The 115,343-nt window shown below is 39.4% G+C and carries 95 protein-coding genes (1 of these 95 running past the window's edge); 51 read left to right on the plus strand and 44 right to left on the minus strand.

What is annotated here, in order from left to right; genetic code table 11:
* Nucleotides 1–455 precede the first annotated feature (455 nt).
* Nucleotides 456–2,363 carry an acetate--CoA ligase gene (acs, locus tag EAX61_RS06350; protein WP_121916845.1) on the plus strand — a complete coding sequence of 636 codons (1,908 nt, stop codon included), beginning with the start codon at nt 456–458 and terminating at the stop codon, nt 2,361–2,363.
* An 8-nt stretch (nt 2,364–2,371) separates the two neighbouring features.
* Here the strand turns inward: acs and EAX61_RS06355 are convergent, their stop codons facing one another.
* The 5 genes from EAX61_RS06355 to EAX61_RS06375 form a co-directional block, all read right to left on the minus strand.
* Nucleotides 2,372–3,082: a DUF4369 domain-containing protein gene (locus tag EAX61_RS06355; protein ID WP_121916846.1), complete on the minus strand. Its 711-nt coding sequence runs from the start codon at nt 3,080–3,082 to the stop codon at nt 2,372–2,374.
* A 54-nt stretch (nt 3,083–3,136) separates the two neighbouring features.
* Nucleotides 3,137–4,390: a DUF819 family protein gene (locus tag EAX61_RS06360; RefSeq protein ID WP_121916847.1), complete on the minus strand. Its 1,254-nt coding sequence runs from the start codon at nt 4,388–4,390 to the stop codon at nt 3,137–3,139.
* Between the two features lie 65 nt (nt 4,391–4,455).
* Nucleotides 4,456–6,651: a DUF5916 domain-containing protein gene (locus EAX61_RS06365; RefSeq protein ID WP_121916848.1), complete on the minus strand. Its 2,196-nt coding sequence runs from the start codon at nt 6,649–6,651 to the stop codon at nt 4,456–4,458.
* A gap of 65 nt (nt 6,652–6,716) precedes the next feature.
* Nucleotides 6,717–8,579, minus strand: a complete 1,863-nt coding sequence (locus EAX61_RS06370) for a M61 family metallopeptidase (protein WP_121916849.1) — start codon at nt 8,577–8,579, stop codon at nt 6,717–6,719.
* 129 nt (nt 8,580–8,708) lie between these two features.
* The gene (locus EAX61_RS06375; RefSeq protein ID WP_121916850.1) at nt 8,709–9,644 is read right to left on the minus strand and encodes an alpha/beta hydrolase; all 936 of its coding nucleotides are present in this window, start codon (nt 9,642–9,644) and stop codon (nt 8,709–8,711) included.
* Between the two features lie 221 nt (nt 9,645–9,865).
* On the opposite strand from EAX61_RS06375, the gene EAX61_RS06380 reads away from it, so the two are divergent.
* On the plus strand, nt 9,866–10,642 hold the full coding sequence (locus EAX61_RS06380) for a S1/P1 nuclease (RefSeq protein WP_121917030.1): 777 nt from the start codon (nt 9,866–9,868) through the stop codon (nt 10,640–10,642).
* A 1-nt stretch (nt 10,643) separates the two neighbouring features.
* Here EAX61_RS06380 and EAX61_RS06385 read toward each other — a convergent pair whose 3' ends face one another.
* The 3 genes from EAX61_RS06385 to EAX61_RS06400 form a co-directional block, all read right to left on the minus strand.
* Nucleotides 10,644–11,531, minus strand: coding sequence for an AraC family transcriptional regulator (locus EAX61_RS06385; RefSeq protein WP_121916851.1), 888 nt, complete (start codon nt 11,529–11,531; stop codon nt 10,644–10,646).
* 828 nt (nt 11,532–12,359) lie between these two features.
* Complete coding sequence (locus EAX61_RS06395; RefSeq protein WP_121916853.1) at nt 12,360–12,962, minus strand: alpha-ketoglutarate-dependent dioxygenase AlkB family protein; 603 nt, start codon at nt 12,960–12,962, stop codon at nt 12,360–12,362.
* Nucleotide 12,963: 1 nt separating this feature from the next.
* Nucleotides 12,964–13,314 carry a DoxX family protein gene (locus tag EAX61_RS06400; RefSeq protein ID WP_121916854.1) on the minus strand — a complete coding sequence of 117 codons (351 nt, stop codon included), beginning with the start codon at nt 13,312–13,314 and terminating at the stop codon, nt 12,964–12,966.
* Between the two features lie 415 nt (nt 13,315–13,729).
* Here EAX61_RS06400 and rpsA point away from each other — a divergent pair, with 415 nt between their 5' ends.
* Nucleotides 13,730–15,616 (plus strand): 30S ribosomal protein S1, encoded by a 1,887-nt coding sequence (gene rpsA / locus EAX61_RS06405; RefSeq protein ID WP_121916855.1) that lies wholly within the window; start codon nt 13,730–13,732, stop codon nt 15,614–15,616.
* A gap of 238 nt (nt 15,617–15,854) precedes the next feature.
* Nucleotides 15,855–19,109, plus strand: coding sequence for a cytochrome c biogenesis protein CcsA (locus EAX61_RS06410; protein ID WP_121916856.1), 3,255 nt, complete (start codon nt 15,855–15,857; stop codon nt 19,107–19,109).
* A gap of 180 nt (nt 19,110–19,289) precedes the next feature.
* Here EAX61_RS06410 and EAX61_RS06415 read toward each other — a convergent pair whose 3' ends face one another.
* On the minus strand, nt 19,290–20,666 hold the full coding sequence (locus EAX61_RS06415) for a 7TM diverse intracellular signaling domain-containing protein (protein WP_161555204.1): 1,377 nt from the start codon (nt 20,664–20,666) through the stop codon (nt 19,290–19,292).
* A gap of 129 nt (nt 20,667–20,795) precedes the next feature.
* On the minus strand, nt 20,796–22,181 hold the full coding sequence (fumC, locus tag EAX61_RS06420) for a class II fumarate hydratase (protein WP_121916858.1): 1,386 nt from the start codon (nt 22,179–22,181) through the stop codon (nt 20,796–20,798).
* Between the two features lie 145 nt (nt 22,182–22,326).
* Between fumC and EAX61_RS06425 the strand changes: the two genes are divergently transcribed.
* The gene (locus EAX61_RS06425; protein WP_121916859.1) at nt 22,327–22,509 is read left to right on the plus strand and encodes a hypothetical protein; all 183 of its coding nucleotides are present in this window, start codon (nt 22,327–22,329) and stop codon (nt 22,507–22,509) included.
* A 55-nt stretch (nt 22,510–22,564) separates the two neighbouring features.
* Here the strand turns inward: EAX61_RS06425 and EAX61_RS06430 are convergent, their stop codons facing one another.
* Together EAX61_RS06430 and EAX61_RS06435 are read right to left on the minus strand one after the other, a co-directional pair.
* Complete coding sequence (locus tag EAX61_RS06430) at nt 22,565–22,993, minus strand: DUF4268 domain-containing protein (RefSeq protein WP_121916860.1); 429 nt, start codon at nt 22,991–22,993, stop codon at nt 22,565–22,567.
* The gene (locus EAX61_RS06435) at nt 22,994–23,662 is read right to left on the minus strand and encodes a ZIP family metal transporter (RefSeq protein ID WP_236641995.1); all 669 of its coding nucleotides are present in this window, start codon (nt 23,660–23,662) and stop codon (nt 22,994–22,996) included. It abuts the gene before it with no gap.
* Between the two features lie 53 nt (nt 23,663–23,715).
* Between EAX61_RS06435 and EAX61_RS06440 the strand changes: the two genes are divergently transcribed.
* The 4 genes from EAX61_RS06440 (at nt 23,716) to secA (ending at nt 29,433) form a co-directional block, all read left to right on the plus strand.
* Nucleotides 23,716–24,885, plus strand: a complete 1,170-nt coding sequence (locus EAX61_RS06440) for a THUMP domain-containing class I SAM-dependent RNA methyltransferase (RefSeq protein WP_236641996.1) — start codon at nt 23,716–23,718, stop codon at nt 24,883–24,885.
* 127 nt (nt 24,886–25,012) lie between these two features.
* Nucleotides 25,013–25,588: a cob(I)yrinic acid a,c-diamide adenosyltransferase gene (locus EAX61_RS06445; RefSeq protein WP_121916861.1), complete on the plus strand. Its 576-nt coding sequence runs from the start codon at nt 25,013–25,015 to the stop codon at nt 25,586–25,588.
* A gap of 161 nt (nt 25,589–25,749) precedes the next feature.
* On the plus strand, nt 25,750–25,971 hold the full coding sequence (locus EAX61_RS06450; RefSeq protein ID WP_121916862.1) for a DUF2795 domain-containing protein: 222 nt from the start codon (nt 25,750–25,752) through the stop codon (nt 25,969–25,971).
* Between the two features lie 99 nt (nt 25,972–26,070).
* Nucleotides 26,071–29,433, plus strand: coding sequence for a preprotein translocase subunit SecA (gene secA / locus EAX61_RS06455; protein ID WP_121916863.1), 3,363 nt, complete (start codon nt 26,071–26,073; stop codon nt 29,431–29,433).
* A gap of 94 nt (nt 29,434–29,527) precedes the next feature.
* Here secA and EAX61_RS16330 read toward each other — a convergent pair whose 3' ends face one another.
* Complete coding sequence (locus tag EAX61_RS16330; protein ID WP_147448346.1) at nt 29,528–29,674, minus strand: phosphotransferase; 147 nt, start codon at nt 29,672–29,674, stop codon at nt 29,528–29,530.
* A gap of 62 nt (nt 29,675–29,736) precedes the next feature.
* On the opposite strand from EAX61_RS16330, the gene EAX61_RS06460 reads away from it, so the two are divergent.
* On the plus strand, nt 29,737–31,200 hold the full coding sequence (locus EAX61_RS06460) for an aminoacyl-histidine dipeptidase (RefSeq protein WP_121916864.1): 1,464 nt from the start codon (nt 29,737–29,739) through the stop codon (nt 31,198–31,200).
* A gap of 94 nt (nt 31,201–31,294) precedes the next feature.
* Here EAX61_RS06460 and EAX61_RS06465 read toward each other — a convergent pair whose 3' ends face one another.
* Genes EAX61_RS06465 through EAX61_RS06475 form a run of 3 tightly spaced genes read right to left on the minus strand, consistent with a single transcriptional unit; the run spans nt 31,295 to nt 34,009 of the window.
* The gene (locus EAX61_RS06465; RefSeq protein WP_121916865.1) at nt 31,295–32,422 is read right to left on the minus strand and encodes a peptidylprolyl isomerase; all 1,128 of its coding nucleotides are present in this window, start codon (nt 32,420–32,422) and stop codon (nt 31,295–31,297) included.
* A gap of 13 nt (nt 32,423–32,435) precedes the next feature.
* The gene (gene gldI, locus EAX61_RS06470) at nt 32,436–32,993 is read right to left on the minus strand and encodes a gliding motility-associated peptidyl-prolyl isomerase GldI (protein ID WP_121916866.1); all 558 of its coding nucleotides are present in this window, start codon (nt 32,991–32,993) and stop codon (nt 32,436–32,438) included.
* Nucleotides 32,990–34,009 carry a DHH family phosphoesterase gene (locus EAX61_RS06475; protein WP_121916867.1) on the minus strand — a complete coding sequence of 340 codons (1,020 nt, stop codon included), beginning with the start codon at nt 34,007–34,009 and terminating at the stop codon, nt 32,990–32,992. The genes gldI and EAX61_RS06475 overlap by 4 nt, the downstream gene beginning before the upstream one ends.
* A gap of 172 nt (nt 34,010–34,181) precedes the next feature.
* On the opposite strand from EAX61_RS06475, the gene EAX61_RS06480 reads away from it, so the two are divergent.
* Nucleotides 34,182–34,598, plus strand: coding sequence for a nucleoside-diphosphate kinase (locus EAX61_RS06480; RefSeq protein ID WP_121916868.1), 417 nt, complete (start codon nt 34,182–34,184; stop codon nt 34,596–34,598).
* 140 nt (nt 34,599–34,738) lie between these two features.
* Here the strand turns inward: EAX61_RS06480 and EAX61_RS06485 are convergent, their stop codons facing one another.
* Entirely contained in the window at nt 34,739–35,881 is a 1,143-nt protein-coding gene (locus EAX61_RS06485; protein ID WP_121916869.1) for a glycosyltransferase, read from the minus strand.
* A gap of 28 nt (nt 35,882–35,909) precedes the next feature.
* Between EAX61_RS06485 and EAX61_RS06490 the strand changes: the two genes are divergently transcribed.
* Nucleotides 35,910–36,806 (plus strand): glycosyltransferase family A protein, encoded by an 897-nt coding sequence (locus EAX61_RS06490; RefSeq protein ID WP_147448347.1) that lies wholly within the window; start codon nt 35,910–35,912, stop codon nt 36,804–36,806.
* The gene (locus EAX61_RS06495; RefSeq protein WP_121916871.1) at nt 36,807–37,208 is read left to right on the plus strand and encodes a sugar 3,4-ketoisomerase; all 402 of its coding nucleotides are present in this window, start codon (nt 36,807–36,809) and stop codon (nt 37,206–37,208) included.
* On the opposite strand, the gene EAX61_RS06500 is transcribed toward EAX61_RS06495, so the two are convergent.
* Nucleotides 37,191–38,123 carry a glycosyltransferase family 2 protein gene (locus tag EAX61_RS06500; protein ID WP_121916872.1) on the minus strand — a complete coding sequence of 311 codons (933 nt, stop codon included), beginning with the start codon at nt 38,121–38,123 and terminating at the stop codon, nt 37,191–37,193. The genes EAX61_RS06495 and EAX61_RS06500 overlap by 18 nt on opposite strands.
* Nucleotides 38,124–38,221: 98 nt before the next feature.
* On the opposite strand from EAX61_RS06500, the gene EAX61_RS06505 reads away from it, so the two are divergent.
* From EAX61_RS06505 to EAX61_RS06515, 3 genes are all read left to right on the plus strand, one after another.
* Nucleotides 38,222–39,328, plus strand: a complete 1,107-nt coding sequence (locus tag EAX61_RS06505) for a hypothetical protein (RefSeq protein WP_121916873.1) — start codon at nt 38,222–38,224, stop codon at nt 39,326–39,328.
* 117 nt (nt 39,329–39,445) lie between these two features.
* A complete protein-coding gene (locus tag EAX61_RS06510) occupies nt 39,446–40,873 on the plus strand; it encodes a glycosyltransferase family 39 protein (RefSeq protein ID WP_121916874.1) in 1,428 nt (475 codons plus the stop codon).
* Nucleotides 40,863–42,362 carry an ArnT family glycosyltransferase gene (locus tag EAX61_RS06515; protein WP_121916875.1) on the plus strand — a complete coding sequence of 500 codons (1,500 nt, stop codon included), beginning with the start codon at nt 40,863–40,865 and terminating at the stop codon, nt 42,360–42,362. The genes EAX61_RS06510 and EAX61_RS06515 overlap by 11 nt, the downstream gene beginning before the upstream one ends.
* Here the strand turns inward: EAX61_RS06515 and EAX61_RS06520 are convergent, their stop codons facing one another.
* The 3 genes from EAX61_RS06520 to EAX61_RS06530 all read right to left on the minus strand — a co-directional run bounded on the left by EAX61_RS06520 (nt 42,363) and on the right by EAX61_RS06530 (nt 45,344).
* Nucleotides 42,363–43,109: a glycosyltransferase family 2 protein gene (locus tag EAX61_RS06520; RefSeq protein ID WP_121916876.1), complete on the minus strand. Its 747-nt coding sequence runs from the start codon at nt 43,107–43,109 to the stop codon at nt 42,363–42,365. It lies immediately after the preceding gene.
* A 104-nt stretch (nt 43,110–43,213) separates the two neighbouring features.
* Nucleotides 43,214–44,647, minus strand: coding sequence for a hypothetical protein (locus EAX61_RS06525; RefSeq protein WP_121916877.1), 1,434 nt, complete (start codon nt 44,645–44,647; stop codon nt 43,214–43,216).
* Between the two features lie 13 nt (nt 44,648–44,660).
* Nucleotides 44,661–45,344: a cell division ATP-binding protein FtsE gene (locus EAX61_RS06530; RefSeq protein ID WP_121916878.1), complete on the minus strand. Its 684-nt coding sequence runs from the start codon at nt 45,342–45,344 to the stop codon at nt 44,661–44,663.
* A 221-nt stretch (nt 45,345–45,565) separates the two neighbouring features.
* Here EAX61_RS06530 and EAX61_RS06535 point away from each other — a divergent pair, with 221 nt between their 5' ends.
* Complete coding sequence (locus tag EAX61_RS06535; protein WP_121916879.1) at nt 45,566–46,327, plus strand: class I SAM-dependent methyltransferase; 762 nt, start codon at nt 45,566–45,568, stop codon at nt 46,325–46,327.
* On the opposite strand, the gene EAX61_RS06540 is transcribed toward EAX61_RS06535, so the two are convergent.
* A complete protein-coding gene (locus EAX61_RS06540; protein ID WP_121916880.1) occupies nt 46,319–47,662 on the minus strand; it encodes a glycosyltransferase family 39 protein in 1,344 nt (447 codons plus the stop codon). The genes EAX61_RS06535 and EAX61_RS06540 overlap by 9 nt on opposite strands.
* Nucleotides 47,659–48,414 carry a glycosyltransferase gene (locus EAX61_RS06545; RefSeq protein WP_121916881.1) on the minus strand — a complete coding sequence of 252 codons (756 nt, stop codon included), beginning with the start codon at nt 48,412–48,414 and terminating at the stop codon, nt 47,659–47,661. The genes EAX61_RS06540 and EAX61_RS06545 overlap by 4 nt, the downstream gene beginning before the upstream one ends.
* A 231-nt stretch (nt 48,415–48,645) precedes the next feature.
* Between EAX61_RS06545 and EAX61_RS06550 the strand changes: the two genes are divergently transcribed.
* From EAX61_RS06550 to EAX61_RS06570, 5 genes are all read left to right on the plus strand, one after another.
* Nucleotides 48,646–51,672, plus strand: coding sequence for a tetratricopeptide repeat protein (locus EAX61_RS06550; RefSeq protein ID WP_121916882.1), 3,027 nt, complete (start codon nt 48,646–48,648; stop codon nt 51,670–51,672).
* A 38-nt stretch (nt 51,673–51,710) separates the two neighbouring features.
* Complete coding sequence (locus tag EAX61_RS06555) at nt 51,711–53,495, plus strand: TonB-dependent receptor (RefSeq protein ID WP_121916883.1); 1,785 nt, start codon at nt 51,711–51,713, stop codon at nt 53,493–53,495.
* A 60-nt stretch (nt 53,496–53,555) separates the two neighbouring features.
* Nucleotides 53,556–54,032 carry a hypothetical protein gene (locus EAX61_RS06560; RefSeq protein ID WP_121916884.1) on the plus strand — a complete coding sequence of 159 codons (477 nt, stop codon included), beginning with the start codon at nt 53,556–53,558 and terminating at the stop codon, nt 54,030–54,032.
* Nucleotides 54,033–54,115: 83 nt separating this feature from the next.
* Nucleotides 54,116–55,753: an amidohydrolase gene (locus EAX61_RS06565; protein ID WP_121916885.1), complete on the plus strand. Its 1,638-nt coding sequence runs from the start codon at nt 54,116–54,118 to the stop codon at nt 55,751–55,753.
* An 18-nt stretch (nt 55,754–55,771) separates the two neighbouring features.
* Nucleotides 55,772–56,014 (plus strand): DUF3820 family protein, encoded by a 243-nt coding sequence (locus tag EAX61_RS06570; RefSeq protein WP_121916886.1) that lies wholly within the window; start codon nt 55,772–55,774, stop codon nt 56,012–56,014.
* Between the two features lie 112 nt (nt 56,015–56,126).
* Here EAX61_RS06570 and EAX61_RS06575 read toward each other — a convergent pair whose 3' ends face one another.
* Genes EAX61_RS06575 through EAX61_RS06585 form a run of 3 tightly spaced genes read right to left on the minus strand, consistent with a single transcriptional unit; the run spans nt 56,127 to nt 58,739 of the window.
* On the minus strand, nt 56,127–56,849 hold the full coding sequence (locus tag EAX61_RS06575) for an SAM-dependent methyltransferase (protein ID WP_121916887.1): 723 nt from the start codon (nt 56,847–56,849) through the stop codon (nt 56,127–56,129).
* Nucleotides 56,850–56,852: 3 nt separating this feature from the next.
* Nucleotides 56,853–58,220: a PQQ-dependent sugar dehydrogenase gene (locus EAX61_RS06580; RefSeq protein WP_236641997.1), complete on the minus strand. Its 1,368-nt coding sequence runs from the start codon at nt 58,218–58,220 to the stop codon at nt 56,853–56,855.
* Between the two features lie 57 nt (nt 58,221–58,277).
* Nucleotides 58,278–58,739, minus strand: a complete 462-nt coding sequence (locus tag EAX61_RS06585) for a low molecular weight protein-tyrosine-phosphatase (RefSeq protein WP_121916888.1) — start codon at nt 58,737–58,739, stop codon at nt 58,278–58,280.
* A gap of 224 nt (nt 58,740–58,963) precedes the next feature.
* Between EAX61_RS06585 and EAX61_RS06590 the strand changes: the two genes are divergently transcribed.
* The 4 genes from EAX61_RS06590 to EAX61_RS06605 all read left to right on the plus strand — a co-directional run bounded on the left by EAX61_RS06590 (nt 58,964) and on the right by EAX61_RS06605 (nt 62,957).
* Entirely contained in the window at nt 58,964–59,890 is a 927-nt protein-coding gene (locus EAX61_RS06590; protein WP_121916889.1) for a DUF302 domain-containing protein, read from the plus strand.
* Between the two features lie 92 nt (nt 59,891–59,982).
* Nucleotides 59,983–60,849 (plus strand): hydroxymethylglutaryl-CoA lyase, encoded by an 867-nt coding sequence (locus EAX61_RS06595; RefSeq protein WP_201739428.1) that lies wholly within the window; start codon nt 59,983–59,985, stop codon nt 60,847–60,849.
* A gap of 102 nt (nt 60,850–60,951) precedes the next feature.
* Nucleotides 60,952–62,010: an endonuclease/exonuclease/phosphatase family protein gene (locus tag EAX61_RS06600; RefSeq protein ID WP_121916891.1), complete on the plus strand. Its 1,059-nt coding sequence runs from the start codon at nt 60,952–60,954 to the stop codon at nt 62,008–62,010.
* Nucleotides 62,011–62,243: 233 nt separating this feature from the next.
* Nucleotides 62,244–62,957, plus strand: coding sequence for a hypothetical protein (locus EAX61_RS06605; protein ID WP_121916892.1), 714 nt, complete (start codon nt 62,244–62,246; stop codon nt 62,955–62,957).
* A gap of 74 nt (nt 62,958–63,031) precedes the next feature.
* On the opposite strand, the gene clpB is transcribed toward EAX61_RS06605, so the two are convergent.
* Nucleotides 63,032–65,629, minus strand: a complete 2,598-nt coding sequence (gene clpB / locus EAX61_RS06610) for an ATP-dependent chaperone ClpB (RefSeq protein ID WP_121916893.1) — start codon at nt 65,627–65,629, stop codon at nt 63,032–63,034.
* A 382-nt stretch (nt 65,630–66,011) separates the two neighbouring features.
* On the opposite strand from clpB, the gene ytxJ reads away from it, so the two are divergent.
* Nucleotides 66,012–66,428 carry a bacillithiol system redox-active protein YtxJ gene (gene ytxJ / locus EAX61_RS06620; RefSeq protein WP_121916895.1) on the plus strand — a complete coding sequence of 139 codons (417 nt, stop codon included), beginning with the start codon at nt 66,012–66,014 and terminating at the stop codon, nt 66,426–66,428.
* A 123-nt stretch (nt 66,429–66,551) separates the two neighbouring features.
* On the opposite strand, the gene EAX61_RS06625 is transcribed toward ytxJ, so the two are convergent.
* Nucleotides 66,552–67,763, minus strand: a complete 1,212-nt coding sequence (locus tag EAX61_RS06625; RefSeq protein WP_147448348.1) for a hypothetical protein — start codon at nt 67,761–67,763, stop codon at nt 66,552–66,554.
* A 179-nt stretch (nt 67,764–67,942) separates the two neighbouring features.
* Here EAX61_RS06625 and EAX61_RS16680 point away from each other — a divergent pair, with 179 nt between their 5' ends.
* Nucleotides 67,943–68,071, plus strand: a complete 129-nt coding sequence (locus tag EAX61_RS16680; RefSeq protein WP_283806739.1) for a hypothetical protein — start codon at nt 67,943–67,945, stop codon at nt 68,069–68,071.
* Nucleotides 68,072–68,250: 179 nt separating this feature from the next.
* A complete protein-coding gene (locus tag EAX61_RS06630) occupies nt 68,251–68,775 on the plus strand; it encodes a SixA phosphatase family protein (protein WP_121916897.1) in 525 nt (174 codons plus the stop codon).
* 4 nt (nt 68,776–68,779) lie between these two features.
* On the opposite strand, the gene EAX61_RS06635 is transcribed toward EAX61_RS06630, so the two are convergent.
* Entirely contained in the window at nt 68,780–69,532 is a 753-nt protein-coding gene (locus tag EAX61_RS06635; protein WP_121916898.1) for a DUF6503 family protein, read from the minus strand.
* 123 nt (nt 69,533–69,655) lie between these two features.
* Between EAX61_RS06635 and smpB the strand changes: the two genes are divergently transcribed.
* The 3 genes from smpB (at nt 69,656) to EAX61_RS06650 (ending at nt 73,463) form a co-directional block, all read left to right on the plus strand.
* Nucleotides 69,656–70,117 (plus strand): SsrA-binding protein SmpB, encoded by a 462-nt coding sequence (gene smpB, locus EAX61_RS06640; protein ID WP_201739429.1) that lies wholly within the window; start codon nt 69,656–69,658, stop codon nt 70,115–70,117.
* 76 nt (nt 70,118–70,193) lie between these two features.
* Nucleotides 70,194–70,970 (plus strand): peptidase associated/transthyretin-like domain-containing protein, encoded by a 777-nt coding sequence (locus tag EAX61_RS06645; RefSeq protein WP_147448349.1) that lies wholly within the window; start codon nt 70,194–70,196, stop codon nt 70,968–70,970.
* A 9-nt stretch (nt 70,971–70,979) separates the two neighbouring features.
* Nucleotides 70,980–73,463: a DUF5686 and carboxypeptidase regulatory-like domain-containing protein gene (locus EAX61_RS06650; protein WP_121916901.1), complete on the plus strand. Its 2,484-nt coding sequence runs from the start codon at nt 70,980–70,982 to the stop codon at nt 73,461–73,463.
* A gap of 61 nt (nt 73,464–73,524) precedes the next feature.
* Here the strand turns inward: EAX61_RS06650 and EAX61_RS06655 are convergent, their stop codons facing one another.
* Entirely contained in the window at nt 73,525–74,661 is a 1,137-nt protein-coding gene (locus EAX61_RS06655; protein ID WP_121916902.1) for a hypothetical protein, read from the minus strand.
* 110 nt (nt 74,662–74,771) lie between these two features.
* Nucleotides 74,772–77,198, minus strand: a complete 2,427-nt coding sequence (gene pheT / locus EAX61_RS06660) for a phenylalanine--tRNA ligase subunit beta (protein ID WP_121916903.1) — start codon at nt 77,196–77,198, stop codon at nt 74,772–74,774.
* A 95-nt stretch (nt 77,199–77,293) separates the two neighbouring features.
* On the opposite strand from pheT, the gene EAX61_RS06665 reads away from it, so the two are divergent.
* The gene (locus tag EAX61_RS06665; RefSeq protein ID WP_121916904.1) at nt 77,294–78,511 is read left to right on the plus strand and encodes a peroxiredoxin family protein; all 1,218 of its coding nucleotides are present in this window, start codon (nt 77,294–77,296) and stop codon (nt 78,509–78,511) included.
* Between the two features lie 23 nt (nt 78,512–78,534).
* Nucleotides 78,535–79,617 carry a hypothetical protein gene (locus EAX61_RS06670; RefSeq protein WP_121916905.1) on the plus strand — a complete coding sequence of 361 codons (1,083 nt, stop codon included), beginning with the start codon at nt 78,535–78,537 and terminating at the stop codon, nt 79,615–79,617.
* A gap of 4 nt (nt 79,618–79,621) precedes the next feature.
* Here the strand turns inward: EAX61_RS06670 and recG are convergent, their stop codons facing one another.
* Nucleotides 79,622–81,724 carry an ATP-dependent DNA helicase RecG gene (recG, locus tag EAX61_RS06675; RefSeq protein WP_121916906.1) on the minus strand — a complete coding sequence of 701 codons (2,103 nt, stop codon included), beginning with the start codon at nt 81,722–81,724 and terminating at the stop codon, nt 79,622–79,624.
* Nucleotides 81,725–81,825: 101 nt separating this feature from the next.
* Between recG and EAX61_RS06680 the strand changes: the two genes are divergently transcribed.
* Nucleotides 81,826–83,967 (plus strand): M1 family metallopeptidase, encoded by a 2,142-nt coding sequence (locus EAX61_RS06680; RefSeq protein WP_121916907.1) that lies wholly within the window; start codon nt 81,826–81,828, stop codon nt 83,965–83,967.
* A gap of 3 nt (nt 83,968–83,970) precedes the next feature.
* On the opposite strand, the gene EAX61_RS06685 is transcribed toward EAX61_RS06680, so the two are convergent.
* Nucleotides 83,971–84,489 carry a DUF7935 family protein gene (locus EAX61_RS06685; protein ID WP_121916908.1) on the minus strand — a complete coding sequence of 173 codons (519 nt, stop codon included), beginning with the start codon at nt 84,487–84,489 and terminating at the stop codon, nt 83,971–83,973.
* Between the two features lie 207 nt (nt 84,490–84,696).
* On the opposite strand from EAX61_RS06685, the gene EAX61_RS06690 reads away from it, so the two are divergent.
* On the plus strand, nt 84,697–86,520 hold the full coding sequence (locus tag EAX61_RS06690) for a hypothetical protein (protein WP_121916909.1): 1,824 nt from the start codon (nt 84,697–84,699) through the stop codon (nt 86,518–86,520).
* A 132-nt stretch (nt 86,521–86,652) separates the two neighbouring features.
* Here the strand turns inward: EAX61_RS06690 and EAX61_RS06695 are convergent, their stop codons facing one another.
* On the minus strand, nt 86,653–88,254 hold the full coding sequence (locus tag EAX61_RS06695; protein WP_121916910.1) for an FMN-binding glutamate synthase family protein: 1,602 nt from the start codon (nt 88,252–88,254) through the stop codon (nt 86,653–86,655).
* Nucleotides 88,255–88,338: 84 nt separating this feature from the next.
* On the opposite strand from EAX61_RS06695, the gene EAX61_RS06700 reads away from it, so the two are divergent.
* On the plus strand, nt 88,339–91,266 hold the full coding sequence (locus tag EAX61_RS06700) for an FAD-binding and (Fe-S)-binding domain-containing protein (protein WP_430641064.1): 2,928 nt from the start codon (nt 88,339–88,341) through the stop codon (nt 91,264–91,266).
* Here EAX61_RS06700 and EAX61_RS06705 read toward each other — a convergent pair.
* Nucleotides 91,263–92,105: a hypothetical protein gene (locus tag EAX61_RS06705; protein ID WP_121916911.1), complete on the minus strand. Its 843-nt coding sequence runs from the start codon at nt 92,103–92,105 to the stop codon at nt 91,263–91,265. The two genes, EAX61_RS06700 and EAX61_RS06705, sit on opposite strands and share 4 nt — an antisense overlap.
* Nucleotides 92,106–92,244: 139 nt before the next feature.
* Between EAX61_RS06705 and aroC the strand changes: the two genes are divergently transcribed.
* The 6 genes from aroC (at nt 92,245) to EAX61_RS06735 (ending at nt 99,046) form a co-directional block, all read left to right on the plus strand.
* A complete protein-coding gene (gene aroC / locus EAX61_RS06710) occupies nt 92,245–93,309 on the plus strand; it encodes a chorismate synthase (RefSeq protein ID WP_121916912.1) in 1,065 nt (354 codons plus the stop codon).
* 83 nt (nt 93,310–93,392) lie between these two features.
* On the plus strand, nt 93,393–94,838 hold the full coding sequence (locus EAX61_RS06715; protein WP_121916913.1) for a dicarboxylate/amino acid:cation symporter: 1,446 nt from the start codon (nt 93,393–93,395) through the stop codon (nt 94,836–94,838).
* 144 nt (nt 94,839–94,982) lie between these two features.
* Nucleotides 94,983–95,870: a hypothetical protein gene (locus EAX61_RS06720; RefSeq protein ID WP_121916914.1), complete on the plus strand. Its 888-nt coding sequence runs from the start codon at nt 94,983–94,985 to the stop codon at nt 95,868–95,870.
* A gap of 104 nt (nt 95,871–95,974) precedes the next feature.
* Nucleotides 95,975–97,006, plus strand: coding sequence for a glutathione synthase (gshB, locus tag EAX61_RS06725; protein ID WP_121916915.1), 1,032 nt, complete (start codon nt 95,975–95,977; stop codon nt 97,004–97,006).
* Nucleotides 96,999–97,853, plus strand: coding sequence for an N-formylglutamate amidohydrolase (locus EAX61_RS06730; protein WP_121916916.1), 855 nt, complete (start codon nt 96,999–97,001; stop codon nt 97,851–97,853). Before gshB ends, EAX61_RS06730 begins: the two co-directional genes overlap by 8 nt.
* Before the next feature lie 35 nt (nt 97,854–97,888).
* Entirely contained in the window at nt 97,889–99,046 is a 1,158-nt protein-coding gene (locus tag EAX61_RS06735) for a peptidase MATCAP family protein (RefSeq protein ID WP_121916917.1), read from the plus strand.
* A gap of 50 nt (nt 99,047–99,096) precedes the next feature.
* Here EAX61_RS06735 and EAX61_RS06740 read toward each other — a convergent pair whose 3' ends face one another.
* Both EAX61_RS06740 and EAX61_RS06745 read right to left on the minus strand, forming a co-directional pair.
* Nucleotides 99,097–99,525 (minus strand): thiol-disulfide oxidoreductase DCC family protein, encoded by a 429-nt coding sequence (locus EAX61_RS06740; RefSeq protein ID WP_121916918.1) that lies wholly within the window; start codon nt 99,523–99,525, stop codon nt 99,097–99,099.
* 86 nt (nt 99,526–99,611) lie between these two features.
* A complete protein-coding gene (locus EAX61_RS06745; RefSeq protein WP_121916919.1) occupies nt 99,612–101,279 on the minus strand; it encodes a sodium:solute symporter in 1,668 nt (555 codons plus the stop codon).
* 144 nt (nt 101,280–101,423) lie between these two features.
* On the opposite strand from EAX61_RS06745, the gene EAX61_RS06750 reads away from it, so the two are divergent.
* Nucleotides 101,424–102,518 (plus strand): glycoside hydrolase family 43 protein, encoded by a 1,095-nt coding sequence (locus tag EAX61_RS06750; RefSeq protein ID WP_121916920.1) that lies wholly within the window; start codon nt 101,424–101,426, stop codon nt 102,516–102,518.
* Nucleotides 102,519–102,733: 215 nt separating this feature from the next.
* On the opposite strand, the gene EAX61_RS06755 is transcribed toward EAX61_RS06750, so the two are convergent.
* From EAX61_RS06755 to EAX61_RS06785, 7 genes are all read right to left on the minus strand, one after another.
* Entirely contained in the window at nt 102,734–103,333 is a 600-nt protein-coding gene (locus EAX61_RS06755) for a Pycsar system effector family protein (protein ID WP_236641998.1), read from the minus strand.
* Between the two features lie 11 nt (nt 103,334–103,344).
* Nucleotides 103,345–103,731: a YybH family protein gene (locus EAX61_RS06760; protein WP_121916921.1), complete on the minus strand. Its 387-nt coding sequence runs from the start codon at nt 103,729–103,731 to the stop codon at nt 103,345–103,347.
* A 44-nt stretch (nt 103,732–103,775) separates the two neighbouring features.
* Nucleotides 103,776–104,918: an adenylate/guanylate cyclase domain-containing protein gene (locus tag EAX61_RS06765; RefSeq protein WP_121916922.1), complete on the minus strand. Its 1,143-nt coding sequence runs from the start codon at nt 104,916–104,918 to the stop codon at nt 103,776–103,778.
* Nucleotides 104,911–106,053, minus strand: coding sequence for a sensor histidine kinase (locus tag EAX61_RS06770; protein ID WP_121916923.1), 1,143 nt, complete (start codon nt 106,051–106,053; stop codon nt 104,911–104,913). The genes EAX61_RS06765 and EAX61_RS06770 overlap by 8 nt, the downstream gene beginning before the upstream one ends.
* Nucleotides 106,054–106,060: 7 nt before the next feature.
* The gene (locus EAX61_RS06775) at nt 106,061–107,191 is read right to left on the minus strand and encodes an FIST signal transduction protein (RefSeq protein ID WP_121916924.1); all 1,131 of its coding nucleotides are present in this window, start codon (nt 107,189–107,191) and stop codon (nt 106,061–106,063) included.
* Nucleotide 107,192: 1 nt separating this feature from the next.
* Nucleotides 107,193–109,439: a pyridoxal phosphate-dependent decarboxylase family protein gene (locus tag EAX61_RS06780; protein WP_121916925.1), complete on the minus strand. Its 2,247-nt coding sequence runs from the start codon at nt 109,437–109,439 to the stop codon at nt 107,193–107,195.
* Nucleotides 109,440–109,880: 441 nt separating this feature from the next.
* Nucleotides 109,881–110,618: a heavy-metal-associated domain-containing protein gene (locus tag EAX61_RS06785; RefSeq protein WP_121916926.1), complete on the minus strand. Its 738-nt coding sequence runs from the start codon at nt 110,616–110,618 to the stop codon at nt 109,881–109,883.
* A gap of 126 nt (nt 110,619–110,744) precedes the next feature.
* Here EAX61_RS06785 and EAX61_RS06790 point away from each other — a divergent pair, with 126 nt between their 5' ends.
* From EAX61_RS06790 to EAX61_RS06820, 7 genes are all read left to right on the plus strand, one after another.
* A complete protein-coding gene (locus tag EAX61_RS06790) occupies nt 110,745–111,344 on the plus strand; it encodes a hypothetical protein (RefSeq protein WP_121916927.1) in 600 nt (199 codons plus the stop codon).
* A gap of 8 nt (nt 111,345–111,352) precedes the next feature.
* Complete coding sequence (locus EAX61_RS06795; protein ID WP_121916928.1) at nt 111,353–112,156, plus strand: AfsR/SARP family transcriptional regulator; 804 nt, start codon at nt 111,353–111,355, stop codon at nt 112,154–112,156.
* 444 nt (nt 112,157–112,600) lie between these two features.
* Nucleotides 112,601–112,858, plus strand: coding sequence for a hypothetical protein (locus tag EAX61_RS06800; RefSeq protein WP_121916929.1), 258 nt, complete (start codon nt 112,601–112,603; stop codon nt 112,856–112,858).
* 102 nt (nt 112,859–112,960) lie between these two features.
* Nucleotides 112,961–114,019, plus strand: coding sequence for a hypothetical protein (locus EAX61_RS06805; protein WP_121916930.1), 1,059 nt, complete (start codon nt 112,961–112,963; stop codon nt 114,017–114,019).
* Nucleotides 114,020–114,058: 39 nt separating this feature from the next.
* Complete coding sequence (locus tag EAX61_RS06810; protein WP_121916931.1) at nt 114,059–114,343, plus strand: hypothetical protein; 285 nt, start codon at nt 114,059–114,061, stop codon at nt 114,341–114,343.
* A 241-nt stretch (nt 114,344–114,584) separates the two neighbouring features.
* Nucleotides 114,585–115,238 carry a TetR family transcriptional regulator C-terminal domain-containing protein gene (locus EAX61_RS06815; RefSeq protein WP_121916932.1) on the plus strand — a complete coding sequence of 218 codons (654 nt, stop codon included), beginning with the start codon at nt 114,585–114,587 and terminating at the stop codon, nt 115,236–115,238.
* A gap of 9 nt (nt 115,239–115,247) precedes the next feature.
* Nucleotides 115,248–115,343, plus strand: the 5' portion of a protein-coding gene (locus tag EAX61_RS06820) for an ABC1 kinase family protein (protein WP_121916933.1). It continues 1,239 nt past the right edge of the window; 96 of the gene's 1,335 nt are visible here — the first part of the coding sequence; its start codon is at nt 115,248–115,250; its stop codon lies off the right edge, out of view.

Raw genomic sequence — 115,343 nt, forward strand, 5'->3', positions numbered from 1 at the left:
CTTTTTACACTGAAAATTGTTCAGTGTTTAAGGTCCAATCGAGAAATCGGTTGGACCTTTTTTTATGTCCAAAAATAAGGCCAAGACTGCCCTCCACACGCTCTCTGGACCGATACCAAAATACCGCCCGTTCAAAGGGGAGTCATTGTTAAGGGCAGCTGTTCTCTGGAGCAAAGGAATCCACATAAATATAAGAGCGATCCCGGATCGTTGCTCATCAACACACATGTCTGATAGAGCGGGTACCATAAGGTGAGACCTTTATAGTGTTGCTATTCCCCTACAATGATACAATGGATGTCATCGTACAGATTGCCAGAGCTTAGTGCAAGTAACCAAATCCTATGAGCGCATAGCAAAATTACTGCTTGACAAACCATAATTGTTTATTTCTTATTACTCCCTATGCACGTGTTTGTAATTCTTTTATCTTAGACTGTTAAAAGGATTGAAATATGAGTAGTTATCAGATCAAAAGTCAAGAGGAATATTTTCAAGTATACCAGCAATCAATACAAAAACCAGAGATTTTCTGGAATACTATTGCAAAGGAGCATTTTATGTGGAGAAAGCAATGGGATAATGTCATTAATTTTGACTTTGATAATGCTCATTTTAAATGGTTCGACGGTGCGGAATTAAATATAACTGAGAATTGTATAGATAGGCATTTACTAACTCGTGGTGATAAAACTGCACTTTTATTTGAACCTAATGATCCTAGTCAACCTAATGAACACATTACTTATAGTGATTTGTATCATAGAGTTTGTAAGATGGCTAATGTGCTATACGATATGGGTATTGAGAAAGGAGATCGGGTCTGTGTGTATTTACCAATGATTCCAGAGCTTGTGGTGACTGTTTTGGCATGCGCTAGAGTAGGTGCGGTTCATTCAGTTGTCTTTGCTGGATTTTCGGCTGTTGCCTTATCCAGCAGGATCGTTGATTCAAGTTGTAAAATGGTCGTAACAAGTGATGGTAGCTTTAGAGGGAGTAAAATAATTCCTCTTAAACCTATTGTTGACGAGGCGTTAAAAGAATGTACGTCTGTAAAACACGTGTTGGTAGTGGAGCGTACTAAGACAGAAATAGTAATGGAGCCTAATCGTGACTTTTGGCTTGCTCCTTTACTCGAGAAAGCATCAGCCCAATTTCCTGCAGTTGTGGTACAGGCGGAAGATCCACTATTTATTCTTTATACTTCTGGAAGTACTGGTTCTCCCAAAGGAATGTTGCATACCTGTGCTGGCTATATGGTGTATGCCGGTTATTCCTTTAATAACGTGTTTCAATATCAGGAGGAAGATACGTTTTGGTGTTCTGCAGATGTAGGGTGGATAACTGGGCATAGCTATATAATTTATGGACCTTTGCTTAATGGCGCAACCTCTCTTCTCTATGAAGGGATACTTAGTTTTCCTGACTTTGGTCGGTTCTGGGATATTATTGCAAAGCATAAGGTGAATCAATTTTATACTGCACCTACGGCTATACGGGCTTTGGCGAAGGAATCATTGGCATTTGTAAAAGACAAAGATTTGTCTACTTTAAAGGTGATAGGAACCGTGGGGGAGCCCATAAATGAGGAAGCTTGGCATTGGTATAATAACAATATAGGTAAAAAGAATTGTCCTGTAGTTGATACGTGGTTTCAAACAGAGACAGGAGGAATACTCATCTCCCCAATTCCATATGCTACTCCTACGATTCCTACCTATGCAACATTACCGCTTCCCGGTATACAACTTGCGTTAATGGATGATGTTGGAAACGAAATTAAAGGAAATCAAGTAGAGGGTAGGCTATGTATAAAATATCCATGGCCTTCAATGGCGCGTACCATATGGGGTGACCATAAAAGATATCAAGAGACTTACTTTTCTTCATTCAAAAAAATGTATTTCACCGGTGATGGTGCGAGAAGAAATGAAGTAGGTTACTATAGAATTACGGGAAGAGTGGACGATGTTATTATTGTATCAGGTCATAATCTGGGTACTGCTCCCATAGAAGATGCTATAAATGAGCATCCGCATATTGCAGAGTCTGCTGTGGTAGGGTTTCCACACGACATAAAAGGCAATGCTTTATACGGTTATGTTATCCTGAAAGATCTTAAGGAAAATCATAATTTAGATACGTTGCGGACTGAAATAAACGCACTCATATCTGAGCGGATAAGTCCAATTGCGAAATTAGATAAAATACAATTTACGGTAGGACTACCTAAAACGCGTTCAGGAAAAATAATGCGCCGTATTTTGAGAAAAATAGCAAACAAGGAGGGTGACCAATTAGGTGATATCTCCACATTACTTAACCCTCAAGTTATTCAAGAAATTATTGATAATTCAATATGATTATTTATTTAATTTGAAACTTCTTCCTTTCTTCTGGTCTCAATTAGTTTTTGAACATCACGACCATATTTGGAAGATTTAATTTTTCTAGGAAATTTATTATAGATGGTATCTAAATAAGCGATAGAGGCATCAGGAATTTGAGTAAGTAAGAGGTAAGGAGCTACTTCAAATTCTTTATTTGTCGCTGCAAAGTTTCCTGTATAGCGATATTTTGTTTTCAGTAGATTGTTGAGAGAATCATCATATTCTAAAATTAAATCTTGTTCTCCATTTTTTTGGGCAATAAAGGATGCCTTTATAAGATCTAGATTTTTATCATCAAACTTTGAATTCATTTTAAGAAATTCTTTGAGCTTAACTTCGTTTTGAGATCCTGTAACCGCTGCGAAGCTTTCGAAGTTTTTGAGAGAGGTAATAATATTCATTTCTCCAGGCTCAGCAAAGAATAATATGCGATCATCATAACCTGAGGCATCTACTTTATCTAAGTACAAATAAAGTACTTCAGGTTCTTTTAGATCCGTATAGAACTCAAAATCTGGGTCTCCATCTACAACAAGGGAATCAAGATTAACAAGGATAGTATCTTTTACCTGCTGTAGGTAGATTGTTCCTTTTTTTAATCCTTTTACTGTTCCGGTCACTTTAAAATTTGCATCCTTAGAACATCCAGAAAATAGTCCTACAATCAAGGAGAAAAGAAGTATGTTTTTCATTTTTTATTTATCCGTTTTTGGGAAAGCAAAGATGCTTTTATTTTTTGTTATTTACTAGTTTGCAGCCGCCATTTCCATCAGTATTGTACACAATATAGCACCATAGGTTCCTACAACGTAGCCAAAAACGGCCAGCAACACACCTACACTGGCAAGTGATGAATGAAACTCTGCCGCCACTACTGGGGCAGATGCTGCTCCTCCTACGTTTGCTTGGCTTCCCACTGCAAGAAAGAAAAACGGAGCTTTAACGAGTTTAGCCACAAGAATTAGCAATCCAGCGTGAATGGCCATCCAAACAAAACCTATTGCGATTAGGCCCGGATTATCGAGGATTGTCGTAAGATCCATTTTCATTCCAATGGTAGCAACTAATATATATATGAAGATGCTTCCTAGTTTACTGGCACCTGCACCCTCATAGTTTTTAGCTTTTGTAAATGAAAGTCCTATTCCAATTATCGTTGCAATGGTAATCATCCAGAAAAAAGTTGAGCCAAAAGAGGCTAGAGCAGATTCTTTCGGAATAGCTTCAAACCAACTTGCGGCGTGAGATGCGCCCCAATGAGCAATACCTACTGCTCCAAAGGCGAGTCCGAGCATTACCATATAGTCATTAAGAGTAGGATTCCGTTTTACACTATCTGCAAATGAAGTTACTTTTTCTTTAAGCTCAGTAATCGCTCTATTATCAGCTTTGAGCCATTTATTTATACGTTTGGTTTTTCCTATTCCTAGCAGAAGAATTGCCATCCAGACATTTGCTACTACAATATCTACAAGGACCATTCCTCCATATTTTTCAGGATTATACTGGTAAATCTCAAGCATCGCTGCTTGGTTTGCGCCACCACCTATCCAGCTTCCTGCGAGTGTGGAGAGCCCACGCCAGATGGCATCAGGACCAGCACCACCTACCGTTTCTGGTGAAACAAAAGAGATTAGTAGAATAGCCAGAGGTCCACCTATGATAATACCGAGGGTTCCTGTGAAGAACATGATGAGTGCTTTCGGCCCTAAGTTTACAATCGCTTTTAAATTTATACTCAAAGTCATTAATACTAACGATGCTGGAAGCAAATATCGGCTAGCCACATAATATAACTGCGATGTATCTGCACTTATCCATCCGAGTGAATTGAATATTGCAGGGATTAAATAGCACAATAGAAGCGCTGGAACTATCCCATAAAATCTTTGCCAAAAACCCTCTTTCTGCCCAGAGGTGTAGAATATTGCAGCGAGTGCCGCCATTAAAAGCCCAAAAACTACGGCATCATTTGTAAATAGTGAACTGGTTTCCTGCATACGTGGGATGTTTAATATTACGCTTTCGCGAAAGCGTAACTAGTACCGCAAAATACCAAAATTTATCAGAGATACAACCAGTAGGTTAATTTGAGATTAATGGAACGTACCCGTGGAGCAAAAACCGTATCTGTAAAATAGTTGTCATTGTATACTAAGAAAAGGTCTGAGAGCGGAGCAAATCGCCATTGTAATCTAGAATTTACCGAAAAATTATCTTGTTGGGAACTGTATTGTACAAACGTAGCCCAAAAAATGGATTTATTAAACGTGACATCAACGCGTGGCCCCAGCAGCCATAAACCTGCTGAAGCGTATGGCTCAGGTAATTCAATTCTATCATATTGAGCTTGCATTGAGATATTTAAGTATGGTTGTAGCCTTATATCTAAATTCCCACGTACACCATAAATATCACCATTAAAAAAACTGCCAAACGATGGTTGGACAGAATAAGATAACACCTTGCGCTGGTCGCTTCTATATTGAAACTCAAAATTAGTGTAGGTGTAATCCGTATTTGCTGGTAACGGTATACCATCTGACCGGGTAGGGTCAAACTCGTCAAAGAGGAAGACGTACTCGTTAAACATACGAGCTCGAAAACTTGATGTGTTTGTGAGCTGTGCTTCCCATTCGGTAATTATAGTGTAATCTGTATTTTGATAATCCAGATTAGGTCTCCATATAAATATAGGTGTAACACCGATGGTATGCCTATTAATAATCCCTTTTTGGGGGAATATAAGACGCTCTACCTGTGGGTCAATCTTTATAATATCCTTGCGTCTTATAAACCCTAAATCGCTATTAAAGTTTTCGCCTATAAATAAGCCGCTAGCTCGTACGCGATAAGAATTGCTGTTGTATTGTAAGGAGGCTCCGGTGGAGTAATCATCTACATCTATATTTGGTGTAAATGATTTGTGCACGTAGAATTTCCCGTTCCAGGTATTATCTATACTAGCGAGATTATAGTCTACCCCTACAACCCTATTGTAACTCTCGCTGTTATCAATAAAAGTCTCATCTCCTGTACTTTGTCTATTTACAAATAGGAAGCTCACATTTGATCTACTAAACATTTTATGCTGGAGTGCAAGGACAGTATTGTTATTGCTACCTATTTCATTTGTGGCGTCGCGAGCTGTTTGTACACTCAAGAAACCAACTCTAAAATTATTGCTAAGCTTCCCACTGAGCCTTACGCCAGCAAGAATGTCATTTTGAATAGTAGTATCAGTAGTGTCTCTGGCTATACCAATACGTCTTGAGAAAAAAGGGTTTGCATCTCTAGAGTCGCCAAAATCTGCAAAGAGATCACTATTTTCTATAAAAAACTGGCGTCTTTCTGGTAAATTAATTTCAAATCTAGTGAGGTTTGTTACCTGCTGATCTACTTCGACCTGAGAGAAATCAGGATTTACAGTAAGATCTAAATTCAGGCTATTTCCAATAGTAAACTTTGCGTCTCCTCCGACTTTAAAATCTGTGAGGCTCTCGTCATTTTCATAATCTTTGCCTACAAATCCGTTTACGTATGGAATAATAGATATGGGACTTTTGGGACTTTGTAATGGCTTCTCAAAAACCATATCTCCCATATAGGCAAGATTAAAAATGAACTGATTTTGCGGAATATTTATCCACGTGTTACGCTCGTTTCCCTGCGTGTCAAATTGATATGAATTAAACCTCCATTTTGTTTCGCCAGCGCGAAATTTAAATGCAGATAACGGGATTGCCCACTCGGTGATGTAGTAACCATCATAAATTTTGGATTCTCCTTCCCATTTTGTATCCCAGCTCGTTGTAAATCCTCTTAACTCCTTACCACCACCAGAAACAAGGGCCTCTCTGCGAACTCCAGCCGGATTGGAACCAAATAAAAATGCATTGTTGCCATCGTTAAAAGTGTCGAACATCAACGTAATATTATCGCTCCCGCCAGCCCTAAAGTCCCTGCGGAGCGAGGGAACTATGTAATCTTTACCAGACGCATTTACTTTAATACCGATATATAATTTTGCGTCATCATAAAGCATTCTTATTTCGGTCTGATTTGTGGCTTGTAACGTATCTGTGGGGAAATATTGCCAGAAGTTTGTTGCGGGTTTAGCTATTACCCAAACTTTCTCGTCTAGCACAGCATCTATTGCTATAGGTGTGTCAATATACTTTACTTGGATAGTTTTATCTTGGGAATACCCTTTGAGAATAGAGAAAAAAAATAATAAAAGAAAGGGTATTTTTCTATTCATCCGTTCGTGATTGTGAGAACTAATTTAGAGAAATACCCTTTGAGTCTTTAGGTTTTAACGTCTTTTTAAGAACCCTTGAGCCAGCTGTTGCGTAATCTCAATTCTGGACCTTCTTGAAGATATTGGGTTTCTATAAGTGAAGGAGTGCTTATCATAGGTTGACTCACTTTGCCTTTTAGAGTTAATTCCTGACCGTCTCTTTTTACCACAAAGGTTATATCTTCTCCTTCTTTCCAGCTATTGGGATCTGAAATAAGGTCATATACATTTGCTACGCCGTATTTTTTATCATTTATACTCACAATAACATCACCTCCCTGAATTCCCATCTCTTTAAAGAAGCTATGCATCTCAATACCAGGAAGTATAAAGACTTCATCTTCAGCCTGACGAGCACTTATAAATGGTTGATTACCATTAAGGAAATAGCCTGAAGGGGCTAATTGTGATCTTAACTCAATACCAACCTTTTTAAAATAAGCTGCATAATCTATAGGCACCGACCCTTGAACGTGATCTTTAAAAAATTGACCAACTTCTGGATAGGTCATTGCAGTTATTTCGGCTATGATAGTATCGTCCTCAAATGGTTTCGTTTTTCCATATTTTGCAGAAAGCTCTTTCATTAAACTAAGTATACCTCGTTCTCCATTGCTTTGTTCGCGCATTATAATATCAAGACACATTCCAATTAATGCTCCGCGATCATATACGTGTACATACTCATCTGCATAAGGCTTATCAAGGACATTCTCGCTCATTACGGTAAAAGGGATATTCTCATCATAACTCTTTGCACTATTCATCTTACCGATTAACGTATTATAAAATTCTTGCGGTGTTGTGAGTTCCTCGTGTACCTGGAAATGTTGCGCAAAATATTCCGTTACCCCTTCATACATCCATAAATGCTTACTCATTACTGGGTCATTATACCTAAAACTGTGAATCTCTTTAGAGTGCACATTGAGAGGCGTTACGATATGGAAAAATTCGTGCGAGACAATGTCCACTATAGCTGCATCTATATTTTCTTGTGGCATTCCGTCAGGAAGTACTACGACGGTAGAAGTGTGATGTTCTAACGCACCAAAGCCTTGAGCATCATCTTCTCCTACACTAGAGAGATAAATTAATATGCTGTAACGATCGGTTGTTTCAAGATTACCTAGGTAATTCATTTGCCCCTTTATCATACGCTCCACATTAGGACGTAGATCACTAGCTTTAGTTGTATTGCTAGGAGAATAAACGCTTAATTCTATCTCAACTCCACCTACGGTAAATACTTCTTTATTTGGTGCATTATAGAAAATGGGATTATCTATAACTTCAAAGTAACGAGAAGCTGTAAAAACATCTGTACCTGTGTTTGCGTCAGATATGTTTAATTTTTCCATTGAAGTACTTGCTTCGAGTCCATCAGGTTTACTTATAGTTATTGTGTATGGCCTCTCTACTTGCCCTTGGAAATACCCAACAATACTGTGTAAATTGAGTACAAACTGTTTTCCCGCCACAATATTGGTTCCTGCAGGAGAAAAAACTTCGTGCGTACTCTCGATATCGTAAGTATCATTCACGAGATATGAAAGTTTTGCTAACTGTTTTGCATTACTTATTTGCCAAGTATTGTCTGAAGTTTTGTCTACTTTCAGAGCTTTGTTATTACTATCAAATGCTTGTACATTTTCTATAAACTTTCCATAATCGTCGTCACTGTAGGTTCCAGGAACTGTCTCTGGAATGAAGAATGTAATTTCATCTGTGGTGATTGAAGCTGGAGATATAGATACCTTAATTTTGTCATCTACAACGTCTACAAGGTTTATGGTTGCTTTTACCGTCGTATTTTCGACAATTACATTCTTCGAACCACAAGAAACTAGTAGTATGCTTAAGGTAATTAAATAAAGAAATTTTTTCATTAGGATTGTTTTAATTTAGGGCAAAAATAAACTTTTGGTCCTTACGTCTATATAAAGTTGTGTTAACGAGCGTTAATGGTTTTAAAGTTTAAATGATGTGATGTACGCTTTCGCGAAAACATAAAAACATTAATTCTCAATAAACGCACTAATAGTCTCGATAAGAGCTGGCATAACAGGGCGATTAGTTTCATTATAAGATTTTGAGTTTTCCAGGTCATCACCTGTTATTTCAAAGCCTAGATGGTTCATGTTCTCAATGATAACGAGCTCTGCATCTGGTTTTGATTTTTTGAGTATCTCAGCTTCGGCTACAGAAGCTTGTAGGTCTTTTGTGCCACCTATAATCAATGTGGGAATTTTGAGTTTGCGTATTTCCCTTCTTGGATTATATGCCATCCAGCTAGACATGAAAGGCTGCAAATCTTTTCTGAAAATAGAAGAGAGGGCGGGACCGTAGTCTTTTACCTGGCCTTTTTCTTTAAGCGTAGCAAAGGCATTCTCGGCATTTTCTTTAAGATCTGGCATCTGAAGTTCTATCTGGCTAACAATGGTTTTATCTATAGATTGACCAGGTCCATTAAGCGAGATTACACCTTTTACTTTGGATTGCTGTGCAGCTACTATCCCCACAAGAGATCCTTGGCTGTGTCCGAGAATATAAATATTATTAAAAATATTTCGATCATTAAAATATTGAACCGTCGCAAGAGCATCCTCTATAAAATTATCAAAACGTAGTTTGTTTTCTTGTAACGCTCTTTTTTTGAGTAGCGTGAGTACACGCTTATCGTACCTGAACGTTGCAATACCTTGCTCTGCGAGACCTTCGGCTAATTTTTTTAAGGAGTTGTTGCGAGCCATCTTACTGTTTCCATCACGGTCTACAGCTCCTTCTCCTGGAATAATGATGATAAGTGTTTGTGATGGCTGAGCGGGTTTAAGTAGCGTTCCCACTACAAAATCATTTATTTTTATATCGCTGCTCTTGTTATCATTTATAGGGAGTTGTCCATAAACAAGAGATGGTACAATACATAGGAGCAGTGCTAAGAGCTTTTGCATATATTTTTGTGCGTTTACTTACTAACGAAAATGTTTAGGCAAATGATATGCCATAATAAGACTCGTCTACTGTAAAGATACATTAATGATAAATATGGTCAATACTGACTTGTTAGGAGAACTGGCTCACAATGCTGTTGTTACGATGCTTAGGTAAAATTTTTCCAGTAACGTGACAGAGATCCACATAGTGTCTATACTTTTGTACAAAAATTGAGATGATGCGTTTTTTACTAGCTTTACTATTACTTTTTTTAAGTAAATCCCTTTCTGCTTCTAATTATGACTGGGGAAAAACAGGGCATCGCGTCACAGGTGCCATTGCCGAAAAATATCTTACCAAGAAAACAAAGCGAAATCTGGATAAATTACTAAACGGAGAATCTCTAGCACTTATCTCGACATACGCAGATGAGATAAAAAGTGAGGATAAATATAGACCTTATGGACCTTGGCATTATGTAAATGTTCCTTTTGACTCAACATATGAAGAACATCCCAAGAGTGAGAAAGGTGATCTTATACAAGGTATAGACCATTGCCTTAAGGTTCTAAACAACGATAATAGTTCCAAAGAGGATAAAATTTTTAATCTTAAAATGCTTGTTCATCTCATCGGGGACTTGCACCAACCTATGCACGTAGGTTTGAGCGAGGATAAAGGAGGCAATGATTTCCAAGTACGCTGGTTTGGCGAGGGGACAAACTTGCATAGTGTTTGGGACACAAAAATGATTGAGGGTTATGGTATGTCTTACAAGGAACTGGCAGATAACGCAGCTCGTCTTACTAAAAAACAACGCAAGGCAATCGCTCAAGGAACACATAGAGAGTGGATGGAAGAATCAAGGGGGCTTGTAAAAAATGTATATGATAATACTAAAAAAGGGGAGAAGCTAGGGTATAGATATTCCTATGATTATTTTGATACTGTGCGCAGCCAACTTCAAAAAGGAGGTATCAGGCTTGCTAAAGTTCTTAATGAAATCTTTGGTTAGGTTAGCGTTTCTTGTTAAGGTCTTTTGTCTCTTGTTCTGTTAGATCTTGCAATTTGTACTTTTTTGGAGTAACTTGATTGTACTTTTTAAAGATACGTGTTAGGTGACTTTCGTCAGTAAATCCCATTTGATAGGCAATTTCTGAAACTGTAAAATCAGTATTCTTGAGTCTATATTTTACCATATGTAGTTTATACATCAGAATATAATGATGAAGAGAGTCACCAGTATGCTTTTTAAAATAGGCACTCAAGGCACTATTTGTCATATGGAACTTATTTGCTATGGCGCTTATCTTCATAAGGTTAGTGTCGTAGGTGTGTTTTCTTATGTGCGATAATATTTGATCTATTGTTGCGTGTTTATCTTCACTCTTTTTTACTGAGGGCGTAAACTCACGAGCAATATTTCTAGCAATAATACTCAGTATGGTACTGACCATATTAGAAATATTATGCTTGTGAAACTCTTTGGCAGCATTGTACTCTGCGATGATTACTTCGTGTATATGCCATATTAAATTTCTATCGTAAGAGCTGTGCATTACATCTCCTGGCATAAGATTGGGGTGATTTATAATGTGCTCTATGCGCTGCATCCAGTAGGAACGATCGGGAAGATTCATCTTGCTAGAGAAAAGAAGTTCGGTAAATTGAAAATAGCAAAAGATAGTTTCCTCTTCTATTATAAAATGATGCTTGTCTTCTGGTGCGACCAGAAAGATATCTCCCTTCTCATAATGGACAATAAATTCATTTATAAAATGCTTCCCTTTGCCTTTTTCTATAAATATTATTTCAAAATAATTACGCCCCTCCATTTCAGGAATAGACTCAGAGCGAGTAACCTGATTAATTAAGAACACATCTTGAAGGTTAAATCTTTTCATTAAAAAAACTTTAATGGGAACAAGGACGAATATAGTACAATTAGACGAAAACGTTGTAGTTGTTCTAATAGTCAGTAAGTTATGAATTTTGTACAATTTTATGCGTAAAAATTACAAGCTTTAATTTGTTATGCGTGCATAGTTTTGTGCCGGTTAAATAGAGTAGTTTTTTTCATGAGAATAGAGGTGCTGTCATATTTGGTTTTAAGGTTAGTTGTTGGAAGCTATATGATAGGTCATGCGATCGTAAATGTGGTTACATACCGCTCATATAGTGAAAAAATCGAATTGTTTCAAAGTGGTCATAACATCTTTAACAATGAGTTTTTTTTCATAGCAGCACCTCTTTTTCCTTTTCTTGAGTTTTTTATAGGTCTACTTATAATTGTGAGTTTTTATTACAGGAGAGCTCTTATTGCAGGTCTTACAATGTATATAATTGCCTCGGTGGTATACTGTTATGCAGGAGCACATTTGGGTAGGAATATAATATATGTGGCCTTGCTTGTTATGACCTATTTATTATTGAGAATGAATTGTAACCATTACAATACCCCGCATAGTCATTTAAATTAATGACCATCAAGATTAGAAATGTTAAGATTCTTGTCTTGAAAAATACGTTCTGGGAAGTTTTAAATAAAAAATAGAGTCTCCCTAAGCTCTAGGTTTTAGAATGGCTTCTCAGAACTTTTTACAATAGGCTTTCACCCCTAATGAAGCCCAAGTGCAGTCTAGATGTTGGATTGCACTTGATTTTTTAAATGAACGAGAATTAGCCCTTTCGTCCCTAAAATGAAAACCTCGAGACAGTCGTTTTGAGGTTTTTTATTTTATGATTCTAAAGGTCAGATTGATACGTGGTCCCACATTCTTAGCAGTTTTTGGGATTTGATGCTGCCACAGGTGCTGTGTAGAACCCTGCATAAGGAGTAAACTTCCGGAGTTTAGGGTCATTTTATAGGTGTTTTTAATATTAGCCTTCTCCCTAAATTTAAAAACCCGTTCTGCGCCAAAACTCACAGATGCAATCACAGGGTTCTCCCCAAGCTCGTTCTCATCGTCTGCGTGCCAGCCATTGCTGTCTTGACCATCGCGGTACAGGTTAAGCAAGCAGGTTGTAAAAGATACCTGGGCGATTTTCTCAACACGTTTTTTTATTTCGCTTAAAGCGAAAGTATACTCGTGAGGTTGCATCGTAATATTAGAGTAGGAGTAGGGCTTACCATTATTTCCGTATAATGCTGTAAGTCGTGGTTGAGGATATACTTTGCCAAAGACTTTAATATCATCCTGTTGCCAGGGAGTCTCTTTATGAAGGAGGGCAAAATATTTTCCAGCTTCTTCAGCCGAAAAGAAATCAGGGAAATACGTTACTGTTGCTCCTTTCAGAGGGAGATGTTGTGGAGTATTTGAGAAAAGAGAAGACATCCTATAAATAAAAATAAGCCCAATACATCAACCCAAACTGTAGCGGAATTCTAAGCACAATGGCCCACATCGGGAATTTGGTTTTTAGCTTTTCGTTTGTGAGCATATCGATATGCACGGTCATAAATACGGCGAGCATCGCAATAATGCCCCAAATGGCGATGGTCCTGGTTTGTTCAAAACACAACCCGATGCCCAGCACAACCTCCGCCACACCACTCCAGAAGACCATAGCCCGTTTTGCAGGAATATACTTAGGCATAATTGCGCCGTAAGCTTTTGGCTTTATAAAGTGCATAAGGCCAGCGATAATGTACATTCCAGCCATAAAATATAAATGCCAAGGAGTCATAAAAGGAAGTTTTAAGAATTTTTTATTTGTAAAAGTTTAAAGTTACGGGTTCGGATTTTAAAAAGTAGAATGTAGAAAAACGAAATTAGAGCAGAAAGAACTAAACTCTTTTAATCCTCTGGTAATGAGTAAAAAACAGATGTAGTTGATGTTTTTTTATCAGCAAACGCAGTAAGTTAGAATCAGTTGGACAAAAAAGTGCATTTATACCTGCTCAGGCCTTTGAAAAACAGAAAACTATTCGTACTTTTGCACTCCTTTTTGGATAACCATTCGGAAGCACCAATTAGGAAAATCTAAATCAAAACAAAACCCTTTTACGGTTTTGAGGTTAAGAAAGCTTTCGCGAAAGCGTAAAATACAAAACCCCACTGGCGAAGATTATTGATAATCAGACTAGTGAAACTTTTAGCAAATGGCTGAAGAAACAACAAAACAGGAACTTGACGCCGCTGAGGCAGGTGTAACTGAAAATCAAGTTGCTGAACAGGTAGAGCAAGCAGAAACTGCTGAGGCTCCAGCACCAAAAGTTGAGCAATCTCCTGCTCAAGAAAACCCAGAGAAATTTCTTAAGGACTTTAACTGGGAAAAGTACGAAGAAGGAATAGACGTAGTAGATGACAAGCAACTTGAAGAGTTTGAAGCATTAGTAGCTCAAAACTTTGTAGACACGCTAGATGACGATGTGGTTGAAGGAACTGTAATTAACCTTACAGATCGTGACGCAATTATTGACATTAATGCAAAGTCAGAAGGTGTAATCTCTCTTAATGAGTTCCGTTACAATCCAGATCTTAAAGTAGGTGATAAAGTAGAAGTACTTATAGACGTACGTGAGGATGCAACTGGACAACTTGTACTATCACACAGAAAAGCTCGTGTGATTAAGGCTTGGGATCGCGTTAATGCAGCTCACGATGAAGGTACTATTGTAAACGGATTTGTAAAAGCACGTACTAAAGGAGGAATGATTGTAGACGTTTTCGGAATTGAGGCATTCTTGCCAGGTTCACAAATTGATGTGAAGCCTATCCGTGATTACGATCAGTATGTAAATAAAACAATGGAATTTAAGGTTGTAAAAATCAACCAAGAGTTTAAGAACGTCGTAGTTTCTCACAAAGCGCTTATCGAAGCAGATATCGAAGAGCAGAAAAAAGAAATCATCGGGCAACTTGAGAAAGGTCAAGTACTTGAAGGTGTGGTTAAAAATATCACGTCTTACGGAGTATTTGTCGATCTTGGAGGTGTTGACGGTCTGGTACACATTACTGACCTTTCTTGGTCACGTATCAACCACCCGAATGAAATCGTTGAGCTTGATCAGAAATTAAACGTTGTAATCCTAGACTTTGATGAGGATAAAACACGTATCCAATTAGGTCTTAAGCAACTTACGAAGCATCCTTGGGAAGCTTTAAGTGATAAGCTTAGCATAGGAGATAATGTAAAAGGTAAAGTAGTTGTAATTGCAGATTACGGTGCATTTATCGAGGTAGAAGAAGGAGTAGAAGGTCTTATCCACGTTTCTGAAATGTCTTGGTCTACGCACTTACGTAGTGCACAGGATTTCGTTAAGGTAGGAGACGTTGTAGATGCACAGATTCTTACTTTAGATCGTGAAGATCGTAAGATGAGTCTTGGTATCAAGCAACTTTCACAAGATCCTTGGACAGACATTACTTCTAAGTACCCTGTAGGGTCACGTCACAAAGGTATCGTGCGTAACTTCACAAACTTTGGAGTATTTGTTGAGCTAGAAGAAGGTATCGACGGTCTTATTTACATCTCAGATCTTTCTTGGACTAAGAAAATCAAGCATCCATCTGAGTTCTGTAACGTAGGTGATACGCTTGAGGTTGTAGTTCTTGAACTAGACGTAGAAGGACGTAAACTTTCTCTAGGTCACAAACAAATAGAAGATAACCCTTGGGATAAATACGAGACTGAGTTTGCGGTAGGTACAAAACATACTGCTGCTGTAACTGAGATCGTAGATAAAGGTGCAACGATAGACTTTAACGAGGATATCACGGCATTCATCCCTACACGTCACCTTGAGAAGGAAGATGGTTCTAATGTCGGAAAAGGCGAAGAAGCAGAATTCCAGATCATTGAGTTCAACAAGGACTTTAAGCGTGTGGTAGCATCTCATATGGTGGTACACAAGGAAGAAGAAGCTAAGATCGTTAAGCAAGCCGCAAAGAAAGCGCAGTCTCAAGCAGATGAGGCTAAGCCTACTTTAGGTGATGCAAACGAAGCACTAGCTGCTCTTAAGAAGAAGATGGAAGGAGGGAAGTAATTCCTGACTTTTTCTAAATAATAGAAACCTCTCGAGCAATCGGGAGGTTTTTTTGTGCTCAATTTTAAGCACACTTTTACGAAAGAAAAAACTTTTTCTACTCCTAGACATCGTTTGAGCAGTCACCATTTTTCAAAAATCTTGAAAGCAATATGAAGCGCTCAATACAGTCACAACAAACCGTGCCTATTTCCTTCTTGTAGATTATCTTTGCAGTCGGAAAAATCACCTTCTCGCTATGCAAAAGAAACTCTTTAATTTTTTGTTTTCTACACGTTTAATGGGAGTTCTATTTATCGTTTATGCAGCAGCGATGATTACAGGAACATTTATGGATGCCGGGCAAGATACTTCGCCCACACCATACTCTAGATACTGGATTTACAATGCGTGGTGGTTTGAGCTTATACACGTGCTTCTGGTGATTAATTTTATAGGAAATATCTTTCGATATAAATTATTGCGTAAGGAAAAAATCACGACACTTATATTTCATTTATCCTTTATTTTGGTTCTTATTGGTGCAGGAGTAACGCGCTACATAAGTTATGAAGGAGTGATGCCTATAACAGAAGGAGAATCAGAAAGTACATTCTTAAGTGAGAAAACATATTTACAAGTCTTTATAGATGGAGAACGCAATGGTGAGCCTGCAAGGCGTGTTGTTGAGAAAGAACTTATGCTTTCTGAGAGACTCAATAACAGTTTTACTTGGAACACCCATTACGAGCCTAGTGATAGCACTAAGACAGATATTGAGATAAAATTCAACAAATTTATAGACGGAGCTGAAGATGGTTTTGTTCCAGATGATAATGGGAAATACCATCTTAAAGTAGTTGAAGCTGGTGACGGTACACGTCACGAGCATTTTCTTGTTGAAAACGAAGTAGTGAGTATACACAACGTCCTATATGCCTTTAATAAACCTACAGACGGAGCTATAAATATAAACTACGATGGTGAGAATTATACGGTAAGAACTCCCTTTGAGGGGACGAGCACGGTGATGGCAACCCAAACAGAATCACAAGTGGTTAAAGATTCTGTACAAACACTCAATTTACGAGCGCTTTATAATTTACAAGGAGTACAATTTGTAGTGCCAGAACCCGCCGTCAAAGGGACAACAGGTATTGTTGAGAAAGCTCTAGATGAAAAAAATGACCAAAACGCTCTGTTTGTAGACGTGACCATAGATGGTCAGACGGAAACGGTTGGATTGCTAGGTGGTAAAGGCTGGAGCAACGACAAGAAAATGATCCAAATTGGGGACTATAAATTATATCTCTCATATGGAAGTAAAAACTATGAGCTTCCATTTTCTATTTATTTAAAAGATTTTATTGCAGAGCGCTACCCTGGAACCGAAAAAAGCTTTGCTTCATTTAAAAGCGAGGTTATTGTCGAAGATCCTGAGCAGACCTACGACTATGATATTTATATGAACCACGTGCTAGACCACAAAGGTTTTCGTTTTTTTCAAGCAAGTTTTCCGCCAGACGAGAAAGGGACTATACTTTCGGTAAGTCACGATTTTTGGGGGACTTGGATTACTTACATTGGTTATTTCTTAATGTACTTAGGGCTTATGTTGATTTTATTTGATAAGGGTTCTCGTTTTGGCGATCTCAAGAATCGACTAGATAAAATAAAAGCAAAAAAGGCAAAATTATTGGCTGTTGTAATGTTGTTCGCTTTCGCGAAAGCGGAATCCTCTTACGCACAAGAAATAAATACCAGCGCCGTAGTAGTTGAAGACTCGACAGCCGTAGATAGCGATGTTACCGAAGAAATTATAGGAGTTGGAGGTCCAGAAGAAAGTCATCTAGCCCCACCCACCCAAGCAGAATTAGAAGAGCTGCTCGTAAAAAATGCAGTAAGTAAAGAGCACGCAGAAAAGTTTGGAAGGATGATTATTCAGGATAATGGGCGTATGATGCCTATTAACACGTTTTCTAGTCTATTGTTACGTAAGCTCACACGGAGTGATACCTATGCGGGCTTAAATGCAGACCAAGTAATGCTCTCTATGCTGGAAAATCCTGTAATATGGTATAATGTAGAATTACTATACCTAAAGAAAGGAAACGACAGCATCCGTAATATTGTTGGGGTCCCTGAGGACAGAAAGTATTTAAAACTTATGGATTTTTTTACTCCTAAGATTGAGTACAAACTAGAACCTTTTATGGCTTCTGCTTACAGCGAAGCTACACCGACGGTAATAGACAAAGATTTTAGAGATATAGATCAACGTATTGCATTGCTTAACAGCACGCTAGGAGGAAGTATATTAAAAATTTTCCCAAAACCTGATGATGTCAATGATACATGGCTCAATTATTCTGAGCTTAACGAGTCTGGATTTAAGGGGATGGATAGTTTATATACAAAACAAATCATTCCATTATATCTACAAAGTTTACGGGAAGGTAAACAAACTGGCGATTACACCAAGGCCGAGACTTTTCTTAATAGTATTAAGAGTTTTCAAAAGCGTTTTGCTGGTGATATTATGCCGAGTGAAGAGAAAATCGAAGCTGAAATTCACTACAATAAGAATGATCCTTTTAAGAAACTATACTGGCTTTATATGCTAGCAGCTTTCTTTATGATGACGTTTGTTATCGTTCAGATTTTTAGCCCGTCTAAGTTTGTAAACGTCGTTGTAAAACTGGGAGCGGTAATAACTGTAATCTTATTTTTATTACATACAGCGTCGTTAATATGGCGTTGGTATATTTCTGGTCACGCACCGTGGAGTGACGGTTACGAGTCTGTTTTATATGTAGCTTGGGCAACGATGTTTTTTGGACTAGGTTTTGGTCGTAAGAGTATGCTCACGATTGCCAGCACGGCTTTTGTAACTGGTTTTATCCTATGGGCAGCAAGTATGAACTGGATGAATCCTGAAATTGCAAATTTACAAGCAGTACTTAACAGTTACTGGTTAATGATTCATACGGCGGTAATTGTGGCAAGTTATGGGCCTTTTACACTAGGTGCAGTTTTGGGTATTGTATCCTTAATGCTTATGATTTTTACAACAGAGAAAAATCGAGTAAAAATGGATCTCAACATAAAGGAGATTACAATTATAAATGAGTTAGCACTTACCGTAGGAATGGTGTTGTTAGCCATAGGAACTTTTCTTGGAGGGCAATGGGCTAACGAAAGTTGGGGCCGTTATTGGGGCTGGGATCCTAAAGAAACTTGGGCACTTATCTCATTAATCATATATGCTTTTGTTATCCATATGAGATTAATCCCAGGATTACGTGGGCGATGGTTATTTAACCTCTGTTCTATAATTGCACTTGGATTTATTTTCTTTACCTATTTTGGAGTAAATTACTATCTGTCCGGATTGCATGCATATCAGAGCGGAGGAGATATTGCAATGCCTAAGATTATTATCACGGCCGTTGTACTCACAATTCTTGGAATCAGTTCTTGGATGAAGTATAAGAAGTATTTTGCAAAAGCATGACCTAGAAATAAATCAATTAAAAAAAATGCTATTCACTTACAGGATAGCATTTTTTTGTATTTAAAAAGAAAGAGCGTCGATTTTTTCGAGTAATGCAACGTAACTCAATTACCTTTCTAGAGTTTACCATAAGAATTGATTTTTAACGTTAAAAATTTAATAATCAAAGACCCTAAAATACTAGGAAACTAGCATCCTAATTTCTTGATCTCCCTCTATACCAAGCTTCTTGTAAATAGATTTTGTAGTATCGTTAACCTCTTCTCCTGAAAGGCGATAGTCTGTAGAAATGTGTTCGTTAGAATGTCCTTTGGAAATTCCTTGTAACACTTTTACTTCTAGGTTTGTTAAGTTAAATTCACTTATTAAAGTTTCTAGATACGAGTCGTCTGCATCTTGAATTTTCTTGTATTGATCTAATGTTTCAATACGCTGTAAATAAGTCTTTATCTGTTGTTTCATTAATGATCCCTGCACTTGTAGCTTTTTGAAACTCCACATCATTGCAAATGTTATAAGAACAACATCAATGAGTACAAAGATTTTTGCCCCAAAAGTGGTTATAGAAATTAAGGAGAGTCCATACGTATGAAGTACAGAAATTTCTAACATCAAATATATATTGAAGATGTAGATTAGTCCTATAAGCCAATATATAGTACGGTTCTTTGTCTTTAAGATTCCAATTATCCATACTGCCACAATGGTCGCAACAGTAAAAACATCTGACAGGAAATAAAAGAACATATCGTGCGTGGCAAAGTAGAGGAGCATAAATATTGCCGCGATACTAACCAATGAGATGAGTATAATCTTTTGAACTTTAGCGCGGTGTCTTAACTTCAAATAATAGAAGGCAAAACAAAAGCCAAAGAAACCAACCAAGAAATGGCTGAACAGCTCGAGATATATAAGAGCATCAAACTCAGCGTGAAATAAGTACCAAAAGTTATCTCTTGCAAGAATAGTATATGCCACGACAAATGCTAGGGAGGCGTGGAATAGGAAAATTTTATTTTTTGTTATAAAAAAGAAAATCAATGTAGCAAATATGAGGGATAGTATAGTACCATAAAAAATTCCAGCACCTAATAAATCGTGTTTTTCAGATGAAATAAACTCAGCCTCTTCTAGCACTTCAATGGGGAAATATGCTTCTTGTTTAAATTCGGCTTTTAGATATAAAGGAAATTCTATTAATCTGTCTATTAGAAAGAAAGATGGATAACGCGTGTCCGCCATTAATGGGAGCGACTTCCCATTACTATCCTTGAGTTCCAGAAGTCCTGTATGATTACTATATATAGTGAGCATCTCCCGGGGATTCTCAATCTGAGGGATTTTAAACCAATAGGTTCCATTATCTAAACCGTGATTATTATCGAGAATAGGGGAGAAGTCAGCATTATGAATGGAAGTGAAGTCTTCTTGAGCCTCTTTATCATATATATAAAGGACATCGGACTGGGCAAACAACTCGCCAGTAATGAGAACCAATAAAAGAAACAACCACTTCATCATAAATATAAAGACAATATAATGTCTTGATATACTCAAACATAACAAGTTAATGTAACGTGAGTTTGAGAAGTGCAAACATATGCAAAAAATCCGATAAATTACACTTTATCGGATTTTTATGCTTTTAAACGATATTTTTAGCATACAGTCATAATATTAACTTACTTAGACCATATCTTCAGGACGCACCCACTCGTCAAATTCTTGTGCAGTAACATATCCTAGATTAACAGCTTCCTCTTTGAGGGTTGTTCCATTTTCGTGTGCAGTATTTGCAATCTCTGCTGCTTTATAATACCCTATTTTGGTATTAAGTGCAGTTACGAGCATTAAGGAATTGTTTAATAATTCAGTAATTCTCTTTTGATTTGGCTCTATACCGCTAGCGCAATGTTCTGCAAAGGAAACGCAGGCATCTCCTATAAGCTGTGCGCTCTGTAATAAATTTGCTGCCATTACGGGTTTAAAAACATTCAGTTCATAGTGTCCTTGCATACCACCCACACTAATGGCAACATCATTACCCATTACCTGAGCACAGACCATCGTAATCGCTTCACATTGTGTAGGATTCACTTTACCAGGCATAATGGATGAACCTGGCTCGTTTGCAGGAATGGTGATTTCTCCAATCCCGCTACGAGGACCAGAAGCTAATAGACGTATATCATTTGCGATTTTATTTAAAGAGACGGCAAGTTGCTTAAGGGCTCCGTGCGTTTCAACAATGGCATCGTGAGCAGCAAGTGCTTCAAACTTATTATCTGCCGTACGGAATGGATGTCCGGTAAACTTAGCCATATACTCTGCAACACGTTTGGAGTAGCCTTTTGGGGTGTTCAAACCTGTGCCAACGGCGGTTCCGCCTAAAGCTAACTGCGATAAATGATCTAGTGTTGCTTCTAGAGCTTTCAAACCGTGGTCGAGTTGTGAGACATACCCAGAAAATTCTTGTCCTAACGTGAGTGGCGTAGCGTCCATAAGGTGCGTACGACCTATCTTCACCACTTTTTTGAATTTCTCAGATTTCGCCTTGAGCGTATCTCTTAATTTTCTTACGCCAGGAATTGTAACTTCTACGACTTTCTTATAGCCGGCGATATGCATTCCTGTAGGGAACGTATCATTAGAGGATTGTGACTTGTTTACATCATCATTAGGTTGCAAGGTTTTATCCCCTTCGCCTATTTTCTTTCCTGCAAGTTGATGTGCGCGATTTGCGATGACCTCGTTCACATTCATGTTGCTTTGTGTTCCAGAACCAGTCTGCCAGATCACCAGCGGAAACTGGTCGTCGTGCTTACCTTCAAGAATCTCATCACATACTTGTGCGATAAGATCCCGCTTCTCAATCGGAAGACCACCCAACTCGCAGTTTGTAAATGCAGCAGCTTTCTTTAATACGGCAAAGCCATAAACGATTTCAAGAGGCATAGAGCCTGGAGCTCCTATTTTAAAATTATTTCTAGAGCGCTCGGTTTGTGCGCCCCAAAGTTTATCGGCAGGGACTTTAACCTCGCCCATTGTGTCTTTTTCAATTCTATATTCCATCTGGCGGTAATTTTATAAGTGACAAATTTACGATTTTGGCGTCAGTATTATTGTCAATAAACTGTCAATAAAGTTCATTTTTCTCTTGGAAAAAAGAAGAGCAAATCGGTATCTTTGCCACAACACTAAGAAAACACGGTACGTTATGTTCGATTTTGATCAATATTTAGGATTTCTTGCATTTTTAACTATCCTTACCATAGGATTCTGGTTAATGATATTCTTACTCACTTTTGTGATTCCATATTGGGTAGGAGGTTCGATTGTAGAAATGCTAAAAGAAAAGAACGAAGAGCGCAAGGCAAAGAAAGCGGCTAAGAACGCTTAATTTACTTCGTAATATATAATTAGGAAACCAGCAGTATTGCTGGTTTTTTTGTGCCTCAACTTTTTATAAAATCCTCATATTCTAAGAAGAAAGCTTCCATTTTAGACATATAGGTATGGAAAAATTCAAAAACTTCTGGCCAGCTGTGCTTATTATTTATGCTAACGTTTTCAAGTGCTAGGTAACATCTTGAAATTATTTTTTGATTATCTAGCACATAATCTTCCTCAAAAATTAGATCTTCTGATATTTCATCCTTCATCAGATTTTTAAGGCTCAGCAGTTTGTCAAAGTAATATGCCCGAAATACTTCATCATTCGACTCAGAGTCTATAGCAACGAGCGCACGCTTGTTGTCAAAATCAAATTTCAAACTGAAATCCTTGATCCTCGTATTGTACAATAACCACTTACGAGGATATCGTTTCCCGAAAAATATCCAGAACTGCTGGCGTATTTGTTTAGCTTCTTCTCTGGAGAACATCTAGATAAAATATGCGATGATAATTCCCAATAAAATCACACCTAGTTTTGAGGCGTTGAATTGGTGATTCTTTGATGATTCAAATAATATTGTAGTGGACACGTGCAACAACACCCCGACCACAAAAGCATTTACACTGGCGGAGTAGGTTTGCAGGGTGGGGAAGTACGCTTTCGCGAAAGCGCCCAAAGGAGTCATCATCGCAAACACCACTAGAAAGAGCGCACATTGCAATCTTGTCAATTTAGAATGCAATAAAAACACCGAAATAATCACTGCAATCGGAATTTTGTGTACTACAACACCATATAGTAGACTCTGATTTTCGGCAATGGGGAAGCCTTCAATAAGTGCGTGGAAACAGAGACTCACAAAAAGCAACCAAGGAAACTTTGCATTATCCTTGTGATGTACGTGACCGTGTTCTGCACCTTTAGATCCAAATTCAAGAATAATCTGAACCAAAAGTCCAGCCATAATAAAGATGCCTATATGCTCACTTTGAGAAGCATAGACCTCGGGCAAAAATTCAAATATCGTCACCGAAAGTAAGAACGCCCCACTGAACGAAAGCAACAGTTTTACGCCGTGATCTACCGCCGGTTTAAAAATCATTGCGATTAAATAACCTGTGGCGACTGCCAGAATGGGAAGTAAGATTGCTTGCAAAGGTGCGGTGGTTGATTATCTAAGGCGATAAAAATACTGTATTTTTGTGGTATATGAAGACCGACAATCAAAACTTTAAAATGGTGGCCAAAACATTTTTTGGCTTCGAAGATATACTAGCAGAGGAACTGCGCAATCTGGGCGCAGGAAACGTGGAGAAAGGGGTGCGTAATGTTTCTTTTGAAGGAGATAAAGGGTTTATGTACAAGGCAAACCTGTGCTTGCGTACGGCTGTAAAAGTACTTAAGCCTATTGCGGAGTTTCGCGTGATGAATGAGAATGACCTGTATCGTCGCGTGCAACGTATGAACCTGAGGGAGTTTATGAACGTGAATACGACTTTTGCCATCAATGCTACGGTTACGGGAGACCTGTTTACACACTCACAGTACGTGGCTTTTAAAACTAAAGATGCGATTGTAGATAAGTTCCGTAAAGAAGAAAATGTACGCCCTAATGTAGATACAAAACATCCAGATATACGACTCAACGTACACATTCAAAACAATTGGTGTACCGTCTCACTGGACAGTAGTGGAGCTTCACTACACCATAGAGGTTATCGAACAGCAACAAATATTGCGCCTATAAATGAGGCATTGGCAGCAGGCTTGATTATGTTGAGCGGTTGGCACGGGCAGAGTGATTTTCTGGATCCTATGTGTGGTTCTGGAACGATGTGTATTGAGGCGGCAATGATTGCCTGTAATGTTCCTGCAAACCTTAACCGAAAGGAATTTGCGTTCGAGAAATGGGATGATTGGGATGTGGACCTGTATGAGCTTATTGAGGCTGCGCAGTTAAAACATATTAGAGATTTTAGATACAAAATCACAGGATACGATAAAGCACCTTCTGCCATTGCAAAGGCAAAGGAGAATATAAAAAATGCCCAACTCGAGGACTTTATCACTGTAAAGGAGCAAAACTTCTTTGAAACCCAAAAAGAAGGCAATGATTTTCTCCAGATGGTTTTTAACCCGCCCTATGGAGAGCGACTACCCGTGGAGATGGAGGAATTCTATAAACAAATAGGGGACACGCTAAAAACGGGGTATCCAGGTTCACACGCCTGGTTGATTACTTCAAATATGGAGTCTTTAAAACACGTAGGCCTGCGTCCTAGCCGTAAAATAAAATGTTTCAATGGTAGTTTAGAAAGTAGGCTCGTAAAATATGAAATGTACGAGGGTAGCAAGAAGGGGAAGTATCAGGAGGATTGAAATTGAAATTAAATTCGAATACAATGAATCATTGGTGGTTGTCCCGATAGTAATCGGAACGTATTGAAACTACCGAATTAAAGAAAGTCGATTGCGGGGACGAGATATCCGCCTTCGCAGATATTAAATGAAGATTTACACAAAGACAGGAGATAAGGGAACAACCGCACTATTTGGCGGTACGCGCGTGCCTAAACACCACATCCGTATTGATAGCTACGGGACGGTAGATGAGTTGAACTCGCATATCGGTTTAATACGGGATCAGGAAATTGACCCTCGTAGTAAGGAGATCTTGGTTCATATTCAGGATAAACTATTTACCGTAGGTGCTGTTCTAGCAACAGACCCAGAAAAGGCGACGCTCAAAAACGGAAAAGACCGATTAAATATCCCAAAAATAGATGAAGAGGATATTGAACTTCTTGAAAAAGAGATGGATATAATGAACGACCATCTCCCGCAGATGACGCATTTTGTATTACCTGGAGGTCATACCACGGTGTCATACTGTCATATTGCGCGCTGTGTGTGCCGTAGGGCAGAGCGTTTGGCGTCAGCGCTTTATGAACTCGAGCCCTTTGATGAGCATACCTTGAAATACCTTAACCGACTTTCTGACTACCTTTTTGTGCTGGCACGGAAGTTGTCCTCAGACCTGCAAGCAGAAGAAGTTAAGTGGATTCCTAAGAAGTTGGAATAACGGAAATTGTTTATTTATTGCTACGCTTTCGCGAAAGCGTAACCTAAAATGATGACCACCTGATTTACACGTTCTTAAATTTATTTTGAAATAATTGTCAATTCACTTGCATTTCTGTCTAGAAAAATTATTTTTGCAGAAATTATAAATACACAATTGCTATGTACTGGACTTTAGAACTAGCTTCTTATTTAAGTGATGCGCCTTGGCCTGCGACTAAGGACGAATTGATCGATTATGCGATTAGAACGGGGGCACCACTTGAAGTAGTTGAAAATCTACAATCTATTGAGGATGAAGGTGATTCTTACGATTCAATCGAAGAGATTTGGCCAGATTATCCTTCAGACGAGGATTACCTCTGGAACGAGGATGAATATTAATAACAAAACACGTTAAAAACACAAATAAAAGTCTCGCTATGAGGCTTTTTTTTTGAGTAAATTTAGCGTTTAGAATATTGACACAAACAAGACCATATTATGGGATTTTTAGATAATGTATTAAAGATTTTTGTAGGTGATAAAGCAAAGCAAGATGTTTCTGCTATTATGCCTATTGTTGAGCAAGTAAAAGCTTTGGGGAGCGCTATGGAGAGCCTTTCTTTAGATGAATTGCGTGCTAAAACGTTAGCGTTTAAAGATAGAATTGCTCTAGACCAAAAGGAACTGAGAGATAAAATTGATGCTCTTAAAATTGAAGCAGATGAGACAGACGATATAGATCGTCGAGAAGATATCTATACTGAAATTGATAAGCTAGAGGACGATATATATGACCTCACACAGAAAACGCTTAACGATATTCTTCCAGAAGCCTATGCGGTTGTAAAGGAGACAGCAAGACGTTTTAAAGAAAATGAATCTCTAGAAGTAACAGCAACAGAGTATGACCGTCTTTTAAGTGGTGATAAGGATTATGTGCAGTTAGATGGAGACAAGGCTATCTGGGCAAACAGCTGGGATGCTGTAGGGAAGGAAGTAACTTGGGATATGGTTCACTACGATGTACAACTCGTAGGTGGTATCGCAATGCACCAAGGTAAAATTGCCGAGATGCAAACGGGAGAAGGTAAAACGCTTGTGGCGACACTTCCTGTATATCTTAATGCCTTAACTGGTTGGGGCGTACACCTTGTAACTGTAAACGATTACCTAGCCAAACGTGATATGGCGTGGATGGCACCTTTATTCCAGTTTCACGGACTAACAATAGACTGTATAGATTACCACAGACCTAATAGTGAAGAGCGCCGTAAAGCCTATAATGCAGATATAACCTACGGAACTAATAATGAATTTGGTTTTGATTATTTGAGAGATAATATGTCTCACAAACCTCAAGACCTCGTGCAACGTGCACCGCATTATGCCATTGTAGATGAGGTGGATTCGGTACTTGTAGATGATGCGCGTACGCCATTAATTATTTCTGGACCAGTTCCTAAAGGAGATGTGCACGAGTTTGATGCACTCAAGCCTAGCATAGAAAAAATTGTTGAGTTACAAAGAAAGAAACTCGTAGGAACACTCGCCGAAGCAAAGAAACTCATCGCTGCAGGAGATACAAAAGAGGGTGGAGTACAACTACTACGTGTTTTCCGCGGATTGCCTAAAAACAAGGCGCTCATTAAATTCTTGAGTGAAGAAGGAATACGTTTGTTATTGCAAAAGACGGAGAACTTCTATATGCAGGATAATAATCGTGAGATGCCTAAGATTGATTCCGAACTTTATTTTACAATAGAGGAGAAGAACAATCAGATTGAATTGACTGATTTAGGTATTGAGACACTTTCTGGAAAGGATGATCCTAACTTCTTTGTGATGCCAGAAATTGGTATGGAAATCGGAAAGATTGAGGCAAAAGGACTCTCTCCAGAAGAAGAAGCGGCAGAAAAGGAAATACTCTTCAAGGACTTTGGTATCAAGTCTGAGCGCATCCACACCATGAATCAATTGCTTAAGGCATACACTTTATTTGAAAAAGATACGGAGTATGTAGTAATGGACAATAAAGTGATGATTGTCGATGAGCAAACAGGTCGTATTATGGACGGTCGTCGCTATAGTGACGGATTGCACCAAGCGATTGAAGCTAAGGAAAATGTAAAGATTGAAGATGCTACCCAAACTTTTGCAACTGTAACCTTACAGAATTACTTCCGTATGTACCGCAAACTATCTGGTATGACGGGTACTGCGATTACAGAGGCTGGCGAACTTTGGGAAATCTATAAACTGGATGTGGTAGAGATTCCTACAAACCGTCCTATTGCTCGTGATGATAGAGATGATTTAGTCTATAAAACAAAACGTGAAAAATATAATGCAGTAATCGATGAGGTGACAAACTTGTCTAATGCTGGAAGACCGGTACTTATCGGTACAACCTCAGTTGAGATATCTGAGTTGTTGAGTCGTATGCTTACCATACGTAAAGTACCACACAATGTACTGAACGCAAAACTGCACAAGAAAGAGGCAGATATTGTTGCAGAAGCTGGTAATGCTGGAATTGTAACCATTGCGACAAATATGGCGGGTCGTGGTACGGATATTAAACTTTCAGATAAGGTTAAAGCAGCAGGAGGACTTGCAATTATTGGTACAGAGCGTCACGATTCTCGTCGTGTAGATAGGCAGTTACGTGGTCGTGCTGGACGTCAAGGGGATCCTGGAAGTTCTCAGTTCTATGTTTCACTAGAAGATAACTTGATGCGTCTTTTTGGATCTGAGCGTATTGCTAAGATGATGGATAGACTCGGGTTAAAAGAAGGAGAAGTAATACAGCACGGGATGATTTCAAAATCTATCGAGCGTGCACAGAAAAAGGTAGAGGAAAACAACTTTGGGGTTCGTAAGCGTCTTCTGGAATATGATGATGTGATGAATGCACAACGTGAAGTGGTTTACAAACGTCGTCGTCACGCATTGTTTGGAGAGCGTCTTCGTGTAGATCTTGCAAATATGATTTACGACACGGTAGAGAATGTTGTAGAGAGTAATAAGCAAGCACAGGATTATAAGAACTTTGAGTTTGAGCTCATTCGTTATTTCTCAATGCCGAGTCCTGTAGATGAGAATGAGTTTGCAAACTCCAATCCTAAAAAACTAGCAGATAAAATCTACCAAGCTGCCTTTGAGCATTACCGTGAGAAAATGGAGCGCAATGCAAACCTTGCATTTCCTATTATCAAGCGTGTGTATGAAGATCCAGCAAGTAAATTTGAGCGTATCGTCGTTCCTTTTACAGATGGGAACAAAGAAATACGTGTCGTAACAAACCTTAAGGAAGCTTATGATACAGATGGTAAGCAACTGGTAAATGATTTTGAGAAGAACATTACCCTAGCCATCATAGATGATGCTTGGAAGACCCACCTTCGTAAGATGGATGAACTCAAGCAAAGTGTGCAACTTGCCGTACACGAGCAGAAGGATCCACTACTGATCTACAAGTTTGAAGCTTTTGAGTTGTTCAAAGTGATGATTGATAAGGTTAATAAGGATGTGATTTCGTTCTTATTTAAAGGGGAAATTCCACAGGGAGATAGCAATCAGGTTGCAGATGCAGCGAACATTCGTGAGAAAAAAGAAAAGCTCGAAACTCAAAAAGAAGAGATTCCTAACCTTGATGAGCGCTCAGCGCAATCCAGGGCAGCTGGAAACACGCAACCACAGCAACAACAAGTGACAGAGACCATAGTGCGCTCACAGCCTAAAATAGGCCGTAACGATCGTGTTACGATTAAGAACGTGATGAATGGTGAAAGTAAGGTTGTAAAATATAAACAGGCAGAACCATTACTTGCTAAAGGGCAATGGGTGATTGTGAATGATTAGATTGCACATTGCATAGAATAAGAAACGGCTCACATTTTTGTAGAGCCGTTTTTTTATGGGTTACGCTTTCGCGAAAGCGGAAAATAAAATTTATTTAAACGTCTATTATATTTTCAGACATATTTGGAATATTAAGCACCCAGCACCCAGCACCCAGCACCCAGCACCCAGCACCCAGCACCCAGCACCCAGCACTCAGCACCCAGCACCCAGCACCCAGCATAATCCGCTGAGATTTCAAATTCAATTTCAGTTTCGATTTACATTTACCTCCCTTACCTTTACAAAAAAACAGATATAACGATGACAAACCCAGAAGTAAGAGCCTTAGAACCCAAAGCCCTTTGGAACAAATTTGCCGATTTAAATGCTGTACCGCGACCGTCCAAAAAAGAAGAGCGTGTGATACAGTTTATGAAGGATTTTGGAGCAAATCTCGGTTTAGAAACCCTAGAAGATGAAGTAGGGAATGTAATTATACGCAAACCAGCTACTAAAGGTATGGAGGACCGGAAGATGGTCGTGATGCAATCACACCTAGATATGGTGCATCAAAAAAATGCCGATACAGATTTTGATTTTGACACTCAAGGTATAGAAATGTATGTAGATGGTGACTGGGTAAGAGCTCGAGGAACAACGCTAGGGGCAGATAATGGTCTGGGAGTTGCAACTATTATGGCAGTATTAGAGAGTACAGACATCGCACATCCAGCGATTGAGGCTCTGTTTACCATAGATGAAGAGACAGGAATGACTGGCGCAATGGGCTTAAAAGGTGGTGTTTTAAAAGGAGATATTCTATTAAATCTAGATACCGAAGAAGACGACGAGATAGGAGTAGGGTGTGCTGGCGGAATTGATGTTACTGCAACACGCGACTACGAAGTAGAGCCTCTTGAAGAGGGAAAAACCGGCTATGAAATAACTATAAAAGGATTAAATGGCGGTCACTCTGGAATGGACATCATAAAAGGTTTAGGAAACGCAAACAAGTTGATGAACCGTATGCTTTTTGACGGTTTTGAAAACTTCGGGATGCGTATTGCTTCTATAAATGGTGGTAGCTTGCGCAATGCGATACCACGAGAAAGTTTTGCAGTAATTGCTGTAGACACGATACAGAAAGATGCTTTTGAGTTTGAATTTAAAGCACTTGCAGATGCTATCAAAAAGGAATTTAAGCTACTAGAGGCGAATCTTGATATAAGTTTTAAGGAAACTTCGGCACCTGTGAGCGTTATGGAGCTGGGTGTTCAGGAAGGATTGCTCAAAGCATTGTACGCCGCTCACAATGGCGTTTATAGAATGAGCCCAGATATTGAAGACCTCGTAGAAACTTCAAATAACATCGCAAGAGTAACGGTAGAAAAAGGGAATATTGAGATCCTATGCTTAACGCGCTCCTCTGTAGAAAGTTCTAAGACAGATCTAGTAAATGCGCTTAGAGCAACTTTCGAGCTTATAGGTTGTGAGGTGGACGCTTCTGGAGATTACCCAGGGTGGGCACCGAATATGGATAGTGCTATTCTTAAGGTGTTAGTAGCAAAGTATAAAAGTCTCAATAATGAGGAACCAGTAGTTGCTGCCTGTCATGCAGGATTAGAATGCGGTATCTTGGGACAAAATTATCCGGGAATGGATATGATTTCATTTGGACCAACGATAAAAGGAGCACACTCTCCTGACGAAAGAGCTAGTATCACTAGCGCGCAGAAATATTGGGATTTTGTAATTGAAGTTTTAAAGGATATACCTAAGAAGTAAAAGCTAATTATAGAAAACAAAAACACGTGTGAAATAAAATGGCCACCTGAGCGTTTCAGGTGGCCATTTTTGCTTTAGCGAAGGCGAAACATTATTACTTAACGATTTCTAGTAATTCTATTTCAAAAATCATATTTGATTTTGCTGGGATCGGACCGTATTCTTGTTCTCCATATCCTAAGTGGTACGGTACAAAAATCGTAGCTTTTTCACCAACCTTGAGTTGTTGTATTCCTTCTTTCATCCCTGCAATAAGGCGGGCTTCATTACTATAAGGAACATTCATAGGTTGATATGGACTGCGCGGGTTTACTTTATCTAATTTTTCGGCGAGTTCTCTTTGGCTTGTGTCAAAGAGCTCTCCGCTTTCAAAAAACCCTGCATAATCCACCTTAACTTTTGCACCTAGCGCAGGTTTCTCACCGTCTGTCTTCTCATCTATAAAGATGGCAAGACCACTAGGAAGTTTTTCTGCTTTCTCTCTCTTGCTGTCAAAACGCTCTTTATATTCTTTGTACTTAATGGCATCTGCAGCCGCTTTTTCTTCGGCAGCTTTTACTCTTTTTGCATCAATACCCGCAAGTTCTGCTTTAAAGGTTTCTGGGGCGTTAAAGTTTTTTGCGGCGCTTCCTTTACGTATGATATTTACTTGCGTCATTACTGGCGGGACTTTAGGCTTTCCTTGTCTAGGATCTCCTATTTTTTCAACAGCAATAATGTCATCGATTACTTCAAGACCTATAACAACTTTACCCCAAACCGTATGTCTTCCGTTGAGCCAAGGTGTTTCTTTTTGGGTGATAAAAAACTGACTACTATTTGTGTCAGGACCACTATTTGCCATAGATAGTGTTCCTTTTGAATCGTGTACGAGACCATCTACAAATTCATCGTGAAATTTATATCCTGCATCTCCAGAACCTTTTCCTAACGGGTCACCGCCTTGAATCATAAAGTCTTCTATCACTCGGTGAAATGTGAGTCCATTATAAAATGGCTTTCCTTTAAGTGTAGAATCTTTAACCATCGGGTGGTTACCCTCGGCTAGAGCAACAAAATTTGCCACGGTCGCAGGTGTTTCTTCAAAATATAATTGAGCCACCATGGTTCCCTTATCTGTTACGATTTCTGCATACAGGCCATCTTCTAGATCTGGATACTTATCATTGCACGAAAGCAAGGTTAGTAGAGCTATAAATAAATACATCGGTAATTTTCTCATTGTTTTTAAATTATTAATTGTCTTCGTTTTTATTTTTTATTTCATTTAAAGTGACGGTGGTCTTTATGATAACATTGCTACCTATCTTGCCGTCTATTCCATAATATCCATATGCTTGGTATGAAGGTAAAAGAAAGGTAACTACCTCACCTGGTTTCATAAGCTTAAGTCCTTCTCTTAGTCCTGAAATGAGGTCTTGATTGCTTTGATCTATTTGATAAACTTGATTGCCTACCTCTTCTGTGGTTAAAATAGATGTTCCTGCGAGTGTTTTTACATCATAATTAAAGGATACGAGGTCACCCACCTGCGGAGTTACAAGTTGTGTCGAGTCTTTTTTTACAAATGTGTACCAAAAACCATTGGGCGAGGCAATATATTCCTGCGACGCATTCTTCTCAATATGTTTTTGAATATCTTGTTCCTCAAGCGCAATAAGTTTCTTATTGCGTTTTATAGAATTATCTACATAAACACCAGATTGCTTATTTATAGGTCGCCGCGCCTCTGGTCCTTTGCAGGAAAGAAATATTGTAAAGCATAAAATGGTGAGACTTAAGGCGTTTCTCATTGTGTGAGCTGGGCTTTATACTGGGGCAATATACTAATAAAATGAGTTATGGTATCTTCCATATTTAGGTCACTTTTCCCACCAGCAGCATTTATATGCCCACCGCCAGAATAATGTTCCCGAGCAACATCATTTACCGAGAAATCACCTTTAGACCTAAGCGACATCTTAATAATATTATCTGCCTTATTTTCAATAAAAATCACGGCAAACCTAATACCGAGAAGTGTTAATCCATAATTAACAAAACCTTCCGTATCTCCTTTCTGGAAGTTATGATCGTCCAGCTCTTTCTGTGTAATCGTAATATAGGCTGTATTAAATTCCTCTAGTACTCTCAAATTCTTGAGGGCTACTCCTAAGAGTTGCATTTTAGAAAGGCTCCAAGAGTCATTTAAATTTTGATGAATCTCTGTATTATTTGCACCCTTTGCAATTAAGGCGGCAACGACTTGGTGTGTTTGTGCCGTTGTAGACGAAAATCTGAAGGACCCTGTATCCGTCATTATTCCTGTATATATACACGAAGCCATATCCTTATCTATAAGCTCTGTATCTCCCAAACTATCTATAAAATGATATATCATCTCACAAGTAGAACTCATTGCTGTATCACTATAAGTCACTACAGCATAATCTGCTGGTTGCTGGTGATGGTCTATCATCACGATAGGCGCAACAACGTTCTTGAGAACCGCTTCCATATCACTACCTGTGCGAGAGAAGTGATTAAAGTCTAATGTAAAAACCAGGTCAGCAGCCATTATTTTTTCTGTCGCTTGGTCTGAGTTCTGACTATAGATCAAAACTTCTTCATTTCCAGGAAGCCACTGTAAAAACTGTGGGTATTCATTAGGAGCAATAACTTGTGGTGTATGTCCTTTTTTCTTAAGATATCCTGCTAGTGCTAGCGTACTCCCCATTGCATCCCCATCAGGATTTCTATGCGGAATAATAACAATGTGCTGAGGTTGTGAGAGTAGTGATTCTATTTGGGTAATTTGAGGTATAGTCATAAGCTTCAAAGATACAATCAATCTTTATTTTTGCATGTACCGTTATCAATAATTTAAGAACGTCATATGGTATGAGAAATTGTTATTTCTTAACCATTTGATTACATAGAATACCGTATTTTTGCACCCGAATTTGAGGAGGTTTTTACGCTTTCGCGAAAATTAAATTAAGATGACAAACAGAACATTTACAATGATTAAGCCAGATGGTGTTGAGAACGGACACGTAGGGGCTATTTTAGAAAAAATTACTGCTAGCGGTTTTCGTATCGTAGCGATGAAACTTACGCAAATGACAACGGCAGATGCTCAGGAGTTTTATGGGGTTCACAAGGAGCGTCCATTCTTCGGAGAGCTTGTTGAGTTTATGACACGCGGTCCTATCGTTGCAGCTATTCTTGAAAAAGAAAACGCAGTAGCAGATTTCCGTACACTCATAGGAGCAACTAACCCAGCAGAAGCTGCAGAAGGTACCATTCGTGCTTTATATGCAGCATCAGTAGGAGAAAACGCGGTTCACGGGAGTGATAGCGATGAGAATGCGGCTATCGAAGGTGCATTCCACTTTTCTGGAAGAGAGATGTTCTAAACTCAGAACACAGAGAAAACAATATAGATTATAGAAGAAAGCGCTATCCTTTGGGAAGCGCTTTTTTTATTGTCTTTTAAGTATAGGTTAAAAAAAGATGAGCTCAGCGAGGTTTTTTCTAAAGTTGCGTTTACCACGTGTCAATTTTTTTGCCAAATAGTAACATACTCCCTAGCCACCTCAATATGGTCGTGATATTTTTGAACAAAAGCCTTCGCACTTTTGCCAATAGTAGGTATCGCACTGGGATTTAAGATCAGTTTTTCTAGATTAAAAGCTATCTCATTTGGGTCTGGTGTAGCGTCTATAGCTACTGGTTCTGTGAGATTATAATGCTTCATAAAATGAGGGCCGGCTCCTGTAAAAACGACTTTTCCTTTGGCCATTGCCTCAAGTGCATTATATCCTTGGTCGTGACTATATACTTGGTCTAGGAGAATATGAGCGCGGTCGTAAGCTTTGATATATTCAGAATAGGGAAGCGACTCCACAGTAATAATTTCGATTTTATCAGAATATGACTTTTTAATGATTTCTAGCGCTTTTTCAAAAATATCATTCCCTTTTTTGAGATAGGACTGCCTATTAATCCCGTGGAAGATGACTATTTTTTGATCTTCTCTCGTTGTAGTATAATCTAGTTTAGAAAGATTTATGGGTGTCGGGATGAGCTTGGTTGCTTTTATATTTTTACGCAAGCTTAAATAATAGTCCATATCAGTAGGAATAATGGCTTCCGCGTGACTCATTACGGTTTCATAAAGCGCCTTGTACTCTGATTTTAGATAGCGCATCGCTCCTTGGTATTTTGGAGCTAGATTTTTATCATTTACATAGGGCGTGAGCATATGATAGGGGAGAGTAGATGTGAGTAGGTCTTCTACCCAATATACGTCTGTCCCACAGGCCGAAAGGAACATTTTTTTGTTCTGAAGTGCTAGTTTTTTGATAAACTTTTGTTCTCTACTAGGAGTGGTACGAATACTCCAAGAATTAATGAGTTGGACAACGTCGTAATTTTTTAATTCAGGAAGTGCTTTTGCAAACCGATTCCCAATTTCTATTGCGGTAATATCGGTGCCTGTTATTTTAAAAATACCACGACGTATTTTGGTCACAAACCAGTTGCCCATCGTATATCGCGGACTGATATCCACATCTACTGGAAATTTTTTAAAATCGTCTCCCGTACCTACCAGCGTGACTTCGTGGCCCAAAGCAATAAGCCCTTCTTTTAAGGAATTGTGAAAACGACTATATTCGCCTATGAGCAGTATATTCATTGCTGTAAATATAAACTAAACTCAAATTTTGAACACCGCTGTCCCTTTTGAAATTCTAGTTTCGACGATGTATCGTGATAATTTGCGCTTTCTTGAGGCTATGTTTCCGCACGTAGATTATCGGGATTTTAATATTTTGGTGATTAACCAGACCGATGAGGTGCGCCAGCTACAGAGCAATTTACCCAATATCCGAGTTATAAATACGAAAGAAAGGGGCCTCCCACAAAGTCGCAATATGGCGATAAAAAATGCTAAGGGTGATATATGTCTGGTGGCAGATGATGATGTGCGGTATGTTGAGGATGTAGAGGATATTGTTGTTTCCGCTTTCGCGAAAGCGAGCCTGCGAGATTCACAACCATCGGGAGAACGCAGCGCTAAAGCAAAACTAGCCTCACCTTCAGAAACAAATCATCCCACCGTCATCACTTTCCAAATGGTCAAAGAATCTGGTGTTCTGTATCAAGATTATCCCGATATAAGAAAACATACCAACAAGAGTATCTCTACTGTGAATGGTGTTGTTATAGCCTTTAACCGAAAGCTCCTGCTGGAGCAGCACATTTTGTACAACAATCATTTTGGACTAGGAGCAACTTTTGGAACGGCAAATGAGTATGTTTTTATGAGAAATGTACTTAAAGCGGGTGCGGTAGCACTTTTTGAACCCAAGGTTATTCTCTCGCATCCAGACGTCAGTTCGGGGCGATTTCAAGGGGAGGACCGCGTCATATACGGGCGTGCTGCTCTTAAGTATAAAGAGTATGGGGTGTTTGCCTATCTTTGGATCCTCAAATATTTGCGATTTTTAGTAGCACACAAGTATATTGAACCTGAACAATTTCGGGAGAAGCTCAAAGTAGGCTTCAGCGGAATAAAAAAGTATAAACAACTTCTCAAGGACGGATTAGAAACTAGATAAATGCTGAACAATATACAACTCATAGAAATCCCAAAAATCGCTGATCCGCGCGGTAATCTCGCTGTAATAGAAAAAGATATACTTCCTTATGCGGTAAAACGGGTGTACTACCTATACGATGTTCCCAGCGATGCCTATCGCGGCGGTCACGCTCATAAGGATCAACAGGAATTCTTAATTGCTCTAAGCGGTAGCTTTGAGGTAGTATTAGATGATGGGAGTTCAAAAGAACGTGTGATGCTCAATAAACCGAACAAGGGCTTACTTATAGGCACCGGCATTTGGCGTGAACTCGAAAACTTCTCTTCCGGAGCGGTGTGTCTTGTGTTAGCGTCTGATGTATATATGGAGAGCGATTACATACGTGAGTATGCCGAGTTTCTTTTAACTAAAGGCACTTAGGCGTAGACCGATTTTTTCTAATATCTTCTTTGTTTTAAAAAGAACTTTAAGCTGACTTCCAGAGCGGCGCAAAATTTTTCGCTGCTTGGTGTTGAGATTTTCTAAATCAATCTGGTCAATAAATTTTTGCGCTTCATCATTTTCATTCCATATTTTAGCACGAACAGCCAGCGAAAAACGATTAAGGTCTAAAAACTTTTTTAATCCAGGGTTCTCTTTTTCGTACGGAATGTACTTTTGGAATGTGGGTCTATCTTTTACGCTTTTAATTCCTTTATACAAGCTTAGGGGTGCGTGCAGATATTTCGCGCAAGCGAGGGTAGAAAAAGCAATTTTATGAGCGAGGCCAAGGCGAATCCATAAATCTGTGTCTTGACCACTTTTTATTGAGGCATCATAATTTCCTATTTCGTCAAAAACAGAACGCTCAATAACTGTGGAGCTTGATGTAAGTAAAGTGTTTTTAAAACTACTTGTAAAGTAATCTAAAGATAGATGGCGGTCTCCCGTTTGATTTTGAAATGAATAGGAAGAACTTCTAACTCCATCGTGATCTTCGATATCTATTGCTGTTGCAAAAACTTTGTGTGACGGGAATTTGTAAATAAGTCGTTCTATTTCAGAAAGATAATGAGGATACCATAGGTCATCCCCATCTAAAAGTGCAATATAGGTTCCTGTTGCAAGAGATAGCGCCCTATTCCTGGTAGCTCCAGCTCCTTGATTTTGGGAGTTTCTGTAATATTTTATGCGGTCGTCTTCTAAGGATAAGATTTCTCTTTGACTCTGGTCAGTAGAGCAATCATCTACTACTATTATTTCAAAGTCTTGTAGGGATTGATTAAGAACACTTTGGATGGTGTTTCCGATAAAACCCTCTTTATTAAAGACCGATATGATTACGGAGAACTTCAAATTGTATTATTTCCAACTTTTTGTTTGTGAAATGAACTGGGTACGATAACACAAATTTAGACGAATTTTAGAGTTTATAAGTATCTTCGACCTTTCAAATGCCGAAAAAGAAATTACATATTATATCTTTTGGAAATCCTTATCCACCACAATACGGCGGGGCAATTGATGTATATTACAAACTCCAGGCACTTTCAGCATTAGGTGTTACTATTTACCTACATTACTTTGACAATAAAGAAACCGAAAAGGAACATTTAGAATTATACTGCGAGCAGGTGTTTTTCTATAAAAAGAAATCAAATATTCTTTTTCTCCTATCTAAGACTCCTTATGCAGTATTGGCCAGAAGAAATGAAGCTTTAATTAAAAACCTAAAGAAAATTGATGCCCCCATTTTAATAGAAGGGACTCAATGCTCTTGGATTTTAAACGACAAGAGTTTTACCTCCCGTCAGTTATATGTTAGGGCGCATAATATTGAAGAAAATTATTATAAAGGTCTAGCAAATTCAGAGAACAATAAAATTTTGAGATTGATATATCGGTCTCAAGCCAAAAAAATGAGAAACTTTGAGACTCATTTTAATAACGTAGAAGGAATTTTTACACTTTCAAAATTTGAACAAGCGTATTTTAAAAATAGATATCATACTGAATCTGCTTATATTCCAGTTTTTCACGGAAACAGCGATAGTGCAATTCTAGATGGACAAGGAAATTATGCCCTGTATCACGGGGACTTATCGTCTGCAGATAATTTGAGAGCTGCAATTTTTTTTATAAATCTTTTTCGAAATATTGATTTTCCGCTTGTAATTGCAGGGAACTATAGTAGTGATTTGGAAAGAATGGTCGAAAAAATTGACAATGTTAGACTTGAGAAGATAAAAGATAACAAACACTTAGATAGATTATTATCTGGTGCTCATATTAATGTGATTAAATCATTTCAGCAAAGTGGTACAAAACTCAAACTTGTAAATTCTCTATTCAAGAGTCGATTTTGTATTATAAATGAGAATGTTGTTGATGATCCTAGAATTGTAAAATTATGTGAGGTTGCCTCATCTAAAGAACAATTTATAGAATTGGTCGAAAAATTGCGTGCCACTCATTTTTCCGATGGTGGAAGGCGGGAGGTTTTAAATGCGGTATACTCAAATAAGTCAAACGCTCAGAAAATCATTGAAAAGATATTTTGAATGATTTTTAAGTCTGACTGTCTTGGTATCATACTTAAAATTTTGGCGTAATTAGATTAATAAGTTTGATTCTAATTGAATCAATTAAATTGAAATATACTTTCAATTCATAAATAAATGAATTTTAAAGAAAAGCTTTTATTCACATTTGTAGTTATACTACTTGTTTTTGAGTTTTATTTATTAAAAGATGTACCCGCGTTTTGGGATGCCATTAGCAAATTTAGAAGAGCTTCGTGGTTTTTAGATACCAATTTTTCATCCTTTGTGGTACCTACTTCTATTAATTCAGGACACCCTCCATTATGGTTGTGGAGTATAAGCTGCTTTTGGATCATTTTTGGAAAATCAATATGGGCAGCACGATTGCTACTTTTGATTGTCAACGTAGGCGTTTTTCATCAACTTTTAAACCTATCTAAATCGCTTTTCTATAAGTCGGTGCCTCTTTTTGCATTCCTTCTAATTTTTGTTGAACCGACGTTGATTGGTCAGACTACGATTCTCAATAATGATATGCTTTTATTGTTTTTTACTTTATTAGCATTAAACGCAATTTTAAAGAGAAGAGCGCTCATTCTTGCAATAGCACTTTCTGGTTTACTTATGACTAATCTGAGAGGGATCTACTGTTTTTTGGGATTGGGAATAGGTCATATTATTTTAAACTACAGAGGATTGGCTAATTTGTCAAAAAAGTTCATTGCTAGTTACCTTATTTCTTTAGGGATTTTTGCAATATTTTTATGTTATCAATGGTTTGAATTAGGATGGATTATTATTACCCAAAACGAGTCATTTTCAACACATAGAGAATCTGCCTCAATCCTGAGAACATTTAAGAATGCGATTGCTTTTTTCAAAAACTATCTTGATTTTGGTCGTATTTTTTACATGCTACCACTTATATTTTTCTTGTTAAGTTTAAAGTTTTCTAGGAAAATGAGGCAATTACTTTCCGTAGAATCTCAAATACTTTTAATATTCCTCATCTCTTTTAGTGCGGTATTTTTCTTGGGAATGGTCCCTTTTAGTAACCCAATGGGACCAAGGTATTTTTTAATCGGTTATATTCTTGCTTTAATACTATTCGTAAACTTAATTTATGAGTTAGAGTGGTTAAGCCAGATTAAAAGAAAAATTTTACTTTTTGGATCAGCTATAGGTTTAGTTACAGGACATTTATGGATTTACCCAAGTACTATTTCTCAAGGTTGGGATAGCTCTTTAGCATATCTAAATTATTTTAGTGTGGAAAATAAAATGCTGTCTTATTTAGAAGATAATAAAATTCCTATTCAAGAGATAGGGACCAATATACCTCTTGGTGCAAGGCATGTATCGCAGGCTGCTATTGATGATCGCGATATGTTAATTTTCTCAAAGTTAGACTTATTATCAAACGATTTTATTCTTCTTTCCAATATAGAAAATACGACAGATGACATAACGCTGTTGGACGTAAAATCTAACTGGAATCCTGTCAAAGAATATAGATCAATGGGAGTATATATCACGCTATATAAAAATCCTAATGAAAAGTAAATTGAATATTTCAAATAGGACTTCACGGGTCTTACTGGGATTCGGTGTAACGCTAGCGTTAATCCAATATCTCTCCGGTCGCTCTGTCTGGATGGACGAAGCAAAGCTGGCGTTTAATATAATGGATCGTTCTTATCTCGAGCTTTTGCAACCTCTGGATAGTGTACAGGTGGCGCCCATTTTATTTTTATGGATTCAGAAATTCTTTTATAATCTCCTAGGAGCACACGATTGGGTGTTTAGATTACTACCACTTTTAGCTTTTTTGGTTTCCTGTTTAGTGCTTTACAAATTACTACACGCTCTAAGACTAAAAAACCAGGCTATTTCTGTGGCGACTTCGCTTTTTGCCTTTTGTCAGCCATTAATTTATTATGCTTCAGAAATTAAGCAGTATGAGGTAGATGTGATGGTAGGGCTGGTCATTATGTATGCTGTTGTTAGAACATATTCGTCCAAGCGCAACGAACTGCTCACGCTATCCCTTGTAGGTATGTTTGCTGTGGGGCTTTCTAACATTTCGGTGATTATGCTGTTTGTTGGCGGATTGTATTATTGGTTTGGGGTGTATCGCAAGACCGGTAGGTGGGTAAATCATTCGGTTATTCCTATTGCGCTTTGGGCAATAACTTTTCTGGGGTACTATGTTGCATTTATTCATAATCATCCCACGCCAGATTTTATGGCACCCTACTGGAAGGATTTTGCCTATATGCCGTGGAATGTCTTTTCGGCCGATTTCTGGGCGTTCTGGTGGCGTAGTTATGAGATCATTTTCGGAAAAATTATGGGTGTGAACCCAAAAATTCCATTACTGTTTCACGTCTTTGGGGTGGCTTATGTTTTAGGGATTTATAGTTTCTGGAAATTAAAAAGAAGACGTTTATTGTTTCTATTAGTGGCTCCGTTTCTGGTGCATATTTTTCTTTCGGCGCTTGAGCTGTATCCTTTTGTACAGCGTGTGGGGCAGTATTTACAGCCAATGTTTGCGATTGTCTGTGCGCAGGGATTTGTTTTTGGCACAAAACTTTTGACCCAGAAGACGAATGTTTCCCAGTTTAAGTATGCTTTGATTTTACCTGGACTGGTGATGCTGGCAATCACTTTGTACACGTTTCCTAAAGATAGAGAAGAGTTTAAGGAGAGTTATGAGTTTATGCTTTCGCGAAAGCGTACCAAAGATCAAATCCTAACGAACTCCGGAGCGGATAATGCTTGGTATTACTATGAAAAAATAGGCTACATCAAACCTGAGGTCCGCCGAATCATAAGCGACTTTAATCGCTACAATTTTGAGGGTCATCACCAGCAACTAGACGGATTATCTGGCCGAATATGGTTCTTAATAAGTCACGACTTTTATGACTCAAAACGTAAAATGCTGGAATCGGAGTATATGTTGGAATATCTCAAGAAAAGAGGAGGAGTTGTCCTAGAAAGTGATGAGAATATTGGGAGTAGTGTGTACTTAATTGAGTTGCCAGAGTAGTTATCTCTTGAGAACAAGTTTAGACTTTACCCCAAACGTCTTCGCTAGAAAATAGGTCATCGAGACTTTTAAAACACCAAGCCCGTAAATGGAACTACGTTTGAAATTTATGGAACTCGCCTCGTCAAAATACTTTGTAGGACACGTAATTTCTGCAATTTCATAACCCGCAAAGCATATCTGTGCCAGCATCTGATTGTCAAAAACAAAGTCGTCTGAGTTGCTGTTATAAGCTACTTTTTCTAGGACTTCTTTTGAGAATGCACGATATCCCGTGTGATATTCAGAAAGTTTCTGGTTCATCAGGATGTTCTGGGTGAAAGTGAGAAGTCTGTTTGCGATATATTTGTAGACTGGCATTCCTCCTTTTAGTGCTCCTTTTCCTAGGATTCGAGATCCTAAAACGGTCTGATATACATCATTCGCAATGAGGTAACTCATCGAGTGGATGAGCTTAGGCGTGTACTGATAATCAGGGTGTAGCATAATTACGATATCTGCCCCAATCTCGAGTGCTTTGTTATAGCAAGACTTTTGATTACCACCATAACCACGATTTTCTGGATGTTTAATAACGTGGTTTATACCTAGTTTATGCGCAGTTTCATAAGTATTATCCAAGCTGTTATCGTCTACGAGAATCACTTCATCCACAATATCAAAAGGAATTTCGTCATAGGTCTGCTTAATCGTTTTTTCGGCATTATATGCGGGTAAAACGACGACAATTTTCTTGGAGTTGATCATAGCTCAATCTTGATTGCGCGAAAATAGTGATTTAGGATCATTTGGTTGTTTTTTATGGTACCTCGACTACGCTCGGTACAAGTTTCGCGAAAGCAAACTAAATATCATCTCAACTTCCGTTTCAACAACCGAAGCTCCATCCTAATGGCATCAAAAGCTTTAAATAACCCAAGTTTCCAAAGCACACGCGCCCGTTTTCGTTCAAAATCAGGATTAAGCGGAATCTTTTTTAGTTCCTTATTATGCTCAGAAAGAACATTTAGAATTTTGGCGTGTACTACATTATTTGCCGTGTCACGCTTATTTCTATCTGTGGCCAGGAGTAGTTTTAAGAGTCCGCGAGAGTTGAAAGGGGAGAACATAAAAACGTCTAGCGCACGGGTCTCTGTCTTTCCTTTAGACGCCCAGTTCATCATATTTTCTTCCCAGTAAAAGAAATCTAAGAGATGAAAGCCTTTGTTCTTAATGATGCTTTTGTTTGTTGTAATCCACTCATCATATTGTGAAATGACAAAGGAATTATCCTCAAACCCATTAAGCAATGCAAGTTTTTTTCCAGTCACTGGTTTGTGGTATTTAAAATGGTTTCTTGCCACTTCACTCACATTACCATTTATAACTGCTTTGCCTATTGCAATTGTGGGAAATGAAACATCTCTAGGAAAGTCTAAACCCTGCGGTTCTTCTAGAAAAGTGCAGGATGTCTTACCGTCCTTTATGATATGAAGCGGTTTGTCATAAACATCTGCAACCTGCTGTGCAACGACGAGATCGTAATAATCATCTTTATCACTCTCGTGTTGGGAAATATAATAGGTGGCGTCCATATCTAGACTAGCTACAAAAAGCATACGACTATCCATACCACCCGTAAGAGGTATCACTAGCGAAAACCGATGACCAATCGCCTCAATAAAACCTTTGAGCATCGTTGCGCCAGTATGAGCAAGGGTTTCTAAGTCTTCACGAAAATTATCATCACGAGGAAAAAACCGAATTACTTCTTTGTTCAGGATATCAAGATAGTGGTTGGGTCGCAAATGTTTGACGTTCGGATTAGGAGTAGTCTCTCCTATATACAAGCGTTTTTTGTTGAAAAGCGCAGTACCATAATACAGATGCGCAGAATAGTCTACCTCCTCTAGATTTTCTAAAAGCCCGACTTGAGCTCCCATTTGAGAAAAATCTACATCGTAAAAAATCTCGCGTTGCCCACTACAATCGTTAAGAATTATAAAATCGCTCCCATCATCATAAATCAGAATATAAGCCCCACAATAGGGATCGAGATGTTTAAAGAGTTCTTCTTTTGATGAAATATCGACAAATCCATTGAGGATATCTGCGTTGGTAAATTTTGGATTTCTATAATCAAAGACGTCTCCTAATAGATAAATAGAGGTTTTTCCAAAACTTATTTTATTAAAGGAGAGCGTATCGTGATACACCAGCTCATAGTCTCTAACAGGGATTGAAGTACAATTTTCGGGAACTACAATTAATCTTTTGGTAAGGATGAATTGTTGCTTGAAAATCATTTAGGGAAAAATTTTAAACGGTTTTTTGTACCACCTCAAAAATCTTGTTGCTGTCGCACTTCAACGTTTTTGAAGGGTATTTTAAAAGCAAGGCATAATCGTGAGTCGCCATTAAAATAGTGTTTCCATTTTTATTGATTTCTTGCAGGACTTGCATTACTTCGACACTCGTTTGTGGGTCTAGGTTTCCCGTAGGTTCATCTGCAAGTATGAGTTCTGGGTCGTTAAGTAAGGCGCGAGCTATGGCGACCCGTTGTTGCTCTCCGCCCGAAAGTTGGTAGGGATATTTAAAACCTTTGCTTTTCATTCCTACCTTATCAAGCACGTCGTCTATCTTGCTTTCCATCGCGCTCTTGTCTTTCCAGCCAGTAGCTTTGAGGACAAAAAGAAGATTTGCTCGCACGGTGCGGTCATTCAGTAGTTTAAAATCTTGAAAAACCACGCCTAGTTTACGACGTAGGAAAGGAATTTGCTTTTCTTTCAATCCTTTAAGATTAAAACCTACAATCTCCCCGGTTCCTTCTTGCAATGGCAAATCGCCGTAAAGTGTTTTCATAAAACTACTTTTTCCAGAGCCCGTTTTCCCGATGAGGTACACAAAATCACCAGGATTTATAGTTACATTGACCTCAGAGAGAATCAAGTTCTCTCGCTGAAATATAGAAGCTTTCTGAATTTTTAAAACAGGTGTTGCCATAGGAATTGTCTTCGGGACTAAAATTAAATGAATTCAGCGGATTGAGAATCGATAAGCATAATATTTATCGACGATTTACTAACGGGAAATGTTGATAGGGATTATTTTGGGTAACGCTTCCGCGAAAGCAGACTCTTAAAAACATCTTTAAGCCGTTATACAATGGGAACGGGTAACAATGGGGAAAACCTTATTTTTGCTCAGCTCACTAAAAATTCCCTATGGATCTCGTCGAATTATCTTCCTATAAAACCACCAGGCACCCTTGGGAAACGGCGCGACTACACATTATTAAGGAATTTATATCCTCGTTACCTAGCAATGTCGATCAAATTCTGGACGTAGGAAGCGGTGATGCATTTCTAGCAAATAATCTTTCGGCGATAAACGATTCTTGTGACGTGCATTGTGTGGATATTGAATATAATGAGGCGCTTATGTCGACCATCCACGAGCAATTTAAAAATGATAGGTTGCATTTATATAGTGCACTTTCGCTCGTGAGTAGGAAAGATTTTGACCTTGTCACATTATTAGATGTTATTGAGCACGTACCAGATGATAGAGCTTTTTTAAAGGAAATTATTAGTCAGGAGTATGTGAAAGCTGGCACACATTTTATAGTCACTGTTCCTGCGTTTCAATCTTTGTTTGCTCAGCACGACTTGCTTTTAAAACATTACAGACGTTATAATCGCAAGACATTGCAAAAAAGTCTTGAAGATTCTGGACTCTCTATAATTTCGAGCGGATACTTTTTTAGCTCTCTTATTCCACCGCGTATTGTTCAGCTTCTTACTGAAAAGCTCAAGAAAAAAGAGGAAGCAGATTTAAAAAACCTAGGAAACTGGAATCACGGGAAATTATTTACAAGCTTAGTAAGAAATGTGCTTGTTGCTGATTACGCTTTCGCGAAAGCGTTAAAAAAACTAGGCGTACACCTCCCAGGATTGTCCTGTTACGCCATCTGTAAACTAAAATAAGGACTTGCGCCGGTGCCAAAGGTTCTCTCCATAATAGCAAATTACAAAAAGTATAATGGGCAGGAATGGGAATGAAAATCTGCTGTTCGAGCCATAGACGACTAACGCTTGTGCCAGCGAACATCCCAAGGTAAAAAGAAGGATGAAAAGCATAAAATCAAGTTTCCAGCGTTTGAGGACGATGCGCTTTAGGATGATAAAAAATGCTAGTACTACAAATATAAGTTTGGCAACAATTAATAGTGGATATTGTATGATAAGCCAAATTCCGATAGATGCCTTTTTAGGAATCGTATATTTAAAAGCATCATAATCCCAAAACATTCCAGTTCCCCAAAAATCCCACCAGGCAATAGCTACTTGTTTTAAGTATCGGTCAGGGTGATTTTTGATAAGGTAGCTATTCATAGGGGTGAGGCGTTGTGAGAATTGGGCAACGGTGATCCCTTCCTTTCTTTGCAATTCCCCATACACTTGCCAGATGCTCATTGCAACGGCGCCATCTATCGCGGTAAGAGAATCTCTTTTTCTTATGTAAATATCCCTAAGTTCAGCATACTCGTCTGGGGCTTCATCTACAAAATTAAGTGTGGTTTGAGCCATTGTGATGCCAGTAAAGCTGGTCATACGCGCATATCCCGTATTCTCTTTATTGAGTTGTACCCAATAATTATAAGCAAGCAAAGTAGGGGTAAGTAAAATAAGACTGACCACAAAAGCTTTCAGTTTTTGCTTTCTTAAATGCAAGTAGAGATTACAAACCGCCACAAAAAGCGGAAGTATTAAAAACATAGGTCTCACAGCAAACGTGATCATCATAAGAACACTACACACAATGGCGTGATGCCAGCTGAATCCTTCTTTAAAAAATCGATACTTTATGAGGTACCACAATGAGAATGATACCATAAATAGCGTTAATGTTTCCGTAAGAATAGCTCGTTCATAAAAAAGTACGTGTAATAAGGTAGATAAAAGAACCGCAACTGTAAACGCAACACGTTTTCGGTTAAATTCTTTAGTAATAATATCATACCACAATAGGGAAGTTATAATTCCAAAAATGCCTTGAAGCAATGTCAATATGTACAAATTATTACCAGCTAAGGCCAATAGCGCTGGAAATCCAGGCGTTCGCGTCCCGTCATAACCGTTCAGATCAAATTGTGATAGTCGTTGTGCCAGCGCGATATACCCATCAGAATCTCCAAAAAACGACACTTGACCGCTATACCCGATGATAACCATAAGCCTGCTCAAAAACCCTATGATTGCCAAAGCTAGAAAAGGCTTACGCGCATAGAAGTTTTTTAGAATAGGTAGCCAGCGATTCATCGTGTTCTTAGGTAGATTGTTATTAATTGTCCGGGCAGCTTTAGCACATCCACAAATCGAATTTTTGAATCTCCTTTTTCAATCCAAGTAGTGAGCGGTTGCTCATACACTTGCTCCAGCATTTCTTTGCGAGTCAGTTTCTTTTGAAGCCTCACGAGAATTTCCACATCAAAAAGCCATCGGCTGGCAAAGGAATTTGCAAACACTAATTTTGCACAATCTGACGTCATTAGTTTTGCACCGCATTGAGTGTCAAAAACGGGTGTTTTCAGGATGAAAGTCCCGATGATGGTTGCAAAAACACGACCTAAATAATGACGCTTTGCGCGTCTTTCTATATTCGCCCCTGCTCGGTACAGGCGAGATCCTAGAATCAAAATCCGTTTAGTATCGGCCTGCATCGCTTTCCACAGTAGCTTCACTTCGGTGAGTGGTGCAGCAAAGTCTGCGTCAAAATATGCGATATGAGACGCACCTTGCTCGATGGCATAAAGTGCTCCTGCTCGTACGGCCTCGCCCTTACCTCTGTTTTCAGTTAGTGTTACTAGATGTATGTTCGCTTTCGCGAAACTTGTGCTGAGCGCAGTCGAAGTAGCGGCATCCTCAAACATCAACTTCGTCCCGTCCGAACTTCCATCATCTACAAAAACGAAATGATACCCGTCCAATTGACCATAATATTCCCAAAAGGCATCGTGGTCAAAACGCTGTGCCTCGTTATAGCAGGGAATGATGATGAACGGTTTAGTCATAGTGAGGAACAAATATAGGTTAATACAAAATTCTCAATTCAGAATATTGAATAGAGAATTAAAATTGTTCATTTCCTTTTTAAAACTCCACATAATTATACGTTAATTCCGCCGTTATGGTATAGGAAGAAAAGTATCTTTGAATGGGAATGAGTACGCTTTCGCGAAATTTATTCTGAATCTATTTCAGAAGCGCACAAATCACCAAAACACCTAACTAAAACAATCCTTATGTTGCATAGAACCCTAGCAATTTTTGCTACGTTATTGCTCTATATTTCTACTACAGTGGCACAACAAACTGCCGCTTTTACAAATGATCTTGTAAAGTATGACAAAGCATTATCCCTTTATAATAGCAAGCAATATCTTGCGTCTCAAACACTTTTTGAAGAAGTAAAGACAGAAAGTGACGACCGGACTATTAAGGGAGATTGCGCTTATTATATTGCAAATGCTGCGGTACGACTCAACCAGCAGGGAGCAGATGACTTAATGCTGGCTTTTGTAGAGAATTACCCTACGAGCACTAAACGCAACTCCGCGTTTCTTGATGTGGCACAATATTACTTTGAGAACGGAAAATTCTCTTATGCACGCAAGTGGTACGATCGCGTAGATGAAAGTAGTTTGACCGGAGGCGCGCTGGAAACCTATTACTTTCAGAACGGATATGCTCTTTTTAAAAATAAACAATACGACCAGTCGCAGGCTTATTTTGAGCGCGTACGCGACTCTCAAAAATACGGTTCACAGGCCAAGTATTACTTGGGTTTCATTGCCTACGAAGGTGATGATTATCAAGAGGCGGACGAACTTTTTGACCAAGTAGAGGACAAGGAAGATTATAAAGAGGAGCTTGCTTACTTTAAGGCAGATTTGAACTTCAAGCTGGGAAAATTTGACGAAGCTATTGCCGAGGGGAAAAAGCAACTCCCTAATGCGAATCCGCAAGAGAAGTCTGAGCTCAATAAGATTATAGGAGAAAGTCTTTTCAATCAAGAAAAGTATGGAGAAGCACTTCCTTACCTAAAACAGTATCGAGGCAAACGTGGGAAGTGGAACAATACGGATTATTACCAGTTGGGCTATGCGTATTACAAACAAGGGGATTATGAGAGTGCTGTAAATGAATTTAACAAGATTGTAGATGGTCGCAACAGCGTTGCACAAAATGCCTACTATCACCTTGCCGAATCCTATTTAAAACTGGACAAAAAGCAAGAGGCACTCAACGCATTTAAAAATGCATCCGAAATGGATTTTGATGCAAAAATCAAAGAGGATTCTGGTCTTAATTACGCAAAACTCAGTTATGAAGTAGGAAACGCCTATAAACCTGTACCATCTGTCATTGCAGATTATCTTACGGAGTATCCCGACACTCCGGCAAAAGCGGAGCTAGAGACATTATTAATTGATTCTTATATCACTTCAAAAAACTATAAAGAGGCACTCGCACTGCTTGAAAAAAGTAACAGTTTTGAAAGTAAGGAAGCTTATCAAAAGGTGGCTTTTTACCGTGGTGTTGAATTATATAATGAAGGAGATTACATTAATTCTAAAGACTTTTTTGAAAAGTCACTCAAGGAGCCTCGCGATGAGCGTTTTGTCGCCAGAGCTACCTACTGGACTGCCGAAAATAATTATGTCCTCGGAAATCACAGCGATGCAATTGTAGGTTACAAACAGTATTTAGGAAACGCAAACGCTTCAAGTACTCCAGAATTTGAGGATATTAATTATAATCTTGCCTATGCCTATTTTTCTGATAAGGAATACGAGAGCGCGGCTGCTTACTTTGAAAAGTATACGAGTCAAAATGTGGAAGACAAGTCACGACTTAACGATGCATATTTACGTCTAGGAGACAGCCGTTTCATTTCCAGTAAATACTGGCCTGCGCTGGAGGCTTATAACAAATCCATTGCGCTTAATATTGCAGACCAAGATTATGCGACTTTTCAAAAGTCTATGAGCTATGGCTTTATAGACCGCAACAGCGATAAGATAGAGGGACTCAAAAACTTTTCTAGTAAATACCCTAAATCATCCTACCGCGATGATGCACTTTATGAATTAGGAAACGTTTACGTTTCTCAAAGCAAAAATGCAGATGCTATCGCTGCTTACGATAAACTTGTGCGCGACGTTCCAGGGAGCTCCTATGTATCTAAGGCCTTGCTTAAAAAAGCCTTGATTTATGATAACAACGACCGTTCTGACGACGCACTCAGCATTCTCAAAGGTGTTGCTCAGGACTATCCGGGCACTCCAGAAGCGTTGCAGGCCGTAACTACTGCAAAACTTATTTACATTGATTTAGGGCGGGTAAATGAATACGGGCAATGGGTAAGCACCCTTGATTATATTGATGTGGAAGATGCAGAGCTGGACGATGCGGCTTATACCCAGGCAGAGCGACAATATCTCGAGAATAATGCCGCACAAGCAACTAGATTATTTGAGGAATATTTACAGACATATCCTAACGGGCAACACGCGCTACAGGCGCACTTTTATTTGGGTCAACTCGCTTTCGCGAAAGCGGACTACCCCACAACCATACCACATTACAAGTTTGTAATTGCAAAAGAACGTAGTGAATTTACCGAACAAGCACTCGCAAGATTAGGTCAAGTATATCTGTCGCAGAAAAATTACCGAGATGCGGTTCCAGTTTTAAACAGACTTGAAACCGAAGCAGATTTCCCGCAGAATGTGATTTTTGCGCAATCTAACCTTATGAAATCCTTTTACGAATTAGAAAATTACGGACAGTCGGTAGCCTATGCCGAAAAAGTTCTTGGTAATGCTAAAATAGATAATGCAGTTAAGAGTGATGCACAAATCATCATTGCCAGATCTGCGATAAAGACCGGAGATGAGGGCAGAGCAAAAACTGCTTATGCTGAGGTTCAAAAAATTGCCACAGGCGCACTCGCCGCCGAAGCTTTATATTATGAAGCTTACTTTAAAAATAAAGCTGGAGACTTTGCAGGTTCTAATACGGCGGTACAGAAACTGGCAAGAGATTATAGTGGTTATAAAGAATTTGGCGCCAAAGGGCTAATTCTAATGGCAAAGAATTTTAATGGACTGGGGGATGCCTATCAAGCAACGTATATTCTAGAAAGTGTAATCAAAAACTTTTCTGACTATCCAGAAATAGTGGAAGAAGCTCGAACAGAACTGGCATTAGTGAAAACCGCTGCGGCCAAAACAAATTCATCTGTTAGTCCAGAAGGAGGAAAGTAATACCATTCATCAAATCAAATTAAATCAAAACGTTATTTATGATTTTTAATCAGCGATATATATATAAAGTAGTTTTTGTGGTTGCTTTTGGGGTTTTTGGACTTCAGCAGGCAAACGCTCAAGAGGACGACGAACAAAATCTAGGGACGGAAGTGGTAAATGTTGTCAAGCCATATACTCCTACCATAAGTGATGCTTTTAAGGTAAAAGCAACACCAGTCTTGAACGACTCTGTGACTACGGCAAAGAAAATAGTGACTTACAGTATTTTTTCTGTACCTGTAGCCTCTACGTTTACGCCGGCTAAGGGAAAAGCTGCTTCTGTAAAGAAAGTAAAGCGGGAGAAATTGTACGATAACTATGCAACTATAGGCTTTGGTAGTTATACTTCGATTCTTGCGGAGTTTTACAGTAATTTTCAGATAAGTCGTACAGAGGATTTCGGAGTATTCTTAAACCACAATTCTTCGCAAGGAAATATAGACGGCATTCTGGCAGATGATTATTTTTATGATACGCGTCTCAACCTTAATTACGGAGCAAGGGAGCGTGATATGTCGTGGCGTACCGACCTTGACGTGAAGCATCAAATTTTTAATTGGTATGGCGTAGACCCGATATTTAATCCTTCGGAGAGCTCCATTTCAGGTATTGATTATGGTTCTTTTGATCCAGCGCATACCTATACGACGATTGGTCTTAATGGTAGTCTCAACTTCGACGATGGGATTTTTAAGGGTGGAAAAGCCACGATACGCCGTTTTGGAGATTCTGAAGGAAGCGGGGAGAATAGAGCATTTATAAAACCGACACTAGAATTTCCAATCGCAGGAGAAATCATAACCACAAACATTATCGCAGATTATGTGGGTGGAAAATTTGATGCGCTTACTACAGACGGTGAGGAAACAAAATATAGCATCATAAATGCAGGGATAAACCCAAGTCTTGTTATTTTAAGAGATGATCTTACGGTTAACCTAGGGGTTTCCGCATTTGTAAGCGCAAATAATACAAATGATGAAACAGATCTGGACATCTACTTTTATCCAAAGGTAACAGCATCTTACCGCGTAGCAGGTGAATTTTTTATCGCCTATGCAGGTCTTGAAGGAGATTTACATCAGAACAGCTACTACGAGTTTGCTCAAGAAAATCCATTTATAAGTCCTAATCAAGTGATAGCTCCTACGGACAGGCAATTTGATGGATACCTAGGAATGAAAGGGAAGCTCTCAGAAAATGCGAGTTACAATCTAAGAGCGGGTTATCGAGGCGAAAGCAGTAGAGCACTTTATAGACTCAACAATTTTACAACTCCCATTGCTGGAGAAGGGAATCGCGAGGCTTTTGGCTACGGAAACTCTTTTGGGATCGTATATGATGATGTGAATACGATTTCAGTATTTGGAGAATTAAATTTTGATGTGAGTCAAAATTTTAAGATGCGCATAAATGGAGAGTATAATAACTACTCCACAGATGTTGAGGAGGAAGCGTGGAATTTACCAGACTTAAAAGCATCCGTTTTTGGAGATTACCAGATTACGGAGCAATGGTTTGCAGGAATCAATCTTTTCTTTGTGGGTGAGCGTTTAGATCAGCGAGGCGTTATTAATCCTATTGGGATTTTTGACGAAAGCACAATTACTTTAGACAGTTATTTTGATGCAAATGCACACTTAGGCTATCGCTTCAACGATAGGCTTTCGGCATTTGGGCGTGTGAACAACATTTTGAACAATAACTACGAGAAATGGACGAATTATCCAGTTCAGGGTATTCAGGCATTAGTAGGTGCTACGTATAAATTTGACTTTTAGATTTAAGCAATGTTGCACGCAACTTTTAGGGTGTCTTGGCATCTTAAAAGAAATCACATTATGAAAAAATTCTTAGTAGCCTTCTCTTTATTCTTAGTTTTTGGATGCAACTCTGATGAAACAGACGACTTTGGATGTTCCAGTAGGTTGAGCTGTGTAGGAGGTGAAATCACTTTGCAATTTATTGATGTGGAAACTGGTGAAGATTATATTCTCGCAAACGACATTGAGTTGGAGGATGTTATGGTTACCGGGGAAAATGGAAGTACAGAGAATATTGAATTTAATATCGTGAGAATAGACGGTACTAATGACGTCAAACTTTTTCTTTACGGTTACACGGGAAACGAAAATGGCGATTTCTTATATGAAATTCGTCTAGAAAATGATTTTGATTTTACACTAACCTTCAATCAAAAGGTGGCAGACACAGGTGGATGCTGTCCGGGATTTGAAACAACAAACGTAAATTTTGATACCGTTGAAGTTCAAGTAGTGGAAAATTCAGACAATCGCTCGTTTAGAGTGCTCTTATAATTTGCTTTTTTAGTCACTAAGATTTCTGAAACATCGCATATAAATTATAACGGTTTTGTACTTTTAGTGCAAAACCGTTTTTTATGCGATTACTCCTTACATTTTTTTTCGTTTCTATAGTATTCAGTTCTTGTGAAACACCTAAAGAATCGGCAGACTTGCTGGTGATTAATGCCAATTTGCATACAGTAGACGATGCTACAAATGGTGCAGACGCATTTGCCGTTAAGGACGGAAAATTCATCGCCGTAGGAAACACAGCCTATCTTCAAGAAAAATTTTCGGCAACAGAAACGGTTGATGCTTCAGGCAAGACTATTCTTCCTGGACTCATCGATGGGCATTGCCACTTTTATGGATTGGGCCAAAACCTACAAGTTGCAAATCTGGTAGGAACAACGAGTTGGGATGCGGTGGTGGAGAAGGTTTCCGCTTTCGCGAAAGCGAACCCAAACGCAACCGCCATACGAGGAAGAGGTTGGGATCAAAACGACTGGGAAGTAAAAGAATTCCCGACCAAAGATAAACTGGACGAACTCTTTCCAGAAATCCCCGTGGCTTTAGAACGTGTGGACGGCCACGCATATCTCGTAAATCAAAAAGGGCTAGACCTAGCAGGAATAACTGCCGAAACTAAAGTTGAAGGTGGAGAAATCGTAAAAGTAAACGGAAAAGTGACTGGTGTGCTCATAGACAATCCGCAATCATTAGTGGACGCTGTGTTGCCACAAATGAGTCGAGAAGGTGCTGTAAATGCTCTGATGCAAGCGCAGGAATTATGTTTCTCCTTTGGCCTTACCACCGTAAATGACGCAGGACTCAATAGAGAAACCATTGAACTTATAGATAGCCTGCAGACCGCTGGCGATTTAAATATGCGTGTGTACGCAATGGTAAGTAATACTGAAGAAAACCTGGAACACTATCTCAAGACTGGAAAAGTAAAGACAGATTATCTTAACGTACGCTCCGTTAAAGTTTATGGGGATGGCGCTTTAGGTTCTAGGGGTGCCGCGCTTAGGGAACCGTATAGTGATAAAGATGGGCATTTTGGCGCGATGGTAACTCCTGTTTCTAAAATACAGGAGCTCTCGAAGCGTATTGCAAATGCAGGTTTCCAAATGAACACCCACGCCATAGGAGACAGCGCAAATATTGTCGTTCTCAGAGCTTATGAAGAAGCACTTAAAAATGTCGAAGACCCGAGGTGGAAGGTAGAGCACGCACAGATTGTCTCTCTAGAAGATTTTGATTATTTCAATGATAAGATATTACCATCTGTACAACCTACGCACGCCACAAGTGATATGAACTGGGCTGAGGATAGAGTGGGAGCCGAGCGTATAAAAGGTGCCTATGCTTTTAAGGATTTACTTAATAAGTCAGGGCGCGTGATACTAGGAACCGATTTTCCTGTGGAGCAAGTGAGTCCGTTTTATACGTTTTATGCAGCAGTTGCCCGTAAAGATTTAAAACAGTATCCAGAAGGTGGCTACCAGATGGAAAACGCGCTGTCCAGAGAGGAAACACTCAAAGGAATGACCATCTGGCCTGCGTATTCAAATTTTGAGGAAGCCGAAAAAGGAAGTATCACGACAGGAAAGTTTGCAGATTTTATCATTATGGACGAAGACATTATGAGTGTAGATGAAGATAAAATCCCAAATCTTACTGTGGGAGCCACTTATGTGAATGGGGAGAAGGTGTTTTCAAAATCCTAATCACGATACAAACCTTGAATGAAAAACCCCCAAGACCACCTTATCGAGTTAGCTCACTATAAAATGCCCTTTGGCAAATACAAAGGGTATTACTTAGTTGATGTTCCAGAATACTATTATGTCTGGTTCAAACAAAAGGGATTTCCAGAAGGCAAATTAGGTAGATTATTAACCGAAATGTACGAGATTAAAGTGAATGGGCTAGAACCCCTCATTTATAAGGTGAAGAAAAACTTTCCTAAACCCAAGAATCTTAAGTAAGTCTCAGAAAAGAAAAAAGAGAAAAGAGAAAATTCGGAGAATTTTAAAAACTTCCAACTTCCAACTTCCAACTTCCAACTTCCAACTTCCAACTTCCAACTTCCAACTCAAGCTATTCCCTATGAATGATAAATATTGCAGGTCGTTTATGTAAATCTGGCATATTTGTTTTCCAGAAAGAAACGGGTTTTGTGACGATGAACTCGCTAGGAAGTGTGATGTCGCAGGCAATACAGATAGAAGTGTCTGGCCGTAGCGCGTTTACAATATCTTCCAGCATTTTATTATTACGGTACGGAGTTTCTATGAAGAGTTGTGACTGTTTATGGTCTGCAGATAATCGTTCTAAGCGTTTGAGCTCTTGTTTACGCTCTTTCTGATCTATAGGAAGATAGCCATTAAAGGCAAAATTCTGTCCATTCATACCACTACTCATCATTGCCATAAGGATAGAAGATGGCCCTACTAAGGGAATCACTTGTATTCCTTTTTGATGTGCAATCTTTACCACATCTGCGCCAGGGTCTGCAACACCCGGAACACCAGCTTCAGAAAGTAGTCCTATGGATTGCCCTTGCAAGCAGGGATTAAGGAAAGACGGGATTTCACTCTCCTCTGTAAATTTGTTTAATGCAAAAAACTGAAGCGAAGGTTGAGATTTTCCAGGAGAAATTTTCTTGATGAATCGTCGCGCAGTTTTTTCATTTTCGGCGATGTAGGTGTCTATGTGTTCTACTACTTTCTTAACAGAGATGGGCATCACCTCCAGCGGGCTTGTATCGCCCAGCGTAGTTGGGATGAGATATAATTTTCCTGTTACTGTAAATGGTTTCATAGACTATCGCACAATTAGTTTAAGCGTTTCTCCGCTTTCTTCTAATTGTGCAAGATAGATGCCTGCCGGCAATTGTGCAATGTTAATTTGAGTAGAGGCCGTTGTAAGCCGTTGTGATGTCACGATTCTTCCTGTGAGATCGTAAATGTTTAAGGTTTCCGCTTTCGCGAAAGCGGGAAAATTAACCGTCACGATTACATTCGCAGGATTGGGGTACATAGTAAAATTTATATCCTCAAACCCATCGACCGAAAGATTCTCGTCTACCACCCGGTATATTATACCTGTGTTGAGTGCAGCAACATACAACTCATTATTTACATCTTGCCCAAAAGTGCTCAATCCTCCGGAGAATGGTCCAAAATATTGAATCTCGTTTGCTTCATTTACATAAGCCACTTCGTTGCTACAGAAATCTGCAAAGACATACTTCCCTTGAAGAGTGGTAAAAGTTGATCCGCGATATACGTAGCCACCTGTTATAGAACATTTAAATTCACCATCGTTGTTGTGAGAATAATCCACAAGGGGAAATGTAAACGAATCTTCTGTAGCACAGTTTGAGAGATTAAAATCCTCATTTCCTTCGTAGCATCGCCAGCCATAGTTCTGACCTCCCACGCCAGCGTTTGCCTTGTTTATTTCTTCTATCTCATTCTGGCCCACGTCGCCTATCCACATCTCGTTGGTTTGAGCATCAAATGAAAACTTCCAAGGATTACGCACGCCCAGCGCCCATATTTCGTCTAAAGTGCCAGAATCGCTAACGAATGGATTATCGTCAGGGATGGCGTAATTGTTACCATTTTCTGTGTTGTCTATGTCAATACGTAGCATTTTGCCGAGTAGTGTAGTTGGGTTCTGAGCGCGGTTGCCAGGATCATTTGCACTACCACCATCTCCCAGGCCCAGGTATAGATATCCATCTGATCCAAATTGGAGACAACCACCATTATGGTTTGAAAACGGCTGTGTTACATTGAGAATGTCAAATTCTGAATCAGGATCTGCAATATTTGCATCGCTGCTTACTTGAAAGCGTGATACTTGGGTACTGCCATTTGCAGCAATGTAGTTTACAAAAAAGAAACCATTGCTACTATAGTTAGGGTGGAAGGCGAGTCCGAGCAGTCCTTGCTCATTACCATTGCTGTTTACATCTATGGTAAGAAAAGGTGTAGAGAGCGTGGTGCCATTTTCTATGATTTTTATAACTCCGTCCTGCTCTACGATAAAAAGCCTATTGTCACCAGCATTCTGAATATCTACGGGTCTCGTAAAACCTGTGGCAAAAGATTCTAAATCTATGATGGGTTCTTGAGCCATCATAGAGAGCGTAAGAAAAACGAGGAAAAAGGTAATTTTTTTCATAGGATTGTAGTTTTCTATTATTAAAGATACGCAAATCATACGGTGACTGGATGTTTCTTAGGATGTTAACTCTTGAGCAATTGCGTTGCAGGCCTCGTCCAGCATTTGGTACACGTTCTCAAAGTCTGTTAGATTACCGTGATAGGGATCCGGAACTTCTACATTTTCATTAGGGAAAACGGCATCTAGGATCATTCGGATTTTATCCTTTTGCTCATCGGTACTGGCCATTGCCATTACATTTTTATAGTTAGAGCGGTCCATTACAAGGATATGGTCAAAAAGGTCTAAATCTTCAGGTTTTATCTGTCTCCCTCTTTGTCTGGAAATATCTATGCTATGGTCGCGCCCAATGCGTATACTCCTATGATCAGGAGGATCACCTACGTGCCAGTCTCCAGTTCCAGCAGAGTCTACCTCAAAGAAGTCTGCCTCTAACTTATTTTTTAAAATTCCTTCGGCGAGTGTAGATCTGCATATATTCCCTAGGCAGACCATAAGGATTTTGGTTTTTTCCATTATTTTTTTTGATGAAGATAAGGAATAGAAAGAGGTGCAAAAGGCTTCATTGCTCAAAATTACTTGTTACTCCTTATCGCTACGCTCTTATAATAGCTATGAATGTTGCTGGTTCGCTTTCGCGAAAGCGTATAACTCAAGATTAACATTCCTTCACAATACCTTATTATTTTATAGGGATAGAAAAATAGGTTTCTCTTATAAGTTTGTAAAAAATAAGATATATGAAAATGTTTACCTACCTATTTGCTCTATTACTTATAACTGCTTCTTGTGGAGATGACGATGATGGAACTTCTTCTATTATAGACAGCAGCACACCGCCTGATGTCGAGGGAATGAATTATGTTAAGAGTAATCGCTCTTTTGATGATACTTATAATGCACTCAAAAGTGCACTTCAAGCAAATGAAAATATAACAATCATTGCCGAAGTAGATCATCAGGAAAATGCAGCTTCTGCCGGCTTGGAACTGAATCCCACGCGAGTAATTTTCTTCGGAAATCCTGCTTTGGGGACTCCGCTTATGAATATTGCGCAACAAACGGGAATTGATTTACCACAACGTATGCTTGTATATCAAGACGATAACAATGATGTATATATAGGCTATAATAGCACAGGTTATTTACAAAGTAGACACTCTTTTGGCGAAGTAGAAACGTTGCCGCAAATAGCGATGGCGCTCGCAAACTTTGCAGGAAATGCGGGAGATGATTCTGTGATTAACCCTTCTGTAAATGTTACCATAGAGAATGATGGAGTAGTGACTGATATGAGTCAGAGAGACTTTGTGACCACGTATGATGCCTTGAGAGATGCTATAGATAGTAATCCTAACTTACAGATTATCGCAGCGCTTAACCATCAAGCAAATGCACAATCTGTAGACCTTGATTTACCACCTACGCGTGTTATTATCTTCGGTAATCCAAACTTGGGAACACCCCTTATGCAAGACGCACAGACAGCAGCCTTAGATTTACCGCAGAGAATGTTAGTCTCGCAAAACGATCTAGGAATAGTTCAAGTATCTTACATAGATCCTAATTTTATCGCGAGAAGACACGGTATAACTGGAAATACTGAAGTGATTGCTACAATTTCTGGAGCATTACGCAATCTTTCTAATACAGCTACTGGAAACTAATTTCTAAAACTTATAAAACTTACGAAACGCTCAATATTTTTTGGGCGTTTTTTTATGTCTATAATTCTGAGAATTAACCCTATTTTTACGTTGTGAATGATCTAGTTAAAATCATAGAATGCCCACGGGATGCGATGCAAGGAATTAAGGAATGGATTCCTACTGAATCTAAGATCCAGTACATCCAGTCCTTATTACGCTGTGGTTTTGACACTATAGATGTGGGAAGTTTTGTTTCTCCCAAGGCAATTCCTCAAATGCGAGATAGCGCTGAGGTCCTACACAGCTTAGATCTCTCAAAAACCGAAAGTAAACTACTCACCATTGTAGCAAACCTGCGCGGAGCCCAAGATGCGGTACAGCACGAGATGGTAGATTATTTGGGGTATCCCTTCTCAATTTCTGAGAATTTCCAGATGCGCAACACCCATAAAACCATAGCCGAAAGCGTGGAGTTGCTCAAGGAAATAATCGAACTTGCTTTTGCAAAGGGTAAAGAACTTGTGGTGTATATCTCTATGGGTTTTGGAAATCCTTATGGTGACCCTTGGAATGTGGATATTGTAGGCGAGTGGACCGAAAAGCTCAACGCGATGGGTGTAAAGATACTCTCCCTTTCTGACACCGTCGGTACCTCAAATCCTGAGAATATCAATTATCTCTTTGCTAACCTTATTCCCAAATATCCAGATATAGAATTTGGTGCACATTTACATACCACGCCTACAAGTTGGCACGAGAAAGTAGATGCCGCTTACAAGGCGGGTTGTAGGAGATTTGATGGGGCGATTCAAGGCTTTGGTGGTTGTCCTATGGCAAAAGATGAGCTTACGGGCAATATGCCTACAGAAAAACTTATCTCTTATTTTGCTGCGGTAAAAGCTTTTGATAATGTAAATACGATGAGTTTTGAGAGCAGTTATAATGAAGCGCTTAAGATTTTCCAGAAGTATCACTAGCATTTTCTTTGTTTCGCTTTCGCGAAAGCAAATAACCCTACAGTCCAATGCCGAAATATTTTATCACTTTAACCTCGCTTGTTACCATCAAAAAGGACTAAGATGAGAATATTCCTAAAGGTCATTTTGATTTTTATACTATTTACGCAGTTGTTATCCTGCGTAGGTCAGACGACGGAAGAAGTTTCGTTTATGACTTTTAATATTTGGCAAGAAGGAACCTCTGTCCCAGATGGGTTTAATCAAATACGAGACGTCATTATCGCCACAACTCCTGATGTGGTCTGTTTTACCGAGGTTCGTAACTATAATGACGAAGATTGGACCACAAAAATGGTAACCGCTCTCGCCGAAAAAGGTCACGACTATAACAGAGGCTATGCTGGCGGAGATGTTTCTTTCATCAGTAAATATCCCATAGATAGTGGAACCCAAATTTTTGGAAACTCTGACAAAGGAACGATAGTACAATTTGACGTCCATATAGCTGGGAATATCATTAAAGTTGCTGGCGCGCATCTGGATTACACCTACTATGCCTGTTACTTACCTCGAGGTTACAATGGCGGTAGTCCAGATTGGAAAATGAGAGACGACGGTAAAGGCAAGCCTTTACCAATGATCAATACAGATTCCATCCAAGCCTATAATTTGGAATCTACCAGAGATGAGGCGATAGCTTCATTTATAGACGCAACTAAGGATTCTTCTCAACCAGTTATTCTAATGGGAGACTTTAATGAGCCGTCATTTCTGGACTGGACGGAGAAAACCAAACATCTTTTTGATCACAATGGTGTTGTGATGCCTTGGTATACTACGAAGCAACTGGATGGTAATGGCTTTATAGATGCCTACAGAGCGTTTTACCCAGATGAGGTAGCTAACCCAGGTTTCACTTGGCCGTCAGTTACGAGTGCAAATAAATCTACCAGCTGGACACCTCTCGCCGATGAAAGGGATCGCATAGATTATATTTTTTATAGGGGAAACGGCATCACCGTAAAAGATATAGCGCTTGTGGGTCCAAAAGCCTCTTACGTTTTTAATAATTCCGAAACCTTAGATACGGATAAGGATACCTTTATGGCAAGTAACTTGCCTTGGCTCAGCGACCATAAAGCGGTTTTTGGGAGATTTTTGTTTGCATTTGAGGAATAGTTTTATGATTTAGAGGATATAGATTGCCATAAGAGCTGAGTAAAGAAGCAGTGTTTTTTAATCTATCTTTAAGGGATATCGACGATAGAAATCTCCAGTTATCCTGAGATTTTTCTGGTATATCGATAATAAAAGTTATTATATAACAAGTTAGCTGTTATTATAATGAACCTATGCAAACTTTGTCAAACAAACGAAGCGGATAAAAAAAATCGCACATTATACCTAAATTTTTGGGTAAGGACCTATTTAAAAATGTAAAACCAAGGCATTCCCTTCAAGTAGACAGAAGTGGTAAAGCGGTCAAGGTGCAAGATATACCAAAACAAGATTTTTTATTCTGTTCGGTATGCGAAAAGCGAATTGAGATTTTAGAAACTTATTTCGCCAGAAAGTTGATTGCTATAAACGACTATAGAAACAGAAAAGAAAAATTTGAAGAAATCGAAATAGGCCCAAACAAAATTTTGGTTTGCCTAGATTTAAACCCATTGATGTTCAAGCTATTTTATTTCTCTATGATATGGAGACTGTCGATAACCGCCAATTCCATTTTTAAAAACTTTAAACTACCTAAAAAAATAGAATTAGAAATTGGTTCCTTTTTAGACGTCAATCTTAAACCAACTCACAAAGAATTATTGAAAAATTTGAGTGTAATTCAATCATTTCCAAGTTATCACCTAATGGCGTACAAACGCAAAGATGGACCTAAAAAATTTGCTGGAATTTTGACTGCATTTCAAATGTCTAAAGACCATTTCGGAGTTTTCACCAGCGATATAATCTTATTTTTCCATTTGAACGAAAATAAAATAGATACTATTTCTAGGTTAATTTCAAACAAAGAAAATAAATTGGTAAAATTTATCCTAGCGGACTCGGAGCAATGGAGAAATGTCAGTTTATCTATAGTTCAACATCGTCTATTAAATAACAGCAGCTAACAAGTTATATAACCCATAAAAAAGCCCCGCCAAACCAGCGGGGCTTTTCAAATTCAATCGATAAAACAAACTTCTTAAAACTCCTCCACCAGCGATGCTTGATTTCTAAAAACCAAAGCATCTTCAAAGGCATCTATCAAGATCACACTTTCGGTCGTGACTTCTCCTGAGAGGATTTCTTTAGATAGCTTGTTCAGCACTTCTTTTTGTATCTTACGCTTTACAGGACGGGCGCCAAATTCAGGCTGGAACCCCTTGTCTGCGAGATAGGATATTGCTTCTGGAGTTGCGTCCAGCGTGATGTTCTGCTCTTGTAGCATTTTGGTCACGTTGCGCAGTTGGAGTTGTACTACGCGCTGTATGTCCTTTCGCGAAAGCGGACTAAACAACACTATATCATCTATCCTGTTTATGAATTCTGGACGTATCGTTTGTTTTAATAAACCGAGTACGTCAATTTTTGCAGCTTCCATCGCGCTTTCTGGGTCTTTAATCGCCTCAAAACGCTCCTGTATGATGTTGCTTCCCATATTAGACGTCATAATCACGATGGTGTTGCTAAAGTCTGCCGTACGGCCTTTATTGTCTGTAAGTCTTCCTTCGTCCAGCACTTGCAATAAAATGTTGAAGGTGTCCGGATGCGCTTTTTCTATCTCGTCCAGCAGTACCACCGAGTACGGCTTGCGACGTACGGCCTCCGTAAGTTGACCACCCTCATCATACCCCACATATCCTGGAGGTGCTCCCACAAGACGGCTCACGTTATGGCGCTCTTGGTACTCACTCATATCGATGCGCGTCATTGCGCTCTCATCGTCAAAGAGATACTCTGCCAAAGCTTTTGCAAGCTCCGTTTTTCCCACTCCCGTTGTTCCTAGGAATAGGAAAGAACCTATAGGTCGTTTCTGATCCTGCAATCCTGCGCGACTGCGTCGCACGGCATCACTCACGGCTGCAATTGCTTCTTCCTGCCCCACCACACGCTTGTGCAGTTCGTCTTCCAGTTTGAGCAACTTCTCGCGGTCGCTCTGTAGCATTTTAGTCACAGGGATTCCCGTCCACTTAGCCACAACTTCGGCGATGTCCTCGCTGGTTACTTCTTCTTTTATGAGCGAAGTTTCAGACTGAGCTGCGAGGTTCTTCTGTAGTTCCTCTAACTTTTCTTGAGCATCTTTTATTTTTCCGTAGCGTAGCTCTGCCACGAGACCATAGTTTCCTTCTCGCTCGGCACGTTCGGCTTCGAGTTTAAAATTTTCTATGTCTTGTTTTGTGGCTTGTATTTCATCTACAGCCGTCTTTTCAGATTGCCACTTGGCATTGATCTCGTTGCGTTCTTCCTTAAGGTTTGCGAGATCAGAGCGTAGCGATTTTAATTTTACTTCATCCTTTTCACGCTTTATGGCTTCAATCTCAATTTCCAGTTGCATCACGCGACGGTCCAGTACATCCAGTTCCTCTGGTTTTGAGTTGATTTCCATTCGCAGTTTAGATGCTGCTTCGTCCATCAAGTCTATCGCCTTATCTGGTAAGAATCTATTTGTGATATAACGCTTAGACAATTGCACCGAAGCAATAATCGCCTCATCCTTGATACGTACCTTATGGTGTGTCTCGTACTTTTCCTTAATCCCGCGAAGGATAGAAATCGCACTTTCCGTATCTGGCTCTTCTACCATTACTTTCTGGAAACGACGTTCCAGCGCTTTATCTTGCTCAAAGTATTTTTGATACTCATCCAGCGTGGTTGCACCTATGGCTCTTAATTCGCCACGAGCGAGTGCGGGTTTTAGGATATTTGCAGCATCCATCGCGCCTTGACCGCCACCGGCACCTACCAGCGTGTGTATCTCGTCGATAAAGAGAACAATATCGCCATCGCTAGTAGTCACTTCTTTTATGACTGCCTTGAGTCGTTCCTCAAACTCTCCTTTATATTTTGCTCCCGCAATGAGTGCTCCCATATCAAGTGCAAAAATCTGTTTGTCCTGAAGATTATCTGGCACATCACCATCTACAATACGGTGCGCAAGCCCCTCAGCAATAGCGGTTTTTCCTGTTCCAGGTTCTCCTACTAGGATTGGGTTGTTCTTCGTACGTCGCGATAGAATTTGTAAAATGCGACGTATCTCCTCATCACGGCCTATTACTGGATCTAGCTTTCCGTCTTTGGCAAGTTGGTTGAGGTTTTTGGCGTATTTGTTAAGCGAATTGTAAGTTTCCTCCGCACTTTGCGATGTCACACGGTCACCGTTACGAAGCTCTGCAATGGCTGCTTCGAGATCCTTGCGGGTCACGCCTTGGTCTTTTAAAATCTGAGCAATCTTGCTCTTGGACTCAAAAATGGCCAATACCAAATGCTCAATCGAAACGTACTCATCATTCATCTTCTTTGCAATCGTCGCAGCCTCGTTAAGCGCTTTGTTTGCCTCACGACCTATCATAATATCGCCACCAGAAACTTTAGGAAAAGATTCTAGGGTTTTGGCAAGGATTTGTTGCAGTAGACCGATGTTTACATTCAATTTCTGTAGCAGATACGGAGTCACATTCTCATCTACCTCAAAAATGGCTTTAAAAATATGCTCATTCTCAATCTGCTGGTGGCCTAATTCCTGAGCGAGTTGTTGCGCCCGCTGGATGGCCTCTTGTGATTTTATAGTGTAATTGTTCATAATATATGTTTTGTCATTCCCGTGAAGACGGGGATCCTAGTGTTCAATTTATTTCCCACTAAGAGGTAAATTTTAGTATTTATTTCATTTGTTTTATCCACCAGTTTGAATCTTAAAACTGATTTAGATGCATTGAATTGCGCTTTCGCGAAAACATCACTCCACGTAACCCACTCTCCATTGTCAAAACCCATTCCGCTGTTAAACAACAGACAAAATGTCTGCTAATCGCTGATTATGAGTGACTTTTTGTCAAATGTTAGATTTTGTTAAGAGAGGCGACAAAGGGTATTGATTGTTGTAAATTTGTTTATTATTTAATGAGATTTCCGCCAGAGCTTATCTTGAGCGATAGCCGAAGGACGGAAATTAATTATAGCTTATGGGAATATTTGATTCATTATTTGGAAAAGGAAAAGAGGATAAGGTAGAAGTGCGCGATGCATCTCAAAAAGTGCCAGACGCTATGTCGTGGCAACAGCTTACAACCATCGAGCAACTGGACGCAATTGAGGAGCAATCCCAGTCTGTTCCCGTGGTTATCTTTAAACATTCCACAACGTGCGGGGTAAGCCGTATGGCCATCAAGCAATTTGAATCAGAATATGATTTTGCACCGAGCCAACTGGTTGCCTACTATTTAGACTTAAAAGCATACCGAGACGTTTCTAATGAAATCGCAAACCGTTTTAAGGTGCATCATCAAAGTCCGCAAGTGATATTGATTAAAAACGGCGCAGCCGTTTATGACGAAAGCCACGGTTCTATAAGTGCTGGTGAAATAGGAGCGAAGCTCTAATTGAACTTGAAATCGAACTTGAAGTTTAAAAAAATAAAAGATAAAAATGAAAAAAGCTCTTTGAACAATTGTTCAAAGAGCTTTTTTTAAATTAATTTCCATCTTCCATCTCAAGTCTAATATCTAAATCACAAACCGCTGTCTCCTAACAATCTGCTTAAGATTCTCTTTCAAGTCTTCCCCAGCGTCAAAAACCATTTGCTCATCCGTAGGAAATCTCAAAGGACGATTCCTCGTAAGTAAATATTGATCTCTGGTCAAGGCTCGTTTATCTCCCTCATAGTCTGCGTAGTGATGTGTAAATATAAATTCACTTGCAAGTGGGAAAGAATCCATCACTCTATTTGTCTTTAAATCTACAAACCTCGCTCTACCTTGAACCTGTACGGCTTTAGACTGTCGGTATTCGTAGTATTCTGCCGTAACGGTTACCAGTTTATCTATGACGATTCTATCTCCGTTTTTATCTAGAACATAGTTTCCGTCCTCATCTTTCTGGAATTCAGTTCCGTCTTTTATGACTTTTTTTGCTTCTGTTAGACTTTCAAAAATGTGCTCTGGGGAGACGTTTATTTCCCGTAAACCTACCTCTAGGTTGTAGTCGTAAACGATTCCGTTTTGAGTTCCCGTGTGATACTCCGTCCAGAAATCATCCAGTCCGTAGGTCGAGAAATCTAGGAGTTCTCTTTCTAACTGAAACGGTAAAATTACTGGCGCATCGTTATATAATTGTACACTCACAAAGTCGGTTCCTTTTATCTTTACTTCGGCCATTAGACTGTTTACGTCTTTAAAATTAGGCGTGAGTTCATTTAAGTGTGATAACTTATTGTATACGGATCTGTGGTCTTTTTTTGCTCCTGCCTGCCGGTCAGGCAGGTTCGCGAAAGCGTACTCCTCCACAGCTTCTGCATATAAATAATCTGTAAGCTCACTTTTTACAGCAAGGATTTTATCGTCATAGTACTTAAAATCTAGAACTATTGCTCTTTTTTCCTTTTCTATATATAATGGTAACAGACGTTTCACTTGCGTTTGTCTATACTTTAAATCGTTAAGCGTGTTGTAAATCTCCTCCAGATGAACCTTGTCCCCATCTTTCTCTAGATATGCAATCCGAGCCTCGTCTTGAGCCACCACTTTTGCATAGGCTTCCTCTAGAAGCAGGATATATGGTTGCTTTCTTTTCTTATCTGGATTTTTGTCCAGTTTCTTAATGGCAACTTGGATAGCGTGGTCAAAATCCCCACTATCAACAGACTGTGTCGTCGTCTTAACCGTGTTGCAACTTACTAGAACCAGCAAGGTTAGCATCATTGTAAATAACTGTTTCATAATATTGATGTGTTGATGATAGTAATACTATTACAATGAGCGTGCCATAAAGAAATTATGATGCTAAACGTTAGGTATTCAGGGCTTTGTGAGCTGTTTCTTTTGTTTTTTAACAATAGCTATTGTAACTTTTTAAGTAGTTGCTCGTCTTTTTAGTATCAATCAATAAATCAAATAGTATGAAAACTGAAACAAAAAATTTAGAACAAGAACGACCTAGGCGCAACGTAGCACTTGCGATTTACTCCATTCTCACCACAGCATTTATTGCTGGGTACACGATGGTGCAACTTTTTACGATGAGTTAAGAAACTCGACGTATTAAAACACAAAACCCGCATCCTAATCAGGTGCGGGTTTTGCTCTTCATCATAGCAGATTTTTTTAACGCTTTCACGTTAAAAAGGATGAAAGTCACATATGAAGTCGGCGATTAATTTGTAAACTTACAGGGTGAAAGAACATTTTTAATCCTAAACGACTCATTATGCGTTATATATACGTTTTATTGCTCTCCTTGGTTTTCATCACCGCAAGCTGTGGGCAAGGAACTTCAAAAGCCGATCAAACGGATGGTAAAACGACCTATTATCTGATTCGCCACGCCGAAAAAGACCGTAGCGATTCTTCAAATCGCAACCCAGATCTTAAAGCCGAAGGGCGGGAGAGAGCACAGCGTTGGGCTCAGCGTTTTGACGATGTAGATTTTGATGTGATTTATTCCACAGATTATAATCGCACCCAGCAAACGGCGACTCCCACGGCAAAAAGCAAAGGACTGACTGTACAATCCTACGATCCGTCGAAGTTATATGATGAAGCTTTCCAGAAGGCAACCGAAGGAAAAACGGTCCTCATCGTAGGTCACAGTAATACCACGCCACAGTTTGCAAATGCAATTATGGGCAAGAACCATTTTCCTGCCATAGACGACTCAGATAATGGGAATCTTTTTATTGTGACGATTACAAAAGACGGCAAGAAACTACCGCAACACGAGCAAATGGACTAAGATCCTAACACTCGGGACACACTTGCACTTCTGGGTTTTCTAGTTCAATTTTAGAAAGTAATTGGAGCGCATTGTTTTCAAATAGACTATCTAGCGCGGTGAGTGGAGGATACTGCTCCGCGGGCTTGTAATTGTTATAATCTACAAAGCGCACACCGTTTACAAAACGCTCGTTGTAGGCCTCTCTAAACCGTGTTCCACCCTCGTTTACCTGATAATTATAGGCGAGATAATCTACGCTATAATCTTCGGTGTCAATCCAGTACATATAATTATCGTCGTAGTCTTCGCCACCGCCTTCCTGAGCAAAAGTGACCTTGATACGATGATAGGTTCTGCCTTTTACTTTGGCTTTGTCGACGTAGGTTTTGGTCACCGCTGGGTCGTTTAAACCATAAGGAAGCACCGAAAAATAATGTACAGAATTTACGCTGTTGCCATATTTAGTTTTCATAGAATCTGGGATGGGAGTGTTTACGCTTTCGCGAAAGCGTACAAATTCTCCATCAGGCTTTAGGATATCTTGTTGCGCCATACAAGCTTCATCCGTGCAACGTTCAAAGGTGCGCAGGCCATTTTCCCTGCGAGCGCGGTAATAGTAATCGCGGAATTTAAAGTGAATACTCGCATTTTCAATGACATCACCTCCCGCCGAAGCAATGGCAAGATCCACAATTTCCTGCGCCGAAGGTTCCTTAGATTCTTGACAAGAAAGTAGGGTGAAAATTAAAAATAGAACGTTTAAAGTGACTTTCATTAGGTTTGGTTTAGAGTAGTATCGTATGCTGTCTGGATTCTTAACACAAGTTTGGCACTTATGTAAAGCGTAAAAGTAGTAATTATACACCCGAAAATTTCAATTATTGTATTTTTGAGCCTTATGTCCAATAAAGTAAATATACTGAACAGAAAAGCGCGTTTTGAATACGAGCTACTAGATAAACTCACAGCTGGGATCGTGCTTGCTGGTACAGAAATTAAAGCGATACGGGATGGAAAAGCCTCCATCGCCGAAGCTTTTTGTGAGTTTAATGATAAAATGGAGTTGTTCATTATTAATATGACGATTCAGGAATACTCCCACGCGACCTATTTTAATCACAATCCCAAAAGTGAGCGCAAACTGTTACTAAACAAACGCGAACTCAAAAAATGGGAACGTGAGGTGAATAAATCTGGGCTTACCATCATCCCGCTTAAGCTGTTTACAAATGATAAGGGTTTTGCCAAAATTGAAATCGCACTGGCAAAGGGTAAGAAAACCTACGATAAGCGAGAAGCCATAAAAGACCGAGACAACAAGAAAAATCTCGACCGAATTAAAAAGGCGTTTAATAATTAACAGTTAGGCAAGCAACCATTCTCGCGTTTTTTACGTCTACATTTATGTAAACGCTTATTTTTAATACTGTAGCACTATGCGATTCTTGTCTCTTTTCTTGTTTTTATACACCGCTCTAACTTATGGTCAATTTACTGTAACCCTAATGGGCGAAGTGAGATTAGATGGTAAAGGACTTGAGAATTGCCACGTTGCCAATAAGAATACGGGCGATGCTACAATCACAGACCGTGGAGGTTCCTTTTTTATAAATGCTTCAGAAGGTGATATGATTACTTTCACACACGTAAGTGCTGAAAAGAAAAATGTTTTTGTAACGAAGCAAAATATTAAATCCTCCGTAATTTCTGTAAACCTTGAAGAAGCGAAGAATGAACTTGAAGAGGTGAGCCTCTCTGTGAATACGAGAATTACAGCCTCTAGCGTGGGGTTGCCCAATGCGGGGAAGCCCATTCCCACTACAAATGAGCGCAGGCTGGCGACAGCGGGGGATTTTAAACCTATCCACCTTCTTAGTTTACTTGCTGGAAATCTACAACTTGACCCAATCATAAATGCGATAAGTGGTCGTACGGCACGCATTAAAAAACACATCGAAGTAGATAATGAGATAGCCATTAATGAAATCCTCGTTTGGTATTACGAAGAATGGCTTCGTGAGCGCCTGGATGTAACCGAGGAGGAGACCATCCAGTTTATGGATTATCTCACAGATGCTGAGGGTATCGAAAAGCTACTGGAGGAAAACAGTACCGCCAAAGTCCAAATTTACCTTCTGGATCAATACGAAGCATTTCAGAAAATAAAGAATGACATAACTCCTTTGCCAGAAGTAATAGACGGAGGGTTTTAAATTAAAATTATGGGAATTAAAAATACGCTGTTATTGTTCATATTGCTGTGTTCCACCACCATTTTTGCCCAAATTAAAGGAACGGTAAAGGATACCTCAGGTGAGGCGCTTCCTTTTGTAAATGTGTATTTAGAAGGTGGTTTTGAAGGCACAACGACTAACGGTGACGGTGTTTACGAGCTTGATGTCCTCAAAAAAAATGCGGGGACATATAATGTTGTCTTCCAATTTTTAGGTTTTCAAACAGTTAAAGAAACCATCACTACAGACGATGCAACGTACGCCCTAGATATCACGATGCAGGAAACTTCGACTTCACTGGACGAAGTTATAGTACAAGCAGGCGTAAATCCAGCAGACCGAATCATCAGAGCAACGATAGATAACAGGCGAATTAATCTTGAAAAAGGGAGTGAGTACACCGCAAATTTCTACTCTCGAGGACTCTGGCGAGTAAAAGATGCTCCAGAGAAAATAATGGGGCAGGAAGTAGGAGACTTGGGCGGTGGTCTGGATAGCACCCGCACGGGAATTATCTACTTAAGCGAGACCATTTCTGAAATTGCATACCAGCGACCAGATAACTTTACAGAGAAAATTATTGCGAGTAAGGTGAGCGGAAACGATAACGGCTTCTCCTTTAACACGGCGATAGATGCCAATTTTTCCTTTTACGAAAATACAATAGACCTCAATGCACAAATTATCTCGCCCATTGCCTCAAATGCCTTTTCCTACTATAAATACACGCTCCTCGGAACATTTTATGAGGATGGAAAACTTATAAATAAGATTGAAGTTACTCCCAGAAGGCCAAAGGATCGCGTCTTTAGCGGATTAATTTATGTCGTAGAAGATGATTGGCAACTGTACGGCGTAGAGCTTGATACTAACGGCGAGGCCATCCAAGTACCGGTCGTTAAGGATTTAAAATTTAAGCAGAATTTTGTCTTCGACGCCAAAGCAAATCAATGGGTAAAACTCTCGCAGGTGATAGATTTTAGCTTTGGTTTTTTCGGATTTAACGGCGATGGGAGATTTACGGCGGGTTATACGGACTATGACTTCAACCCACAATTCACAAAGAATTCATTTACAAATGAGGTGCTATCCTTTGCCCCAGAGGCAAATAAAAAGGACAGTCTCTACTGGAGCACAAAACGTCCTGTCCCGCTCACGGAGTTAGAAGCAGACGATTATGTGCGCAAGGATAGTATTCAGGTGGTACGTAAATCTCGTAAATACTTGGACTCCATAGATACTAAGAATAACAAGTTCAAATTGACTTCTCCCATTTTTGGCTACACGTATGCAGATACCTATAATCGCTGGAATGCGAGTTTTTCAGGGCCATTGCAAGCCATTCAGTTTAATACGGTACAGGGATGGCACGGGACGGCAGATATCACTTATTTCTCGTGGAGTGATGACGATTATCAGAAGACTTTTTCCGCTTTCGCGAAAGCGAACTACGGCTTCTCAGACGACCGCCTGCGCTATACTTTAGGATTCTCGCGCCGTTTTAATCGTACTAACAGAGCCTTTTTGAGTGCCCGTGGAGGAATTTCATTAGAACAATTTAATCCAAGCGAACCCATAAGCCCGATTGTAAATACAATTGCGACCTTAGGGTTTGAACGTAACTACGCAAAATTTTACGAAAAAGCCTTCGCCGAAGCATCCTACAGTCAAGAGTTATTTAATGGCTTGCGATTGTTTACCAGAGCGAGTTACGAAGAGCGACGCCCTGTTTTTAACACAACCGACCAAACATTTTATCCCAAAGATGATATCCAGTACACGAGTAATAATCCGCTGGCGCCATTAGATTTTGAAAATGGGGCTATCGATAAGCACGATCTCGTAAAAGCTCAGGTAACTACCACAATTAACTTTGGTCAGAAATATTACAATTATCCTACGGGGAAGTTTAATATTTCAAATGACAAGTATCCTACATTGTATCTCACCTATGAAACGGGAGTTATGGCGTCTAATGAGGATTATAATTTTGACCAATTACGTATTCAGTTAACGCAAGGATTTGACATAGGAAATAAAGGGCGTTTTAGATATAATGTTAAGGCTGGAACGTTCTTAAATACGGCCGATGATATAAGTTTTGTGGACTTTCAACACTTTAATGGGAATCAAACTAGAATAGGAAGAGGTAGCTATCTGGACCGTTTTAACTTATTACCCTATTATGTGCGCAGTACAAATGATAATTATGTAGAAGCTCACGCTGAGCATAACTTTAGAGGGTGGATACTAGGAAAAATACCCGGAATTAATCAGCTTAATTTTAATCTCGTAGCGGGTGCTCACATACTTTCAACAACAGATGGAAGTCCCTACACGGAATATTCTGTGGGACTTGACAACATAGGTTGGGGCAAGTATCGCTTTCTCCGTGTGGATTACGTGAGATCACAAGGATTAGGAAGTCGTACAGATGGTGCTTTTATTTTTGGGCTTAGTCTAGATTTTTAAAAGAAAAAACTCCCGCAGATTGAGCGGGAGTTTAAGTATGAGTATTCTTCTTTATTCTTTTTTATTCTTTTTCCATCGTAATAATGATCGTTTCTACATCGTCCAGATCGCTTAGGGTAAAGGTGTTTCCTGAGATTTCAATAGGTAAATCGAAAAACACTTCACCTTCACCAGCCGGGAAAGTTTCACTATCTACATCACCGTTATCATTGTCAGTGAAGGAATTTTCTACGAGGAGGAGTTTTTGAGATGAATTATTATATGCCCAAGCACCGTTTGACGTGTATTCATAAAATCCATCCTCATCTAATACTTCTTCGCAATTTTCTTGGGAAGCATCAAAATCTAGTGGCTCACTGATACGCTGTACAAAGGTATAACTACCATCTGCATTAAAAGTAAATCTTAATACATCTATGGTAACGCAGTCTTCAACAGTGACAGTATCTCCATTGTTACAACCTAGATTAAAGGTATCACAATCTTCATCACCTATACCTACTGTTGTTGTTTCTCCTTCAAAGATAACCGTTTCACTTTGAAGATTCCAAACCCCTAGTAGATCATCATTACCCCCAAAAGATTCCACAACAATACATACATCTTGTGGAAGACTAATATTTCCGGCATCATCATAAACACAAACTGAATAGCAAAAACGACCAGCTGGAATTGAGCTTGCAAATCCTACATCTAATGTTCCAAACTCAATCATACGTGACATTTCATTTATTCTATTTCTGTTTATAGAGAGGTTGCCAAAATCTGAACTGCTTCTACCATTAAGAGCATCGGCAGGAATATCATAATAAGAATCTGCAATATTTCCATCTACGTCACTGATAATAAGATATACTCCGTTAAAGATATCATCGCTTGATATATTTTGCTCAAAACCTTCTCCTACTAAAGCACTGGGTGCATCATCAAAGGTAAAGTCAATTCCTCCAGTGGCCTCAGGTGGAGCAGCTGTTATTTGAGTAGCTCCGGAAATACGGAGTCCGTCTGCAACCGTGTTTGCATTAAGAGCATCACCCTCTTCAGACGAGCCATTATCTCCATTGTCTCCGTTATCTCCATTGTCACCGTTATCTCCGTTGTCATCGGTTTGTTCCATGGCATCATCTGTAGTGTCATCACTACAATAGGTAAAAGTTGAGGCGATTAACACCAGCATTAAAATTCTCAAAAGTTTCATAAATAAATAGGTTTATATAGTTAAGGGGCAAACATATTTTAATTTCAATCAAAAAAAAATACCCATAATAGGGTATTTTTCAATCATTTAGTAGGTAAAGTATTACAAAACTATCTTAGTGTTGCTCCGAGTTCCTTCTCAAAGCGCAGTTGTAATTTATGCATCACTTTATCGATATTCTTATCAGTAAGTGTTTTATTCTCATCTTGTAGCATAAAGCTTACTGCATAACTCTTCTTACCATCGGGTAAGTTTTTACCTTGATACACATCAAAGAGGTTTACATCTTTGAGTAACTGTTTCTCAGTTTGCTTTGCGAGTGCTCTAATATCCTCAAACTGCACTTTTTCATCTAGCAATAATGCAAAATCACGTCTTACTTCTGGATATTTAGGGATCGGTTGGAACTTAATCTTATTGCGAGAAGCCATTTCCAGTATATTATCCCAATTAAAATCTGCATAATACACATCCTGAGTAATGTCAAAATGCTTGAGCACAGATTTCTTAACAATACCAAATGTGACCAATGTTGTCTTCCCTAATTGTAACGAGGTTGCTTCCGCAAAAATATCATTCTTGACACTTCCAGAGCGTACTCTTGTAATTCCCAGACGCTCTAAGGTAGCGTTTACAATTCCTTTGAGATAAAAGAAGTCCGTAGTACCTCCCGTGGTTGTCCAACTTTCATTTGTTCTTTCACCAGTAACAAAAACAGATAAGTGCTTATCTTCTTGTCGATTATTCTCATATTGATGATACGTTTTACCGAACTCAAAGAATTTCAAATCAGAGTTTCTTCTATTACTATTATAGGCAATAGCTTCCAGTCCAGAAAATAGCAACGACTGGCGCATTACACTAAGCTCACGTCCTAAAGGGTTGAGCATTGTAACGTGGTGTTCTTCCTTCAGCATTTCAGAGAGGGAAGCATAGGCTGGCGTCGTAAGACTGTTTGCCATAATCTCATAAAAACCTTGTCCCACAAGTTGGTTTGCAACAACATCTTGAACTTTATGGTCTTCAAATTTTGATACGTTTGCTACCGTAGCATTAAGTTTCGTCCCAAAATTGATATTGTTATATCCATAAACCCTTAGGATTTCCTCAATAACATCTGCCTCTCTCGTGACATCATTTCTATAAGCGGGAATAGTCATTCCCAGACCAGACTCTGTAACGTTATTTATCTTAATATCTAGCGAAGAAAGAATAGACTTAATGGTTTCTCTAGGAAGTTCTTCACCTATCAACTTCGTAGCATTTTCAAAGTTTAAGAAGACCTGTTGATCTTCTATTTTCTTAGGATATATGTCTACAATCTCACTAGTAATTTCTCCACCCGCCACTTCTTGAATAAGAAGCGCTGCGCGCATAAGTGCATAATCTGTAATATTCGGGTCAATCCCACGCTCAAAACGGAACGAAGCGTCGGTATTTAATCCGTGACGCTTTGCTGTTTTACGTACCGTTACTGGCTCAAAATAGGCACTTTCTAAAAATATAGAATGTGTGCTTGCAGAAACTCCGCTATCTATCCCGCCAAAAACTCCAGCAATACACATCGGTTTCTCAGCATCACATATCATTAAGTCTTCCTCGTGCAATTCACGTACTACACCGTCTAAGGTTGTAAATTTTGTCCCAGCCTCAAGTGTCTTAACCTCGATCTTATTTCCAGTAATTTTAGTAAGGTCAAAGGCGTGCAACGGTTGTCCTAACTCGTGAAGTACGTAATTTGTAACATCTACAATATTATTGATAGGGGAAAGCCCTATCGCTTTCAACCTGTGTTGTAACCACGCTGGAGAGTCTGCTACTTTAAGTCCGCTTATGGTGACACCAGCGTAGCGCGGTGCTTTTTCTGAATCAATTACCTGAACATCAACTTTATGAAGTCGGTTTTCAATATTAAAAGAACTTGTAGAAGGAGTAATGAGCTCTGTAGTAATATCTTGTTGTGCGAGACCCGCTTTCAGGTCGCGAGCTGTTCCCCAGTGGCTCATGGCATCTGCACGGTTTGGGGTTAAGCCTATTTCAAAAACAGTATCATTTTCTACGTCAAAAACGTCTATGGCAGGAGTTCCCGCAACAAGACTTTCGTCCAGAATCATAATGCCGTCGTGGCTTTTTCCTAGTCCTAGCTCATCTTCGGCACAAATCATCCCGTGGGATTCTTCACCACGAATTTTTCCTTTTTTAATGATCCAGGCTTCACCTTCGGCAGTATATAGTGTTGTGCCTATGGTGGCTACGGGTACCTTTTGACCAGCACCTACATTAGGAGCACCACACACGATTTGGACGGGAGCATCTGCACCTATATCCACCGTGGTGACATTTAATCTATCTGCATTAGGATGTTGCTCACAAGTAAGTACGTGACCTATCACAATGCCTTCCAGACCACCTTTTACACTTTGATACTGCGATATTCCTTCTACTTCTAGTCCTAGGTCGGTAAGTAATTCTCCAGTCTTTTCGGCATCCCAATCAAGGTTGATAAACTGCTTAAGCCAATTATAAGAAATCTTCATTCAATCCATTTTTGAAGGCACAAATATACCATTTACTGTTCTTTTTGTACGGTTTTTTGATATTTTACGACCTAGCTATATCAATGAAGTAACTTATGAAAAATATATTCTGGTTCATTTTAATTTTAAGTGCACTTTCGTGCAAAAATGAGCCTCGTACGCTCAAATCTGGACTCTGGCGAGCAACCTTAGAAGTGCAAGACAAAGAGCAATTGCCATTCATTTTTGAATCCAAAGAAGACGGAACACTCGTCATCCACAATGCAGAAGAGCGCATTCTCATTGATGAGATTAAAATTAAGGGCGACAGCATCAGGATACAGGCGCCTGTTTTTGAGGGGTTTTTTGCTGGAGTTTTTGATAAAAGTGGCCAGACAATTTCTGGAGATTTTATAAAACCTAGTTTGGATAGGATTGTTCCCTTTGAGATGGTGTATGGGGAGGCATTACGCTTTCGCGAAAGCGTAAAAAATCCCACTCAAAACATTTCAGGTAACTGGGAAACCATTTTCAGTCCAGAATCAGATGCAGACCGTTACATCGCCAAAGGGATCTTCTCACAAAAAGGGAATATCATTACAGGGACATTTAGAACCACCACAGGCGATTATCGCTACCTCGAGGGGACAATGGATGGAAATGAATTCAAGCTTTCCACCTTTGACGGAGCGCACGCTTTTCTATTTACGGGTTCGGTGACTGACAGTACGATGGAAGGTCATTTTTATAGTGGAAACCATTGGAAAGAACCCTTTCGCGCAAAGCGAAATGAGAATTACGACCTTCCAGATGCAAAAGAACTTACTTATTTAAAAGAAGGCTATGATAAGCTGGAATTTTCGTTTCCAGATGCTTCGGGAAAAATGGTTTCGCTAGATGACGAACGTTTTACTGGAAAGGTAACGCTGGTGCAACTTCTAGGCTCGTGGTGCCCTAATTGTCTAGAGGAATCCAAATTTTATGTTGATTTTCTCAAAAGCAATCCTGACGTTGACCTTGAGGTCATTGGGTTAGCCTTTGAATACGCACTTACCGAGGATAAGGCTTGGGAGGGGATCACAAGGCTTAAAAAGAGATTAGGGATAGATTATCCTATTTTACTCGCACAATACGGCGATTCTGATAAGAAAAAAGCACAGGAAAAATTACCGATGCTTAATCACGTGATTTCCTACCCTACAACGATTTACATAGATAAGAAAGGTGTGGTGCGTCGTATTCATACAGGCTATAACGGTACAGCAACAGGAAAAGCACACCAAGATTTTAAAGCAGACTTTGAAAATTTCATCGCCACGCTGACTGCCGAGTAAATCGTATCTTTAGAAAAAAAGCGATGCGTAGATTTCTTTGGTCTCTGGTAATTCTCAGTACGCTGGGATGCTCAAACGACGATGATGTAGTGGTTGAAAATGAAAGCACTAGTGAATTCTCTTCCTTTACTGCGATTACTCTAGATGATGAGTTTATATATCAATACAATTTTAGCGAATCCAGTCAAACAGCGACCTCCCGAAATCTTACATTAGAACTTAACATCGCTAGGCAAGTCGAGTTTGTACACGAGCAACAAGCGGTCCTTGGTTTTTACAGAGAGCGTATGGTGTGGATTCGCAATTTTGAGACGGACAACACAACGCTTTTCACGGACTTTGTGAGCCCGGGAAATAGTGAGCGCAGGGAAGGAGTGGTAAACGACGATACGCACATTGTACTTTTGTATCGTTTTCCTGAGAATTTTGATGAACTGCGACTACGTGTCATAAATGTGACTAATAACGTTATCTCAAATATTGCTCTAGGTGCAAGCACGTTTGCTGAAGCGTATCTTAATGATGGTAAAATTGTAGTTACTGCGCAACGGGAAAATGACACCCAGCTTTTCTTAATAGATGCAACGACGGGGGAAATTGTAAATGAAGAAACATTAACGAATACTACGATTAGAGGTTTAGTATTTGGAACAGAAGATGATTTTTATCTTTTTGATAGTGTGCAGATGCAGTATCGCTATGATATCAATGGTATGAATAGATTAAATGTTACCGAAACAAACTTTTTTGCTTCCCCAAACACTTTTTATGAAGTAAGGGGCACAAAGGTTTACAGCTCTTTTGACTACCAGCAACCTTCTCTGTTTATTAATGGCCCACAGATTTATGATTTAGAGACCAATGAAGTGCAACGCATTGATATTCAAAATGCTTACGCCAGATATGCTTTAGAAAATGAGCTGACAGGGGAATTGAGAAATACTGATTTTACTTATGATCCAAATACGGATGCCTGGCTTTGTAATTACGTACTAGCCAATAATGCAACCGAAACTTATGGTGTTTTTAAGTTGACCAATGATGGAGAAATCATAGGCGTTATTGAGACGGAGCGGTTTGTGAGTCGATTTTTGAGGGTGGAGTAGTGGTTTAACTTATAAAACTCCAGATATTCTTAAACTTCATCAGTTGTGTGTACACAAACTTGATAATGCGGTTCTCCTCTTTGAGTAGGGTAGGGTCGTCTTTTAAGACTTTCCAAGCCTCGTTTCGAGCAATTTTGAGGATATCGTTGTCTCTTATGATATCTGCGATTTTTAGGTTGAGCACACCGCTCTGTTGTGTTCCCATAATATCCCCAGGACCACGGAGCTTTAAATCAACTTCGGCAATTTCGAAGCCGTCGTTTGTGCGGGTCATTGTTTCTAAACGTGTTTTACTGTCGCTGGAAAGCTTAAAGCTGGTCATTAGGATACAATAACTTTGCTCAGCCCCGCGACCTACGCGTCCTCTCAATTGATGTAATTGACTCAGTCCAAAACGCTCTGCACTCTCAATAATCATTACAGAGGCGTTGGGAACATTTACGCCAACTTCTATAACGGTAGTTGCGACCATAATTTGGGTTTCTCCTTTTACAAACCGTTCCATTTCATAATCTTTATCGGCCGGTTTCATCTGTCCGTGAACGATTGAAATCTGATAATTAGGCTTAGGAAATTCTCTGGAAATACTCTCGTAACCATCCATCAAATCCTTGTAATCCATCGCCTCAGATTCTTGTATTAATGGGTACACAATATACACCTGTCTACCCTTCTTAATTTCGTCCCGAATAAAGGCAAAAACTTTGAGCCTATTTGCATCATATCTGTGCACCGTTTTTATGCTTTTTCTACCTGGCGGAAGTTCATCAATTACACTCACATCTAGGTCTCCATAAACTGTCATCGCGAGGGTGCGGGGGATAGGGGTGGCGGTCATCACAAGAACGTGTGGCGGGTACTCATTTTTATGCCATAATTTGCTTCGTTGCTTTACGCCAAAACGGTGTTGCTCATCAATGATTGCAAGCCCCAAATTCTTAAATTTTACTTTATCTTCGAGAAGCGCGTGAGTGCCAATTAAGATACTTAAAGAGCCATTTTCAAGATTCTCGTGTATAATTTTGCGTTCTGAAGTTTTAGTTGAACCTTGAAGTAGTGAAATACTGGTATTGAGGTTTTTACATAATTCTAATAACCCATTGTAATGCTGAACTGCCAGGATGGCAGTAGGAGCCATTAAACAGGCTTGAAAACCGTTGTCAAGTGCTATGAGCATTGACAATAGCGCCACTATTGTCTTTCCAGAACCTACATCTCCTTGTAGTAAGCGGTTCATCTGAGCATTAGATCCTAAATCTGCTCTTATTTCCTTGAGCACACGTTTTTGAGCACCGGTCAATTCAAAGGGCAAATGGTTGTTGTAAAAGTCCGTAAAAATCGGTCCGACTTTTTCAAAGGGATAGCCTTTAATTTTTGATTTATGCGCCATATTTTTACGCGCAAGTTGGAGCTGTATATAGAATAATTCTTCAAATTTAAGTCGGTACTGGGCGCGTGATAATTTGGCTTGAGATTGAGGGAAATGTATGTTGAAAATTGCCTCGTTTTTTGGCATCAATTTGAGCTCCGAAATTATGGGTTTTGAGAGGCTCTCAAAGAGGTGGTTTTTTGCCTCCAAGAATAGCGTTTGCATTAACCCATTTATGACCTTATTTGTAATCCCTTTATTGGTCAATTTTTCGGTCGAAGGGTAGACCGGTTGCATTGCACTTCGCAAACTTTTTTCGTGCTCCGCGAGCGGTTCCATTTCTGGATGTGGCATCGAGTATTTCCCACTGTAATAATTTGTTTTCCCAAAAATCACATACGGCACATTGAGCTTAATACTCTCCTTAATCCACTTATGACCTCGAAACCACACGAGCTCCATTTGCCCGGTGTCGTCCTTAAAAGTTGCGACCAGCCTTCGTCCTTTTCCCTCCACCATCTTGAGGTGGGTAATTTTTCCTATGATCTGGACTTCGGCATTCGTTTGTTGCAATTCGCTCACCTTATAATATCGCGTTCGGTCTATGTAGCGGTGCGGAAAAAGATGGATTAAGTCTTGAAACGTATGAATCCCGAGCTCCGTGCGTAGCATATCGGCCCTGTTTGGACCTACGCCTTTCAGATAATCTATGGGAGTTTGAAGGAAAGTGGGATTCATTAGAGTAAAAATAACGTCTTTCCTTAAAAATCTGCAATGCTACTCAGAAAAAGAAAAGAGACTTACTTTATGAATGGCTTGAAAGTTGCTATTTTCACGCTATGAAGCACTTCTTTTATTTGATGTTTTTGGTTTGCGCTTTCGCGATAACTTGTCCCGAATTTATTTCGGGAGCGTACTCCCAAGAAATTTCTCCTCAAACCGCTGTTATTGACTTTAAGGAGGCTAGCGCATATCTCAAACTCAATCCTGAGATTGCCGAAGTGAGCGGTAGCGTGACTTACATTTTTGACGTACTGACCACCGTAGATACGCTCAAACTGGACGCACGTAATTTTAGCAAGGCCAGCGCATCCCTTAATGGAAAGTCTGTAGACATTGTAAAAACTGCTAGTGCGCTTAAGATTCCATATCCATTCAGCCCATCACAGCGCAATATTCTGCAGGTTGATTATGAGACTGCGCCTCAAAGCGCAATATACTTTGTAAATAATCAAGGTTCGCCACAGCTATGGACGCAGGGGCAAGGGAAGTATACTTCGCACTGGTTGCCCAGTATAGATGATATGAATGATAAAATGACGTTTGACTTTAAAATCGAGTCTCCATCCAAATATACTGTGATTGCAAACGGGACTTTGTTGAGCAAATCTGTGGAAGAAGACAATACCGTCTGGGAATATGATATGTCACAACCTATGTCCAGTTACCTCACGGCAATTGTTGTGGGTGAGTACAATAAAACGGTCGAAGCTGCCACGTCTGGAGTGTCATTGGAGCACTATTACTATCCACAGGATGCTGAAAAAGTAGAACCTACCTATCGCTATACCAAGCAGATTTTCGATTTCCTAGAGACCGAAATCGGTATTCCATACCCTTGGAAAATCTACAAGCAGGCGCCTGTAAAGGATTTCCTATACGCAGGAATGGAAAACACCAGCTTGACTATTTTTTCAGACAGTTTTATGGTGGACAACATAGGTTTTAATGACAGGAATTATGTTAATGTAAATGCGCACGAGCTGGCGCATCAATGGTTTGGAGATCTTGTTACCGAAACCAGAAGCGAGCATCACTGGCTTCACGAGGGCTTTGCGACCTACTACGCTTTGCTTGCAGAGCGGGAGATTTTTGGCGATGATTATTTTTATTTCAAATTGTACCAAACTGCAGAACAGCTAAAGGAATTGAGCGATGCTGGCAAGGGGCAAAAGCTGGTAGCCACCGGCGGGAGCAGTCTTACCTATTATCAAAAAGGGGCTTGGGCATTGCATATATTACGAGAAAAGGTGGGTGAGGACGCTTTCGCGAAAGCGATAAAAGCATATCTCCTAAAACACGCCTACAAGAACGTCACTACCGAAGATTTTATGTCTGAAGTTGCCTCCGCCTCTGAAATAGATCTGTCCAATTTTACAAAAAACTGGTTGTACCAATCTGCTTTTCAAGCCGAAGAAGCGCTAGAATCTTTAAAAAAGAGTGATTTTATGCGACAGTATTTTGAACTCCAAGCATTGCGAGGCGTTCCCTTTTCTGAAAAAAAGGAAGCCCTCGAGGAAAATCTAGCTCAGGATAATGAGTATCTGGGTCAGGAAGTAGTATATCAACTCGCCTCAGAGCCTGTTCAAGAGACACTGCCATTGTATTTTCAAGCATTTGATTTAAATAATATCTACATAGACCAAGCGATTGCAGAGAGTGTAGCTCCCGAGAAAATAGAGCGTAATCTGAAAGCCTTATTTTTAAAAATGCAAGCAGATGTGAGTTATGAGACTCGGGAAATGGTGCTATACAAGCTCTGGGCAATGCACGATGGTGTGCTCACGCAAGAAAAACTAGATGCCAGAAAGAAGGTTTTAGATGATTTTGATGGTAGTTTTGGGTTTAGCGATGGGAATATTCGGTTGCTCTGGCTCGCCTTGTCATTTGCCACACCAGACTATCGAGCGGAGACCTTAAATAAAAGAATAGATGAACTCACGGGATACACGCATCCAAGTAATCCTTTTCAACTACGGGAAAATGCTTTCCGCTACGCATTGCAACTCGACGTGGTAAATGAGACGGTGTTAAAGAATCTTGTTGAGGCTAGTGTACATCATACGTGGCGCTTTCGCGAAAGCGCAAGAAAAATGCTTGCTCAATTTCTAGAAAATGAGAAGTATAAAAGCCAGGTAATTCAACTCAAAGAAGCTTTACCAGAAAATCAAAAAGCGTATTTAAAAAGAATAGGTCTCTAGTGCCTATATAATCTCTGCCACTTCTTTTTTGATATATGATAACCCCGCGTCACTAGGAGTTTGGTGATCCATTAGGTCGCGTAAAATGGTTTCGCGCAGTTTATCACTTGTAGTCACTTTTTCATTCATACTGGTCTTACGTATGATAGATACGGTGGCACTTTTTGCGGTGCGAATTACATTCCAACACTCTTCTGTTACATATACTTGTTGGGTCAAGTTGTGTTCAAATTCCTGCTCGATGGTCTTGAGTAGCAAGCGTTCATATTCATCTTTATCGTCACTAAAAGGCTTCACGCGTAACAATAAATTAGAAGGAGCGATACGTTCTAAAAGCAAGGTCAACCGCTCATAAGCTTGCAGTTGTAAGGGAAGTGCAGTTTTTTGATTGTCTTTGTGTAATAAAAACCGACGACGACCTTCCTCGTTTTTTGTGTACTGGCTAAAAAAGTAAACAGATACTAATGCTACAATAAGTGCTGGTAGCAAATTAAAAAATAGGTTGATCACATTAAATTCCATATTCAAGTAGATTTATTCGGTAAATATAAGCGGATTTAGGTAGTGTTACAACGTTGTTTTTTTTGGTGTTAGTACACTTTCGCGAAAACTTGTCCCGAGTTTATTTCGCGAAAGCGTAAAAACCATCCTTTCTATTTTTTTTACGATATAGGGTAACAAAAAACATTCATCGTTGATATAAGGGCGTAACAACAAAAACTTATAACGATGAAAACGCTAAGACTTTTAACAACCGTACTTTTTGCACTCACCATAATTTTTACTTCGTGTGAGCGTGATGATGATTTTACTCCTAACGATGGTCAAATAGATATGACTGATGATGATGGAGGTAACGACAACGATGATGATTCCGTTGGGAATTTAGATCAGTTTTTTGGAGCTCAGATTTCGAGAGATTTTTTGGGTCAAGTAATAGATGAAAACGGAAATGGGATTGCTGGAGCACTCGTAAAAACAGGAGGCACAATGGTGTCCACAGATAACAACGGTGTGTTCTTTATGGAAAATGCTACCGTAAATGAACGTTTTGGGTACCTAAGAGTAACAGCAAGTGGATATGTGACTAGCGGTCGCGCCACTCTACCGACTTCTGGAACAAACAAAATAGAGATAATGCTTCTCTCGGCAGATGTAACTGCGACAGTAAATAGTGGTGTTGCCGAAACCGTGAGCCTTCCTAATGGAACTCAAGTGAATTTATCTGGGGATTACATAGATGAAGATGGAAATCCATATTCTGGAACTGTAGATGTAATCTTAGATTTCCTTGATCCCGCATCACAAGACATAGACGCTGTAATGCCAGGAATGCTATATGCTGAGGATGCTTCTGGAGATGAAAGATACCTCGAAACTTTCGGAATGATTTCAGTCGAATTGAGAGATTCAAGCGGAAATGAAATAAACATAGACCCTAATAGTCCTGCAGAACTCCGCTTTCCATTAGACCCAGCGTTGCAAGGTGTTGCACCTTCTACGATTCCATTATGGAGTTTTGATGATGTGCTTGGATACTGGATAGAGGATGGAGAAGCAACACTTCAGGGCAATGAGTATGTAGGTGAAGTAAGTCACTTTTCTTTCTGGAATTGTGATGCTCCATTTCCTGTAGAAGATTTTTGTACCACGCTTCTAGATCCATCTGGAAATCCACTTACCAATACATTGGTAACGATAAGTAGCCCAAATACACCATTTCCGCGTCACGGAGTTACAAACCAAAACGGAGAAGTATGTGGAAAAATACCTTCAGGAATTGCCTTAGTTCTAACTGTTGAAGACTTTTGTGGAAACTCTGTATTCTCAAGCACGATAGGACCATTTACAGCTACAACGACCTATGGACCCATCACGATTACTCCAGGCGGAGGAACCGCATCTCAACAAGTAACAGGACAGTTTAATAATTGTTCAGGTAACCCCGTGACAAACGGATACGTAGTGGTAGATTATGCAGGATCTCAATTTATAGACTATGTGAGTGCAGGAAGCTATACGGTAAACTTGATTTCTTGTGCGCCTAATAATACCTTCACCGTAGAGGCTATTGATGTTGCAAATCAAGAAACGAGCGGGCAGATTGCCTACACGTTCACACCGCCAGTTACAAATCTAGGTACACTCACCTCTTGTAATGCTGTAGCAGAATACATAGAGTGGACCATAGACGGGACTGCATATTTTGAAACGTCTCCTATTAGTAATGACACAAATCTTGGAGGAGGATTTACCGTATATGCAAACGCAAGTAGTAACTTCTTTTATATGAGTAGTTCAGATACAACACTAGGAACATATACTTGGGGTAACGGGATACAAGCACCTCCAGGATCTATGGAAATGGAAATGTATGAAGTGTTATCCTCACAAAATGTGGATTACAATCAGCCTATAAATATCACATTTCAGCTTAATGCTTATGGACCTGTGGGAGGATATATCGACTTGACCTTTGCCGGAACATTTATAGATAATACGGGAGCAACAATTCCTATAAACGGATCAATGCACGTGATACGTGATAACTAAAGGTACATTTGGTTGTATTACTTCAGGGGAAGTAATCCTACTAAAAACCCCATCTCGAGAGCGATGGGGTTTGTTTTTTAGTACGCTTTCGCGAAACGCTAAGGATGTTTTTTCGAAAAAGCGAATACCTAATTAATACCGAACATCTTCTAAGTCCATTTCCTTTGCAACCTTTTTTCTGTTATAGTTCCCTCCGAGGTCAGGACATTTAGAAAGTGTTTTTGTTGTGTTAAAAGGCACCGGGACTTTATGATATCCATACACATCTGCCAGTGTTTGCGTAAGATTTTTATCACCTAGATTGATATCTATATCGTCCATTGTGAGCTGGCACGGATGCTCGTAACCACATGCTCTCGTGATTTCGAGAAGTTCCTTTTTGAAGTTTTTGAAATAGTATTGGGTTCTTTCGGCTTTGTCGGGAATGTTGATTCCGCGCTGTAACCATTTGTTCTGAGTAGCTACTCCGGTAGGGCAGGTGTTGTTGTGACAAACTTTAGCCTGTATACAGCCCACGGCAAGCATTGCTTCTCTGGCAACGTTAATACAATCTACACCCATTGCAAAAGCCATCGCGCCTTTTGCTGGAAAGCCCAGTTTTCCGCTTCCTACGAATACGACACGGTCTGTTATTTCACGTTTTTTGAAAATCTTATATATATCGCTAAAGCCATACACCCAAGGCAAGGCCACGTGGTCTGCAAAACTTGGTGGGGCCGCTCCGGTACCGCCCTCACCACCATCTATGGTGATAAAATCTGGCCCGCGACCTGTGTCTTTCATAATATCTGCAAGTTCATTCCAGGCGTCTAATTTGCCTATGGCCGCTTTGATCCCCACGGGAAGTCCTGTTTCTTTTGCAATTGCCTCTATAAAATCTACCATTTCCGGTACGGTAGAAAATGCCTTATGGTTAGGAGGCGATAGTACATCCTCACCTTGTTTTACTCCACGTATTTCGGCAATTTCTTTTGTGATTTTTGAGCCTGGTAGAACTCCGCCCTTTCCAGGTTTTGCTCCCTGGGAGAGCTTCACTTCAATCGCCCTAACCTGCGGATTGTCTTGCACTAATTTCTTCATTTTCTCCATCGAGAAGCCACCATCCTCCGCGCGTACCCCAAAGTATCCTGTGCCAAAATGGAACACCACATCTCCGCCTTTTTTATGGTAGGGTGATAGTCCGCCCTCGCCAGTATTATGATACGCGTGCGCTTTTGCACAACCGCGGTTAAGTGCTTCAATCGCCTTAGCCGAAAGAGAGCCATAGCTCATCGCACTTACATTTATTATAGAAGCTGGTCGGTATGGTCTAGCTCTACGTCCAGCGCCCATAACTTTTGCGCAAGCGATAAAATAGGGGTCTTTAATATTAGGATGATTATCCTCCAATTTAAAAGGCATCATCGCGTTATTGATAAAAATATAATGCGACTGATTGATATCTCGATCCGTTCCAAAGCCCTCATAGTTATTCTCATTTTTTGCACTGGCATAAATCCATCCGCGCTCTATACGGTTAAAGGGGAGTTCCTCGCGGTTATTTGCCACGATATACTGACGCAATTCTGGGCCAATGCTTTCTAGCATATATCTAAAATGCCCTACAACGGGGAAATTCTTCGTAATAATATGTTTCTTATTAAAGAACATATCACGTATTGCAACAATGAGAATGACAATAAGTATCCATCCCCACCAAGCAATATTTCCCAAAAAGTCTAGAATAGCCTCCATAGATTCAATTTTTCCCTAAAAATACGATAACCCACTACATCACAAAAAAGATTTTGCGCTTAAAGTGTACTTTGTGCAATAGCAATGGTACCTAAATTTCCTATTTTTAGCCTAATGACAGATGCCCTCAAAAATCTTGCTTCACAACTTGACGGAACCCTAGAGTACGACGCGTTACATAAGGCAATTTATGCAACAGATGCCTCGGTGTATCGCAAGATACCGCTGGCGGTGGCGTTTCCTAAGACTGAAGAAGATATTGGGAAGATTATCGCTTTTGCTGTAGCGCATAAAACCACATTAATTCCCAGAACAGCAGGTACTTCCCTTGCGGGGCAGGTCGTAGGAGAGGGCATCATTGTAGATGTTTCTAAGCACTTTACAGAGATTATATCTTTTGATAGAGAACGCAAGGAAGTGACCGTTCAGCCCGGTGTAATTCGCGATGAACTGAACCGTTTTCTCAAGCCTCACGGACTCTTTTTTGGCCCCAACACTTCTACGGCAAATCGTTGTATGATGGGTGGTATGGTGGGTAACAACTCTTCGGGGACGACCTCGATAAAATATGGCGTAACTCGGGATAAGGTCGTACGGTTAAAAACCATTTTGTCAGATGGTACAACTGCTGTTTTTGAAGATTTAGAGGAAGACCGCTTTCGCGAAAAGTGCAACAGTAACACATTAGAAGGATCTATTTACAAGACACTTTGGGAGAGCCTTTCCAAAGCTGAGGTGCAAGAAGAAATAAAAAACCAATTCCCAAAACCCGAAATCCACCGTCGAAATACGGGTTATGCGCTAGACGCTTTAATTGCTCGAGCACCTTTTTCTGCAAGTAGCAAGCCATTTAATATGTGCCAACTCTTGAGCGGAAGCGAGGGAACGCTAGCCTTTACTACAGAAATTACGTTGCAATTAGACGAATTGCCACCGCAATATGGAGTCGTAGTCGCCTCGCACCATTCGAGTATATCACAATGTATGAAGGCCGTAGTTCCTGCAATGCAACACAACTTGTACACCTGCGAAATGATGGACAAAGTCATACTGGATTGCACCAAAAACAACCGCGAGCAACAGAAAAACAGATTCTTTGTAGCAGGTGACCCTAAAGCCATCCTGATGCTCGAAGTACGCGACCACACGCTGGAGGGTGCGAGAGCAAAGGCACAAGCACTTGTTGCGACTTTAGAAAAAGAAGAGGTGTCCTATGCAAACCCAATGCTGGAAGGCACCCAGATAGACCAAGCGATGGAACTGCGCAAGGCGGGTCTGGGCTTGCTAGGCAATATGATAGGCGATAAAAAAGCCGTGGCGTGCATAGAAGATACGGCTGTCGCGCTGGAAGATCTCGAGTCGTACATAGAAGAATTTTCGGCGCTTATGGAGGGTTATGGTCAGGATGCGGTGTACTATGCGCACGCTGGAGCTGGAGAAATTCATTTGCGTCCTATCCTCAACTTAAAGAAATCTGAAGATGTTGCACTTTTTAGGGCGATTACGACAGATGTGGCCACCTTGGTCAAAAAATACAAAGGTTCAATGAGTGGAGAACACGGCGACGGGATTGTACGCGCTGAGTTCATTGCTCAAATGATAGGAGAGAAGAATTATGAACTACTTAGAGAAGTCAAAAAAACCTTTGACCCGCATAATGTGTTTAACGCAGGTAAAATAGTCGATGCATTTCCTATGGACGTTTCGCTACGCTATAAGATTGATAGGGAAGAACCAAAAATCGGAACCTTACTCGATTTTCAAGACCAAGAAGGCATCCTAAAAACAGCCGAAAAGTGCAACGGTAGTGGCGATTGCAGAAAGTTACCCGAAGCGGGAGGAACAATGTGTCCCAGCTACCGAGCGACACGTGATGAAAAAGATTCTACAAGAGCGAGAGCAAACGCATTGCGTGAATTCCTAACTACTTCTGAAAAAGAGAATAAATTTAATCACAACGAACTTAAAGAAGTTTTTGATTTATGCCTGAGTTGTAAGGCTTGTGCGAGCGAGTGCCCAAGTAATGTAGATGTTGCTACGCTTAAGGCAGAGTTTGAATATCAATACCAAAAGGAGAATGGCAGTAGCTTGCGTATTAAGGCTTTTGCAAACAATACAAAACTTAATAGGTTAGGAGCCAAATTTCCTACCTTTTACAATTTTGGACTGCGTACTAGTGGCGGTCTTGCTAAAGCTCTTCTAGGCATCGCACCTCAAAGAAGTCTCCCAAAAATCAATCTGTATCAACATCTATATAAAGTGCGGACTTCTGTAAAGGCGGGTCACGGGAAGAAGGTTGTGCTGTTTATAGATGAGTTTACGCAGTTTCTAGACGGAAATATTGGGCAGGACGCTTATGTGTTGCTCGTAAGGTTGGGATATGATGTAACCGTTGTTAAAGATTTGGATTCTGGGAGGTCTTTTATTTCCAAAGGGTTTCTAGAGGAGGCCAAACAACACGCGATTAAGAATGTGGAGCACTTATCGTCCATTGCTTCAGATGATGTAGCGATTGTTGGTGTAGAGCCTTCGGCTGTCTTGACGTTGCGTGATGAATACTTAAGGCTTGTCGATGATGTTGACAAGGCTAAGAAAATAGCCTATCGTGCGATGCTTATAGAGGAATTTCTTCACTCTGAGGTGAAACAGGGTAGGATTAAAAGGGAGCACTTTTTCGCGAAAGCGAAAACCCTTAAAATCCACGCGCATTGTCATCAGAAGGCATTATCATCTGTAGAACACACGTTTGCCATTTTAAATTTGCCTGAAAATTATAAGCCAACAATTATTCCGTCGGGATGTTGTGGGATGGCTGGGAGTTTTGGTTATGAGAAAGAGCACTACGAAGTAAGTATGAAAATAGGGGAGCAGACGTTGTTTCCTGCGGTGCGCAAAGCGCCAGAAGATGTCATCATCGTAGCAAATGGAACGAGCTGTCGCCACCAGATAAAAGATGGAACTCAGCGCGAGGCGGTGCATCCCGTTACAGTATTGCTAGAGGCTTTACTCTAGTTGGTTACCATAATATCTACCGCCTGCTGAGTGGTTACATTTGAGGCAGTTGGTGGAAAAGGAAACGTTATTCCAAAAGGTGTCAAATCAATAAATTCATACTGAAAACTTACGGTCGAATCTACCAAACCGATATCCTCTGCGTATGTATTTGTGGCGACAAGTACTTCTTGTGGTACAAGCACAGTAACAGGAATACCTACCACAACGGTAGAAATGGTCGCACTTACAGCCAGCTCCGACTGAATGACGCTGTCAAAGGTCATCGTGCCTACCGTGTAATTTTGTACAACGCCTAGCTGACGTGTTTCTGCCGTTACATCTATCGTAATGGGAAAACCGTTGAGGTCTTGAGTTATGGTCTGTTCGTTTACGCTCAGGACAGTTCCTGCAATTTGGGATTCGTCATAAACTACGCTTGCAGGAATATCTATGGTAAAAGGATTAGTCGGGTCTACGGGAACCGTAATGGAACCTGTGTAGGTAAGTCTTGCATTGTCTTCGGTGATGAGTCCGTTGCTTAATAAACCAGTCATAAATCCTGTACTGGTTTCTGATGCCTCTAAATCCGTAAACTGGGTGCCATCTTGATTTACGGGAGCAACAACGATAAGTGTATCTCGCGTTGCGGGCATTTGGTCAACACTCACATCATAAACCCAGCGATTTCCTTGAGTGGTCGAGAAATAGCTTTTTGTACTTTCTTCATTCTCATCATCACCTTGGTCATCGTCTGTACCCATTTCCATTACATCGTCGCTGTCTTCACTGTCATTACAGGATGCGAACGTGAAGATTGCTAAAGAGAAAATGAGCAGGAGAAGGAATGAGCGTTTCATAAGTTTATGCTTTGCAACAAATATAGTTTAAAGCTTTGATTTTGCACACAACTCGAGGTTCTTGATAAAAGTGCGATTATGTCTTTTATGTTTTTTGATATTGCTTGATTACATTTACATTTGTTCAAAACGCTTCTTAATGGCAGGAAATACCTACGGGACTTTATTTAGACTTACGACTTTTGGAGAATCGCACGGCAAGGCCATAGGCGGTATAATAGACGGATGCCCTTCTGGTATCGAACTTGATATGGAAGCCATTCAGTATGAATTAGAGCGTCGTAAACCAGGTCAATCTAAAATTGTCACACAACGCAAGGAACCCGATACGGTCGATTTTCTTTCGGGCATTTTTGAAGGGAAAACCACAGGAACGCCCATAGGTTTTCAGATTGTAAATACCAACCAAAAATCAAAAGACTATTCTCACATTAAAGATACGTACAGACCAAGTCACGCCGATTATACCTACGATAAGAAATACGGCAACCGTGATTATCGAGGTGGTGGTAGGTCTAGTGCTCGTGAGACGGCGAGTCGGGTAGTGGCGGGAGCCATTGCACAGCAGTTTTTAAAGGATATAAAAATATATTCTTATACTTCGGCGGTGGGAGATTTGGTGATGGATACCCCATACCAGGAACTGGATTTTAGCAAGATAGATAGTAATGATGTGCGTTGTCCTGATTCCGCTTTCGCGAAAGCGTTTACAGAAAAAATCAAAGTCACCAAAAAAGCGGGAGATACCGTAGGAGGCGTCATAACCTGCGTCATCCAAAACGTACCCGTCGGACTGGGAGAACCTGTCTTTGATAAACTGCACGCCGAACTGGGAAAAGCAATGCTCTCTATAAATGCCGTAAAAGGCTTCGAATACGGAAGTGGATTTGCGGGCGCACAAATGAACGGAAGCGACCACAATGACATATTTAATGCTGATGGCTCGACGAAAACAAATCTAAGCGGTGGCTTGCAAGGCGGAATAAGCAACGGGATGGACATCTATTTTAAAGTAGCGTTCAAACCTGTGGCAACCATAATGCAAAAACAAGACACGATAAATAGCGATGGCGACGTTGTCGAGATGCAGGGCAAAGGCCGTCACGACCCCTGTGTCGTACCCAGAGCCGTTCCTATAGTAGATGCTATGACGGCGATTGTGCTGGCAGATTTTGTGTTGCGGGATAAGAGTGTGAGACTTTAACAAAGACCGCTTGAGGCGGAGATTAATAAATAACAATACCGCTATCGGGATGAGAATCCCACCTTTGCGGGAATGAAAATAATATGGGAAAATTAGCATTACACTGGAAGATTATTATTGGGTTGATTTTAGGAGTCGTATGGGCACTTATCTCTAGTAAATTGGGATGGAGTTCATTTACGATAAACTGGATTGCTCCTTTTGGGACGATTTTTATTAATCTGCTCAAGTTAATTGCAGTGCCACTTGTGTTATTTTCTATAATCAATGGTGTCGCAGGAATAGGTGATCCATCGAGTTTGGGCAGAATGGGAGGAAAGACGCTTCTTGCATACTTAGTAACTACAGTTCTTGCCGTTGCATTAGGACTGACGCTAGTAAACGTAGTAGGTCCAGGAAAGCTAGTCGATCAAGAAAGTCGCATCGATAATAGAATAAGCTATGAGCTGTGGGCACAGGAGCAAGGTTTAGAAATCAAAGATGGGGTGAATTACCTTCAAGACCCTGCCTTCTTAGAGCGGGCAGGAAGAATTTCTGAACTCGTAAAAGCGTCACCAGAGGATGCCAGCGTTTCCGAAAAGATGAAGACTGCAAATGCAACTAAAGAGGCTGGACCTCTCCAACCACTTGTTGATTTAGTGCCTCAAAACCTTTTTAAATCCCTAACAGATAATGGCTTGATGTTACAGATCATCTTTTTTGCTATTTTCTTTGGCGTTTGTTTATTGTTCATACCTAGCGAGAAATCTGCTCCAGTAATCAAGATTGTAGATAGTATTATGGAGGTCTTCCTTAAGATGGTAGACTTCGTTATGCAAGCTTCTCCATTTTTCGTATTTGCATTACTTGCAGGTGTTATTAGTAAGATGGCAGGAGATGATATAGGAAAAGTGGTCGAGATTTTTAAGGGACTTTCATGGTATTCACTTACCGTTTTCCTAGGTCTTGTATTGATGATTTTTGTAATGTATCCGCTTATCTTAAAATTACTTGTTCGAGTTATACCCTACAAAGGTTTCTTTAAGGCGATGGGACTTGCGCAAACGACTGCATTCTCTACCTCGAGCAGTGCGGCAACGTTACCGGTGACGATGGAATGTGTGGAGGATAATCTAGGGGTTGATAAGAAAATTACAAGTTTCGTACTTCCCATAGGTGCAACGGTAAATATGGATGGAACGGTATTGTATCAAGCTGTTGCTGTAGTGTTTCTTGCGCAACTACATATGATTGATTTAACTATTGGACAGCAGTTAACTATTGTGCTTACGGCTACACTTGCTTCTATAGGAAGTGCAGCAGTGCCCAGCGCTGGTCTAGTGATGCTTATCATCGTTCTAGGTTCTGTAGATTTAAACCCTGCGTGGATTGCCATCATTTTCCCGGTGGACAGAATTCTCGATATGTGTCGTACGGTAGTTAATGTAACTGGAGATGCAACCGTATCTTCTATCATTGCAAAAGGTGAAGGAATGCTTCATTATGATGCGACCAAGAATCCAGACGACGCCTTTGACCCTGAAAAATAGGGATTTGGACGAAAACTATGTTAAAAACCAAAACTTTATTTAGTTATCCTGTATTTTTAATATCCCAAGTTATGAATATGATTTAAAGTCGACCTTCGGGTTTAAATCTTCCTACGCGTGTTATGATTAAGAAAAATCTTAATTATGAAACGTATTTATTTAATTCTATTGTTTTTTGTTGCTTGTTCGACATATGCTCAAGTTGGTATAGGAACTGCCACACCTTCTGACGCTGCGATGCTTGAGGTTGATGGTGGTAATGCTACTACTGGATTTAGGGGGTTTATGCCACCTGTGCTAACTATTGCTCAAAGAGATTTAGTTCCGGTTACAGCTAGTGATGTGGGTATGCTTGTTTTTGTAAATGATGTGCCTAATGGTGTTCAATGTTTACAATTTTGGGATGGAACTACTTGGGTTTGTCAAGGAGGCTCTTCTGCTGGGCGGACTGTGGTAGCACGACAAGACTTTGAAGTAACACCAGCCGGCCCTATTCTTAATTTTTCAGATGCTGGAGCTGGAATGACTCTCACGGGTATGGGAGGAAATCCAGTCTCAAATTTATTTGTGAGTGGCTCTCAGGGTTATGGTGTTAATAATGGAGTTTCCAATATAACATTTGCTCCAGTTGATCTCTCAGCTTTTGCAAGTGGTACATTAGAGTTTAAATTAGGTGCTTTTTCTACAACGACTGGAACTTCTGGTGGGGCTGATGGCGGGGACACCGTAGAAGTTTTTGTAACAAGTGGTGGTCTAACGGAGTCTTATGAGTTCTTTCTTGCAGGAAATGATAATTCTTTATATGATTTTACGGGCGCTGGAGTTGTGGAGTCACTTGTAGATCAAGATAATAATCAAACCTCACATAGACTCCTTGCTGGAGGAGGGAGTTTGAGTGGATTAGATGCTCAATCTACTGTTACACTTCTTGGATTACCAAATGATCCAGATGTTCAAATTAGAATAGTGCTCACTAACAATGGTACGCCAGAATTATGGGCCATTGATGATGTTGTTATTTATGGGGAATAAGTGATGTTTTTCGCGAAAGCACAATACCCTATTAACATTTAGCATTCCTTTAAGCAACTCACGTTATTTTTTTAGTACTTTGTTAAGACTAAAAAATTGACCAAATGAACGTATGCTTTATTATGTATCCGTGGGATGAAATAGACCCAGAAAACGATACAACACTTTCCTTAATTTCTGAATGTAAAAAACGTGGGCACGGCGTGGCGATTACCACTCCGGCAAATCTTACTATACGCGATAGTGAGACTTTTGCTTTTTGCAAGGCACTTAATAAGATGGATAAGGTTCCTACGAATCTTAAATCCTTTCATAAGAAAGCGACCTTGCGTGAAGAGATGCTTCCGCTTGCTGGCTTTGATGCTATTGTCTTGCGGAGCAATCCGCCACTGGATATGATAATGTTGAATTTTTTGGATTCGGTAAAGGATGACATGTTCATTTTAAACAACGTAGACGGCATACGTCGCGCAAACAATAAATTGTATACTGCAGCTTTTGAGGATACAACAAATGATTTCATACCCAAGACTCACGTTACTAAAAATAAAGATTATCTCATTAAGATGATTAAGGAGTCAGATCAGGATAAGATGATTCTTAAGCCATTAAACGGTTACGGTGGCTCTGGTGTTATTCTAATTGAGAAACGTGCAATGAGCAGTATACGTTCTCTTCTGGATTTTTATATAGACAACAAAGATGGATCTACAAATTACGTCATTCTTCAAGATTACATAGAGGGTGCAGACCAAGGTGATGTGCGTATCTTACTTCTCAACGGGAAACCCATAGGGGCTATGAAACGTGTTCCTGGAGAGGATGATCACCGTTCTAACGTCTCGGCGGGTGGTAGCGTACAGAAACATTCGCTCTCTGAACAAGAAAAGGAATTATGCCGTCGTATCGGACCAAAATTAGTTAAAGATGGTCTATACTTTGTTGGGATAGATGTAATAAACGGAATGCTTGTCGAGGTAAATGTGATGAGTCCTGGCGGTGTTACGTATATCAATAAAGTATATAAGGTCAAGCTACAGGAGAAAATTGTCAATTTTATAGAAGACAAAGTGATTGAGCGTGTTTCGAGACTGGAACGCAGAGCCAAACTCCGTAAAACTGTAGAAGATGCTTAGACTCTCCCCAGACGAAATGATTGCCAAAATAAGTGCCGCAGAGCCTTTTTATGCTGTGTCCCACGATTACTCTTTTACGCTTAAAATAGAAGAATACACATATTTTCTATGCGGTGCCGTGCACGACGGTCACGAGTTTAGAAAAGAACTTTGGGATAATTGCTTGCACACAGAGTACGACCGATGGTACGAGGAAGATCCGTGTACGCGGCAGATGGTACAATCTATGCCTATGGTCATTGCGGGTCGAGACAGCAGGTTTGAGTATGACCTTAATCGGGCTCCAGATAATGCAATTTATGATGATGCTTGGGGCAAGAAACTTTGGAAACAGCCTTTAACTGAAGAACAAAAGAAAGCAAGTCTCAACAAGCACAGCAATTTTTATCACGTGGTACACGCCCTAATTGCCAAGATGGAGGAACTCTTCGGTGCTGCGATTGTGTATGATATGCACTCCTATAACTGGAAACGGTGGGATAGAGCCGTTCCCGTAATAAATTTAGGAACTTCAAATATTGATAATGAACGTTTTTCCGCTTTCGCGAAAGCGTGGTGCGAATCATTAAAGACCATAGAGTTACCTAATGATATAGAAACAACAGCTGCCATAAACGATACATTTAAAGGCAATGGATATTTCTTAAAATATATCACCGAACATTTTGACCATTCTTTAGTACTAGCAACTGAATTCTCTAAAATTTACTGCGATGAATATGAATATGTAATATTTCCAGAAGTCGTAGAAGCTATAGAACAACAGCTTAAACTGCACGTGCGCAATCACGCGACGTCGTTTTATAATGAGTATATTTTGAAAAACAATTTGCTCCCTAAGAAATAATCGTAATTAGTATTTTTGCCGAATAATTCCAACCTATGCAATCTAAGGTAGTAGATGCTCACGCCTCACTTTTTGAAATAGACAGAAACCTTGATAAACTCGTTAAGGATATTGAGTTGCTCAATTATCTCAATCCGCTCAATATTGAAAACGAGAAGAAGCGTTTTTTTGCCTCAAAATTTACAGAGGAGCCCCAATTTAAGTATCGAAAAATAAAGTTTAGCCCTTTTAAACTACAACGCCAGTTTTTTAATCAGCGCTTGGAGCGCATAGAAGATGAAGATATACGCAGGTTGTATCGTGACATTGTTTATGAATATTCTGGACTTATAGAATGTATTGAAACGATAGGTCAGGGGAAACAGTTTTATTACAGTAGTCTTAAGGTTTTTGGAACTCCCAAGGAGCGTGATGTAGAGAATGCTCGTTTTATTCTTCATTTTAAAGATGAGGATGAGGGAGAAAAAATGATTAACAAATATAATGCAGACGAGGCTGCAGCTTTCTTTGAAGATTATGGAAAGCGATATGCTTTTAATTTCAATATCACGCAGAGCACCAACATTTCTGCAGCGGCGATGGTATTAAATGCATCGGACACCCTGATGCTCAAAAAGAATAATAAATTTTCAGAAAATCAGCTTAAAGTTCTTGCAAACCACGAGATAGGCGTACACCTTGTGACTACACACAATGGGAAATCACAACCGCTCAAAATTTTCTCAAACGGTTTTGTAAATAATACGGAGACTCAAGAGGGACTTGCCGTAATGAGTGAGTATATGAGCGGGAATCTTACCTTACAACGTCTCAAAGAGCTTGCATACCGTGTGATTGCGGCAGACAGTTTAATTAAGGGATATAGCTTTGTAGACACCTTTGACTTACTGTATAATCAGTATAAAGTGAGCAGAGACAAAGCTTGGCAAATTACTTTGCGCGTACATCGCGGTGGTGGATTTACAAAGGATTCTTTATATCTCACAGGGCTAAAAAAAGTGTACGACTATTATCAAAACGGAGAAGATCTTTCTCTCCTGCTCACAGGGAAAGTAACGCTAGAAAGTTTACCTATGATAAATAAGATGATGGATATGGGACTCGCAATACCGAGTAAATATATCACAGATTCTTATACTCAGAATAATAATACAAATGAGAAGTTAGATTTTATATTGAAGAACTTGAAGTAGAGATCTTTTTGATTCCGCTTTGGCGAACCTGCCGGCAGGCAGGAGCGTAACTAAGCATCATTTAATTTATCCAGAAACTTGCTCCTCAATTCTGGTGTAGGAATCATACAGGCATCCTTCTTTCCAAACCATTTGTATCTATTTTTAGCCACGTAGTCATACACCCAGTTTCTAATAAAATTAGGAATAATCATAAAGCCGAAGAGTAGGGGGTAGGCACCTTTTAGGTGCCTTGCAACGCGCAGTGCTGCTGTAGACTTTATACTGGCTCGTTCTCCTTCCACAAGAATAATAGAATCTGTTTCAGTAGGGTCTATTTTGTGTTTTTGAGTAAGAAATTGACCTGCCTCACTTTGTAGTGGAGCATATCTGAAGAGGTCTTTTCTGTCTTTTTTTATCACAAATGTGATTGAACTATTGCAAAGGTTGCAAACACCGTCAAAAAGAATAATTTTTTTGTCTTCTAGTAGCTCTTTCATACGCGGCAAATATCGGGATAAAATCGCTCAAATTGTCTTTAGTTTATCGGTATGATTAATGAAATGAATTGATATTTTTTCTCCTGCTATCCTGTAAAATAGGTCAAGATTACAACAACAATAACCACAAGTAAAACAGAGAGAACAATATCAATTTTATCATAGCTTCCTCTTGCAGCAGCTTTATCTTCATCAGACAAAGTACCAAAGGCGAGTCCGCGTATGGTTGCATAATTTGGAGCAGTAGTCGCAAGACTCACAGAAACACAAACAGCTACAGAAAATATGAACATAAATATAGCCATATGGGCAAAGTTTATAGTAGCAAAGGCGTACATAATCCCATTTACCACCGTTTCTCCTGTAGCGCGAGCATCCAGAATCTCTTGTTGATAATAAATCTCAGACCCCAATCGCATAATGAGTAGTGCAAGCCCTGTCATTAGTGTAGCTATTGCAGCTTGCGACGTTACACGCTTCCAGATAATACCTAGTAAGAATACCGCGGTAACTGGAGGAGCAATATAGGATTGTACGTTTTGTAAATATTGATACATCACACCACCTCCTATTTTTTGCATTATCGGAATCCAAATGATACCTAAGACAACAATAAATCCAGTTGCAATCTTACCTATGTTTAATAACTCTCGTTCGCTTTTTTGTGGCTTCAGTTTTTTGTAAATATCTATGGTAAATATGGTGGAACAGCTGTTAAAGACTGATGCGAGCGAACTCATAAGTGCAGCCATCAACCCTCCAGCAACAAGTCCTTTTAAGCCTACGGGAAGTAACTTGGTTACTAACATTGGAAAAGCTCTGTCTGCCTTTTCAAGTGCAAATACTTCTGGGTTCTGAACAGAAAGAGCAAAGGCTATTACACCTGGAATTAGGAATATAAATATAGGAAGAAGCTTAAGATATGCTCCAAAAATAGCTCCTCTACGACCTATCTTTATGTTATTTGCAGCCAGGGTGCGCTGTACAATATACTGATCTGTACACCAGTACCAAATACCAACAATTGTCCCCCCAAAGAGTAGACCCGTCCACGGGAAATCTGGGTCATTCATAGGGCGCCACATATTAAAGTGGTCTGGTCTTACTTCTCGTATAGTTGTTTTGAGCTCATTCCAGCCACCTACTTCTGCCAGACCAAAATAAGTAATCATTACCGCACCTAATATTAATATTACAGTTTGTAAAGTCTCCGTATAAATTACAGCTTTCATCCCGCCCACAATCGTATAAAGTCCCGTAAAAATTACAATTCCTATAGCTCCATACCAAAAAGGAATTCCTAACAGCTCAGAAACCACGATACCTCCAGCATAAATTGTAACAGAAACTTTAGTCAGGACGTAAGCAAGGAGCGAGAAAACAGAAAGAAACCATCGTGATCTGGCATCAAAACGTTTTTCCAGAAACTCTGGCATTGTAAAAGCACCGCTGCGTATATAAAAAGGCAGGAAAAGCCACCCCAGTAATAATACAATCCAAGCGTGCAGCTCATAATGTGCCATCGGCATTCCAGACTCAAACCCAGTACCAGCAAGGCCCACTACGTGTTCAGATCCTATATTAGACGCAAAAATAGATGCCCCTATGACGAACCAGCCTACATTACGACCCGCTAGAAAGTAGTCTTCGGTATTTTTATTTTTTTGTAACACTACCCATACGGCTACGCCAATCAAGGCAAGTAAGTAAAATGCTAATACCCACCAGTCTGCAGTTTCTAAAACACTCTTCATTTTAGTAATTATTTCATGGTCACTTTAGTAGTGACTATTTTAGTGTAGAAATGTATACTTTTTAATTTATAATCTAAATAAAATGTTAGTAAAGTGTATATATTTATCAATAATTATGCAATCTGATATCAACTATATTCCATTATGAAAATCAAGATCCTTTCTATTTTGTGCATCATTGCTACACTACATATACAATGCAAAGAACAAAAACCATCGTCGGCCGGTGCAGATGAATCTGATAGTATATCTGTTGAGGTTTTCGAATTTGACAAGCCAATCATTACAGAACAATATACAGCAGATCCTTCTGCTCATATTTTTGATGGTAAAATGTATATATATCCTTCTCACGACTATGAATCGGGCATTCCTGAAGATGATCTAGGAAATCACTTTGCAATGCGCGATTATCACGTTTATTCTATGGACAGCGTAGGGGGAAAAATCACGGATCACGGAAAAGTCTTAGATATAGACCAAGTCGATTGGGCACACCGTCAAATGTGGGCTCCAGATGCAGCCGAAAAGGATGGAATGTATTACCTCTATTTCCCAGCAAAAGATAAGGATGATGTTTTCCACATAGGGGTTGCAGTAGCGGATAACCCTGCGGGCCCTTTTAAGCCTGAGTCAGATTACATAGAGGATAGTTACAGTATTGATCCATCGGTTTTTAAAGATGGAGGAGAATACTATATGTATTTTGGCGGGATATGGGGAGGTCAGTTACAATGGTACCGAGATAATAAATTTCAAGGGAAAAGAGATGTATATCCAGATGATGAGAAGCCTGCATTACAGCCTAAAATCGTTAAACTCGCTCCAGATATGAAAAGCTTTGCAGAAGCTCCAAAGGACATTGCAATCTTAGATAAAGACGGAGAATTGTTAAAGACATTAGATAATGATAGACGCTTTTTTGAGGGAGCGTGGGTTCATAAGTATAAGAATACCTACTATTTGTCCTACTCTACTGGTGATACGCATAATATTGTATACGCAACTGCAGATAATCCTTACGGTCCATTTACGTATCAAGGAAAAATACTCAACCCAGTATTAGGGTGGACAAATCACCACAGCATTGTGGAGCAAAATGGGAAATGGTACTTATTCTATCATGACAGTTGCTTATCTGGAGGAAAAACCCATTTACGCAGTGTAAAGGTAGCGGAACTTAAATACAATCTAGACGGCACCATTCAGGAGATGGATAAAATGGTTTCCGTTGACTAATATGTTTTATGCCTAAAAAAACATAAAACCCAGGATACAACTATAATCGATTATCAATATGTGTAATACGGGTTGATGGGATATACTAGGAGCTCCTTTTGATGTAGAGTATACGTTTTTGCGAAAGCAGAAATATTCACTACAAAAAGTAGAGACTATTAAATAGGTGAATTATTTCTTAAAATTACTTTTGAGATTAGCCTATAACGACAATTTTAAGGCATAAATTGCACAATCACTATGTATGTTGCAGCGGTTAATAAGAGTAATAACCCTAAAGCAAGTAATCGCAATGACCTATTTACATTTCGAAATTTGTAAGCGGCAATTTTAGATATGATGAAAATTTGTTGTCCTAGTTGAAAAAAGAGTTTTTCTTCCTCTAAACTTACAGCATAAAACTTTTTTGAAAACTCGTTTATATTTCCAAATTTTGAAATAATATCTCCAAAAAAGAAAATATTCTTATCGTACTTTTTTTCAATCCTAGGCATAAAACAGCGTATACTGAAGTACATAGAAGCTATTGTACAAAGTAGCCAAGCAACCATAACTAAGTACAAAACAATACTAGAAATTCCCTCTAGAAAAATCATCCCAACGTTTTGATATACAAGGTTGAGCAAAATCCCATAAAAAGAGAGAATGAGACCAGCCTTGATCTCAGAAGCTTTTATAAGTCCAAAAACATAATTTATACTGCCCCAATAATGATCTACAAGATCTTCGGTATGATCTCGTAAGGATGATGAGGTCATTGACTCCCGTGAGTCACTGACCTTACCTATCTTTTTATTGAAAGTTTCCTCTTTCATAGGTTTCTGGATTATTCTGACGTATTTGAATTAAAACAATCTCTGAATATTTTCCACCCGCCATCTTCTTGTTTCCACAGCTGTATAGTTTTACCATTATCTAACTCACTTCCATCTGCGTGACTTAGATTATACTCAGCTTGCACTCCCACAACTCCAGAATCGTTGTATGCTGTAAAATTTAGGACTTCATACTTTGTAAAACCCTGAGCGATAAATCCAGCGATCGCTCCTTCTATTGCAGCTCGCCCAATAAATGACGGAGAGCCTCCTGCCATAAATGCGCCGTCTGCAGTGTAACATTGAGCTACACCCGCGGCATCCTTGTTTGCCATTGCTTTTGCAAATTGTGTGTTTCGGGCTGTAATTGCTGCTCTAATTGAATCTGTTGTAGCCATAATGTTTGAATTTAAGTTGGTTATTAATTATTTGAAAAAAGTATTTAGCTTTTTCTGTCAACAAAGTACATATCCACTTCTCCTTTATTTTTTACAGACAGTTTACCTCTGTGGGAACAATGAAAATGGTCTTTTATAAGTGCATACGTACGTTGTGAGATGTTGACCTTTCCAGGTTCACTTTTTTGTTCTAATTGAGCGGCTAGATTTACTGTGTCTCCCCAGATATCGTAGGCAAATTTGGTAAGTCCCACTACACCCGCCACAACTGGCCCCGTATGAATCCCCATTCTTATTTTAAATTCTGGAAGATTTTGAATCCGTTTTGAGGTATTAAAACCGCTCATAAATTCCTGCATATCTAATGCAGCATTAGTGAGTACTTGCGCCTGATTTTCTACTGAAGTAGGAAGACCACATACGCACATATAACTATCACCTATAGTCTTTATCTTTTCTATATCATACTTTTTTATAATTCTGTCAAAACCTCTAAAACTGTCATCTAGTTGCGCCACTAATTCATCTGGAGCCATTTTTTCTGCAATAGACGTGAATCCAGCTATGTCAGTAAACAGCACACTCACTTGATCGTACTTACGCGCATAAGATTTTCCAAATTTCTTAAGCTCACTTGCAATCTCCTCTGGTAAGATATTGAGGAGGAGTTTATCAGCTTTGGCCATTTCTGTTTCTAGTAAGAGCGATTTATTTTCTATTTCTAGCGTTCTTAGTTTTACCTTCTCTTCTAATTGCTCATTGTGAATTTTAAGCTCACTTATTAGTGATTTATTATCCCTTCTCAGTATTACCGCTTCTAGGGCATTATCTATAGTAATTTTTAGTTCATCTTTATCCCACGGTTTTGTAATATACCTGTAAACCCGTCCCGTATTTATCGCCTCGATAATTGCTTCTATATCGCTAAAACCTGTAAGTATCATTCTCACAGAATCTGGCTCATCAGGTAATTTTTGTAAAAATTGAACTCCTGTCATACCCGGCATACGCTGGTCTGTAACGATTACGTGTATATCATTTTCTGCTACTACCTTCATCCCTTCCTCACCGCTTATTGCAGTAAATACGTTATAATGACGACGTAGTGCCGCTCTAAAGGAAACGAGGTTGTTTTCTTCATCATCTACATATAATATGTTGAAGCCAGATGTATCTTCTTTAGTCATTAGTATTAGTTTGAAGTGAGGTGTTTTTTTCTTGTTTGATAGGTAGCTGGATGTGGAAAGTAGTTCCTTGACCTATTTCCGAAATTACAGATATGCTTCCTTTGTGCTTTTTTACAATACCATAGCTAATTGACAATCCTAAACCTGTTCCTTTCCCCACATCTTTTGTGGTAAAAAAAGGTTCAAAAATTTTCTGCTTTACTGCCTCAGGCATTCCAGATCCGGTATCCCTAATTTTTATGAGAACATCATCCCCATTACTCTCAGTAGTTATAAAAATACTTCCAGTACCTTCAATAGCTTGTATGGCATTAGACAGAATATTCATAAATACTTGGTTTATCTCTCCTGGTAAACAGGTAATCTCTGGTATGTTTCCATAATCTTTTACGACCGTCACCCGATCTTTAAACGAGCTGTGCAATATTGCGAGTGTAGATTCTAGACCTTCATTTATATTAGTGTTCTTTACCACATTTTGATCAAGCCTAGAGAAGTTGCGCAATCCTTTGACTATTTCTGAGGTACGGTGCGCACCTTCTTCTATACCTTTTAATAACTCCTGCACCTCTAGTAATGTGAATTCAAGATCTTTCTTGCGGTTATCTTCTTTTGCTTTCGCAAAAAAGGCCTCCAGTTCATTCTCTGCAATCACCTTTTCATAAGCGTGAATACTTTCTATTATATCAGACAGGTCTTCCTTAAGTGGCTTTATATTTGCCGAAACAAAATTAATAGGGTTGTTAATTTCGTGTGCCACACCAGCAGTAAGTTGTCCTAGCGAAGCCATTTTCTCAGACATTACTAGTTGTTGTTGTGCCTCTTTGAGGTCCCGCAATAAGGTATGCAGTTCCTTATTTTTTATTTCAATGAGCTTGTGCTGTTTATCGACCTCAGTAAGTGTGCGATTAATTTCATCCTTGCTTTCCTCTATAATCTTCTTTTGTGTTTCTATTTCTGTGATACTAGCGTTTAAGATATTTTTGATAGCAGTTTTATCTATAAGCGTTCTGTTGTATTGAAACTCAAATGCTTTGCTCTGCTTTAAACAAGCACGAAATTCCTTCATTAGATAATCTCGCTCCTCTGCAGTAAGATTAAGCGCTTCTATATATGTTTTTAAGGATTCTTGCATTTATTGATTACTTGCGTTCTTCTAGTACTACCATAGAGCAGGTCTCGTTGTGAAAATCACAAGTGCTATTTACAGCAGTACCTATTTCTCCGTACGTAAAAAAGCCTAGAAGAGGCTTGTCCCATATAGACCGCAGTTTACCCGCCTCATCTTCCATTATGGGTCCTAGGGCAAGATGTCTGGCTTTACAGGAGAACACAATTACGGCATCTGGGTTTTCCATTGTATCCTTAAGAACACTTATACTATCACGAGTTTTATCTACTAAGTCAAATCCTGGCGGAACAGAAAATTGTACTTTACTTCCCTCAGGAATTCCTCCAGCAAAAATGAGCGAACTATCCTCCATATTTGCCATAAGAGGAGCTCTCAATACTACGTTTCCATTCTCTTTTTTCATTTGGAGTGGGTATTGTGCAAAATTCATTGCAATTACCTCTGCCCTGTCGTGTAGGTTTTCTGTAAACTGAAAGAACTTTACAAATACATCTAGTGCAGGTTCATCATCTATGGAATACACGATATTTCCATCAGACTTTGTAATGGTTTTTTCTACACCTATATTATCCCAACCACTGGTAGCAAGACCAGCCACGTGTACTTTTTTATTATCTATAATAAGCGCGAGTAAGCCGTTATCACTCTCAAAGTCATTGCTAAATACGTAAGATGCAGTCATCTTAAGGTCATCACCTGCAAGACCACCATAAAGCGGAATCTTATTATCAAAATTTTGCACTCCATTTATAATATCCTCTGCATCTACAGTTAGACCGCTTGACACTACAATTATTGAAGGGTCATTAAAGGTGTTTTTGGCAGTTGTAGCCATTTCTTTGGCAATCTCTAGCGTATTTTTAGATGACTTAGAAAATATAGAATAATGCTCCCTTTTAATATCTAAAAGCATAATAACAGTTGCACCTTCCGTTATTTCATTGTCTATGACCTCGCCAGCGGTAGTACTTCCAAAAATCTGAATATTATGACCGTTTAAAAATGTAACCAGCTCCTTTCTATCTTGTGCAATAGAACAGAATACAATGGCAAGTGTGGGGGCAAAGTTTTGTGATACCGCTTTCGCGAAAGCGGACTTAACCTCACCTATAGAAGTCCCTTGAATGTTTATTGCCTTCATATTAACTTATGATTATAGGTTGATTATTTTTAACCTTTTGAGAAAGATCTGTAAGATTTCTAATCATTATTTCAATAATTGTTGGAATAAATGATCCCTTAACCGTGTTGCTCAAAAAAGGATTCATCATCGTAGAAATGATAAAGTTGATTTTTTCATCAGGGTTATCAGTCACACCCAGCCTTCCTCTTAAATCGTCCATTAACATATCACCATAATTATCACGTGTAAAAGAGGAAGAGGTCACCACTAGCTCAGGAACGTGTTCTTGAACCCCTGGTTTATCATTAAAACTAAATGTCCTGTATACATCGTCATTTAACTTATTTACCTTGTCAAGGTTTGTATTTTTAGATCCGTCATCTTCGTAATAATTAAACATATATGTGATAATAGATTGATCACCACCTAGCTCTTTAAATAAGTTAAAGGCCTCTGTATCTGCAAGTAATTGCTCATCTGTCACATTTACAATACGATCTCTTATAAACTCATATTGAGCTAAAATAGTAGCCTCATCTCCACCTTGCTGAATCGCTGGAATAGGCACTAGCGGTACAAAGAAAAAAGGTAAATTTTCAATATTTAAACAAACCAGTGCAGCATATAATCTTTTAGAATTAAAAAAACATTTTCCAGACAGTTTACCGTAGCCATCTGCATTAGGACGTATTACTTTATGGCTTAAGTATACTGCTGCTGCAGCAGCTCCAGGTTTAGAACCCTCTACGCCATAAACGCCCACAGTGGGATCTACACCGCCGTGGTACACGACTGGTGCAGTAAAAGCAACCAGATTACGCATCGCCGAATTTCGGTAGCACAACCCGCCAGCAGGATATGGCACATATCCAGATTTATGAGGATCTATGGTTATGGAATCTGTCTGACCTAATACTTCATATTGCTCTTTTACATAATCACTCATAGGTAAGAAAGCCAGTTTAGATTGATGCAGCCTCTTGAAGTGTGTAGGGTCATTATCATCTGGACTTATAAGCATAGTTCTGTAGTAACCACCCCAAGCAGCGTCAGAGTGTATTGCAAACTCTAAACCCCGAGCTCTAAATTTTTCTCGTAAGGCAAGCACTTCTTTCAGTGGGTCTACCGCACTTTCTTCTGTAGAACCTATTATAACTACAACATTAAGGAGAGGAATTTTCTGATTGAGACAATTTTCTAGAAGTTCTTCTAGATGGGTAATGTCCATTCTAGCTCTATTGTCCACCTTTACAGATATCATATTTGCAGAACCTACGCCTGCAATCGCTGCTCCTTTAGGCCAAGAATAATGGCGTGTAGCGGTACATAATGACACCGGACTGTTAGAGATTGTAGGTAAATATTTTCTTAATATATCTGTATAGCCTAGATTCTGTACAGTGTATTTTGAAATTGCATTACCTAAAGTGGTAATATCAATCCCATATTGTTTTGCAAGGTTATCAGGAATTGCTAGAATTTCATCTATGGGTAAATTTACCACAGACCAGTCATCTAGAGTTAACAACGAGACTTTTGATCCATTTAATAATGTGACTTGGAAGTTTTTTGCTGGAGCTAGCACTGCTTCATTTTGTAAAGCTGCTCGCACGCTCACTGGATATAATGTCAGATTACGGGCCATCCATAATCCCTCAAGATTTGCAACAGATCCATCGCAGGTAATATGTCCCCAGGCGGTAATTTCGTCTATAGGATGGGAATCTGCACCTGGAAGCATAGGCATTATGAGATACCCTAACATTTTACAAAGTTCATTACCCACCTGTATTTCCATTAAGGTTGTAACGGGAGAGGCCTCTGCCGCTACATTGTTTTGATTGTAAAGCAATGCTGCAAAATATCCTAAAATACCAGGCATTGTAGTATCCCAAAGCATATGACCAATAGATCGCATACTAAAAAAAGTTCCAGAGCCCTGAAGTTGTTCTACAAGTTTACCGTATTCAGTTTCAAGAAGATCTAAGGTTGCCTTATAATCATCTGTAGCTTTTACAGCTTCATCAAGATAGTCAGGGTCTTCCGGATGATAGTTATTGCGATACATCGTGTTACCTGCTATTGCAAGTCCCATCAATTCATACATTTTACTTGAATTTCCCCCGTGAGTCCCTAGAAAAAGTGCTTCTAGAGTTTCTGCGCTGTGGCCGTCTAACTCTATTTTTCTAGAGTGGTCGAGATTGCAATGTTTTTTGTGGAGATTTTCTGCAAACCGGATTGCACTTTCTTTGTCATTATGTAGCATCTCTTAAAAAATTAGATACTTGCAAATAATCCATATAAGATTATTTAACAAGCAGGGGGATGGTTATAAATGAAAAGCTTTTGAATAGAAATTTAAGTATTTCATATCGTTAACACGAATATGATATTTTAACGCTATTCAAACGAAAGATAGGTAAAAACCTTATTCAAAAAAAGGTGTAATGCCCTTATTTTGAATTACTTGTAAAATTTAGGTGTTGTTAGAATTTCTTACATTTTTAATAAATGATTATTCATAGAGAGATAAGAACACTTTATAGTGTATTTTAAAGAATCAAGAGCTCTAGCTGAAAGAAATGACACACAAAATTTTTATGGAAGTAAGTGTAATTAAATGGTAAGAAGATATAAATAGCGGGTGATTTTGTTAAAAAATTACCCATTATTCTTCTGTAAATCAAATGGATACTAAGCCGTAAAGTTATAAATATGCGCTCAGCATTATTGCTGCCATCACGATCATAATCGCATTTTCTATAAAAGTGGCTTCTGTCATAGGAAGTTTTAATGCCGTGCCTAGACACGCACATTGTATGGATTTTTTATCCAGGAGCGTTTTAGTCACACCTATTGTGGTGATTCCTAAAATAATGAGCGTTACAACCAGTGCAATGGGAATTTCAAGTCGCATCAAGAACATAAGTCCTAAAATCGTTTCTATAAAAGGATACAACCAGCCATAAGCTGGTAAGAATTTAGCCAGAGGATCGTACATTCTGAAGCTTTCTGGAAAACCCTTTAAATCAAGAATCTTAAAGAAGCTAAAAACAATAAAGAACAACCCCATAAAATCTAACATTGCCTCATCCCAATTTGCCCGATTATAATTGAGTAGGGCAGTGGCTACAGCTATATATGCTAAGATGATAAGCAATGGCTGCAACTGTTGTAGTTTTGATTTTTTGGGTTCCGCTTTCGCGAAAGCGTTATTAACGTCATTATGTACAGTAGAATCTTTTTTTTCTGTAATCGTATATTTTTCTGGTAGCGCTTTTTGAAGTGTGGTGGTGGGGATGTGAGAATCCATAGTAATAATCGCCTCTTCCTGGTCTAAATGAACTTTGGCTTCACGTACGGCTTCAATGGCATTGAGCGTATTTTCAACACTCGTGCGACAGCCATTGCAGGTCATTCCAGTAATTTTATAGGTGTGTGTCATTGTACTTTAGAATTTAAATAACCACTTAGATAAGTCGTGTTTACAAAGGTAGTCTTAAGATTATAAAAGTAACATCAAGTAAGAACCCGTATATTTAAGCAAGTTTAATTGTAAAGACTTTGTAAAATGACCAAGAAAACCGCAGAAACCGCATCATTTATGGTTCGGTTTAATCAAAAAATATATGCAGACAAGGGAGAGGATAAAGTGCAATGGCGTGGTAAAGTAAGTCACGTACAAGGTGGTCAGGAACTCAATTTTACAGACTTTAACGATGCCGCCGCTTTTATACAAGCGCAGCTAGCGGCGCTCACACTAGATGCCACCCAAGATAAGTCGACCGAAGAGCAGGAAAACATTCTCAAGAAGAGCTATTCCTTATTTAAAACCTTTGCCGCTACAGGACCACAGTTTTTAAAGGAAACTCTAAAAGACCCGCGCAAGCAGGTGGCAAATATTCAGGAACAGCTGAGCGAGTATGGCGAAGAATTGCTAGAGAAAGTTCCTCTGGATGACTGGCGCAATGCTTCAAAATCTGATTTTCAGGATATCAAAGAATCCATAAGTGCACTTACGAAGTCTGTTGCCACTTTGAATAAGAAAGTAGATGAACTGAGTAAAACCGCTCCTACCAAAACTACTGCGAGAAAAGCGCCTGCAAAAAAAGTTGCAACAGGAGTTAAAAAAACTGCAACTACTGCAAAAACGCCTAAAACCAAAAAGTAAAAGGCGATATGTCTGACCTCCAATCCCAACTCGACCAGCTTCTCATATTTCAGAAAGAAGCGCCCATACGGTTTCAGACCTTGGGCAATTTTGTGCTTTGGCGAGATGGAGAGAAAGTGAATTCAAAAGATTGGGGACGAGACAAAACCGTGCAACTCATACAATATCTCATTTCCTATCGCCAGCGACACGCGCTTCACAAAGAACATATCATGGAGCATTTATGGGAAGAAGGTGACGATCGCGATTTTAAGGTTGCACTTCACGGAGTAAACAAAATGCTAGAACCTGACCGGCCTTCCCGTACTGAACCTATGTATCTAGAACGTCAAGGCGTCACTTATCAGCTCAATCTCGATAAGGTCTGGATAGATGTAGAAGCGATAGAAAAGTATATCACTATAGGTAACGAAGCACTCGTAGATGATCCCGCTTGCGCGAAAAAAGCCTACAAAGCAGCCATCGCTTTATATCAAGGAAGCTACCTTCCCAACAGAATTTTTGCCGACTGGACAACGGAAGAGCGTGAAAAGTCACAGGTTCTCATCCTAGGCGCCTACACCGTCCTCGCCGAGCTACTCGTTAACGAAAACCCGATGGAATGTGTGCGTCTCACCCAGCAGGCCATTGCCATTGACCCTACTTGGGAAGATGCCTATAAAATTCAAATGCAAGCCTACATCGCAAAAGGCAATCGTCCTCAAGCCTTAAAAACTTACCAAAAATGTGCAGATGTGCTTGATGAAGAATACGGCATTGAGCCGTTGCCGGCTACTAAGAATTTGCTAAAAGAGATTGAGGCGATTGGGTAGGAAATATTTTTTCTTTCACGCGTTTCTATAAACTCGATTGTCATTTCGACGATAGGAGAAATCCCATAATCTAGCTCAGAAAAGCAAACGCACTCAAACCTGCTCACTGCAATACGATTTCTCGTCGTACCTCTCTCAAAATGACAAACAACGCATCACAAAAGAAATAGGAACTCTTAATAAAAGGAACCGATCTAAGGTGGTTGAGTGATTTAAAACGAAGCCTGAGCGTAGTTTTAAATTGTATCGAAACCTCCGCATCTACCTCACAATCAAAAATTCTTTAAAATTTTTCGCGAAAGCGCAACCCACACTCCCACAGGGTTTAAAGTTTAATTGTTCAAAAATAATGTGACACTCAAAGTATCTGTAACTCATCTGTAACTACCTGATAGTATGTTTGCAGTGTAAAAATAAATAATCCAATAATTAACAACATATATTATGGCAACTACATCAAAAAGAGCAAAACAGTCACTTATCGAGAAAGCAGCTTACGGAGCTTTAGGAATGGCGACAAAAGTAAATGATTTTGCCCTGAAAACTACAGAGCGCGCTTTTACAAAATCTTTTGAAATGAGCGAGAAGTGTGTAGGTGTTACCGGTAAAATAGTAAAAAAAGGACTTCAGGTTTCGGCAGCACAGCAGGAAATGACGTTCGATATTTTAGAGAGCATCAAGAAAAAAGTGATTAAAAAATAAGGAGTTAATTATCTGACTATCAGATTTGCAACTCATCTGCAACTCGCATATCGTAAGTTTGCATCATAATAAAACAATAACAATATTTTAAAGACATATAAAATGGCAACAGCAACAAAAAAGACATCGACTAAAAAGACAGCTACAAAGAAAACAGCAGCAAAAAAGTCGGCAACAAAAGCAGCTTCTAAAGTAAGCTCAATAAACAATTCTTTAGTAAAGGCATCTATGGCAGCTATCAACACTACAGTTAAGAATGGTGAAAAATGGCAAAAATTAACCAAGAAGTTAATTAAGAAATCTGAGCCTGTTCGCACAAAGCAAATGGAGATCCTTATGGATACTGCAGCTGCGGTAAAGAATCAAGCGGCTTCAGGTAAAGAGCGTATGATGGACCTAGTAGGATACGATGGTACGACTGTAGATAAAGCAGTAGATTTTGCAAAAAACAATCCTGTAAGCAAGAAAGTAATTGCTACAACTGAAGATATCAAGGAGAAAGTTTCTAAAAACCCAATGGTAAAGAAGGTTGAAAAAACGACTGAAGATATCAAGAAAATGAGCATCGCAAAGTTTAACGATGTAAAGGAAGACGTACTTGAGCAAGCACAAAAGATTCTTCACAAAGGAGAAGAGATTGTAAAAGAAGCTAAAGTTGAAAGACCAACTTCTAAAGAGGTAAAGGCAAAAGGTGCAGCTAAAGTAAAAGCCGTACGTAAAACAACTGCTAAGAAAGCTACCGCAACAAAGAAGCAAACAGCTAAGAAAGTGGCAGCGGTAAAAGAAACAGCAAAGAAAACTGTAAAAGCGGTTAAGACTGAGGGTACTGTAAAAGCTGCAACAGTAAAGTTTGAAGGAAAGCAAAAGGAAGAAGCGGTAAAAGCAGCAACTAAAGTTGCGGTAAAAACGATAGCTAAAGATGATCTTAAAATCATTCACGGTATCGGGCCAAAATTAGAAGGTGTTTTTAACAAGAACGGTATCACAACCTTTGGTGAGCTTGCAAAAGCAGACAAAACTAAAATCGAAGCGATCTTAGAGGAAGCAGGACCAGTTTTCAAAAACGTTGATACAGCAGACTGGAAAAAACAAGCTGAGGTAGGTGCAGAAGGTGGTGAAGAGGCACTTAAAACTTGGGTAGCTCGTTACAGAACTGCATAGTTTAAGTTTAGATAATAATTCCCCTAAAAAATAAATAAGATGAAAAAAGTAAATGTAAAGACTGCAAAAGGAATGATTTCTAAAGCAGTAAATACTACAAAAACAGTTGCTGGTAAAGCAAACGAGTTTGCACTTCAAACTACAGAAACTGTAGTGACAGAAGGACTTGAAGCGACAGCACAATGGCAAAAAGTGGCAGACACCGCGATAAAAGGTGGTCTCAAGCTAGCTGCAAATCAGCAGGATCTTGTTTTTGATGTGTTAAACGATATCAAAGGACAGTTCAAGAAAAGCAAGAAGCGTTTTTCTAAACTTGTTGCATAAGTGACAGATTGTATAAATTGTGTTTTCGCTTTCGCGAAAGCGTAATTAGACTCATAAAACCGAGTTGTACCCTAGTGTATAGCTCGGTTTTTTATTTGCCATATGCGTTTCCTAAAGACTTTTAATTGATTATTTTTAAGCAAGAAAGAAAACCCCGATTAATTACTGAAATCACTAAGTAAATTTAATGTTCATTAGTGTGCTGGATTAATCATCACTTAACAAATAGCGACAACGACATTTGGCAAAACAAAAGAAAATAACGCAGGCTCGCATCATCGATATTTATATGGATGAGGTAGTACAATTGGGTGAAAAGCCAGAAAGTATAGCATCCTTTCTAGCGTCACATAATTTTGACGAAGAGGATTTTTATACGCACTTTGAAAATTTTGAAAAACTGGACAAGACCATCTTTAGTATCTTGATAGAAACTTCGATTGCCACTCTGGCAGAGAGTGGTGAATTTTTGTCTTTTAGCAAGAAAGACAAGTTGCTCAGTTTATATTATACCCTATTCGAGAATCTTAATCTTAATCGGGATTTCGCACTTATTTGTATCAAAAGTTACGGGATAAGTTTAGATACGATCACCCTGTTTTCAGGACTTAAGGAACAATTTATAGCGTTTATGAATTCGCTTGGACTTGAGACACTTAGTTTGAACATCGATACGCTGGAAACTATTCAAAAAAAGTCTATAAATGAAGGCGCTTGGGTACAACTTTTGCTCACTATTAAGTTCTGGATGACAGACGATTCTAATGACTGTGAGAAGACAGATATTTTTATCGAAAAGTCCATAAACACCGGTGTAGAGTTGCTCAATACAAAGTCGCTTAACAATATTATCGATCTGGGTAAATTTCTCTATACCGAAAAGTTCAAGTCCTAAAAGGCAGCTATGAAAACGACAAAAGATATCCCACTTTCTAAAATACACCGCGCCTCAAAATTGCTACAAACAGGTGCAAAAGTTGGTGTAAATTATTTAAAATAT

It is taken from the genome of Dokdonia sinensis (assembly GCF_003688895.1).
Classification (GTDB): domain Bacteria; phylum Bacteroidota; class Bacteroidia; order Flavobacteriales; family Flavobacteriaceae; genus Dokdonia; species Dokdonia sinensis.

What these genes read in the sequence shown, in the direction of transcription:
- acs (WP_121916845.1), top strand. Translation starts at nt 456, where the DNA reads ATGAGTAGTTATCAGATCAAAAGTCAAGAGGAATATTTTCAAGTATAC.
- EAX61_RS06355 (WP_121916846.1), bottom strand. Translation starts at nt 3,082, where the DNA reads ATGAAAAACATACTTCTTTTCTCCTTGATTGTAGGACTATTTTCTGGA.
- EAX61_RS06360 (WP_121916847.1), bottom strand. Translation starts at nt 4,390, where the DNA reads ATGCAGGAAACCAGTTCACTATTTACAAATGATGCCGTAGTTTTTGGG.
- EAX61_RS06365 (WP_121916848.1), bottom strand. Translation starts at nt 6,651, where the DNA reads ATGAATAGAAAAATACCCTTTCTTTTATTATTTTTTTTCTCTATTCTC.
- EAX61_RS06370 (WP_121916849.1), bottom strand. Translation starts at nt 8,579, where the DNA reads ATGAAAAAATTTCTTTATTTAATTACCTTAAGCATACTACTAGTTTCT.
- EAX61_RS06375 (WP_121916850.1), bottom strand. Translation starts at nt 9,644, where the DNA reads ATGCAAAAGCTCTTAGCACTGCTCCTATGTATTGTACCATCTCTTGTT.
- EAX61_RS06380 (WP_121917030.1), top strand. Translation starts at nt 9,866, where the DNA reads ATGCGTTTTTTACTAGCTTTACTATTACTTTTTTTAAGTAAATCCCTT.
- EAX61_RS06385 (WP_121916851.1), bottom strand. Translation starts at nt 11,531, where the DNA reads ATGAAAAGATTTAACCTTCAAGATGTGTTCTTAATTAATCAGGTTACT.
- EAX61_RS06395 (WP_121916853.1), bottom strand. Translation starts at nt 12,962, where the DNA reads ATGTCTTCTCTTTTCTCAAATACTCCACAACATCTCCCTCTGAAAGGA.
- EAX61_RS06400 (WP_121916854.1), bottom strand. Translation starts at nt 13,314, where the DNA reads ATGACTCCTTGGCATTTATATTTTATGGCTGGAATGTACATTATCGCT.
- rpsA (WP_121916855.1), top strand. Translation starts at nt 13,730, where the DNA reads ATGGCTGAAGAAACAACAAAACAGGAACTTGACGCCGCTGAGGCAGGT.
- EAX61_RS06410 (WP_121916856.1), top strand. Translation starts at nt 15,855, where the DNA reads ATGCAAAAGAAACTCTTTAATTTTTTGTTTTCTACACGTTTAATGGGA.
- fumC (WP_121916858.1), bottom strand. Translation starts at nt 22,181, where the DNA reads ATGGAATATAGAATTGAAAAAGACACAATGGGCGAGGTTAAAGTCCCT.
- EAX61_RS06425 (WP_121916859.1), top strand. Translation starts at nt 22,327, where the DNA reads ATGTTCGATTTTGATCAATATTTAGGATTTCTTGCATTTTTAACTATC.
- EAX61_RS06430 (WP_121916860.1), bottom strand. Translation starts at nt 22,993, where the DNA reads ATGTTCTCCAGAGAAGAAGCTAAACAAATACGCCAGCAGTTCTGGATA.
- EAX61_RS06440 (WP_236641996.1), top strand. Translation starts at nt 23,716, where the DNA reads ATGAAGACCGACAATCAAAACTTTAAAATGGTGGCCAAAACATTTTTT.
- EAX61_RS06445 (WP_121916861.1), top strand. Translation starts at nt 25,013, where the DNA reads ATGAAGATTTACACAAAGACAGGAGATAAGGGAACAACCGCACTATTT.
- EAX61_RS06450 (WP_121916862.1), top strand. Translation starts at nt 25,750, where the DNA reads ATGTACTGGACTTTAGAACTAGCTTCTTATTTAAGTGATGCGCCTTGG.
- secA (WP_121916863.1), top strand. Translation starts at nt 26,071, where the DNA reads ATGGGATTTTTAGATAATGTATTAAAGATTTTTGTAGGTGATAAAGCA.
- EAX61_RS06460 (WP_121916864.1), top strand. Translation starts at nt 29,737, where the DNA reads ATGACAAACCCAGAAGTAAGAGCCTTAGAACCCAAAGCCCTTTGGAAC.
- EAX61_RS06465 (WP_121916865.1), bottom strand. Translation starts at nt 32,422, where the DNA reads ATGAGAAAATTACCGATGTATTTATTTATAGCTCTACTAACCTTGCTT.
- gldI (WP_121916866.1), bottom strand. Translation starts at nt 32,993, where the DNA reads ATGAGAAACGCCTTAAGTCTCACCATTTTATGCTTTACAATATTTCTT.
- EAX61_RS06475 (WP_121916867.1), bottom strand. Translation starts at nt 34,009, where the DNA reads ATGACTATACCTCAAATTACCCAAATAGAATCACTACTCTCACAACCT.
- EAX61_RS06480 (WP_121916868.1), top strand. Translation starts at nt 34,182, where the DNA reads ATGACAAACAGAACATTTACAATGATTAAGCCAGATGGTGTTGAGAAC.
- EAX61_RS06485 (WP_121916869.1), bottom strand. Translation starts at nt 35,881, where the DNA reads ATGAATATACTGCTCATAGGCGAATATAGTCGTTTTCACAATTCCTTA.
- EAX61_RS06495 (WP_121916871.1), top strand. Translation starts at nt 36,807, where the DNA reads ATGCTGAACAATATACAACTCATAGAAATCCCAAAAATCGCTGATCCG.
- EAX61_RS06505 (WP_121916873.1), top strand. Translation starts at nt 38,222, where the DNA reads ATGCCGAAAAAGAAATTACATATTATATCTTTTGGAAATCCTTATCCA.
- EAX61_RS06510 (WP_121916874.1), top strand. Translation starts at nt 39,446, where the DNA reads ATGAATTTTAAAGAAAAGCTTTTATTCACATTTGTAGTTATACTACTT.
- EAX61_RS06515 (WP_121916875.1), top strand. Translation starts at nt 40,863, where the DNA reads ATGAAAAGTAAATTGAATATTTCAAATAGGACTTCACGGGTCTTACTG.
- EAX61_RS06520 (WP_121916876.1), bottom strand. Translation starts at nt 43,109, where the DNA reads ATGATCAACTCCAAGAAAATTGTCGTCGTTTTACCCGCATATAATGCC.
- EAX61_RS06525 (WP_121916877.1), bottom strand. Translation starts at nt 44,647, where the DNA reads ATGATTTTCAAGCAACAATTCATCCTTACCAAAAGATTAATTGTAGTT.
- EAX61_RS06530 (WP_121916878.1), bottom strand. Translation starts at nt 45,344, where the DNA reads ATGGCAACACCTGTTTTAAAAATTCAGAAAGCTTCTATATTTCAGCGA.
- EAX61_RS06535 (WP_121916879.1), top strand. Translation starts at nt 45,566, where the DNA reads ATGGATCTCGTCGAATTATCTTCCTATAAAACCACCAGGCACCCTTGG.
- EAX61_RS06540 (WP_121916880.1), bottom strand. Translation starts at nt 47,662, where the DNA reads ATGAATCGCTGGCTACCTATTCTAAAAAACTTCTATGCGCGTAAGCCT.
- EAX61_RS06545 (WP_121916881.1), bottom strand. Translation starts at nt 48,414, where the DNA reads ATGACTAAACCGTTCATCATCATTCCCTGCTATAACGAGGCACAGCGT.
- EAX61_RS06550 (WP_121916882.1), top strand. Translation starts at nt 48,646, where the DNA reads ATGTTGCATAGAACCCTAGCAATTTTTGCTACGTTATTGCTCTATATT.
- EAX61_RS06555 (WP_121916883.1), top strand. Translation starts at nt 51,711, where the DNA reads ATGATTTTTAATCAGCGATATATATATAAAGTAGTTTTTGTGGTTGCT.
- EAX61_RS06560 (WP_121916884.1), top strand. Translation starts at nt 53,556, where the DNA reads ATGAAAAAATTCTTAGTAGCCTTCTCTTTATTCTTAGTTTTTGGATGC.
- EAX61_RS06565 (WP_121916885.1), top strand. Translation starts at nt 54,116, where the DNA reads ATGCGATTACTCCTTACATTTTTTTTCGTTTCTATAGTATTCAGTTCT.
- EAX61_RS06570 (WP_121916886.1), top strand. Translation starts at nt 55,772, where the DNA reads ATGAAAAACCCCCAAGACCACCTTATCGAGTTAGCTCACTATAAAATG.
- EAX61_RS06575 (WP_121916887.1), bottom strand. Translation starts at nt 56,849, where the DNA reads ATGAAACCATTTACAGTAACAGGAAAATTATATCTCATCCCAACTACG.
- EAX61_RS06580 (WP_236641997.1), bottom strand. Translation starts at nt 58,220, where the DNA reads ATGAAAAAAATTACCTTTTTCCTCGTTTTTCTTACGCTCTCTATGATG.
- EAX61_RS06585 (WP_121916888.1), bottom strand. Translation starts at nt 58,739, where the DNA reads ATGGAAAAAACCAAAATCCTTATGGTCTGCCTAGGGAATATATGCAGA.
- EAX61_RS06590 (WP_121916889.1), top strand. Translation starts at nt 58,964, where the DNA reads ATGAAAATGTTTACCTACCTATTTGCTCTATTACTTATAACTGCTTCT.
- EAX61_RS06600 (WP_121916891.1), top strand. Translation starts at nt 60,952, where the DNA reads ATGAGAATATTCCTAAAGGTCATTTTGATTTTTATACTATTTACGCAG.
- clpB (WP_121916893.1), bottom strand. Translation starts at nt 65,629, where the DNA reads ATGAACAATTACACTATAAAATCACAAGAGGCCATCCAGCGGGCGCAA.
- ytxJ (WP_121916895.1), top strand. Translation starts at nt 66,012, where the DNA reads ATGGGAATATTTGATTCATTATTTGGAAAAGGAAAAGAGGATAAGGTA.
- EAX61_RS06625 (WP_147448348.1), bottom strand. Translation starts at nt 67,763, where the DNA reads ATGAAACAGTTATTTACAATGATGCTAACCTTGCTGGTTCTAGTAAGT.
- EAX61_RS16680 (WP_283806739.1), top strand. Translation starts at nt 67,943, where the DNA reads ATGAAAACTGAAACAAAAAATTTAGAACAAGAACGACCTAGGCGCAAC.
- EAX61_RS06630 (WP_121916897.1), top strand. Translation starts at nt 68,251, where the DNA reads ATGCGTTATATATACGTTTTATTGCTCTCCTTGGTTTTCATCACCGCA.
- EAX61_RS06635 (WP_121916898.1), bottom strand. Translation starts at nt 69,532, where the DNA reads ATGAAAGTCACTTTAAACGTTCTATTTTTAATTTTCACCCTACTTTCT.
- smpB (WP_201739429.1), top strand. Translation starts at nt 69,656, where the DNA reads ATGTCCAATAAAGTAAATATACTGAACAGAAAAGCGCGTTTTGAATAC.
- EAX61_RS06645 (WP_147448349.1), top strand. Translation starts at nt 70,194, where the DNA reads ATGCGATTCTTGTCTCTTTTCTTGTTTTTATACACCGCTCTAACTTAT.
- EAX61_RS06650 (WP_121916901.1), top strand. Translation starts at nt 70,980, where the DNA reads ATGGGAATTAAAAATACGCTGTTATTGTTCATATTGCTGTGTTCCACC.
- EAX61_RS06655 (WP_121916902.1), bottom strand. Translation starts at nt 74,661, where the DNA reads ATGAAACTTTTGAGAATTTTAATGCTGGTGTTAATCGCCTCAACTTTT.
- pheT (WP_121916903.1), bottom strand. Translation starts at nt 77,198, where the DNA reads ATGAAGATTTCTTATAATTGGCTTAAGCAGTTTATCAACCTTGATTGG.
- EAX61_RS06665 (WP_121916904.1), top strand. Translation starts at nt 77,294, where the DNA reads ATGAAAAATATATTCTGGTTCATTTTAATTTTAAGTGCACTTTCGTGC.
- EAX61_RS06670 (WP_121916905.1), top strand. Translation starts at nt 78,535, where the DNA reads ATGCGTAGATTTCTTTGGTCTCTGGTAATTCTCAGTACGCTGGGATGC.
- recG (WP_121916906.1), bottom strand. Translation starts at nt 81,724, where the DNA reads ATGAATCCCACTTTCCTTCAAACTCCCATAGATTATCTGAAAGGCGTA.
- EAX61_RS06680 (WP_121916907.1), top strand. Translation starts at nt 81,826, where the DNA reads ATGAAGCACTTCTTTTATTTGATGTTTTTGGTTTGCGCTTTCGCGATA.
- EAX61_RS06685 (WP_121916908.1), bottom strand. Translation starts at nt 84,489, where the DNA reads ATGGAATTTAATGTGATCAACCTATTTTTTAATTTGCTACCAGCACTT.
- EAX61_RS06690 (WP_121916909.1), top strand. Translation starts at nt 84,697, where the DNA reads ATGAAAACGCTAAGACTTTTAACAACCGTACTTTTTGCACTCACCATA.
- EAX61_RS06695 (WP_121916910.1), bottom strand. Translation starts at nt 88,254, where the DNA reads ATGGAGGCTATTCTAGACTTTTTGGGAAATATTGCTTGGTGGGGATGG.
- EAX61_RS06700 (WP_430641064.1), top strand. Translation starts at nt 88,339, where the DNA reads ATGGTACCTAAATTTCCTATTTTTAGCCTAATGACAGATGCCCTCAAA.
- EAX61_RS06705 (WP_121916911.1), bottom strand. Translation starts at nt 92,105, where the DNA reads ATGAAACGCTCATTCCTTCTCCTGCTCATTTTCTCTTTAGCAATCTTC.
- aroC (WP_121916912.1), top strand. Translation starts at nt 92,245, where the DNA reads ATGGCAGGAAATACCTACGGGACTTTATTTAGACTTACGACTTTTGGA.
- EAX61_RS06715 (WP_121916913.1), top strand. Translation starts at nt 93,393, where the DNA reads ATGGGAAAATTAGCATTACACTGGAAGATTATTATTGGGTTGATTTTA.
- EAX61_RS06720 (WP_121916914.1), top strand. Translation starts at nt 94,983, where the DNA reads ATGAAACGTATTTATTTAATTCTATTGTTTTTTGTTGCTTGTTCGACA.
- gshB (WP_121916915.1), top strand. Translation starts at nt 95,975, where the DNA reads ATGAACGTATGCTTTATTATGTATCCGTGGGATGAAATAGACCCAGAA.
- EAX61_RS06730 (WP_121916916.1), top strand. Translation starts at nt 96,999, where the DNA reads ATGCTTAGACTCTCCCCAGACGAAATGATTGCCAAAATAAGTGCCGCA.
- EAX61_RS06735 (WP_121916917.1), top strand. Translation starts at nt 97,889, where the DNA reads ATGCAATCTAAGGTAGTAGATGCTCACGCCTCACTTTTTGAAATAGAC.
- EAX61_RS06740 (WP_121916918.1), bottom strand. Translation starts at nt 99,525, where the DNA reads ATGAAAGAGCTACTAGAAGACAAAAAAATTATTCTTTTTGACGGTGTT.
- EAX61_RS06745 (WP_121916919.1), bottom strand. Translation starts at nt 101,279, where the DNA reads ATGAAGAGTGTTTTAGAAACTGCAGACTGGTGGGTATTAGCATTTTAC.
- EAX61_RS06750 (WP_121916920.1), top strand. Translation starts at nt 101,424, where the DNA reads ATGAAAATCAAGATCCTTTCTATTTTGTGCATCATTGCTACACTACAT.
- EAX61_RS06755 (WP_236641998.1), bottom strand. Translation starts at nt 103,333, where the DNA reads ATGAAAGAGGAAACTTTCAATAAAAAGATAGGTAAGGTCAGTGACTCA.
- EAX61_RS06760 (WP_121916921.1), bottom strand. Translation starts at nt 103,731, where the DNA reads ATGGCTACAACAGATTCAATTAGAGCAGCAATTACAGCCCGAAACACA.
- EAX61_RS06765 (WP_121916922.1), bottom strand. Translation starts at nt 104,918, where the DNA reads ATGACTAAAGAAGATACATCTGGCTTCAACATATTATATGTAGATGAT.
- EAX61_RS06770 (WP_121916923.1), bottom strand. Translation starts at nt 106,053, where the DNA reads ATGCAAGAATCCTTAAAAACATATATAGAAGCGCTTAATCTTACTGCA.
- EAX61_RS06775 (WP_121916924.1), bottom strand. Translation starts at nt 107,191, where the DNA reads ATGAAGGCAATAAACATTCAAGGGACTTCTATAGGTGAGGTTAAGTCC.
- EAX61_RS06780 (WP_121916925.1), bottom strand. Translation starts at nt 109,439, where the DNA reads ATGCTACATAATGACAAAGAAAGTGCAATCCGGTTTGCAGAAAATCTC.
- EAX61_RS06785 (WP_121916926.1), bottom strand. Translation starts at nt 110,618, where the DNA reads ATGACACACACCTATAAAATTACTGGAATGACCTGCAATGGCTGTCGC.
- EAX61_RS06790 (WP_121916927.1), top strand. Translation starts at nt 110,745, where the DNA reads ATGACCAAGAAAACCGCAGAAACCGCATCATTTATGGTTCGGTTTAAT.
- EAX61_RS06795 (WP_121916928.1), top strand. Translation starts at nt 111,353, where the DNA reads ATGTCTGACCTCCAATCCCAACTCGACCAGCTTCTCATATTTCAGAAA.
- EAX61_RS06800 (WP_121916929.1), top strand. Translation starts at nt 112,601, where the DNA reads ATGGCAACTACATCAAAAAGAGCAAAACAGTCACTTATCGAGAAAGCA.
- EAX61_RS06805 (WP_121916930.1), top strand. Translation starts at nt 112,961, where the DNA reads ATGGCAACAGCAACAAAAAAGACATCGACTAAAAAGACAGCTACAAAG.
- EAX61_RS06810 (WP_121916931.1), top strand. Translation starts at nt 114,059, where the DNA reads ATGAAAAAAGTAAATGTAAAGACTGCAAAAGGAATGATTTCTAAAGCA.